General features: G+C 60.3%; 100 protein-coding genes, 2 tRNA genes and 1 pseudogene (1 of these 103 running past the window's edge). 31 read left to right on the forward strand and 72 right to left on the reverse strand.

The genetic code is table 11. From position 1 onward, the window contains the following. Positions 1-169: 169 nt before the first annotated feature. Positions 170-2,047 carry a family 49 glycosyl hydrolase gene (locus H3T93_RS06865; protein WP_233439352.1) on the forward strand — a complete coding sequence of 626 codons (1,878 nt, stop codon included), beginning with the start codon at positions 170-172 and terminating at the stop codon, positions 2,045-2,047. A 345-nt stretch (positions 2,048-2,392) separates the two neighbouring features. Here H3T93_RS06865 and H3T93_RS06870 read toward each other — a convergent pair whose 3' ends face one another. The 19 genes from H3T93_RS06870 to H3T93_RS06960 all read right to left on the reverse strand — a co-directional run bounded on the left by H3T93_RS06870 (position 2,393) and on the right by H3T93_RS06960 (position 24,867). After that, complete coding sequence (locus tag H3T93_RS06870; RefSeq protein ID WP_144178008.1) at positions 2,393-3,757, reverse strand: PFL family protein; 1,365 nt, start codon at positions 3,755-3,757, stop codon at positions 2,393-2,395. A 10-nt stretch (positions 3,758-3,767) separates the two neighbouring features. Beyond that, positions 3,768-4,040: an ACT domain-containing protein gene (locus H3T93_RS06875; RefSeq protein ID WP_015021435.1), complete on the reverse strand. Its 273-nt coding sequence runs from the start codon at positions 4,038-4,040 to the stop codon at positions 3,768-3,770. Positions 4,041-4,155: 115 nt separating this feature from the next. Then, complete coding sequence (galK, locus tag H3T93_RS06880; RefSeq protein WP_144178010.1) at positions 4,156-5,418, reverse strand: galactokinase; 1,263 nt, start codon at positions 5,416-5,418, stop codon at positions 4,156-4,158. Next, on the reverse strand, positions 5,415-6,698 hold the full coding sequence (gene galT, locus H3T93_RS06885) for a galactose-1-phosphate uridylyltransferase (protein ID WP_144178011.1): 1,284 nt from the start codon (positions 6,696-6,698) through the stop codon (positions 5,415-5,417). The genes galK and galT overlap by 4 nt, the downstream gene beginning before the upstream one ends. An 82-nt stretch (positions 6,699-6,780) precedes the next feature. Further along, positions 6,781-7,656, reverse strand: a complete 876-nt coding sequence (locus tag H3T93_RS06890; protein WP_186363960.1) for a DeoR/GlpR family DNA-binding transcription regulator — start codon at positions 7,654-7,656, stop codon at positions 6,781-6,783. A 220-nt stretch (positions 7,657-7,876) separates the two neighbouring features. Beyond that, complete coding sequence (locus H3T93_RS06895; RefSeq protein ID WP_144178012.1) at positions 7,877-8,620, reverse strand: polyprenol monophosphomannose synthase; 744 nt, start codon at positions 8,618-8,620, stop codon at positions 7,877-7,879. Between the two features lie 8 nt (positions 8,621-8,628). Continuing rightward, positions 8,629-9,981 carry an NADH:flavin oxidoreductase/NADH oxidase gene (locus H3T93_RS06900; protein ID WP_144178013.1) on the reverse strand — a complete coding sequence of 451 codons (1,353 nt, stop codon included), beginning with the start codon at positions 9,979-9,981 and terminating at the stop codon, positions 8,629-8,631. A gap of 179 nt (positions 9,982-10,160) precedes the next feature. Beyond that, entirely contained in the window at positions 10,161-12,356 is a 2,196-nt protein-coding gene (locus H3T93_RS06905; RefSeq protein ID WP_144178014.1) for a transglycosylase domain-containing protein, read from the reverse strand. A gap of 41 nt (positions 12,357-12,397) precedes the next feature. Next, positions 12,398-13,117, reverse strand: a complete 720-nt coding sequence (locus tag H3T93_RS06910; protein WP_144178015.1) for a Crp/Fnr family transcriptional regulator — start codon at positions 13,115-13,117, stop codon at positions 12,398-12,400. A 124-nt stretch (positions 13,118-13,241) separates the two neighbouring features. Next, entirely contained in the window at positions 13,242-14,489 is a 1,248-nt protein-coding gene (locus tag H3T93_RS06915) for a lipoate--protein ligase family protein (protein ID WP_144178016.1), read from the reverse strand. Further along, the gene (locus H3T93_RS09145; RefSeq protein ID WP_232348747.1) at positions 14,471-15,433 is read right to left on the reverse strand and encodes a TM2 domain-containing protein; all 963 of its coding nucleotides are present in this window, start codon (positions 15,431-15,433) and stop codon (positions 14,471-14,473) included. The genes H3T93_RS06915 and H3T93_RS09145 overlap by 19 nt, the downstream gene beginning before the upstream one ends. A 9-nt stretch (positions 15,434-15,442) precedes the next feature. Further along, positions 15,443-16,486 carry a 3-isopropylmalate dehydrogenase gene (locus H3T93_RS06925; RefSeq protein ID WP_046322529.1) on the reverse strand — a complete coding sequence of 348 codons (1,044 nt, stop codon included), beginning with the start codon at positions 16,484-16,486 and terminating at the stop codon, positions 15,443-15,445. A gap of 66 nt (positions 16,487-16,552) precedes the next feature. Then, positions 16,553-18,976 carry a S9 family peptidase gene (locus H3T93_RS06930; RefSeq protein WP_144178018.1) on the reverse strand — a complete coding sequence of 808 codons (2,424 nt, stop codon included), beginning with the start codon at positions 18,974-18,976 and terminating at the stop codon, positions 16,553-16,555. A gap of 7 nt (positions 18,977-18,983) precedes the next feature. After that, on the reverse strand, positions 18,984-20,174 hold the full coding sequence (locus H3T93_RS06935) for an App1 family protein (RefSeq protein ID WP_144178019.1): 1,191 nt from the start codon (positions 20,172-20,174) through the stop codon (positions 18,984-18,986). A gap of 10 nt (positions 20,175-20,184) precedes the next feature. Then, positions 20,185-20,598 carry a glycine cleavage system protein GcvH gene (gcvH, locus tag H3T93_RS06940; RefSeq protein WP_045935082.1) on the reverse strand — a complete coding sequence of 138 codons (414 nt, stop codon included), beginning with the start codon at positions 20,596-20,598 and terminating at the stop codon, positions 20,185-20,187. Positions 20,599-20,637: 39 nt separating this feature from the next. After that, positions 20,638-22,236, reverse strand: coding sequence for a L,D-transpeptidase (locus H3T93_RS06945; RefSeq protein ID WP_186363961.1), 1,599 nt, complete (start codon positions 22,234-22,236; stop codon positions 20,638-20,640). Between the two features lie 86 nt (positions 22,237-22,322). Beyond that, complete coding sequence (gene nudC / locus H3T93_RS06950) at positions 22,323-23,360, reverse strand: NAD(+) diphosphatase (RefSeq protein WP_144178021.1); 1,038 nt, start codon at positions 23,358-23,360, stop codon at positions 22,323-22,325. Beyond that, entirely contained in the window at positions 23,357-24,214 is an 858-nt protein-coding gene (locus H3T93_RS06955; RefSeq protein ID WP_144178022.1) for an alpha/beta fold hydrolase, read from the reverse strand. The genes nudC and H3T93_RS06955 overlap by 4 nt, the downstream gene beginning before the upstream one ends. 23 nt (positions 24,215-24,237) lie before the next feature. Then, complete coding sequence (locus H3T93_RS06960; protein ID WP_144178023.1) at positions 24,238-24,867, reverse strand: NUDIX hydrolase family protein; 630 nt, start codon at positions 24,865-24,867, stop codon at positions 24,238-24,240. 171 nt (positions 24,868-25,038) lie between these two features. Here H3T93_RS06960 and trxA point away from each other — a divergent pair, with 171 nt between their 5' ends. Both trxA and H3T93_RS06970 read left to right on the forward strand, forming a co-directional pair. Next, positions 25,039-25,383 (forward strand): thioredoxin, encoded by a 345-nt coding sequence (gene trxA, locus H3T93_RS06965; RefSeq protein ID WP_110412466.1) that lies wholly within the window; start codon positions 25,039-25,041, stop codon positions 25,381-25,383. Between the two features lie 149 nt (positions 25,384-25,532). Beyond that, positions 25,533-26,540: a G5 domain-containing protein gene (locus H3T93_RS06970; protein ID WP_144178025.1), complete on the forward strand. Its 1,008-nt coding sequence runs from the start codon at positions 25,533-25,535 to the stop codon at positions 26,538-26,540. Between the two features lie 650 nt (positions 26,541-27,190). On the opposite strand, the gene H3T93_RS06975 is transcribed toward H3T93_RS06970, so the two are convergent. Beyond that, complete coding sequence (locus H3T93_RS06975) at positions 27,191-28,591, reverse strand: NCS2 family permease (RefSeq protein ID WP_144178026.1); 1,401 nt, start codon at positions 28,589-28,591, stop codon at positions 27,191-27,193. 204 nt (positions 28,592-28,795) lie between these two features. Between H3T93_RS06975 and H3T93_RS06980 the strand changes: the two genes are divergently transcribed. After that, positions 28,796-29,011: a hypothetical protein gene (locus tag H3T93_RS06980; protein ID WP_144178028.1), complete on the forward strand. Its 216-nt coding sequence runs from the start codon at positions 28,796-28,798 to the stop codon at positions 29,009-29,011. Between the two features lie 4 nt (positions 29,012-29,015). Here H3T93_RS06980 and H3T93_RS06985 read toward each other — a convergent pair whose 3' ends face one another. The 5 genes from H3T93_RS06985 to H3T93_RS07005 all read right to left on the reverse strand — a co-directional run bounded on the left by H3T93_RS06985 (position 29,016) and on the right by H3T93_RS07005 (position 33,957). After that, complete coding sequence (locus H3T93_RS06985) at positions 29,016-30,002, reverse strand: AEC family transporter (RefSeq protein ID WP_144178030.1); 987 nt, start codon at positions 30,000-30,002, stop codon at positions 29,016-29,018. 68 nt (positions 30,003-30,070) lie between these two features. Then, positions 30,071-30,850 carry a phosphate ABC transporter ATP-binding protein PstB gene (pstB, locus tag H3T93_RS06990; protein ID WP_144178032.1) on the reverse strand — a complete coding sequence of 260 codons (780 nt, stop codon included), beginning with the start codon at positions 30,848-30,850 and terminating at the stop codon, positions 30,071-30,073. A gap of 31 nt (positions 30,851-30,881) precedes the next feature. Further along, positions 30,882-31,862, reverse strand: a complete 981-nt coding sequence (gene pstA, locus H3T93_RS06995; RefSeq protein WP_110424896.1) for a phosphate ABC transporter permease PstA — start codon at positions 31,860-31,862, stop codon at positions 30,882-30,884. Beyond that, on the reverse strand, positions 31,859-32,812 hold the full coding sequence (gene pstC, locus H3T93_RS07000; protein ID WP_144178034.1) for a phosphate ABC transporter permease subunit PstC: 954 nt from the start codon (positions 32,810-32,812) through the stop codon (positions 31,859-31,861). Before pstC ends, pstA begins: the two co-directional genes overlap by 4 nt. Then, entirely contained in the window at positions 32,809-33,957 is a 1,149-nt protein-coding gene (locus H3T93_RS07005; RefSeq protein ID WP_144178036.1) for a phosphate ABC transporter substrate-binding protein PstS, read from the reverse strand. The genes pstC and H3T93_RS07005 overlap by 4 nt, the downstream gene beginning before the upstream one ends. A gap of 328 nt (positions 33,958-34,285) precedes the next feature. Here H3T93_RS07005 and H3T93_RS07010 point away from each other — a divergent pair, with 328 nt between their 5' ends. After that, a complete protein-coding gene (locus H3T93_RS07010; protein WP_046322505.1) occupies positions 34,286-35,857 on the forward strand; it encodes an MDR family MFS transporter in 1,572 nt (523 codons plus the stop codon). A 137-nt stretch (positions 35,858-35,994) separates the two neighbouring features. Here the strand turns inward: H3T93_RS07010 and H3T93_RS07015 are convergent, their stop codons facing one another. From H3T93_RS07015 to H3T93_RS07080, 14 genes are all read right to left on the reverse strand, one after another. Beyond that, positions 35,995-36,792: an HNH endonuclease family protein gene (locus H3T93_RS07015; protein WP_232348748.1), complete on the reverse strand. Its 798-nt coding sequence runs from the start codon at positions 36,790-36,792 to the stop codon at positions 35,995-35,997. A 54-nt stretch (positions 36,793-36,846) separates the two neighbouring features. Next, positions 36,847-37,695, reverse strand: a complete 849-nt coding sequence (locus H3T93_RS07020) for an aldo/keto reductase (RefSeq protein ID WP_144178038.1) — start codon at positions 37,693-37,695, stop codon at positions 36,847-36,849. 128 nt (positions 37,696-37,823) lie between these two features. Continuing rightward, entirely contained in the window at positions 37,824-39,299 is a 1,476-nt protein-coding gene (locus H3T93_RS07025) for a class C sortase (RefSeq protein ID WP_144178040.1), read from the reverse strand. Between the two features lie 169 nt (positions 39,300-39,468). After that, entirely contained in the window at positions 39,469-40,338 is an 870-nt protein-coding gene (locus tag H3T93_RS07030) for a hypothetical protein (protein WP_144178042.1), read from the reverse strand. A 191-nt stretch (positions 40,339-40,529) separates the two neighbouring features. Beyond that, a complete protein-coding gene (locus H3T93_RS07035; protein WP_144178043.1) occupies positions 40,530-42,560 on the reverse strand; it encodes an LPXTG cell wall anchor domain-containing protein in 2,031 nt (676 codons plus the stop codon). A gap of 243 nt (positions 42,561-42,803) precedes the next feature. Next, the gene (gene araA / locus H3T93_RS07040; RefSeq protein WP_144178044.1) at positions 42,804-44,318 is read right to left on the reverse strand and encodes an L-arabinose isomerase; all 1,515 of its coding nucleotides are present in this window, start codon (positions 44,316-44,318) and stop codon (positions 42,804-42,806) included. Between the two features lie 28 nt (positions 44,319-44,346). Beyond that, a complete protein-coding gene (locus tag H3T93_RS07045) occupies positions 44,347-45,039 on the reverse strand; it encodes an L-ribulose-5-phosphate 4-epimerase (protein ID WP_144178045.1) in 693 nt (230 codons plus the stop codon). Between the two features lie 64 nt (positions 45,040-45,103). Continuing rightward, complete coding sequence (locus H3T93_RS07050; protein ID WP_144178046.1) at positions 45,104-46,717, reverse strand: xylulokinase; 1,614 nt, start codon at positions 46,715-46,717, stop codon at positions 45,104-45,106. 102 nt (positions 46,718-46,819) lie between these two features. After that, positions 46,820-47,941, reverse strand: coding sequence for a LacI family DNA-binding transcriptional regulator (locus tag H3T93_RS07055; RefSeq protein ID WP_144178048.1), 1,122 nt, complete (start codon positions 47,939-47,941; stop codon positions 46,820-46,822). Positions 47,942-47,979: 38 nt separating this feature from the next. After that, on the reverse strand, positions 47,980-48,687 hold the full coding sequence (locus H3T93_RS07060) for a ribonuclease HII (protein WP_144178049.1): 708 nt from the start codon (positions 48,685-48,687) through the stop codon (positions 47,980-47,982). A 7-nt stretch (positions 48,688-48,694) separates the two neighbouring features. After that, positions 48,695-49,459 carry a signal peptidase I gene (gene lepB / locus H3T93_RS07065; protein WP_052733252.1) on the reverse strand — a complete coding sequence of 255 codons (765 nt, stop codon included), beginning with the start codon at positions 49,457-49,459 and terminating at the stop codon, positions 48,695-48,697. 155 nt (positions 49,460-49,614) lie between these two features. Beyond that, positions 49,615-49,986 (reverse strand): 50S ribosomal protein L19, encoded by a 372-nt coding sequence (rplS, locus tag H3T93_RS07070; RefSeq protein WP_046322486.1) that lies wholly within the window; start codon positions 49,984-49,986, stop codon positions 49,615-49,617. Positions 49,987-50,206: 220 nt separating this feature from the next. Then, positions 50,207-51,904 (reverse strand): glucose-6-phosphate isomerase, encoded by a 1,698-nt coding sequence (gene pgi / locus H3T93_RS07075; protein WP_144178050.1) that lies wholly within the window; start codon positions 51,902-51,904, stop codon positions 50,207-50,209. A gap of 129 nt (positions 51,905-52,033) precedes the next feature. After that, positions 52,034-53,158, reverse strand: coding sequence for a mannose-1-phosphate guanylyltransferase (locus H3T93_RS07080; RefSeq protein ID WP_144178051.1), 1,125 nt, complete (start codon positions 53,156-53,158; stop codon positions 52,034-52,036). Positions 53,159-53,281: 123 nt separating this feature from the next. Here H3T93_RS07080 and H3T93_RS07085 point away from each other — a divergent pair. After that, positions 53,282-53,354, forward strand: a tRNA-Thr gene (locus H3T93_RS07085). 40 nt (positions 53,355-53,394) lie between these two features. Beyond that, positions 53,395-53,475 (forward strand) — tRNA-Leu (locus H3T93_RS07090). A gap of 78 nt (positions 53,476-53,553) precedes the next feature. On the opposite strand, the gene H3T93_RS07095 is transcribed toward H3T93_RS07090, so the two are convergent. From H3T93_RS07095 to H3T93_RS07110, 4 genes are all read right to left on the reverse strand, one after another. Next, positions 53,554-56,415 carry a hypothetical protein gene (locus H3T93_RS07095; protein ID WP_232348749.1) on the reverse strand — a complete coding sequence of 954 codons (2,862 nt, stop codon included), beginning with the start codon at positions 56,413-56,415 and terminating at the stop codon, positions 53,554-53,556. Between the two features lie 309 nt (positions 56,416-56,724). Beyond that, positions 56,725-57,411 carry an RdgB/HAM1 family non-canonical purine NTP pyrophosphatase gene (gene rdgB, locus H3T93_RS07100; protein WP_144178052.1) on the reverse strand — a complete coding sequence of 229 codons (687 nt, stop codon included), beginning with the start codon at positions 57,409-57,411 and terminating at the stop codon, positions 56,725-56,727. Between the two features lie 35 nt (positions 57,412-57,446). After that, positions 57,447-58,211, reverse strand: coding sequence for a ribonuclease PH (rph, locus tag H3T93_RS07105; protein ID WP_046322477.1), 765 nt, complete (start codon positions 58,209-58,211; stop codon positions 57,447-57,449). A 65-nt stretch (positions 58,212-58,276) separates the two neighbouring features. After that, positions 58,277-58,915, reverse strand: a complete 639-nt coding sequence (locus H3T93_RS07110) for a Pr6Pr family membrane protein (RefSeq protein WP_046323644.1) — start codon at positions 58,913-58,915, stop codon at positions 58,277-58,279. A gap of 103 nt (positions 58,916-59,018) precedes the next feature. On the opposite strand from H3T93_RS07110, the gene H3T93_RS07115 reads away from it, so the two are divergent. Together H3T93_RS07115 and H3T93_RS07120 are read left to right on the forward strand one after the other, a co-directional pair. Further along, positions 59,019-60,365 carry a nicotinate phosphoribosyltransferase gene (locus H3T93_RS07115; RefSeq protein ID WP_144178054.1) on the forward strand — a complete coding sequence of 449 codons (1,347 nt, stop codon included), beginning with the start codon at positions 59,019-59,021 and terminating at the stop codon, positions 60,363-60,365. Further along, positions 60,365-61,384, forward strand: coding sequence for an aldo/keto reductase (locus H3T93_RS07120; protein ID WP_144178056.1), 1,020 nt, complete (start codon positions 60,365-60,367; stop codon positions 61,382-61,384). The genes H3T93_RS07115 and H3T93_RS07120 overlap by 1 nt, the downstream gene beginning before the upstream one ends. A gap of 25 nt (positions 61,385-61,409) precedes the next feature. On the opposite strand, the gene H3T93_RS07125 is transcribed toward H3T93_RS07120, so the two are convergent. Next, the gene (locus H3T93_RS07125; RefSeq protein WP_024627652.1) at positions 61,410-61,721 is read right to left on the reverse strand and encodes a DUF3039 domain-containing protein; all 312 of its coding nucleotides are present in this window, start codon (positions 61,719-61,721) and stop codon (positions 61,410-61,412) included. Between the two features lie 62 nt (positions 61,722-61,783). Here H3T93_RS07125 and coaD point away from each other — a divergent pair, with 62 nt between their 5' ends. The 9 genes from coaD (at position 61,784) to H3T93_RS07170 (ending at position 70,168) form a co-directional block, all read left to right on the forward strand. After that, positions 61,784-62,293 (forward strand): pantetheine-phosphate adenylyltransferase, encoded by a 510-nt coding sequence (gene coaD, locus H3T93_RS07130; protein ID WP_144178058.1) that lies wholly within the window; start codon positions 61,784-61,786, stop codon positions 62,291-62,293. Continuing rightward, entirely contained in the window at positions 62,290-62,982 is a 693-nt protein-coding gene (locus H3T93_RS07135; protein WP_144178060.1) for a cell division protein, read from the forward strand. Before coaD ends, H3T93_RS07135 begins: the two co-directional genes overlap by 4 nt. Further along, positions 62,979-63,599 carry a YceD family protein gene (locus H3T93_RS07140; RefSeq protein WP_144178062.1) on the forward strand — a complete coding sequence of 207 codons (621 nt, stop codon included), beginning with the start codon at positions 62,979-62,981 and terminating at the stop codon, positions 63,597-63,599. The genes H3T93_RS07135 and H3T93_RS07140 overlap by 4 nt, the downstream gene beginning before the upstream one ends. Before the next feature lie 64 nt (positions 63,600-63,663). After that, positions 63,664-63,858 (forward strand): 50S ribosomal protein L32, encoded by a 195-nt coding sequence (gene rpmF / locus H3T93_RS07145; protein ID WP_015021378.1) that lies wholly within the window; start codon positions 63,664-63,666, stop codon positions 63,856-63,858. A 105-nt stretch (positions 63,859-63,963) separates the two neighbouring features. After that, on the forward strand, positions 63,964-64,725 hold the full coding sequence (rnc, locus tag H3T93_RS07150) for a ribonuclease III (protein ID WP_144178063.1): 762 nt from the start codon (positions 63,964-63,966) through the stop codon (positions 64,723-64,725). Positions 64,726-64,942: 217 nt separating this feature from the next. Continuing rightward, on the forward strand, positions 64,943-66,883 hold the full coding sequence (locus tag H3T93_RS07155) for an acetolactate synthase large subunit (RefSeq protein WP_144178064.1): 1,941 nt from the start codon (positions 64,943-64,945) through the stop codon (positions 66,881-66,883). Positions 66,884-66,897: 14 nt separating this feature from the next. Further along, complete coding sequence (gene ilvN / locus H3T93_RS07160; protein WP_015021375.1) at positions 66,898-67,452, forward strand: acetolactate synthase small subunit; 555 nt, start codon at positions 66,898-66,900, stop codon at positions 67,450-67,452. 30 nt (positions 67,453-67,482) lie between these two features. Further along, on the forward strand, positions 67,483-68,142 hold the full coding sequence (locus H3T93_RS07165; protein WP_082097694.1) for a sugar O-acetyltransferase: 660 nt from the start codon (positions 67,483-67,485) through the stop codon (positions 68,140-68,142). 61 nt (positions 68,143-68,203) lie between these two features. Then, positions 68,204-70,168, forward strand: a complete 1,965-nt coding sequence (locus H3T93_RS07170; RefSeq protein ID WP_144178065.1) for an ATP-binding cassette domain-containing protein — start codon at positions 68,204-68,206, stop codon at positions 70,166-70,168. Positions 70,169-70,170: 2 nt separating this feature from the next. Here H3T93_RS07170 and H3T93_RS07175 read toward each other — a convergent pair whose 3' ends face one another. Beyond that, positions 70,171-70,896: a type 1 glutamine amidotransferase gene (locus H3T93_RS07175; RefSeq protein WP_144178066.1), complete on the reverse strand. Its 726-nt coding sequence runs from the start codon at positions 70,894-70,896 to the stop codon at positions 70,171-70,173. Positions 70,897-70,987: 91 nt separating this feature from the next. Between H3T93_RS07175 and cysS the strand changes: the two genes are divergently transcribed. Beyond that, positions 70,988-72,565 (forward strand): cysteine--tRNA ligase, encoded by a 1,578-nt coding sequence (gene cysS / locus H3T93_RS07180; protein WP_144178067.1) that lies wholly within the window; start codon positions 70,988-70,990, stop codon positions 72,563-72,565. Between the two features lie 4 nt (positions 72,566-72,569). Then, a complete protein-coding gene (locus H3T93_RS07185; RefSeq protein ID WP_144178068.1) occupies positions 72,570-73,598 on the forward strand; it encodes a LacI family DNA-binding transcriptional regulator in 1,029 nt (342 codons plus the stop codon). 5 nt (positions 73,599-73,603) lie between these two features. Here the strand turns inward: H3T93_RS07185 and H3T93_RS07190 are convergent, their stop codons facing one another. The 8 genes from H3T93_RS07190 to H3T93_RS07225 all read right to left on the reverse strand — a co-directional run bounded on the left by H3T93_RS07190 (position 73,604) and on the right by H3T93_RS07225 (position 81,896). Continuing rightward, positions 73,604-74,728 carry a glycoside hydrolase family 172 protein gene (locus H3T93_RS07190; RefSeq protein WP_232348750.1) on the reverse strand — a complete coding sequence of 375 codons (1,125 nt, stop codon included), beginning with the start codon at positions 74,726-74,728 and terminating at the stop codon, positions 73,604-73,606. Between the two features lie 99 nt (positions 74,729-74,827). Continuing rightward, positions 74,828-75,709: a carbohydrate ABC transporter permease gene (locus tag H3T93_RS07195; RefSeq protein WP_144178071.1), complete on the reverse strand. Its 882-nt coding sequence runs from the start codon at positions 75,707-75,709 to the stop codon at positions 74,828-74,830. A 20-nt stretch (positions 75,710-75,729) separates the two neighbouring features. Next, entirely contained in the window at positions 75,730-76,665 is a 936-nt protein-coding gene (locus tag H3T93_RS07200) for a carbohydrate ABC transporter permease (protein WP_024627639.1), read from the reverse strand. A 31-nt stretch (positions 76,666-76,696) separates the two neighbouring features. Continuing rightward, the gene (locus H3T93_RS07205; RefSeq protein ID WP_144178072.1) at positions 76,697-78,007 is read right to left on the reverse strand and encodes an ABC transporter substrate-binding protein; all 1,311 of its coding nucleotides are present in this window, start codon (positions 78,005-78,007) and stop codon (positions 76,697-76,699) included. 285 nt (positions 78,008-78,292) lie between these two features. Continuing rightward, on the reverse strand, positions 78,293-78,748 hold the full coding sequence (locus H3T93_RS07210) for a hypothetical protein (protein WP_046322451.1): 456 nt from the start codon (positions 78,746-78,748) through the stop codon (positions 78,293-78,295). A 19-nt stretch (positions 78,749-78,767) separates the two neighbouring features. Further along, positions 78,768-79,712, reverse strand: a complete 945-nt coding sequence (locus H3T93_RS07215) for a carbohydrate ABC transporter permease (RefSeq protein ID WP_232339503.1) — start codon at positions 79,710-79,712, stop codon at positions 78,768-78,770. Between the two features lies 1 nt (position 79,713). Then, entirely contained in the window at positions 79,714-80,640 is a 927-nt protein-coding gene (locus H3T93_RS07220) for a carbohydrate ABC transporter permease (protein ID WP_232348751.1), read from the reverse strand. Then, positions 80,637-81,896 carry an ABC transporter substrate-binding protein gene (locus H3T93_RS07225; RefSeq protein ID WP_082097693.1) on the reverse strand — a complete coding sequence of 420 codons (1,260 nt, stop codon included), beginning with the start codon at positions 81,894-81,896 and terminating at the stop codon, positions 80,637-80,639. The genes H3T93_RS07220 and H3T93_RS07225 overlap by 4 nt, the downstream gene beginning before the upstream one ends. A gap of 324 nt (positions 81,897-82,220) precedes the next feature. Between H3T93_RS07225 and ffh the strand changes: the two genes are divergently transcribed. The 5 genes from ffh (at position 82,221) to rimM (ending at position 86,331) form a co-directional block, all read left to right on the forward strand. Next, positions 82,221-83,837, forward strand: a complete 1,617-nt coding sequence (ffh, locus tag H3T93_RS07230; protein WP_046322450.1) for a signal recognition particle protein — start codon at positions 82,221-82,223, stop codon at positions 83,835-83,837. A 30-nt stretch (positions 83,838-83,867) separates the two neighbouring features. Continuing rightward, positions 83,868-84,830 carry an endonuclease/exonuclease/phosphatase family protein gene (locus H3T93_RS07235; RefSeq protein ID WP_046322449.1) on the forward strand — a complete coding sequence of 321 codons (963 nt, stop codon included), beginning with the start codon at positions 83,868-83,870 and terminating at the stop codon, positions 84,828-84,830. A 171-nt stretch (positions 84,831-85,001) separates the two neighbouring features. Further along, positions 85,002-85,460, forward strand: a complete 459-nt coding sequence (gene rpsP, locus H3T93_RS07240; RefSeq protein WP_046322448.1) for a 30S ribosomal protein S16 — start codon at positions 85,002-85,004, stop codon at positions 85,458-85,460. Positions 85,461-85,495: 35 nt separating this feature from the next. Beyond that, positions 85,496-85,729 carry an RNA-binding protein gene (locus H3T93_RS07245; RefSeq protein WP_015021362.1) on the forward strand — a complete coding sequence of 78 codons (234 nt, stop codon included), beginning with the start codon at positions 85,496-85,498 and terminating at the stop codon, positions 85,727-85,729. Continuing rightward, the gene (gene rimM / locus H3T93_RS07250) at positions 85,726-86,331 is read left to right on the forward strand and encodes a ribosome maturation factor RimM (RefSeq protein WP_046322447.1); all 606 of its coding nucleotides are present in this window, start codon (positions 85,726-85,728) and stop codon (positions 86,329-86,331) included. Before H3T93_RS07245 ends, rimM begins: the two co-directional genes overlap by 4 nt. Before the next feature lie 107 nt (positions 86,332-86,438). On the opposite strand, the gene H3T93_RS07255 is transcribed toward rimM, so the two are convergent. From H3T93_RS07255 to H3T93_RS07265, 3 genes are read right to left on the reverse strand one after another with little or no spacing between them, the layout of a single operon-like run. Beyond that, the gene (locus H3T93_RS07255; protein ID WP_046322446.1) at positions 86,439-87,143 is read right to left on the reverse strand and encodes a LutC/YkgG family protein; all 705 of its coding nucleotides are present in this window, start codon (positions 87,141-87,143) and stop codon (positions 86,439-86,441) included. Beyond that, positions 87,140-88,645: a LutB/LldF family L-lactate oxidation iron-sulfur protein gene (locus H3T93_RS07260; protein WP_144178073.1), complete on the reverse strand. Its 1,506-nt coding sequence runs from the start codon at positions 88,643-88,645 to the stop codon at positions 87,140-87,142. The genes H3T93_RS07255 and H3T93_RS07260 overlap by 4 nt, the downstream gene beginning before the upstream one ends. Then, positions 88,642-89,460, reverse strand: coding sequence for a (Fe-S)-binding protein (locus tag H3T93_RS07265; protein ID WP_144178074.1), 819 nt, complete (start codon positions 89,458-89,460; stop codon positions 88,642-88,644). Before H3T93_RS07265 ends, H3T93_RS07260 begins: the two co-directional genes overlap by 4 nt. 358 nt (positions 89,461-89,818) lie before the next feature. Between H3T93_RS07265 and H3T93_RS07270 the strand changes: the two genes are divergently transcribed. Continuing rightward, on the forward strand, positions 89,819-90,835 hold the full coding sequence (locus H3T93_RS07270; protein WP_232348752.1) for a YdcF family protein: 1,017 nt from the start codon (positions 89,819-89,821) through the stop codon (positions 90,833-90,835). Between the two features lie 29 nt (positions 90,836-90,864). On the opposite strand, the gene H3T93_RS07275 is transcribed toward H3T93_RS07270, so the two are convergent. The 3 genes from H3T93_RS07275 to H3T93_RS07285 form a co-directional block, all read right to left on the reverse strand. Next, positions 90,865-92,268, reverse strand: coding sequence for an MFS transporter (locus tag H3T93_RS07275; RefSeq protein WP_144178076.1), 1,404 nt, complete (start codon positions 92,266-92,268; stop codon positions 90,865-90,867). Positions 92,269-92,823: 555 nt separating this feature from the next. Further along, positions 92,824-93,933 carry a helix-turn-helix domain-containing protein gene (locus H3T93_RS07280; RefSeq protein ID WP_144178077.1) on the reverse strand — a complete coding sequence of 370 codons (1,110 nt, stop codon included), beginning with the start codon at positions 93,931-93,933 and terminating at the stop codon, positions 92,824-92,826. Beyond that, entirely contained in the window at positions 93,930-94,553 is a 624-nt protein-coding gene (locus H3T93_RS07285; RefSeq protein ID WP_144178079.1) for a hypothetical protein, read from the reverse strand. Before H3T93_RS07285 ends, H3T93_RS07280 begins: the two co-directional genes overlap by 4 nt. Before the next feature lie 349 nt (positions 94,554-94,902). Between H3T93_RS07285 and trmD the strand changes: the two genes are divergently transcribed. Then, a complete protein-coding gene (trmD, locus tag H3T93_RS07290; RefSeq protein WP_144178081.1) occupies positions 94,903-95,853 on the forward strand; it encodes a tRNA (guanosine(37)-N1)-methyltransferase TrmD in 951 nt (316 codons plus the stop codon). Here the strand turns inward: trmD and rsmD are convergent. The 4 genes and pseudogenes from rsmD to H3T93_RS07310 all read right to left on the reverse strand — a co-directional run. Further along, positions 95,854-96,483: pseudogene (gene rsmD, locus H3T93_RS07295) on the reverse strand (16S rRNA (guanine(966)-N(2))-methyltransferase RsmD); the annotation flags it as partial. 10 nt (positions 96,484-96,493) lie between these two features. After that, positions 96,494-98,971 (reverse strand): ATP-dependent DNA helicase RecG, encoded by a 2,478-nt coding sequence (locus tag H3T93_RS07300; protein ID WP_144178085.1) that lies wholly within the window; start codon positions 98,969-98,971, stop codon positions 96,494-96,496. 100 nt (positions 98,972-99,071) lie between these two features. After that, the gene (rpmB, locus tag H3T93_RS07305) at positions 99,072-99,266 is read right to left on the reverse strand and encodes a 50S ribosomal protein L28 (RefSeq protein WP_029677698.1); all 195 of its coding nucleotides are present in this window, start codon (positions 99,264-99,266) and stop codon (positions 99,072-99,074) included. A gap of 124 nt (positions 99,267-99,390) precedes the next feature. Continuing rightward, entirely contained in the window at positions 99,391-100,416 is a 1,026-nt protein-coding gene (locus tag H3T93_RS07310; RefSeq protein WP_144178087.1) for a helix-turn-helix transcriptional regulator, read from the reverse strand. A gap of 396 nt (positions 100,417-100,812) precedes the next feature. On the opposite strand from H3T93_RS07310, the gene H3T93_RS07315 reads away from it, so the two are divergent. Continuing rightward, a complete protein-coding gene (locus H3T93_RS07315) occupies positions 100,813-101,625 on the forward strand; it encodes an ABC transporter ATP-binding protein (RefSeq protein WP_082097691.1) in 813 nt (270 codons plus the stop codon). Here the strand turns inward: H3T93_RS07315 and H3T93_RS07320 are convergent. Next, entirely contained in the window at positions 101,585-102,181 is a 597-nt protein-coding gene (locus tag H3T93_RS07320; protein WP_186363962.1) for a sugar O-acetyltransferase, read from the reverse strand. The two genes, H3T93_RS07315 and H3T93_RS07320, sit on opposite strands and share 41 nt — an antisense overlap. 276 nt (positions 102,182-102,457) lie before the next feature. On the opposite strand from H3T93_RS07320, the gene H3T93_RS07325 reads away from it, so the two are divergent. Both H3T93_RS07325 and H3T93_RS07330 read left to right on the forward strand, forming a co-directional pair. Continuing rightward, positions 102,458-102,910, forward strand: a complete 453-nt coding sequence (locus H3T93_RS07325) for a GNAT family N-acetyltransferase (protein WP_144178091.1) — start codon at positions 102,458-102,460, stop codon at positions 102,908-102,910. 59 nt (positions 102,911-102,969) lie between these two features. Next, positions 102,970-103,821, forward strand: coding sequence for a mechanosensitive ion channel family protein (locus H3T93_RS07330; RefSeq protein WP_232348753.1), 852 nt, complete (start codon positions 102,970-102,972; stop codon positions 103,819-103,821). Positions 103,822-103,847: 26 nt separating this feature from the next. On the opposite strand, the gene H3T93_RS07335 is transcribed toward H3T93_RS07330, so the two are convergent. Further along, positions 103,848-106,376 carry a DUF4268 domain-containing protein gene (locus tag H3T93_RS07335; RefSeq protein WP_232348754.1) on the reverse strand — a complete coding sequence of 843 codons (2,529 nt, stop codon included), beginning with the start codon at positions 106,374-106,376 and terminating at the stop codon, positions 103,848-103,850. Positions 106,377-106,445: 69 nt separating this feature from the next. After that, positions 106,446-107,594 (reverse strand): D-alanine--D-alanine ligase family protein, encoded by a 1,149-nt coding sequence (locus H3T93_RS07340; RefSeq protein ID WP_186363963.1) that lies wholly within the window; start codon positions 107,592-107,594, stop codon positions 106,446-106,448. On the opposite strand from H3T93_RS07340, the gene H3T93_RS07345 reads away from it, so the two are divergent. Next, entirely contained in the window at positions 107,544-107,828 is a 285-nt protein-coding gene (locus H3T93_RS07345; RefSeq protein WP_186363980.1) for a hypothetical protein, read from the forward strand. The genes H3T93_RS07340 and H3T93_RS07345 overlap by 51 nt on opposite strands. A gap of 60 nt (positions 107,829-107,888) precedes the next feature. Here the strand turns inward: H3T93_RS07345 and H3T93_RS07350 are convergent, their stop codons facing one another. The 6 genes from H3T93_RS07350 to H3T93_RS07375 form a co-directional block, all read right to left on the reverse strand. Continuing rightward, complete coding sequence (locus H3T93_RS07350; RefSeq protein ID WP_186363964.1) at positions 107,889-108,890, reverse strand: NAD(P)H-dependent glycerol-3-phosphate dehydrogenase; 1,002 nt, start codon at positions 108,888-108,890, stop codon at positions 107,889-107,891. A 113-nt stretch (positions 108,891-109,003) separates the two neighbouring features. Then, complete coding sequence (locus H3T93_RS07355; protein WP_144178101.1) at positions 109,004-109,897, reverse strand: lysophospholipid acyltransferase family protein; 894 nt, start codon at positions 109,895-109,897, stop codon at positions 109,004-109,006. A gap of 14 nt (positions 109,898-109,911) precedes the next feature. Then, positions 109,912-111,234, reverse strand: coding sequence for a UDP-N-acetylglucosamine 1-carboxyvinyltransferase (gene murA / locus H3T93_RS07360; protein ID WP_144178268.1), 1,323 nt, complete (start codon positions 111,232-111,234; stop codon positions 109,912-109,914). Positions 111,235-111,383: 149 nt separating this feature from the next. Continuing rightward, entirely contained in the window at positions 111,384-112,436 is a 1,053-nt protein-coding gene (locus tag H3T93_RS07365) for a CPBP family intramembrane glutamic endopeptidase (RefSeq protein WP_186363965.1), read from the reverse strand. A 103-nt stretch (positions 112,437-112,539) separates the two neighbouring features. Continuing rightward, the gene (locus H3T93_RS07370) at positions 112,540-114,861 is read right to left on the reverse strand and encodes a CPBP family intramembrane glutamic endopeptidase (protein ID WP_186363966.1); all 2,322 of its coding nucleotides are present in this window, start codon (positions 114,859-114,861) and stop codon (positions 112,540-112,542) included. A 168-nt stretch (positions 114,862-115,029) separates the two neighbouring features. After that, positions 115,030-115,343, reverse strand: partial view of a CPBP family intramembrane glutamic endopeptidase gene (locus H3T93_RS07375; RefSeq protein WP_144178107.1) — the final stretch only. The gene runs 646 nt beyond the window's last position; only the last 314 of its 960 coding nucleotides appear in the window; the start codon falls outside the window, past its right edge; its stop codon occupies positions 115,030-115,032.

The raw sequence follows: 115,343 nt of genomic DNA on the forward strand, positions 1-115,343 counted from the left end.
TCAAGATCCAACAGGACGTCTACAACTCCTTCAAAAAGAACATGGACACCATCGGAGTCAACCTCAACAACAACAAATAAACAGAATGGAGAAAGAACCCGAGAACGGAAAAGAGGATAAGAAGATGGATCACGAGGACAGACCTGGACACAGATGGATCCTCTTGGCAGTGACGATAGGTGCTATGGTGGCCGCCCTGGCCGTTGTAGGAGCGGCCTTGATTCCGAGCGGGCCGGCCGCAGGTTCCATTCGCCTCCCCTTTTCGCGAGGTGCCAAGACGGCTGATACGGAAACCCTCCACACCTGGTGGCAGGATAATGCCGAAAAACAGGCGGACGCCCCCGTCAAGGACCAGGCCGTCCGCCAGTCCCCCTTCTACTCCATGAAGGTGGCCCCGGCCAAAACCCCCGCAAATAAGTTCGACTCCTTCACTTACCTCAGCCTGCCTCGGTCAGGCAACCCCAAAATCGGCTACACAGAGGAAGACGGTGCCGAGTTCGCCGCCAACAACGACATGAGCATGTCCTGGTCAACCTTCGAGTATGCAGCCGATGCCTTGATCGAGGTAAGTCTGGACACTGGCCAGACCATCAATTCTGCCGACCAGGTGACCATCCGACCAACAGGCTTGGGCTTCGACAAAAAGCTGATGGACGATCATACGGTACGGATCACTGTTCCTTACGCCCGGACCGGTTACCGGTTCTCGGTGGAATTCCAGCCCCAGCAGGTGACCGTCTACAACGACAACACGGCAGGATCCGGCCACCTGACCATGAGCCCGGCCGGCGGGGCCAGCCGCGTGGAGACCGAACCCCGCAACGCCATGATGGTCTTCGCCCAACCCAAGATGGACACAAGCAGGGAAGACGGCCTGGTTCCGGACAAGGAAGCCGAGAACGTCTACTTACCCAAGCCAGGCAAACTGACCAGAGAGGAGCTTGAGAGCCTGCCCGATCATGTGGACACCCTTTACTTCGCGCCGGGCACTTATTACATGGGCGGCCAATACCGCAGCGAACTTGCAAACGTCCGATGGATATACCTGGCCCCCGGAGCCTATGTCAAAGGGGCTTTCAAATTCCTGTCAACCGGTGATACTGACTTCAGAATCACCGGTTACGGGGTACTGTCCGGTGAGCAATACGTCTACGAGGCCGACACCACGGATGGTTACAAGCACCTTGCTCCAGGCAAGGGGAACTGTTGGAGCAGCTGCGTGAAGATGCTTCAGTTCCAATCGCCCCAATCCGGCCCCAAACAGACCCTGCTCATGCGGGGAATCACCGTGGCGACACCCCCATACCACAGTTTCGTCATGTATGGCAATGAAGACGGGGATTTCCAGATGGAGGTGAACAACTACCAGCAGGTCGGCGGTTGGTATTGGCAAACGGACGGGCTCGAACTCTATAAGGGCAGCAGTCTGCGCAACTCCTTCCTCCATTCCAATGATGATGTTATCAAGCTCTATCACTCCGATGTCAGCGTCGACAACAATGTCATCTGGAAGGTGGAGAACGGACCGGTCTTCCAGTGGGGGTGGGGACCCCGGACGATAAGCAGAATCCAGGTGAGCAATACCGATGTCATCCACAACAGGATGTGGTGGCGGTGGACCAAGAACCATTGTATTTTCAACTCTTCTCCTTCCATCATTGACGTGGATTCGACAGCTACGGCTGACACCACGCAGGAAATGACGGATGTCAGTTTCGTCAACACGAACGTGGAAGGCATGGTCAACTGCGTCATCCGGATTTACGCTCTGGAAGGGATGAAGCGGGTCACAATCGACGGGCTGCATGTGGAATCATGGAATAAGATGAGCCCTGAAGGTCATATGAACAACTTCACAGCCTTCACAGACCCATCAGGCAGGCCAGTCACCATAGGAAACCAGGTAAGGGACCATGAAGGCCTCCTGATAAAGGATTACACCGTGGGAGGGGTCACAATCCTCAAGTCCAAAGGGAACTGGGCATCGAACAAGCTGGGCCGTCTGGACTTCGACGGACGCCTCTGGGAAAACTGGGACACTGAATAAATCCCATCTGCGGTTCCATGGTTCACGGCTCCGTGAGCCCCTTCGTGCATAGGAAAACCTCGGCCGTGCTGTCCCCTTCGCTAAAATCGGCGATGGCCAGCACGGCCGAGGTGGACAAAGCCACTTTCAGACCTCTGACCAGGCTCTGGAGGATGCCACGTCGGACAGGGATCTGGGCTGGTTGAAACACATATGGCGAAACTCATCAGCTAAGTCTTGGGCCGCCTGTGCAGCCAAACCGGCGTCGACCAGGCCGGCAAGCTCTACATCGAGGTCAACTACCGGCCCGACGACATCCTCCTGTTCGGATCCGAGCCGGGCGGCCGCTGAATCCTGCGATCAGGCTCAGTTCTTGAAACTATGGATGGGCGCCGGGATGTGCCCGCCCCGATTGACGAATGCCGCACAGGAGCGGGTATTGACGGGCACGACCGGGCCGCCGCCCATGAGCCCACCGAACTCGGCCCACTCGCCCACATGCTTGCCGATGACAGGAATGACCCTGACTGCGGTGGTCTTCTGGTTGATCATGCCGATGGCCGCCTCGTCGGCGATAAGGCCGGCAATGGACTCCGCAGAGGTGTCCCCGGGGATGGGAATCATGTCCAGCCCCACCGAGCAGACGCAGGTCATGGCCTCAAGCTTCTCCAGGGTCAGGCTCCCCTCTTGCGCAGCCTGGATCATGGCGGCATCCTCGGACACGGGAATGAAGGCTCCAGACAGCCCGCCAACCGAGCTGGAAGCCATGATGCCACCCTTCTTGACCTGATCGTTGAGGATGGCCAGGGCCGCAGTGGTCCCCGGGGCTCCCACCTGCTCCAGGCCCATGGTCTGCAGGACCTCCCCCACCGAGTCTCCAACAGCCGGAGTGGGCGCCAGGGACAGATCGATGATCCCGAAAGGCACGTCCAGGCGACGGCTGGCCTCCTGGGCCACCAGCTGCCCCACCCGGGTGATCTTGAAAGCTGTGCGCTTGATGGTCTCGCAGAGCTGTCCGAAGTCCGCTCCTTTGACTGATTCCAGGGCGGTCTTGACCACGCCGGGCCCGGAGACCCCCACGTTGATGACGGCCGACCCCTGGCTGACCCCGTGGAAACCGCCGGCCATGAAGGGGTTGTCGTCCGGGGCGTTGCAGAAGACCACCAGCTTGGTGCAGCCGGAGCTGTCCGAGTCGGCGGTGCTCTCGGCGGTGGCCTTGACGACCCGGCCCATCAGGGCTACGGCATCCATATCGATGCCCGTCCTGGTGGAGCCCACGTTGACGCTGGCGCAGACCCGTTCCGTCTGGCTCAGCGCCCTGGGCAGGGACTTGATCAACAACCGCTCGGCCGGGGTCATGCCCTTGCCGACCAGGGCCGAGTAACCACCAATCAAGTTGACCCCGACCTCCTGGGCCGAGCGATCCAGGGCCTTGGCCACGGTTACATAATCCTCCACGGTGTGGCAGGCTCCGGCGGCCACCAGAGAGATGGGGGTGACGGTGATGCGCTTGTTAACGATGGGAATGCCGTATTCGCGGGCGATGGAGTCCCCAGTGGACACCAGGTCGCCGGCCAGGGAGACGATCCTGCGATGAATGTTCCGGCAGAGCATGTCCACATCCTGGCTGGCGCAGTCCAACAGGCTGATGCCCATGGTGATGGTGCGCACGTCCAGGCGCTCCCGGTCGATCATGTCGTTGGTCTCCAGGACCTCGTCACGTGTGATCACAACTGCCTCCTCAGACCCGGTGCATCCTGGTAAAGATCTCCTCGCGCTGGCAGCGTATGGAGACCCCGATGTCCTCTCCCAAAGATTCCATCCGCTGGCTCAGTGCATCGAAATCATCCCTGCAGGCGGTGCAGTCCACGATCATCATCATGGTGAAGAAGCCGTCCAGAATGGTCTGCGAAATGTCCAGCACATTGACACCCTGCTGGGAGAGGTCCGTGCACACCTTGCCGATGATGCCAATGGCATCCTTGCCCACCACCGTGATGATCGCCTTGTCCATGGCCGTCCTCCTCATCCACCTCGCCCTTGACTGGACCCCTGAAAACCGGGACCCCGCTCCCCCAGCTTAGAGGAGCGCCGGGAGAAGCAGGGTCGTAGAGGTCTACAGTCTGGATTCAGGATTCGCGCGCGGCCGCCGAGGAGGGCAGGGCGATCAGGGCTCTGGGGGCTTTGAATCCCTTGGAGGCGAATCGTTCCGCAATGTCACACGCAAGATCGGAACCCTTGCCGGCGTCAGCAAGGGCGATGATGGATCCGCCGAACCCGCCGCCGGTCATGCGAGCTCCGTAGGCCCCGCCCTGACGTGCCGCATCCACAGCCTCATCCAACTCCGGGCAAGTGACCTCGTAGTCGTCCCTCAAGGAGTCATGGGATGTGTTGAACAGGCGACCGGCCAAGACGTAATCGCCCCTGCCGAAGGCCTCGACGAAGCGGTCCACCCGCCCTATCTCGCTGATGACATGACGGACCCGCCGACGCATGATCTCATCGGGCAGCTGCTCCAGCAGGGCAGCCAGGGCGGACGGGGGATCTGCGGCCCCATTGACCTGGTCTGCCACCTGGCGCAGGTTGGCCACTCCCAGTAGATGCGCAGCCTGCTCACAGGTGGCCCGCCGCTGATCGTATTGGCCATCGTTGAGCTGGTGCTGGGCCCTGGTGTCGACGACCAACAGCTCCAGGCCCGCAGACTGCAGATCGAAGGGAACCTGGCGCACGTTGCTCATGGCATCCAGCTCCGGCCGGCAGTCCAGCCGCAGGGCACAACCGGATCGACACCGCATGGAGGCGCTCTGATCCATGCCACCTGTGGAGGCGCCAGCCATATCGTTCTCCGCAGTGATGGCGGCCTGAATCAGCTTGACCCGGCCAGCCTCGTCACCGCCCAGCCCCAAGCCGAACAGGTCATCCAGGGCCAGGGCCACGGCACAGGTCATGGCCGCCGAAGAGCTCAATCCGGATCCCACCGGCACGCAGGAAGCCAGGGCCAGATCGAACCCTCGAACCTGGGGGAAGCCGTGCCGCTGCAGGGCCCAGGCCACACCGACCGGATAGGCTGCCCAGCCGCTCACTCCCCGGGCCTGAAGACCATCCAAGTCAGCCTGGACCGGATGCTCCGGATCCATGCTGGAGACCAGACGGACCCGGCTGTCCGTCCTGGGGCTTGCGGCCACATAGGTACGATTGGGCAGGGCGATGGGCAGGCAGAGACCGGCGTTGTAATCCGTGTGCTCGCCAATGAGATTGACCCGCCCGGGGGCGCTCCAGACGCCCTGGGGATCCAAGCCATAGACCTTTTGGAAGAGCTCCCGGGCCTTGGTGGCCCCTTGGCCGTCAGCACCCTGGGTCCAGGGCTGTATGAATTCAACTGTGGTCGTCATTGATTCTCTCCCTTCTCCAGATCCAAGGGCCCCAGCTGGCGGAAACGGTCGGCAATCCGCTCGGGGGTGGTGTCCGACACCCAGGCGGCCATGCCTGACTCGGACCCGGCAAGATACTTGATTTTGTCCACGGCGCGACGGAAGGAGAAGAACTGCAGGTTGAGCCGGTAGTCCTCCCGCCGCGGATCGTGCAGCGGGGCCTGATGCCAGGCGGCGATGTAGGGCAGGTCCATCCCCTTGCCGTCGCCCTTGTCAAAGAAGGCGTTGCCCCGCTTGAGCAGCGTGGAATACATGACGGCCAGATCCCAGCGCTCCTGGTCGTTCAGCTGGTCCAGGCTCAGGATCCTGTCGCGGACGGGTGCCACGTGGACCTCCAGGGGCCAGCGGGCGGCGGCGGGTACATAGGCCACCCAGGTGGCGTTGCGGAAGACGACACGTCGACCGGAGTTCAGCTCAGCCTTGAGGATGTCCGCCAGGAGGTTGCCGCCGGTGCGTTCCCGGTAGGCGGCACACTGTCTCAGCTCCTGCTCAAGGCGGGGGGCGATGAAGGGATAGCAGTAGATCTGTCCGTGGGGGTGGGCAAGGGAGACACCGATCTCCTGCCCATGGTTCTCGAAGGGGAAAATCTGTTCGATGCCCTCCATGGCCGAAATCTCTGCAGTCCGGAAGGCCCATGCCTCCACCACCGTCCGCAGACGGGAGACCGGCAGATCGGCAGGCAGCGCGTGCTCGTCGGGATCAAAGCAGACCACCTCGCAGCGTCCGTTGGCCTCGCGCACCGGCCATAGGGGGTTGCCGTCCACCAGGGAGGACTGGTCGGCCGCCTGCGTATTGGGCACCTGCATCATGGAGGGGAAGCGGTTCTCGAAGACCGCCACGTTGTAGTCCACATCGGGAATCTCCCCATCCTGGTAGGGGTCTCCAGGCTTTCTGGCGGCCAGGGGGTTGCCCTTGGCGGTGGCCTGGGGACCGGCGGTGATGGGCCGGTTCATACGAGCTGTGGCCATGGGGATCCAGTCTCCGGTCAGAGGATCCCGGCGCATCTGCGGCGGTTGGAAGGGCACCATCCTGCCCTCCAGATCCTGATGGGGAGCGAACCGGTCAGTCAAGGGACGAGGGTCATCCAGGCGTCTCGTCCTGCGGCCGGAGACATACTCGGGATCATCATCCAGGTAGAAGAACCGACGCCCGTCGGCCAGCCTGGTGGGGGTGATGCGGATGTGCTCCCTGGCATAGTCGCCGGGAACATACCGCTGGGGGACATACTGCTCTGACTTCATGCTGCTCCTTCATCGTCCGTGATGATTGACAATCCATGACAACCCGCTATGGCAACCGGCGCATCTTTGAATGGTTGCTCGCTCATCCGGCATGGTCCGCTTCCCCGGTCTCAGGCCCGGTCCCGTCGGAGGACCCGTCTTGAGCCTGGCCCTCCTCGGGGTTGACCGGCACCAGAACCAGCCGCTTGACAAGGGACCGCGTGGCCTCGGCCGACTCCTGGTCCAGCTGGTCGTCGGTGATGACGGTGTCCACCTGGTCGAAGGAGGCGAACAGGGACAGGGATGTGCAGCTCCACTTGGTGTGGTCGGTCAGGATGATGGTCCGGTCGGCGATGTCCATCAAGGCCATATCCGTAGCCGCCTCCAGGGAGTTGGGCATAAGGAAGCCACGAGGGATGGAAACCGAGTGGGTGCCCAAAAAGACCGTGTTGACCCGCAAGGAGGCGATGACCTTGTCTGCAATGGGGCCTACCAGAGAATTGGACCGGGTGATGACGCCGCCGGTGACGATGACCTCCACGTCCTTGCTCTCCATGGCCTGGACAAGCTCGGCCACGGGAATTGAATTGGTCAGCAGGGTCACCCCGGCGCACTGGCGGCTTTCCAGGAGGTGCTGAGCGAAGACATAGGCCGTGGTCCCGCCCCCGATGGCGATGACATCGCCCGGTGAGACATAGTCGATGGCACGCCGGGCGATGGTGTCCTTGAGACCCATGTCCATCTGTGATTTGACCGAGAAGAGCGGCTCAGCCAGAAGCGAGCTGGTGGTGACGGCACCTCCGTGGACCCTTTTGAGCAGGCCCTTGTCTGCCAGGTCGGCAATGTCCCGGCGAATGGTCATGGCTGAGACGCCCAGCTCCTTGGAGAGGGCGGTAATACGGACTGCGCCACGAGTACGCAACCGGTTCAATATCAGGTGTTGGCGTTGTGACGATATCATTCGAACATTATCGCACACATTCGCCCAAATTGGCAAGCTGGTAATCGGACTGCGGTCGCCATTACCAAGCAGGGGCGGAAAATCGATATTTCTCCGATACTGAAACCATTCTTCCATAGACCTGAAGCCAGCCGAAGCTCTTGCAGGAATCTATTCACCAAGGCGTAATTTATCCTTAAAAGGCTTAGATGAGGCCTGCGGGGTCGCTTCAGAAAGCGAACAGGAATGTAACCCGATGTCAGTTTCGACGGGTCAACCGCTCAAGTCCCCACAGGGTTACCTGGGCCATGGCCTCCAGAACAATCCCCGTATCCATCTTCGAGCTGCCGCGAACCCGCTCCACGAAGACTATAGGCACTTCGACAACGCTAACGCCCATGGCCTGGACTCGACGCAGCATATCCACCTGGAAGACGTAGCCGCTGGATCGAACCCTTCCCAGATCGATCCGCCTCAGCACGTCCGCTCGATAGACCCTCAGGCCGGCAGTCATGTCCCGTACGGAGGACCCCAGGGCGATGCGTGCATACCAGGATCCCACACGCGAGATCAGATCCCGATACCAGGGCCAATGTTGAGTGCGGCCTCCGCGCACCCGGCGCGAGCCGATGACCAGGCCCGGATGTGCATGGCCTCGGGCCACCGCCAGCATCCTGGCCAGATCCTGGGGCCGATGGGAGCCGTCCATGTCCATCTCGCAGATCAGGTCATAGCCGTGCTCCAGCGACCAGCGGAACCCCTGTACGTAAGCTGGACCCAACCCACGACGGGCATTCCGATGGATGACATGCACGCGAGGATTGCGACTGGCCATATCCTCGGCCATGCCGCCGGTGCCATCCGGCGAGTTGTCGTCTACGACCAGGACATCAACCTCAGGACAGCAGGCCAGCAACTGAGGAAGGGTCACCCCGATGTTGTCAGCCTCCTGATAGGTGGGCATGACCACAATGGTCCTTACTCCGCCGCGAACAGCGTCCATGGCTGCTCTCAGCGTGCGATGCCGTAGGCCCCGCGCCTGTAAGGCTCAGGGTAAGGGGTCTGCTGAGCGGACAGTCCCAGTTTGTAGGCGGCCCTGAGCGGCCAGTAGGGGTCACGCAGGCTGGCTCGACCAATCTCGACCGCATCAGCCAAGCCCTTGCGTACAATCCGGTCGGCTTGCTTGGGCTTGGTGATCAGCCCCACCGCCGTGGTGGGAATCAGCACTTGGCTGCGCACCTGATAGGAGAAAGGCACCTGGTAGTTGGGGGCGGCCGGAATCTCCACGCCTGGCACCAGACCCCCGGTGGAAACGTCAATCAGATCCACCCCGTGCAGCTTGAGCACCTTGGCAGTACGGACGGTCTCGTCCAGGCCCCATCCGCCAGTAGCCCAGTCAGTGGCGGACATGCGCACCAGCAGGGGCATACCCGAGGGAATGACCTCGCGCACGGCATCGGTCACCTGGATCAGCAGGCGCATCCTGCCAGAAAGGTCCCCTCCGTATTCATCGTTGCGTCGGTTGATCAGGGGGTCGAGGAATTGGGAGAGCAGGTAGCCGTGGGCGGCATGCAGCTCCACTCCCAGGAAGCCAGCCTGAACAGCTCGTACGGCAGCAGCGCGAAAGTCAGCCACAATGGAGGCTATCTGAGCCCGCGAGAGCTGAACAGGGACCGCCATCTTCCCAAAGGCGATGGGGCTGGGGCCCACAGGTTGCCAGCCGCCCTCGGCCACGGGCACGGTGGCATTGATATAGCCCATGGAAGAGCATCCGGAGGAGCCCTTGCGCCCCGAGTGGTTGAGCTGGACGACAGGAACCGCCCCAGCGGCCTTGACATCCCGGACGATGCCCTGCCAGGCCCTGGTCTGCTCGTCGTTCCACAGCCCTACATCGCAGGGCGAGATCCGCCCCTGGGGATCTACGGCCGTGGCCTCCCCGATGACGACTCCGAAGCCACCCAGGGCCCGAGACACATAGTGCTGATAATGGAAGTTGGTAGGAACTCCGTCGTGTCGCAGGACCGAATAGGTGTCCATGGGCGGCATCCAGATCCTGTTGCGGATATGCTGATCTCGCAGTTCCATGGGCTGGAAGAGCGCGGGCAGGGCCCTCTCCCGCCTTCTGCCTGACTTTGATTTCCCAGCCTTTTTGTCTCTCTTATCCTTCTTGCCCTTCTTGAAGGATTTGATCGCCTTGCCAGACTTCTTCCTGCCGTCGGCGACACCCGACTCAAAGGGCCGGATCGGTTTGGACACATCCAGCCTGCCAGAGCCGCTCACTGGTCCTGGCATTGCCTGATCTTCCTTGACCCGGCCGTCGGCCCGAGGAGCCTTGTCATCCAGCTCCGAATATTCCTGGACCATCAGTTCCTGCCTCTCCCGGCGGGCGGCCGCACCCCTCGTGGTCCGCCCGTTGACGAATCCCTAATGGTCTCTATTGTAGCCACAGGCCCTGGTCCTCTGGCGAATCCGCCGTCTGTGATCGCTCCGGACTGGCTCCTCTGGTTCCCTTGTTGTTCCCCTTGGCCGTGACGACAGGTCTGTCACTGTCTGCCCGTGGACCGTTGCTGGAGCTGCTGGGATGGCTGAGACTGCTGGACCCCGCCGGTGAAGCGAGGATCGGGATTGCCGTAGGAATTGTCCGGCTGGATATTGGCTGCAGCCAGGTAGGTGTTCATGAAGTCCTTCCAGGCCGGGGCGGCGATGGATACGCCGTCCCAGATGTGGAAGAACCGTCCGTTGATGGTCTTGTTGTTGAAGGAGACCTGGCCCTCCGCATTGCCCACAGTGACGAAGGCAGCCACCTGGGGTACGAATCCGCCGGTCAGCATGTACTTGTCCTCATGGGTGCCCGTCTTGGCAAAGGTCTTGCGGCCCCCGTCCAGCTGGGCCACGGACGCCACGCCTCCGGGCTGGACCACGCCCTGGTTGATGGCATAGGCGGTGGTCTCGGCGATGCCCGGGTCGATGGCCTGATGGCAATTGGCCTTGGGCACCTTGATGGACCGATTGTTCTTGTCGACCACCTTGGTCATGGCAATGGGGCTGCAGGCCACGCCCTTGGCGGCAATGGTGGCGAAGACATTGGCCATGGTCAGGGGGGAAGCCTGGACCGCTCCGATCACCATAGGCGGCTGGAAGCTGTTGGCCGAGTGGATGTCCATCTGGTCCTTGGGCGAATTGTGGTAGCCCATGTCCTTGGCTGTATCCGCTATGCTGCACAGGCCGATCTGCTGGGCCATGGAGGCCTGGGTGGTGTTGTGCGAGCGGATCAGGGCCTGCAGGGGGGTCTCCGGCGAGGTGGTGCCGCCGCTTGCATTCTCCACATGCCAGCTGCCGGTGCCGAACCCGTAAGGGGTGCCGTCAGCCTCAGTGCAGGCGAATGTGGTCTCTGGGTAGCTGGTGGATGTGCGCAGGGGCTGGTTGATGGACTTGCCGGCCTTCATCCAGGCCACCATGTTGATGGGCTTCCAGGAGGAGCCCACGGGGAAACCCCAGCCGCCACCGTCCTGCTGGTCCACTGCGTAGTTGATGGCCGTGCGGGTGCCGCCGCCGGAGTTCTGGGTGGCATCGTAAATGCGGTTGATGCCGAAGCCCAGGACCTCGCCGGTGCCCGGGCGAATGGCCGCCATCGTGACCTCGAACCCGGTCGGATCATCCACGGGGATGGTGTCCCGGGCCGCCTTCATGGCTGCAGCGTTGGCGTTGACGTCCATTGTGGTGTAGATGTCCAGACCGCCCTCCTTGAGGAGCTTGTTGCGCTCCTCCTGGCTCTTGCCAAACTCCTTGGAGTTGAGGATCTGCTTGGTCACGTAGTCGCAGAAGAAGGCCGCGTCCCCAGCCGCCTGGCAGCCGGCGTCCGCGGACTGCACATGCAGCATCTGATCCAGCGGCTTGGCCTTGTACTCGTCATACTGGCGCTGGGTGATGTAGTTCTCCTGGCGCATCAGATCCAGGACGATGTCCCGCTGCTCCTGAGATGCCTTGACGTTGACGGTGGGATCGAAGCGGGCGGGGTTCTTGGTCACGGCGGCGATGGTAGCGGCCTCGCCCGGGTCCAGGTCCTTGGCCGACTTGCTGAAGTAGCGCCTGGCCGCCGACTCAACCCCGTAGACGTTGGTGCCGAACTGAGCGATGTTCAAATACCCTTGAAGAATCTCGGCCTTGGAGTACTTCTTCTCCATCTGCACCGCAATCAGCATCTCCCGCATCTTGCGGGCTATGGTCTCCTCCTGGGCGTGGTACTCGGCGATGGGGTCGTTGTTCTCCGCAGCCTGGCTCATGAGCACGTTCTTGACGTACTGCTGGGTCAGGGAGGAGCCGCCCTGTGTGTCGCCCTGCTTGATGTAGGTCTGGATGAAGGCCCTGAGCACGCCCTGGGTGTCCACGCCGGCATGCTCAAAGAAACGACGGTCCTCGCGGGCTACCACAGCCTTCTGCATGTACCCGGAAACGTCCTTGATGGGCACCACAATCCTGTTTTGCGCATAGAAGGTGGCGATGACCGTATGCCCGTCGGAGGCGTAGAGGCGAGACTGCTGAGGCAGGTCGTTCACGTTGAAGTCGATGTTGTCCGTCTTCAGTGCAGGCATCAGATTCCTGGAGGCGGCGTTGATGCCGAAGACAGCGGGAGACAGGAAACCAGAGACGACCACGCCACCTGCGATGCAGAAGATGAGGTAAGCCAGCAGCAGCGTGAAGAAGCGCCTGACCGACATGGATTTCTTTTGTTCGGGCATGGTCTCCATCCTAGGCCGTCGGCTCTACCGAACAGTGGCGTTCACATGCGCGAGCGTCGAATCAGCGGTCCAGGCTGGAAGATGATGATGGTACGACCCTTGCGAGAGATCCATCCCCGGTTGGAGAAGTCCATCAGGGCCTTATTGACGGTCTCCCGTGAGGCGCCGACCAGCTGGGCCAGCTCCTCCTGAGTCAGATCGTAGGGGACCATCAGCCCCTGCTCGAAGGGCTCGCCAAAGCGTGTGGCCAGATCCAGCAGGGTCTTGGCCAGGCGGGCCGGCACGTCCAGAAAGACCAGGTCGGAGATGTGCTCGTTGTCGGTCCGCAGACGGTGGGCCAGCACCTGAAGCATGTCCACAGCCACCTTGGGATGCTGGTTGAGCCAGTCGAAGAGGGTGTCGTGGTCCAGTGCCGCCACCTTGGTCTTGTTGACCATGACCACGGCAGAGGCTGTACGCGGCCCGCCGGAAGGGTCAAAGACGGGAATTTCGCCCAGGATCTCCCCGCGCCCGTGGATGCTGAGCAGCTGGATGCGACGGTCGGGCGACTGGCGGACCAGCTTGACCCGGCCCTCCTCCAGCAGATACATGCGGTGGTCGGTGTCACCCTGTCGAAAGACCGTGGACCCCTTGGCGTATGTGGACTCGTGCATGGTACCCAAAAGCTGGTCGGCGTCCAGCCTGGGCACTTGTTTGAATAAGGCGGTCTGCCTGAGGGCGTTCCCGTCATCGGGAATCTCATTGGGCTTGTGAACCGCCATACTCCGCACTCCTTTTTGCCATGTCTGGCGGGTCTGCACCGACTCGCGTATGGTTGATGACCTCACGCCGGGTTCGACGCGACTGAGCACGATTATACCCACACACATCAACCCCCTTGCCTGGTCAGGCGATCTGGGCGGTCCACTCCTCACGGCCGTAGCGCTGCCGGGCCAAAGTGCGGGCCCGCTGCTCGACCTCGGGCGCAGGCTTAGAGATGCGCAGATCCTCCACCAGGGAGGGCAGGGTATCCAGAAGAATATCGATCAGGGATTGACGGGACAGGCTGGTCTGCCTGTCGATGGGATCCACCCGGCTTCTGACCGAGGTTACAGCCTTGTCATGGAACTTCTCCGGGTCCACGTTGAGCACCTGGGCCATCAGATCGGCGTCCACCGAATAAGAAAGCGTGGTGTGGTGGAGCAACCCGCCCGGTCCGTAGGAGCCTGCTGGCAGCCTTCTCTGCGCGGCGCCCCCCATCTTGCCCCGCGGGGAGGCGATGTCGTTCATGCCCTGCCATCCGGCCTGAATCCCTTGCATGCGCAGGCCACGGACCAGCCAATAGTCGCAGATCCGATAGGAGTCGATTAGGTCGGTTCTTTTGACGAAGTCCAAGGGCAGATAGAGGGAATAGGTAATGGCCCGCTCGGGCTGAATGACCATGGTGCCACCACCGGTGCAGCGGCGGACCACGGTAAAGCCCAGACTGCGCGCCCGCTCGACGTGGACCTCTCTGCTCAGGGACTGGAAGCGCCCTAGGATCACCGCCGGTGCCGACCAGTTCCAGATTCGCAGGGTAGGTGGCAGCTGGCCCTGAGCCACGGCATCATTGAGAGCCTGGTCCATGGCCATCTGCATGACCGGCTGACGTGGACTGTCCCTGATCAGGTCCAGTTTTAGGCCAGACCAACGGCGGCGGCATTCGGCCTCGTCCGGCTGGGACCGCCTGGAAGAGGTCTGGTCCGAGACGGACGGCATCTGGTCGGACTTCCCCTGTCTTTGGATAACCAACCCATCAGGCAGAGCGCGCTCCAGAGCGGTCACCAGGCTCCATGGAGACACACCGACTACCCGTTGACCGTCCCCTTCTGCCATGACCCTGTCCAGCCTTTCCAGAGCCAGACCAGGGTCCAAAGGCAACGGGAGGTCACAGATTGCGGATTCCAGCCGGGATACCGGCCCATGAACCCCTCCGGATTCCTGAGAGGCTGACGGGGCTGGTTCAGCGAAGAAGTCGCCGTCAATCCTGCATGAGGAAATGACCGGACGCGAGTCGGATCCCTGGCCCAGGGTCAGGGTTACGGCCGCCAGTTTGCCGCCCCTCTGCTTGCCGACGCCGCGCAGACAGGCCGGATTCAATCCGTCAGCTCCCATCCGCGAGCGTCACGATGCCAGAAGGAGCCGGCCGAGGATGTCAGAATCAGGATGCCTTCGATAAGCCCCCAAATCATGGCGATGGTCGGCCCGATGAAGAAGAATGGGAAGCCGATCAGGGTGAGCATGAGCTGAGCCACGCCCCGGCCGGTCCTGCCCAGGTAGAAGTTGCCCACGCCGAAGCATCCCAGAAAGATGCTGAGTAACCCGGCTGCCAGCTTGCTGTGCGGGGTGGGCGATATCGGGTAGGCTCCCCTGCCGTTGGGCATTGCCCCCGGATACCCTCCCTGGGGCATGACCGGGTAGGGCCAGGGCATGGAAGTCTGGGGAGGATACTGCCCGCCGGGATACTGATTGCCGGGATACTGGCCCATCGGGTATTGATTGCCCGGATACCCGCCCTGGGGGTATTGACCAGCCGGATACTGGCCGGGATAGCCCGGTCCCGGCTGATAGGGCCTTTGTGGATTCTGAGCGCCAGGATACTGTCCGTCAGGATAACGGCCATCTGAATACTGCCCAGCAGGATATTGCTGACCTGTTGGATAACCGGCGGTCGGATACTGATTAGGCCGGTTGGGCCCCGTCTGATAGGCCCCAGGATTTTGGCCGCCATTCTGAGGGGCAAACGGGTATCCGGCATCGTACCTCTGCCCTGTCGGATACCCGCCATGAGGATACTGGCTAGTGGGATATTGACCGGCCTGATACGGATTCTGGTTCCCGCCGCCAACGTCATGGCCAGCTGGATAGCCCGCAGTCTGCCGCTGACCGTCAGCTGCACCGGCAGGGGTATCCCCGCCGACAGGATCCCGATGCTCAGGCGGTACCTGCGGGGATGGGGAGGTGCCGAAACCAGGATTTCCTGTCGGCGTATCGTTGGACTGCCGGTCGCCCGGCTGAGGGGCATCATCCATAGTCATGCCCTCCAGTCTAGCCGCCATCCGGCCCGATTACAGCCGGGCCAGAATATCCTTGCCAATCTGCTCCGTACTCCGCTGGGTGGAGCCGGACCGCTCGATATCGTCCTCCACAGCACGCTCAATGCTGGCCGCCTCGCTCTCAAAGCCCAGATGATCCAGGAGCATACCCGCCGAGAGAATGGCCGCCGTGGGGTTGGCAATCCCCTTACCGGCGATGTCAGGGGCGGATCCGTGGATGGGCTCGAACATTGATGGGTAGGTGCCCGAGGCGTTGATGCAGCCGGAGGCCGAGTAACCCACACCCCCCACCACAGCTCCCGCCTCGTCGGTGAGGATGTCTCCGAAGAGGTTGTCGGTCACGATCACGTCAAAGCGGCTGGGCTCGGTCACCATGAATATGGTGGAGGCGTCGATGTGCAGGTACTCACGCTCCACGTCGGGATACTCCTGGCCCACTTGATCCACCAGCCGCTGCCACATGTCTCCTGCGTTGGTCAGCACATTCTTCTTGTGGACCAGGGTCAGGCGGCGGCGACGCTTCATGGCCAGTTGGAAGGCATAGCGGATGACCCGTTCCGCTCCGTAAGCCGTATTGATGGAGACCTCGGTGGCCACCTCCTGGGGGGTGCCCCGGCGAATGGAACCGCCGGCCCCGGCGTAAAGCCCCTCGGTGCCCTCCCGCACGACTACGAAATCGATGTCTCCCGGATTGGCCAGGGGCGACACCACGCCCTTGTATAGCTTGGAAGGCCTCAGATTGACGTATTGATCCAGTTCAAAACGCATTTTAAGCAGTAGTCCACGCTCCAGGATGCCGGCCTTGATCCGCGGGTCGCCGATGGCCCCCAGGAGGATGGCATCCTGCTGCTTGAGCCTGTCCAGATCCTCGTCGGGCAGAACGGCTCCATCACGCAGGTAACGCTCAGCGCCCAGGTCGAAGTCCTCATAACGGATATCAGCCTTGCCTCGGGTCACCTTTTCCAGGACGGCTTGTGCCTGGGGTACGATCTCCTTGCCGATGCCGTCACCGGCAATGACCGCAATGTGATATGTTTTCTGCTTGCTATTTGTCATACCCCGAGCATAACGAGCCAGCCAAGGCCCTTTCATGACCCCGACCGAATCCCGGACAGACCAGGATCAGCGGCTTTCGGGGACCATGATGGACAGGCACCAGGCATTCTCGAAGGCCAGCTCCTCCCATTGCCGGTAACGTCCGCTAATGCCCCCGTGGCCTGCCTGGACCTCGATTCTAATCAGCGCATCGGCCCCCACCTGCGGCTCCTGCAGCCTGGCCACCCATTTGAGCGGCTCCACGTAGAGCACGCGGGTGTCGTTCATGGATGTGGTCACCAGGATGGCGGGGAAGTGGTCGCCGCCGAAGAGCCGGCGTCTACTATCAGCATCAGGAACGTTCTCGTAAGGCGAGTAGGAACGCATATACCGGTAGACCTGTTGATCATGCAGGGGGTCTCCCCACTCGTCCCATTCGGTCACGGTCAGCGGCAGGTTCGGATCCAGGATGCTGGTCAGCGCATCCACAAAAGGCACATCCGCCTCGATGCCGGCATAGAGCTGAGGGGCCATATTGGCCACGGCCCCCATTAGAAGCCCGCCGGCCGACCCGCCGTTGGCCACGGTATGACGGGGATCCGCCCAACCCTGAGCCTGCAGAGCGGCAGTGACGTCGATGAAGTCCAGGAAGGTGTTGACCTTGTGCAGCCGGCGGCCCTGCTCGTACCAGGCGCGGCCCATCTCCCCACCGCCGCGCACATGTGGGACGGCGTAGAGCACTCCCCGGTCCAGCAGGCTGAGCCGACCGGTGGAAAAGCCCGGGTCCTGGCTGATTTCGTAAGCCCCATACCCGGTGATGAACATGGGGGCAGACCTGTCCGGATCCTGGTCCGGCCAAGGACGGCGCTCGGGATGGTCGGGAGCCTGGATGACCGTGTCATCGGGCCCGGTCCTCCCGCTGGCGTCCAGCGCCGGATGCATGCCCCGCCGCCAGACCAGCGAGACCGGCACTAGGGCCCCATCCCTGACGCGGACCAGAATTCGACGCTCGGCGTAGCGCTCGGGTTTAAAGTCGCCTAGAACCCGAGCCCGCTTGAGCAGCCGATCCACACCCCGGACTGGATCCAACTCCCGCAACTCGGCTGGGGTTCCATAGCTGCCCCGGATGTAGCGCAGCCCGGGAGCCTGGTAGGAGGGGTTGTCCGTGGGGCCGATGCTGTAGAGACGGTCAATGCCGTTCTTGGCCCGGTCGGGCAGGACCTCACGGAAGCGCCAGGGCCGACCAGCCCGCAAATCCTCCAACGCCTGGTCCTTGGCGATGACGGCCATGTGGGGCAGGCTGTCGGCCCGGTAGGTCAGGACCACGAAGCTGCGGTGGATGCCCAACCCTTCGATGCCCAACCCGCGAGCGCCCTGCAGGATGGCGGGATTGCTCGGGTCCCGATAAGGCTTCTCGGGCGGCAGAGAGGACAGGTCTCCGGAGCCTTCGCAGCCATAGGGGCTGCCCTGTACCAGCCGCACCCCCTCTCCCAGGCGGAAGGGCGGACGGTGGCTGCGCAGATCGATCAGGTCCACCTCGAAGTTGGGGTTGTTCACATTGTGGTAAACCACGGCCACCGGCAGGTCCTCCCCCGCCGGACCGGCATTTTCGAACCGGGCCAGGCTGATGTCGTACTCGACCCCCTCCTTGCGGGGAATCAAGGGCACAAACTCACCCTGCGGATCCTTCAGGTCCAGCATGAGCACCTCACTGGTGGTCTTGGACCCGGTGGCAATCAGCATGGCGGATTCGTCGTAGCTCAGGCCCAGCCCCACCCAGAAGCGCTCATCGTCCTCCTGGTAGACCATGACATCCTGATCGGCCGAGGTGCCCACCTTATGCCTCCAGACCGTGTCCGGACGCCAGGCCTTGTCCAGGCCGGTGTAGAAGACCCAGCGGCCGTCGGGGGTCAGCACTGCCCCGGAGGAGACCTGGTCGATCCGATCAGGCAGGTCTCGGTTCTCGGCCAAATCCCGGATACACAGGTCGTAGCGCTCATTGCCTTTGGTGTCCAGTCCATAGAGCATCCACCGGCCGTCGGCGCTCAGGTCCAGGCACCCCAAGGAGAAAAAGTCATGCCCCTTGGCCTCGGCGTTGGCATCGAAGATGACCTCCTCGCCCGGCATGGATCCAGGCGCCGCATCAGCCTGGACAGCGGGAGGATCCCAATCATCCTGATCGCGCACCGGCAGGCGGCACTGCACCCCATACTCCTGGCCCTTGAGCGTGCGGGAAAAGTACCAGTAGCCGTGCATCCGGGTGGGCACCGACATGTCGGTCTGCAGTACCCGGTCGGTGAACTCCTTGAGCAGGGTGGCCCGCAAACCCTCCTGACCGGCAAGCCGTTCCTGGCAGTATCGGTTCTGATCACGCACGTAAGCCTTGGTGGCCGGATCCTCACGGTTGCGCATCCACTCGTAAGGATCTTCGAAGTGATCCCCATGGAAGCATCGATCAGAGGGACGGCGTTGTGCACGTGGAGGAACGGGATTGACGGCCGAAAAACTCATGGGGCGATTATATTCGGGCACAACGACGCAGATAGGGCAGCAGGGTTCGCATCAAATTGGCGCCTGTGGTCCCGTAAAAGACCGGCACCTCCGTCACTGGCATCGGCTGGGTGGCAGTGCGTTTGATCAAGGTTCCTAGCCCGGTCTCCTGAGGACTCAGCTGACGGATGCCAATGGCCAGGACGCGGCCCGGATATTGCCGTACCACCTGGGCGAAGGTGGAGGGGTCGCTCTGCCCGTCGTCGCCCATGAGCACGAAGCGCATCTTGGGAAAGTCGGCCATGAGCTGGCGGATGAACTCCATCTTGTGCTGCACGATGGAGGGTACGAAGGTCTTGGGCCTGGGATCCAGATCCCGCAGCAGCAAGGGGCCAGCCGGAAAGCCGTGGTCGCGGATGAAAGCGCGTATGGATCCCTCCACATTCCAGGGCGAGGCCGACAGGTAGAAGAAAGGCATCCGGGGGTCCAGATCGCGGATGCGGTTGTAAAGCACGGCCATGCCCGGCACCGAGGACCGGCGGTGCGGGTCTGACAGGAGCAGGTTCCAGGCAGCCTTCCAATGATTGGGCACCTGGCTGATCATGATGGTGTCGTCCACGTCGGAGATGACGCCGACAGGAGTCTGACCGGGCACGATGTATAAAGGCGCGTCGACGGGCCGACGGCCCCGCACCTGGTAGGAGACCCGGTGCACGCCCGGGGTCAGCCGATGCTCGGCCACCAGATCCAGGTAGCCCGATCGGTCGGAGAAGACGGCATCCGCACTCAGACTGCGGCTTGGATCCACAGCATCGTAGACCGAGGAATCGCCCACCTGGACCCTTCCGATGGCCGTACTGTCAATGGCCAGCCTGACCCTGGTCCTGGGCGCGGGTACGGTCAGCAGGCCGCGGATGCCTCGAATGGCGGGATCTGCGCGTCTGCGGCCGTCGGTCAGAATGGTACGGCATATCAGCCGGGAGTATGACTCGGTACCGTAGCCCACATAGGGTTGGACGTCGGCCGACCAGCCCAGGCGCCCGGTCATATTGATGGACAACCCCACCCAGAGGTCGAAGGCGCCAGTAATCAGGCGACGCAACAGACGCACCGGAGCTGGTCTGCTCTCGATGTCCTCCCCGGGCGCGGCTGAATCGAAGGTGGTGCTGACCGATCGGACCCGCAAGGGCCCTCCATTGCGGCCGGATCGCCTGGTCATAGCTAAACCGTCAGTTCAGGCTCTTCAGCAGCTGACCGTACTCCTCGGCGCTCATCAAGTCGGGCTCATCGTCCTCCAGGTCGATCTTGGCTATCCAGCCTTCCCCATAGGGGTCGGAGTTGATGACCTCCGGATCGTCCGAGGCCGCCCTGTTGACGTAGGCGATAGTACCCGCCACTGGACAGACCACCGGCTCAACAGCCTTGGAGGACTCCAACTCAATGACCTCATCGCCGGCATCGACGTGTGTGCCGGTTTCGGGCAAGTCCAGAAAAACCAAATCTCCCAGCTGGTCCGCCGCATACTCGGTCACGCCCATGGGCGCCGGGGATTGGCTGGGGTCGATCCAGACATGATCCTGGGAATACCGCAGGTGTTCGGGCACATCCAAACGGGAAGTCCCATCACTGTGTTCATCACTCATGGTTCCAGCCTACTCGGCCGTCTGCCGCAGCAGGTGCTCCTAGCGGACCGAACCCGACGGAGCCTGTCCCACCACCTTGACCATGGTCCCGATCGGAGCGTTGTCAAAGACCCACTTGGCGTCCTGCTCATACATATTGATGCAGCCGTGGGATCCGTATAGGGCAGGGTCGCCCTTGGCGATGCCGGTAGAGTTCCAATTGGCCGTGTGGAAGCCCTCATCACCGTTGTAGTAGGAGACCCATGTGATATTGGGCAAGACGTAGCCATCCCCTCGCATGGTCTGGACCGGGTAGCGCAGATAAATGAAGAAGGTGCCGGTGTCGGACCATCTCCCGTCAGCGGGTTTGCCTGAGCATATGGGGAAGGTCTTGACCTGGGTGGTGCCGTGGTAGGCGGTGGCGGTCTGGTCACTGAGGTTGACCTGAATCCACATGTCGCCGTCCGGCACGTCGTAGCGGGCCACACGGGTCTGCTCCTTGTGGGGTGTGATCTCGGCGCTCGCCTGTACCGGGTTTGTATCGCCCTGTTCCAATGCCTTGACAACCAAGTCTGCAGTGGCGGACACGTCCTTGACCCGGACACCGTCCACTCCTTTTGTGGTCTCGGCCACCACATCGCCCTTGGTGTTCTTGACATTGACGGCGGTAACCATATCCCTGTTCAGTTGCCGGGCCAGCTCCTGGTCCAGATACTGGTTGATGGCCTGCCGATCGAAGCCCAGCTCCATGGTCCCCTTGTCCAGATCGGTAACTGGCTTGACCCAGGTGGCCACGGTGGCGGCAGGAATGGTCATGAGGTCATTATCAGCACCCTTGATGACCAGATCCTTGGCCAGTCGTTGGTTGGCTTGAGAGGCCACCTTATTGGCAGTGTCCAGGCTGATGGGCATGGCCACATCCTTGTAGACCATCCCTACGGCCAGACGCCTGCCGGGCTTGTCTATCAAGGAGGAGACGGCATCCTGCACGCGGCCCAACTCAGGCGCCTTGCCGCTGCGACCCTCCTGGGCCCGGAAGGCGTGCGCACCTTGATCGAAAACGATGGTTGAGGGAGCGGAGCGGTCCTGGCGGGGGATGAAATGTTCAGTCAGATACTTGTCCATGACCAGCTGATCCCGCTCGGCCACCAGCGGCACAGCCTCGCCGTGGAAAGGGTTCAGCCGGGAGAGGCCTGCGGAGCCCTTGGCATCCATGATCTTGGTGACCGTTGCATCCGAATCCACGCTTACGCCCAGGTCTTTCAGCCCCGCCCTGGCGGATGTGCCTTCACCCTTGATCTCCACCTGGGAGTCACGTACCTGTCGATCGACGATCTGTTTGACCTGGTCCTTGGTCCGGCCCATCATGACCTGCCCTCCCAGGGTGACGCCGGGGGCCACCCGATCGCGGAAGAAGGCACGGACGCCAAACCAGCAACCCACCAGAATCAGCACAGCCAAAAGCAACAGAGCCAGGATGGTACGTCCCCGATGACCGCTCGAAGGAGCCTTATGGCTGACACCTGCGCCGAAGGCCCGCTCTGCTTCCTCGTCGGCAAAGAGGTCCACAGGATCAGGCCCGTTGCCCATCGTCGGCGGCATGGTCACTGTTTCAGCCTGGTCGACATCAGAGATACGGGACTCTTCTTGCTCCTCCATAGCCATAACACACCTTTCGCTGCTTACAGTCCTTGAAATATCTTACGGCAAGACCAGGTCCGGGGGTGCAACACCACCCCAATGAATCAGAGCTCGCTGCCGTACCACTGCTCAATCATGTACCTGGCCACACTGGCCGCCTGGGGTATGCGCAACCGGCCCGAGGCCAGAGCAGCCCCGAATTCCTCCCGTGTGAACCAGTTGGCCTCATCGGTCTCCTCACCGTCCACTCGGATATTCGTATTCAGGGATCTGGCTCTGAAAGCCACCATCAGCGATGAGGGGAAGGGCCAGGGCTGGGAGCCCAGATACCGCATCTCGCCCAGGTTCAGGCCCACCTCTTCCATGGTCTCCCGTCGGACTGCATGCTCCAGATTCTCCCCAGCCTCGACGAATCCTGCAGTGACCGAGCGAAAGCCAGGAGCCCACTTCCGGTTGTGCTGGAGCAGAAGCCGATCGCGACCGTCCACAACGGCCATGATCACTGCAGGCTCAATGCGGGGAAAGAGCGTGTGTTTGTCCCCTGATGCATTCCCTTGGCAAATCTGAGCCCATCCGGCCTGGCAAGGATGGACCGGTGCACCACATCGAGGGCAGAAGACCTGGCGTTCATGCCATATGGACAGAGCGACCGCACAGGTTGCCAGGCCCACCTGACGCGGACGGCCATGTGGGGCATACTCACGCAGGGCAAGCCAGTCAAAGCGCTGATCCGCAGCCTGAGCCAGGTCACGAAGGGGGGCTTGGACAGCCCGACGTGCGCAGGCAAGATCCAGATCCAGGGCCAGCCAGGCCTGCTGGCCGGCCTTACCCAGGTAGTAGCAGGGCGGCTCGGACTGGTCCGTCGAGCCCGCCAAAGGACCTCGCAAATATGCAGCGGGCAGGGTGGCCAGACGGATGCTGGCCCCAGTTCGGCCGGCCAGAACCCCCTTGCCCCTGGGCACAGCCACCCTGTCGCCCCGCACCAGGATGACCCCAGTGCCGTCCTGGTCCAGCAGGCGGTCAAGCAGCCCGGGCTGCTGCCGAGACGCCGTGTCATAATCCACATCCCCCTGAGCCAAGGGCAGGAAGGGCAGGGGTCCAGTAAGTGCCAGCGGGGAGAAGACCGTCCCGGAATCGCTCATGACTGCCTCCCCGCGCGACGAACCAGGTTCAGCAAGGCGGCGGCCACCTGATCCGGATGCTCGACGGCGCTGAAGTGTCCGCAGTCGTCAATGGCGGTAAAAGTAACGTCGGTTCCGGCCTGACGCATGGTCTGAGCCAGCGGCTCCATGGTGCTTGGAGGGCTGGAAGGATCGCAGCGGCCGCTGACCAGGGCCACGGGCACCGTGATGCGGCCGGCCAGATCGCTCTGATCCGGGCGGCCTGCAGCCATCCGCTCCCGCCAGGCGATGCCCCGGGGATCCTGGGACTGTATCCATTCGGTCATGGTCCGCACGAAGGCTGGCGAACGCTTGACCGTGGAATCGCCCTCCTGGGGCCTGGCGAAGTGCATGACCGGATCAAGCGTCCCCTCCACCTCACAGGTTCGGGCGATCCGCAGCCGGTTGGCACGGGAGGCCGGACGGTCAGCCATCATGGTGGTGTCACATAGGGCAAGCCCGGCCACCATCTGCGGATGAAGCCTGGCTACGGCCTCGACCAAATAGCCTCCCATGGAAAGTCCGACCCAGATGGCCTTCTGCGCTCCCGTGGCGGCGATCATGCCCACAAAGGCTTGAGCCATGGCATCCAATGCGCCGGGAAGGGCGCCATCGGAATCTTCCGGACCACAGGAAGCCGGCCCAGGCAGGGGGGATTCGCCTGCTCCCGGCATATCCGGAGCATAGACAGAGAAGGGGGTCATACCCGCACGATCCGCTTGAGCAATCAGCGAGGCCGCGCACCGATCCCACATGTGGTGGTCCACAGGGAAAGCATGGACCAGGACCAGCGGCAGCCCCTCCCCACGACGATATACGGTATTGGCAATAGTCATGCCCGCCTCCGAGGATTCGCGATTCACAGTGCACCGGCCCAGGTCAGGGCGCCCATCAGCACCTTGCCATGCCCGCCGGGCATCTGGCTCATGAAGGACTCCAGCATGTCCCCCTTGGGATCGATCCACTCCACATCCAGGGTCTCGTCCTGGGGCTTGCAGTCCCCGGCCACCGGCACCAGGTAGCACAGCGCGATGGCATGCTGGCGCGGATCGTAGTACTCCGAAACCCCTGGCGTGGGGAAAAACTCAGCCACGGTGAAAGGCTGGGGGCTGGCAGGCAGCATGGGCAAAGCCAGCTGTCCAAGATCCTTGGCGATGTTTCTGGCCAGAGCCTCCCTGATGGTCTCGTGATAGAGAATCCGTCCGGTGATCAGGGTGCGCTCGATGTTGCCCTGATCATCCACGCGCAGAAGGGTACCCACCTGTGTGACTGCACTCATGTCATCCACACGAACCGGAACTACCTCCACATAGGGCATGGGCAGGCAGCGCCGAGCACGGTCGATGGAGTCACGATCCAGCCATCCGGGGGGATTCGAGCCCGAAAAACCCCGGTTGAAATCCTCAGGGGTGATGTGTGAGAAGGCGCCACGGTCGCGATCGGCATCGAAGTCGTCATCATCGGGAATCTCGTCGTTCAGCACTGGCATGGCTCCATTATCCGCACCAGGCTTGACCGCCCACGGGACCCCGGCGGACATCTCCACCCAGAGCATATTCGGGCGCTTTTTCCAGCCTTGATGGAATGCTGATGATTGAAAGCGGTTGCTAAGCACGGGAGCTTCCCGCGCGACAGTCAAACGACTTCAAGGAGCGTTATCATGGCCACCACGACTATTACTTCGGAAAACTTCGAACAAACCATCAAGGACAACGACCTGGTGCTGATTGACTTCTGGGCCACCTGGTGCGGACCCTGCAAGGCCTTCGGCCCCATCTTCGAGAAGGCTTCGCAGGCCAACTCCGACATCGTCTTCGGTAAGGTGGACATCGACCAGAACCAGGATCTGGCTGCAGCTGCCGACATCCAAGCGGTGCCCACGCTGATGATCACCAAGCAGGGCCAGATTATCTTCAAGCAGGCCGGTGCGCTCAGGTCTTCGGATCTGGACGACCTGATCGACCAGGCACGCAAGGCCGATCTGTCAACCCCGGCACAGGCCTGAGTCGGTCGAGTTGGCTCCACGGCCGATTTGCACTAAAGTAGTGATGTGTTTGTCCAGTGACCCTTTCGGTCTTACCGGAAGCATGAGGTCGATAGGAAGCGTTAAGTCGACTGATCACTGAGGATCTGTCGGTCCAACAGAGGAGAGTAATGGCGAACCACCGTAGAGGACGGATGAGTGCGGTCAAGGCTCTGACCAAGCGTCAGTGGCTGCGGCTGGCTGCCGGTGTCACTGTTCTCGGCATGGTCGTTGGCGCAGGCTTCGTCTCGCGCGACTTCTACACATCCACTGAAAACTCGGCCAAGTCAGGCGTAACATCCTATTCTGCCACTCAAGATGCAAACACGGTGTCCCGCGGCAGCACCAGGCAGGCCATCCGCAACGGTGCGGGCGGCGCTAACGCGAACACCTCCTATGTGAGTGTGCAGATCAACGGGAAGAACAAGGTGGTCCTGGGCACTGGCTTCACCGATGTCAAATCCGTGCTGGAGGCCGGGGACATCACTCTGCAGCCTGGAGACCAGATCACACCCTCTCTGACCACTCGTGTCGATGAGAAGACCGTCATCCGCATCGACCGGGCCGGCGCCCAGGTCAAAACGGACGAGTCGCCCATCCCCTTCAACACCATTGAAGAGAAGACCGACTCCCTCCCGGCGGGGACCACCAAGGTCAAGACGGAGGGACAGAACGGAGTCATGGAGACCACCAGCCTGGTCACCGCAGCCGGCAACAAGCATCTGACCAGCAACATCTTCGCCTCCTTCGTCAAGACGGTCCCCGTCGACAAGGTGGTCCTGGTGGGCACCGGCGGTGGCACCCCCGCACAGGCCGGCTCGACCACCACTACAGTCCCTGTGGGCGAAGCCCAAAGCATCGCCCACGGTCTGGTCACCTCCCGCGGCTGGGGAGAAGACCAGTTCACCTGCCTGGTGCAGCTGTGGAATAAGGAGTCCGGCTGGCGAACCAACGCATCCAACCCATCAGGCGCTTATGGCATTCCTCAGGCATTGCCCGGCAGCAAGATGGCCTCGGCCGGTCCCAACTGGCAGACTGATGCTCATACCCAGATTGTTTGGGGCCTGGGCTATATCCAGGGCCGTTATGGGACTCCCTGTGGTGCTTGGGCTCAATCCCAGGCATCCAACTGGTACTGATCCATTTTCCTACCACCTGAACCAGGAATCCCCGACAGACTTCTCATAGTCTGCCGGGGATTTTCTATATAGGGCAATCTATACAGGGCCACCAATCATCCCGTCATTTTGATTATCCGTTTTGGACTTGAGCGCAATGTTTGCTCACCACAAGATCAGCAGTATGGTAGACAACAACCAGGATTTATTAAACCAGAACCCTTGGTCGGCCATGCGACGCAGATCATTCGCTCCCTTGTCAAGATGCCTCCTATCAACCGGGTATCTTTTTGTCGTCTTCGGAGCAGAAACGGGACTGTCCTCGCACCAGCCGTTAGGCCCGCGCCGAGAAACCGAGACACCATTTTGAAGCTCAATGTGACTTCGCAACCCATAAAAATGGCGCTATACCCCCCCCTTAATCCATCCTGGCTCCCACCTTTTCAGGGGGGGGGGGGGAACGGGACGAGGGATATCAGCTTGCTTTATAACAGGATTGCCAGTTGAAGCCACTCAACCAGATCACGGACCAGTGGGGCCTCGCCATTACACCTGCGGCGAGGCCCCACTGCTGTCTTGTTGTTTATTTTCTCTCAGTCTCCCCTAGCCAGCAGTTCGCCAAGACCGAATCCTGCACAACTTGGATAGACCTGGAATTCGAAAACCTTGTTCTAGAGGACAGCCTGAAGCACGAAGTCCAGGATGAAGAGGGCCGAGACCGCCCAGATGATGGGGTGGACCTCCCTGCCCTTGCGCTTGCAGACCATGGTCAGGCAGTAGGTGATGAAACCGGCGGCCACGCCATAGGAGATGGAGTAGGCAAAGCCCATGAAGATGGCCGTGAAGAAGGCCGGAATGGCCTCAGACAGTTCGCCCCACTCAATCTCGGCGAAGGAGCTCATCATCATGCAGCCCACAATGACCAGAACGGGTGCGGTGGCCGCCGATGGCACAGCCGAAATCAGCGGAGCGAAGACGGCGCTGAGTGCAAAGCAGGCGGCGATGACCACCGAGGTCAGTCCGGTTCGGCCACCAGCTGCAATGCCCGCTGCAGACTCCACATAGGTAGTTGTGTTGGAGGTGCCGAAGAGAGCGCCGATGGAGGTTGCGGTGGCATCGGCGAACAGGGCCTTGTCCATCTTGGAGCTGAAACCACGACCGGTTTCCAGAGCCTGCTCGTCTTCGGCGGAGAAGATGCCTGAGCGCCGGCCGGTGCCCACAAATGTACCGATGGTGTCGAAGGTGTCCGAAAGGGAGAAGGCGAAGATGGTCACCAGAACCACTGGCAGCTTGGCCGGGTCAGAGAAGAGAGCCGGGAAGCCCTCCGGACGGAAAATGGCCAGGAAGGTCTGCGGCAGCTGCGACCAGGCCTGGCCCAGATCGACCGACTTGGCCATGTTGGTGACCCCCATGGGGATGCCCAGCAGCGTGACCACGATGATGGCTATGACGAAGGCGCCCTTGTTGATGAAAGCCAAGTGGCCTTTGAACTTGAAAATCAGGAGGAAGATGGTCAGCAACAGGCCGATGACGAAGAGAACGACCCCAGGAGTGTTAAAGGTGGTCAGGCCAGGGTTGGCTCCTGCCGCCGAGGTCTTGTCGGGGGCGAACTTGATGATGCCCACATTGAGCAGACCCACATAGGCGATGAAGACGCCGATGCCGCCGCCGATGGCGTGTTGGAGCAGGGGTGGAATGGCCTGGATGATCATCTTGCGCAGCTTGGTGGCCGTGACCAGGATGTTGATAAGGCCGCACAGGAACACCATGCACATGGTCTGTTGCCAGGTGAAGCCCAGCCCTTTGACCACAGTGAAGGTGAAGAAGGCATTCAGTCCAACTCCTGGCGCCACGCCGTAGGGGACGTTGGCCACCAGCGCCATGATCAGGGTGCCGATGATGGCAGCAATCAGAGTGGCGAGAAAGACGGCACCCCAGGGCATGCCCGCCGTGGAAAGCACCGAGGGATTGACCACGATGATATAGGCCATGGCGAAGAAGGTGGTGATGCCTGCTACCACTTCCGTAGAGACTGTGGTATTATTATCCGAAAGCCGAAATAGCTTATGCATATTCGATTCCTTATTGTCTTATTTGGCGATGAGACAAGAGAAGAATATCACGAGCACTCGGCTTTTTCTGTTACAAGTTCCCTCTATTGAGCTCCAATACCGCCGCTGAACTTTCCGCCCACCTATAATCGGCATACAGGCATGGCCCTGAAGCCGTTCCACATGGGGATACTTGATGGGCACGCCGCTTTTGAGGAGGGGTATATGGCCAGGAACAATCATTGGGACCAGGACGATCAGAAGCAGTATCAGCATGTGCACGACAGCGAAGTCGATCGTGGACAGGATGAGCGCGTTGCCGAGCGGATTGCAGCAGCCACGGTCAACAAGCAGCGCACCCGCGAGGGCCGCACCCTGCGTCAGGAGCAGGAGCGCCGCGACCAGGGCGAGAACGATAAGAAAACCAACAAGAAGGACTGAATCCTCAGAGGGTGCCCATCAGCAGATGCGCCAAGACCATGAGCACCGCACCGATCACCGCAGTCAGGGCCAGGGTGAATCCCGCCAGTCGGGCGTTGCCAAGAACCTTGTCAGTGAACATGGTGGCGAAAACCGCCGTCGGAGCCAGGCAGCACAAGGCCACTGCCTGACGGATCAACGGTTCAAAGGGAAGCAGATACCATGCGGCCGCCGCGAACAGGATGCCGAAGGGCAGGCGCCAGGCCAGAATCTGCAATACGGACTTGACATCATCCCGTCCGCCGGGCAAGTCCATGAGCATGCCCACCATAAGCATGGAGCAGAAGGCGTTGGCCGCCGAGAATGGACGGGTGATCTGGGCCGACCAGTCCGGCAGCGAAATCCCGGCCAGCATGAAGACCACCATGACCATGTAGGTGTCGAAGGAGGGCGAGCTCAGGAAGCCCTTGGCTATTGAGATGGCTGCGGCCTTGCGATGGAGTTTACGGGCATCAGGGTCATCCAGCTTGACTGGCTCGCCTGCATTGGGATCCAGGGACTGGCCAGGTCGAATATGAAGAAGCCCCTGGGTCATGACGTTGGTCCCTGCAGAGACCATGACCGAGTTGCCGATGTCGAACATGGCGGCGGGCACCAGGGCCGCCGTGCCAAGCAGCGACTGAAGCATGGGGAAGCAGAAGCATCCGATGTTGAAACCCGACCCGTTGAGCATAAGAAAAGCCCGCTGGGCCGTATGACGATGCCTGCTGGTCAGAAAGATGGCCAGGGGCGGAATCAGCGAGGCAACGAAGGCAAAGGCCGAGACCAGAAGCAGGCTGGGATTGTGGGGGTTGGTGGCGAAGGAGTAGATGATGGCCCCGGGCAGGACCAGATCGAACACAATGGTCTGCAGCACCCGGTAGTCCAGCGGACGAAAGAGGCCCAGACGCTTGAACAGGTAGCCCACCAGGATGATGCCCAAGAGGGTGGCCGGTTCCAGCAATACTCCCATGCCGTCGCTCCTTCCGCGGATGCCGGAACCATGATACCTGACGGTTGGGTGCGCGGACCGGTTCTGTCTCAGCCGAAGCGGCCGGAGATGTAGCGCTCGGTGTCCTGCTCGTGCGGATTGGAGAAGATGGTGGTGGTGTCATCCATCTCCACCAGGTGGCCGGGCTGACCCACGGCTTTGAGGTTGAAGAAGGCTGTATAGTCCGAGACCCTGGCAGCCTGCTGCATGTTATGGGTGACGATGACGATGGTGTAGTCCCTTTTGAGCTCGTTGATCAGATCCTCCACAGCCAGGGTGGAGATGGGATCCAGGGCCGAGCAGGGTTCGTCCATGAGCAGGACCTGTGGGTGCACGGCCACGGCACGTGCAATGCAGAGCCGCTGCTGCTGACCGCCTGAGAGCCCGATGCCTGGCTTGTCCAAGCGATCCTTGACCTCGTTCCAAAGATTGGCACCACGCAGGGCCCACTCCACCAGATCGTCCGCGTCGGACTTGGCGATGTGCTTCTTGTTGAGTCGTATGCCGGCCAGGACGTTCTCCCGGATGGACATGGTCGGGAAGGGATTGGCCCTCTGGAAGACCATGCCCACGTCCCGCCGTACCTCGACCGGATCCACATCCGGCCCATAGAGGTCGCGGCCTTCCAGCAGCACCTGCCCTCTCACATGCGCACCCGGGGTGATCTCGTGCATGCGGTCCAGGGTGCGCAGGACCGTGGACTTGCCGCAGCCGGAGGGACCGATGAAGGCGGTGACCTTGTTGGCCTGGATGCGCATGTTCACGTCCTGGACGGCCAGGAAGTCGCCGTAGTAGACGTTGAGGTGGTTGATGTCTATGCGTTGGCCCATGTTCCGGCCTCCGTTTCTCTCATGGCGCTGCTCAACGCGTCCGCCCAACAGCAAAGATGCGCGAGACCAGCCGCCCCAGCAGGTTGAGCAGCAGGACGATAAGGATAAGCACCAAGGCCGCAGCCCAGGCCCGCTGCATGTGGATGTCGGTCAGGCATCCCGGGTCAGCGCCTGGCCCGCAGACGGCCAGCCCCTGGGAATACTCGTTGTAGACGAAGACCGGCAGGGTGGTCATCCTCCCGGAGAAGAGGTTGGGGTTGGTGGTGGCGATGAAGCCCGAGGCTATCAGCAGGGGCGCCGTCTCCCCGATGACCCGTGCCACAGCCAGGATGGTGCCCGAAACGATGCCAGGCAACGCCGTGCGCAGAACAATACTGGTGATGGTCCGCTGCTTGGTCACCCCCAGGGCATAGGCCGCCTCTCGCAGGTCGTTGGGAACCACGGCCAGCATATCCTCGGAGGTCTTGACCACCGTGGGCAGCATGAGCAGGGAGAGGGCCACCGAACCGGCCAGCCCGTTGACGGTGCCTGGCCCAACCACTAGAGCGAACATGGAGAAGGCGAAGAGACCAGCCACGATGGAGGGAATTCCGCTCATCACGTCCACCATGAGACCGATGGCCTTGGCCAGGCGGCCTCCATGGGCGTATTCGACCAGATAAACCGCGCACATGACACCCACCGGAATGGATATGACCATGGATCCAAAGGTGATCTCCAGGGTGCCGATTACCGCATGCAGAATACCGCCGTAGCCTCCGGACGGCGTGGGGTTGCCACCCACCACCCCGCTCATGTTGTGGGTAAGGAAGTCGGGTGTCAGCCGTCGCACCCCCTTGGACAGGCTGACCCAGAGCACCGAGACCAGCGGGATCAAGGCAACCAGGAAGGAGAGCCCGATCAGGACGGTCATCAGCCGGTCCTTGCGCTTGCGTGCCCGGATGGAGGACCTGGTTGGCCTGAAGCGGTCAAAGTCGATGACCGGTCCGCGATCAGTTCGGCTTGCCATCATGCACCCGCCTTTGCTGTGATCCTGCGCGCCAGATAATTGACGATGAAGGTGATGATGAAGAGGACCAGACCGGTGGCCACCAGGAGGGCCACGCCCTGGGAGTCCGCCTCGGGGAACTGGGCAGCGATGTTGGCGGCGATGGTCTGGCTTTTTGAAGCCTGCAGCAGCCGCAGGGAGTAGCTGAAGCCTGGCGAGAGGATCATCAGCACCGCCATGGTCTCGCCCAGGGCGCGACCCAGCCCCAGCATGGAGGCCGAAATGATGCCTGAGCGGCCGAAGGGCAGGACCGCAAGCCGGATCATCTCCCACTTGGTGGCGCCTAAGGCCAAAGCGGCCTCCTGCTGCAGCCGAGGGGCCTGAATCAGGATGTCACGGGTGACCGAGGTGATGATGGGCAGGATCATAACCGCCAGCACCAGGGCCACCGTGGCCACGGACCGGGCCGGGGCTGCAACAGGTCCGGAAAAGAGTGGAATCCATCCCAAATGGACAGACAGCCAACGCCAGAAGCCGGTGATATTGGGAACCAGGACCAGAGCCCCCCAGAGCCCGTAAATCACTGAGGGCACGGCGGCCAGCAGGTCAATCACCGTGCTGAGCAGCGTGGACAGGCGGGTGGGGGCGTAGTAGCCGATGAAGAGAGCGATGCCCAGGGAGACGGGGAAAGCCAAGAGCAAGGCCAGGCCGGCAATCAGAATGGTGCCGAAAACCAGCGGACCCACATAGCCCAGGAAGCTGCTCGCCCGTCCACCGCTAAGGGAAATTATGGCCTGGGTGCGGGAATCAGGGTCTCCGGTGAAGGCCGGAAAAGCGCGCAGAATCAGAAAGAGGGTGACCGCAGCCAGGGCCAGCAGGATCAGGATGCCTGCCCCGGTGGCACAGGCCTTGAAGATCCGATCCACCCGTTTGGCCTTATTCAGGGTTGCGGTCTCGTCCGGTTTGTCGCTCATGACTTCCCCCCGATGGTCTCTACCGAGGCCATGGCCTGGCTGCGCAGCCCTTGCCCCAGCTCAGCGCTACCCGCATTGGCCGCTGCCATGCGCTGACCCTGCTCGCTCAGCAGATAGGTTAGCCAGGCCTTGGCGAACTGGGCCTTGGATCCGTCCCGATCATCTCGATAGACAGCACATACCACGTCGTAGGAGACCAGGACAATCGGATAGGTGTGCTCACGGGTGGTGCGGTGGTTCACGGTCAGGACCACCCTGCCAGGCTGACTGGCCTGAGGATCCCGCTGGGCCGCATCCAGCAGGTTGGCCACGGTCTTGGCTGTAGGCGGCTGCCAGGTCTTCCCCACTTGGACGGCCACGGTGCCTAAACCGGTGGTCTGGGCCGCGTCAGCATAGCCAAAGGTACCCTGTGCCTGGTTCATGGTCATGACCACTCCGGCAGTGCCCTTGGCGCCCTGCCCCAGGTCGTTGGGCCAATTCTCACCCGCTGGGTAAGGCCAGGCGGACCCGGCCGTGTCGTGCAGGTAGGACAGGAAGCTTTTCGTGGTGCCCGACTTGTCCGAACGATGAATCACGGTGATGTCCAAGTCGGGCAAATTGGCTCCCGGATTGAGCGCTGCGATGCTCGGATCACGCCAGTTGGTGACCTTTCCGGAGAAGATCATGGCAATCAGAGCCGGGTCCATCCGCAGATGGCCATCTGAACCCTTGGGCCACAAATCAGGCAGATTGTAGGCCACAGCAATCGGGGTGGCGTAAACGGGCAGGTCAAAGGCCGTACCGGAATCGCAGACCTTATGCGAGCGCTCAAGCTGATCGCTGGTCAGCGGCGCATCGGTGCCGGCCCAGATGGTCGAACCCGACAGGAAGGCGTTGACCCCAGCACCGGAACCTGCCGGATCGTAAGAAATGCGCGCCCCAGGATGCTGCTTGCGGAAGCCGGCTATCCAGGCCTCATCAGCGCTCTGCTGGGAGGATGCGCCAGATCCGGCGAACTCGCCCTGGAAGAGGGCCTGATCTGCATTATTGCCTGTTCCGCCGCCATCGACGGGGACATTGTCGCCGCAGGCCGCCAGGGAAATCATCATTGCCAAGGACATGAGGAGGGCCGGGAATCTGCCACGACCATGATCATGTGCGTGCATGCTACCTACCTTGACCGCCGTTGCATTTCGAACGTCCGTCCTCATCAGCCCGTGTTGGACCCTTCCGTATTCACATTACCGAAGCTCGCCTCACACAGCATACTGGAAACGCTGACCGCCGGACAAGGTCGCCACATCCGCGTCAGCCATGTGGAAAAACCCAATCACAATCCACAGCCGGGTATATTATAAGGTCATTGTCAGACGCTTAGCTCTCTTGTTCTTTTCTTAGTGTCACCGGTATCGGTATGCCCTGATTTGCTTTCTAGGACGGCACCGCGGGGAGCGGTATGCGCAGTGAGGACCAACCCGAAGGAAGTGGTGGTGCATGAGGAAGCAGGAGCTCGCCAAGCAAGGGCGGACCCTCAGCAAGGATGGAGCCTTCGTCAACGGAAGGCTCACCCATGAAGCCTTCCTTTCGCTGGCCATCCTGACCGTCATCACCTTCCTGGGCAACTTCACCCAGCTGCAGCTGGCTTCGGCCCTGCCCACCATTGTGGACGAGTTCCACATCACCCTGACCACCGGCCAGTGGCTGACCTCGGTATTCCAGCTGGTCATGGGCGTCATGGTGCCGTTGACCGGTTTTCTGACCAAGCGCTTCTCCACCAGGCAGATCGTCATCACCTCCATGGCCGTCTTCACCCTGGGGTCGCTGTTGAGCTGGCAGTCGCAGACCTTCGCCCTGGTCCTGCTGGGCCGCATTCTTGAGGCCATAGGCACGGGAACCATGTGGCCCGTTCTGCAGATCACCGTCTTCTCCATCTACCCGCTGGCCAAGCGCGGCATGGCCATGGGCACTGTGGGCCTGGCCATGAGCGTGGCCCCGGCCATCGGCCCCACCTTGGGCGGCTGGCAGACCGACGCCAACGGCTGGCGTTCCATCTTCCTGACGCTGAGCATCTGCGGGGCTGTGGCTCTGCTCCTGTCCATCTTCGGCCTGCGCAACTTCGGCCAGCGCGATACCAGCGTCAAGGCGGACTTCTTCTCGGTGGCCCTGTCCATCTTCGGATTCGGTGGCCTTATGTTCGGCTTCACCAACATCGAGAACTTCCCCATCACCTCCCTCATGACCTGGCCCTTCATGCTGGTCGGCCTGATCGGGATCATCTGGTTCGTGCTTCGCCAGCTCCACCACGACAAGCCCCTGCTGGATCTGCATGTGCTGCGGATCAAGAACTTCACCGTGGGCACCATCATCGCATCCATGTCCTTCTTCGCCTTCAGCTCGGTCACCGTCATCCTGCCCATGTATATCCAGACGGATCGCGGCTTCTCGGCCACCATGAGCGGTCTGGTCATGCTTCCAGGGGCCATCGGCACCGCTATCGCCCAGTTCTTCGGCGGCCGGCTGCTGGACCGCTGGGGTGCACGACCCGTGGCCATGACCGGTTGCTCGGTCCTGCTGCTGGGCACCATCGCCATGAGCATGATCAGCGCCAATACCTGGATCGGCCTGGTCTCCATCTGCCAGTTCATCCGTCAGATCGGCATGGGCTTCACCCTGATGCCCTTGACCACCTGGTCCCTGAACAACCTGGCTCCCAAGGATGTTTCTGCGGGTTCGGCCGTCACCAACACGGCCCGCCAGATCGCCGGCGCTGTCGGAGCCCCCATCCTGGTCATCCTCATGGAAACCATCACCACCCTGCGCCACAACGCTCTGGGCGGCGGCCACTCCACCCAGATCGCAGCCAACATCTTCGGCGTGCAGTGGGCCCTGCGCATTTCAGCACTGATCTGCCTGGGCATGGTCCTGCTGGTCTACTTCGGCGTTCGTGGAAACGGTGCTGGCTCCGGCCGCCAAATGACCCGCATGCTCCTGCGCCACATGCACATCATTCACACCGACGCCCCTGCCCTCACAGCCTCCCCCGCCGACTCCAAAACCCAGGACTGATCACCGGAAAGTCGTCCATGAATACCTGCTTGATCTGAGCAGATTCATCGCTAGCTACAACACGATAGACAGACTGGTAAATACAAGATGTCAATTGGAAGATGCCAGTTGTCAGTCAGCCTTCTACGGGCCAGCACTCAGCGGTCCGGCGGGAGAGGCTGGCCTGGGCAGGTATGCAGAACGGCCAGCATGGCCTGCTTTTCCGAGCTGGTGACGCTCAGTGAGTACTTGTCCTTGACCGCTATCTGACGGGCCACATAGGAGCACTGGTACCCCTTGTTCTCGGGCAGCCAGTAGTCGGCCGAGGCACTCCCCTTGGCCTGGTTGGCCGGGCCGTCCACGGCAAGCAGATTGTAGGGATCGTTGCCAAAACGGTAGCGACGGGCCGTGTCCCACTTGCTGGCTCCTGACCGCCAGGCATTCTCCAGCGCGACCACGTGGTCAATCTGCACGGCCGAACTGGTCTTCGGGCCTCTGACGAATTCGATGGTCCGCCCGGTATAGGGATCCTGTAGACGACCGCTGGCCACCTTGCACCCACCGGGAGTGGTGGTACGCAGGTCAGTCAGGTCGCGGGTCAGCACATCCTCGCGCACATTGCAACCGTTGCCGTCCTCATCGGTTTCCTTGAAGCCGAAGGCCTCACGCCGGTATTGGCGGCCAGGGCGGGCGTGATCGTCCACTGTCAGGCCCTGCAGGGTCTGGGCCGCATCGCCGGTTGCCGTATATCGGCCGGTCAGCCGTCCGACCCCGCCATTGACCCTTGGCAATATCAGGCCGATGGTGATGCCCAGGACCACAGCCACTACCAGAAGGATCAGCACCCGTTCCGTGAGCGATTCGCGATGGAAGCGGGCCGGGGCGGGATTCCTCCATGCCGAACCATACCGGCTGCGGCCTCGATACCGATATCTTCTGCGTCTCGGACCGGTCATCTACCGCCGCTACCTCCTATCTAGACTGCATGCATGAATCATCCATGATAGCGGTCAGGCGTAGGCGTAGGTCATCGGGTCGTGTCCTGCACGCACCGGGGAGTCCATGGCATCGATGGCGGCGTGCTCTTCAGGGGTCAGGCTGAAGCCGAACAGGTCCAGGTTCTCCGCCTGCCTTTCCCGATGGACAGACTTGGGAATGATGATGGTCCCGTTCTCAATATGCCAGCGCAGTACCACCTGAGCCGGCGTGACCCCGTGGGCCTGTGCGATTTTCTCCAGCCTTCCGCCTCCTGCTGTCAGGTCTGCGCCGCGCGCCAATGGCGAGTAGGCCTGGACGGCGATGCCGTGCTCCTTGCAGAAGGCCGTCACTGTGCGCTGCTGCCAGCTGGGGTGCAGCTCAATCTGATCCACCGCTGGGTACTCCCCGGTCTCTCGATGCAACCGTTCCAGATGCTCTGGGAGGAAGTTGCAGACCCCCAGGGTCCGCACCCGCCCTTCATCGCGCAGCCTATGGAAAGCGCGCCAAACCTGATCAGCCCGCCAATCGAACGGTGTTGGCCAGTGGATCATGTACATATCGACATAGTCAGTGCCCAGCAGGGCCAGCTGGCGGTCGAAGGCCCGCAGAGCGCTGTCATAGCCCTGTTCGGAGTCACGCAGCTTGGTGGTCAGCCACAGATTGGCACGCTCAGGACCACTCTGGCAACCGAAGGCCTTGAGGCCACGGCCCACGCCTCCTTCGTTGCGGTAGCCCGCTGCCGTATCGATGTGACGATACCCCAGTTCCAAGGCAGATTGCACTACTCCAGCGGTTTGATCATCGTCGATCCTGAGTACGCCCAGCCCTACCTGCGGAATGCGATTGCCGTCAGACAATAAGATGTCAGGAACTGCTGTCATGGTCCACACCTTCCCAGACGCTGCCCAGCAGTCTGCCGGGCCATGCTCGCTCCATTCTAGAGCCGGGCAAAAGTCCGGTTACAACAGAACAGGCCCATGTGGTCAAACGTGTCCGCACCTGCACAGGCCTAGAATTTGGTAATGCCGAAGAAGTAGATCAGGTGGGTATCGAACCAGTGGTAGCCAAGGTCGAATACGGGCAGGAAGCCGATTCTCATCATCATCCCAACCGCACCCCAGGCGAAGAAGAGGCCGAGCACAGCCAGCAGCCACATGAGAGCGCTGCAGATTCGCCGTGTTTTGATCAACCTGTGACGGCGGTTGGCTTCTGATCGGGTCTCCCGCTCATGGCTGACCATGATCGTCGCCAGCGGCTCCCCCACAGTCCCGGGTCCTGTCGCCCGAGATTCCAGATGTTCCATCTGCTCCAGGTCGTGACGGCAGTTGCGCCGACGACGTGAGAGCAGATACCAGCTCACCAGGCAGGCCGCAAACAGAGCCAGGAGCACCCAGACCATGTAAATGGGTGCACCCTCAGGTTGGGTAGGAGGCACGTCATCGCCTATATAGTGTCCGCGCACAATCAGGCGGTGAGAGTTGACGCCATAGGGGTAGCAGGTCAGAAGGGTCACATAGTTGGAATTCTGGACTGGCTGCAGTGCGCTGACATCGGTAGGCAAAATGACTTTTATCTGGTCTACCTTATAGCTCAAATGCCGTTTGAGCACTCGTATCTGGAAGACGTCTCCCTTGCGCAACTGGGTCAGGTTATCGAAAAGCATGTAGCCGACTTCGCCGGTGTGCCCTGTGATGACGGAGTGGATGGTTCGGTTGTCGGTAGGCACATGGGTTGTAGCAATGTGCCCTATGCCGTCCTTGAGCACCTGGTCGCTGGTGCCGTGACGCACAGGCAGCTTGACGTTGATCTTGGGAATCTCCACATAGGCCATCATGCCCTTGCCGTCTACATTGAGGGTTTTGTAGTAGCGACCCAATGGCTCCTTGACTTCCTTGTACTTGAAGGGGTCCCTCAGCGTGGGCTTGCCCAACTCCTCGTCATACTTCTTGGCATCGCGCCACATGGCTTTGCGCTGTGCTGGCGAGAGTGCATCCACGATCTGATCGTAGTTGTCCACTGCGGTGGCATCCTCGGAGTAGTTCACGTAGGCGGCCAACAGCGGGTAGAGGAAGATTCCCAGACCAATCAGAAAGGCCAAAGTCTCCAGGAGCCCGAATCCTCGGCCGGACTTGGCTGTCCTTCGACCCTTCTTGGCCTGTTTGGATGCTGTTACGGCAATCTGCCCAGCATTGACTTGCTCATCTACTGCTTTGCGATTATTTCCTGAAACGACGATTATCGGGGCCAATGATTTAGCTTGGCCCGAAACGAGCACCGGATCTGCTATTGCATCTGAACCATTCGGGTCTGAAGCACCGCGATCCTTGGGAGCTTTCAAGGGCGGATAGGAAGGCGGCAGTTCAGAACTAGGAGCAAAGGTAGGCGGCATATCTGCTTGATCAGCAGGAATGGGCACATAAGCAACATCACTGTTGCCGGGGGCATGAGCTGGGCTCATAGTAACCGAGTCAATATTATGATCCATCTACAGCCTTCCTCATGCTGCATTTCGTATATTCCGGTTAATAGCTATATATAGCTTTTGACATACAAAGACCGGCGGCACCTGTATGATGCTGCCGGTCTTTTATACACCCTCACAGATGCCGCTGATATCCTGTGATGATATCAAACCGACATGTCTGTGCGAATACCTAGCGCTGATTCTTGTTCCAGGAGCGCGCGACGACTGCCAAGTAAAGGCCCATCGCGGCCAAAACCAGGAGCAGAATACCAGGCGCTACCATAGATACGCCAGTAGCGGCCAGCTTTCGTGGACCTGATCTTACGACAGGAACAGTCTTGGCTCCATTCCCACTTTGATCTCCATTCGGAATCGCATTCTGAGGCACGTCAACGAGCTTAGGACTAATGGTTACCTCGTAAAGCGGATGGACGTCACCTTGCTCCCGGTAGAGCGGCAACTGCACAACTACAGGATCTACCTTCACTTTTTCGCTCTTTGGTGGCGCTACTAAAGTAACCAGCCAATATGAGGCATTGAAGTAGTCTCCGTCAAAAACAGCTGGGCTTCCTCCTGTCAGTGTGGACGCTTCTAGATCAAGATGGGCTCCAGTGAGCCAGACTCCCTGAGATTTTGCTTCTGATGCGTTGGTGATGGTCCCGTCTTGATCAGAAACACCGTAGTATTCGGCTGGTTGTTTCTTATCCTTGAAAGCATCTGGGTTGGCTGCCACCTCGCTACTGATAGCCGCTTGAGCCTTATCAGCCCCAGGGTTATGGTCAAGTGCCTGCACCCGGCTTTTCAGAGTACTGGCATCCAGCCTAAGGGCGCGAAAGACATACCCTGCTCCAGCCGATACAGGAGCACTCGGCAGGATGTCGTTCTGACCGCCTTGACCTGAATGTCCTCTCTTGAGTTGCACCGTCAGTGTCGGGTTGACCGTCGCCGCCTCTGCCGCCGGCGTCATATCGAAAGCAGTCAGACCTAAACAGGCCAAGACCACAATCAGACAGGGCAGGACCCGGCGGGTGAGGCATTTCGGCAAGGCAATTCCCTTCATAAACCTTCCCTTCCAAGGCCGCCTTTCGACGACGTGGTTGCGTCAGATCCGCTGGCCTAAAAACCAGACCAACGGCCCCGACATGTACGAACCATCTAGAATCCGACGGTCCGTATGAAAATGGCGGACGATTCTCGGAGGAACCGTCCGCCATCAGGTCACCTCACATAATTTCTAATGTGACCGCATCATCAGGCCCGGGCGGCGTTGTTGCGCCGACTACGAGCGTACAGAGCACCACCCATGAGCAAGGCACCAACAACCAGCAGAAGCAGGATGCCGCGACCACCAGTCAGAGGCAGTGCCAGAGGCGAATCAGCATCGGTCACCGCATAATGCTCCAAGTACTTGCTGATGTTTTCATTGTTGAACTTAATCGGGTTCTTCGTAATAGTTGTAGCCGGTACATCAAATTTTCCGAAGCTCAACTTAGAATAGTCAGGTTGAATCGTAGCGTGAGGACCAAGTTCCTGTACGAGCTCGTCTACAGTCTTACCTTTGTAATTGTCATAAGTAACCTGCTGGAACGAGAAACCAGGACTACGCCATCCTGAAGGAGTCTTGGTCTCAAGCACGTTCCACTTGATGCCTGCCGGGACGGTGTTGGTAGCAGCCTTGGGACTGGTACCGCTTGCTGGGGTATCAAAGATAGGCAGACCAGCAAATACTACCAGACCATCCTCATTGGCTGTCGCCGAATAAAACACGGCATCTTCTGGCAGTGCTTTCGGGGCATAGAACTGTCCATCAGACGCCAGATACTTGTCCTGATTGCCGGGATCCACCAGACGATACTCAGTCTTAGGAAGGGCGGCATAACCGTCCTTCTCGCTCTTGATGGAACCAAAAACAAGAACCGCGTTGACGACGTTCGTATGCTCATGAATCGGGTCAGTAGGATCCCCGTCTGCAGTAGTGTTCTCGGTAAAGTCGGAAGCCGCATCGTTTGCTACACCGTCAGTACCAGTCGAATCACCCTTGCCAGTAACGGTGGCAGTGTAAGTGATATCAAGCTGCAGAACCGTTGCCGGAAGTCCCTGCAACTTTTTAATAAAACCATCTGTATCCGTGGCATTCCCACCAAAGAAGTCAAACTGGAAGTAACTGACATTCTCAGGATTGTCCGGGAACATATGCGGGGAAGCTGTGGTCTTCAGGATTCTGTCTGGATTCTCGGTAGGAGTGCTGAGCTTGTACTGCCCACTCTCACCCTGTGTAAGAGGTAGCGATTTATCCGCATTAGTGTTATCCTTGTAGTCGATTTTCACAGTGAAATCGTTATTGGCGCTCAACGAGCTGGACATACGATCGACAATACGAAGATCGGCGAACGAGCCCTTCAACTCGTGCGTATCGAGCTTGCCATCTTTCGACACTGGATTGGTGGTATTGAAAATCGTCTGCGATAGCTTGTACGAGATCTTATCTCCTGCTTTCGCAAAACGAGAGGCCTTCGCCTCACCAGTCTTGGCATCTGCGACTCCTTGAACTGTCTTGGCAAATGCCGAGCTGTGCCTGTTCTTGGGGAAGAGGTGGAGGTTATAGATGTATCCAGGAGTGCTGTCAGTATTGCTCCCATTGGTTCTATAGGGCAAGCCGAAGAAAGCGTTTGCTGAAGGAGCATACTTAGTGATGTCTAGCTTTTGAGGATTGTCATTAGCGAAAGCAGGCGAATTCTTCTGGTCTTCCTGCAAAATGAAGTAATGGTTAGCACCTTTGGGGAACTGCAGCGGGTTCGCCTTATTAGGAGACCCATCCGTATTCGCCGCGTACCACTGCTTTATTACACCTTGTCCGTCCGTCTCTGCGACGAATTTTTGGGTGCCATCTTTCATCTTCCAAGTGCTAGTATCACTGGCAACTATATCGCTAATATTCGTAGCTGATCCGTTGGGAGCAACTTCAAAGACATTGAACCTAATACCCTTAGCCGGGACTAGATCTTTGTCGTTCTTAAAATTATTGACATCATTAGCAGATCCAGTTGCAGCGTACCCTTCAACCAGTGAGAAGTACTTGGTAACTGTCAGCTGTGGCTGGACGCTGTCATCCAAATCGCCAGGTTTGAAGTTATCCTCTGTGCTGAATCCATACGAATCTTCATCGGCTGAAGCTTGGGTGGCTGGCAGAACGACCATGCCCGCTAGGAGCGTCGCTCCGGCGACCGCCAAGCCTAAAAGCTTGGGGAGCCTTATCCCTTCATTATCTCGTTGCATGTGCATGCACGCTTTCCCTTCTGTATTAATAGGCACAGGATGGCCAGGCACATCTTCGCCTCCCCAACCGATCACTTCCCCGACTCAGGGGGGTGGGCTTTATGTCAACTTTGGGACATGCCACTGTTCCCATTGCCTAATCATCACTGTACCGACAAAATTGTGACAACGCAAACCGACAAGCCGAATATGTAAAGGCCCCGCCACATGTGCAGTGGCGGGGCCTTGATATCTTCCTGGAACAGGCGCTCAGTGCCGGTTATCCAGCCGATGGTAGAGCTCGGCCGCACGCAGGTCGGCCTCGAAACGCCGGGGTTCAGTGTTCTCGTCGATGACGGCGAGTTCCACACCAGCCATGCGTGCGAAGTCCTCCCAGGCCTCACGGCCCACGGTTGTGGTCATGCAGGTATGGTGGGCTGCGCCGGCGCGCAGCCAGCACTCAGCCGAGACCTTGAGCGAGGGCCGCGGCTTCCAGAGCGCACGTGCCACGGGCAGCTTGGCCAAGGACCCGCCGGGCTCGACCACATCCACCACATTCATGACCAGGCGGAAGCGTTCGCGCACATCCGCCAGGGAGACGACCACAGCATCGGTGCAAGGCGTAGCCGTGAAGACCAGGCGCACCGGGTCCTCCCTGTCGCCAATGGACAGGGGGTGGATCTCCAGGCGGGGCCGCCCCTCGGTCAACAGCGTGGGCGAGACCTCCAGCATGTGGGCGCCCATGATCTCCTCATGGCCGGGCACAAAGTTGTATGAGTAGTCCTCCATGAGCGAGCAGCCACCCTTGAGCCCGTAGCCCATGACGTTGCCGATCCGGATCAGAACCGAGGTCTTCCAGTCGCCCTCTGCCGAGAAACCGTACCCGTCAGCCATCAGCCGCTGGGCCCCCACGCCGGGAAGCTGACGCAGACCTCCCAGATCCTGGAAGTTGTCCACGGCAGCGGTAGCACCCACCTCTTCCATCATGGCCCGCATGCCGAGCTCTTCGCGGGCGGCCACCACCAGAGAGTCGTACCGGGAGTCCAGAAGTTCGGGAGCCACCTCATAGCTGCGCTTGTAGTCCTCGATCAGATCCTTGACCTGGTCGTCGGTGACGGCGTTGACATGGTCCACCAGCTCGTTGACCGGCCAGGTGTTGACGGAGACACCGAAGACCCGCTCGGCCTCGGTCTTGTCGCCCTCGGTGACGGCGACGTCACGCATGTTGTCGCCCCAGCGGCAGACCTTCATGTTGTTGGCGGCATCCCAGCCGGCGCAGGCGCGAGCCCAGACGCCGATCTTGTCGGCAACCTCGGGGTCGGTGTAGTGGCCGACCACGATCTTGCGCGGGATTCCCAGCCTGGTCAGAATGTAGCCGAACTCACGGTCCCCGTGGGCCGATTGGTTCAGATTCATGAAGTCCATATCAATGGTGTCCCAGGGGATCTCCACATGATGCTGGGTGTTCAGCTGCAGGAGCGGCTTGCGCAGCCTCTCCAGACCTCTGATCCACATCTTGGCCGGGCTGAAGGTGTGCATCCAGGCCACCACGCCGATGCAGGCCGGGTTCGACGAGGCATCGACCATGAAATTCAGGATGGAATCCGAGTCCTTCAGGGTGGGCTTCAGGACCAGCTTGACCGGGATCCGACCCGAGTCGTTGAGGGACTTGGCGATGTCCGCCGCCTGGACGCCCACCTGACGCAGAGTCTCCTCGCCGTAGAGGTCCTGCGAACCAACGGCGAACCAAAGCTCCTTGCCCTCGAAGGGATTTTTCATGCTCATACTTGCTCCTTTGCTTATGTTTTCCAACTCAGTGCTGGCCGTAGACGTGCTGGTACCGGTCATTGAGCTTGGCTATGTTGGCCGGATCAATGGGCTTGGGCGTGCCGATCTGCTCAGCCGCCCAGACCGTGTGGGCCACCTCTTCGGTCATGGCCGCCGCCTTGACAGCAGCCTCGGCGTCGGCCCCCACGGTGAAGGGCCCATGGTTGCGCATGAGCACAGCCGGGCAGCCCGGGTGATCCTTGAGGGTGTCGACCACGCCCTTGCCGATGGCCTCGGAGCCGATCAGCTCAAAGGGACCGACCGGCACGGGACCGCCGAACTCGTCACCCATCATGGTCAGCACGCAAGGGATGTCCCTGCCGGTGGCCGCCCAGGCGGTGGCATAGGTGGAATGGGTGTGGACCACGCCATAGACCTCGGGCATGTGCCGGTAGATATAAGCGTGCGATAGCGTGTCCGAAGAGGGAGCCTCGGCACCGTCGACCACGTTGCCATCCAGATCGGTGACCACCATGGAGCCCGGGGTCAGGTGCTCATAGCGCACCCCCGAGGGCTTGATGACCATCAGATCGGCAGAACGCAGCCGCTGCGAGACATTACCCGCCGTCCAGACCACCAGATTCCACCTGGTCAACTGCGCATGCAGGGTGGCCACCTGCTCGCGCACCAGTTTCACCTCGTCGCGCACCTCGGGCGAATAATCAGCCAAGGACACCATCAGCAACTCCTTTTCCCGGCCCGATCCTGCTGATCCGGCCGCTTGACGTTTTCAGCTCCCGGCCTCATCCCTGCAGGGGGATGGTCTTCACAGCCGCCTGCTCGATGGGCAGGCCCTTGGTGAAGCGGTCGAAGAAGGCTCTGAAGCCCTTCACATCAGCCGGGTCCGGCTGCTCTGTAGTGGACTGGACGCCTGCAAACACATTGGCATCCAGGTAGTCGGCCAGGGTCTGGTCGGCATGACCCAGATAGTCGGCGAGGACGGCCATACCCCAGGCGCCCCCCTCCACAGCAGTGGACATGACCTTGATGGGGGCGTTGAAGGCGGCGGCCAGAATCCGTTGGGCCACCTTGGGGGTGGCGAAGATGCCACCGTGCCCGACCATGGTGTCCACCTGGACATGCTCCTGGCGGGTCATCACATCCATGCCGATGGTGACCGGCGAGAAGGCCGAGAAGAGCTGGGCACGCATGAAGTTGGCCAGGGTCATCCGTCCCTCAGGGCCGCGGGCAAAGACGGGCCGGCCCTCCTCCAGACCAGCCAGGAACTCCCCGGAATAGAAGCAGTAGTTGATCAGCCCGCCGGCATCCTTGTCTCCCAGAAGGGCCTGGTTGAACAGGGTGGCGTAGAGCGCATCCCCCTTGAGATCCAGACCGGCGGCCTTGGCGAATTCCCCGAACAGCCCCACCCAGGCGTTCAGGTCCGAGGTGAAATTGTTGGCATGGCTCATGCCGGCTGGATCCCCAGCCGGTGTGGTGACCGGATCCACCTCTGGATGGAAATCACGCAGGGGATGTTCCAGAACCACCATGGCGAAGATGGATGTGCCTGCAGACACGTTGCCGGTGCGGGGACGAACCGCGTTGGTCGCCACCATGCCGGTTCCCGCGTCGCCCTCGGGCGGGGCCATGGGTACGCCGGGCTGCAGCTGACCACTGGGATCAAGTAGGGCGGCCCCTTCTGCGGTCAACGCGCCCGCATCGCTGCCGGCGGTCAATGGCTCAGGCAGCAGGTCGTGGATGTCCCAGGGCTGGGCCTGGACCTGGGGCAGTCGGGAGAAGATGTCCAGCAGGCCCTGGTCGAACTCCTTGCGGGAGGAGTCGATGGGGAACATGCCCGAGGCATCGCCGATGCCGATGACCTTGCGGCCGGAGAGCCTCCAGTGCATGTAGCCGGCCAAGGTGGTGATATAGGCCACCTTGGGCACATGCTCTTCGCCGTTCAAAATGGCCTGGTAAAGGTGGGCAATGGACCAGCGCTCGGGAATGTTGATCTTGAAAGCCTGCGAAAGCTCCTCGTGGGCCTGGCGGGTGTTGGTGTTGCGCCAGGTGCGGAATGGCACCAGCAGCCGACCATCCTTGTCGAAGGCCAGGTAGCCGTGCATCATGGCCGAGATTCCCATGGCGCCTATCTTGGTCAGCGTCACCCCGTACTGGCGGCGGACATCCTCGGCCATGGCCGCATAGGCCGCCTGCAGACCCTGATGGATCTGGTCCATGGAGTAGGTCCAGAGGCCGTCCTCCAGCCGGTTCTCCCACTCGACGTCCCCTGTGGCCAGCGTCCGGTAGTCATGGTCGATCAGCACAGCCTTGATGCGGGTGGAGCCGAATTCGATGCCCAGACTGGTCGCGCCCTCCTGTAATTCGCTAACGATGACGCCTTGTTCTCCAAGAACCATGTCCGCTCCTTTGCCTGATATGTTAACGCTCACATATTCTGGTTACAATTGTAACTGAGACCAGAGCATCAGGCAAGCCCGCTGGATACAGGCCAACAGTAGTCAGAGGCGCTTGACGGCGTAGCCCAGGGACCGACGCTGAATCACATCCGCCTGGATCAGCCCCACCCCATGGTGGGTGACCGGAAAGTCTACCGGCTGTCCCTGGTGAAGCAGGGCCAGAACCTGCCGCATGGTGGCCACCCCCAGATCCTCAAAGCGGGGGCGGACCGTGGCCAGCGGCGGAAACATGTTGTCTACCGTGGGAACGTCATCGAAGCCCACCAGACTGATGTCACTGGGAATGCGGATGCCGTGCTCCTGCAGGGACCGTGCCACGCCCACGGCCTGGTTGTCATTGGCGGTAACCACGGCTGAGGGCATGGACGTGCCGCTCATGCCCCGCTGATCGATCAGGTGATTCATCAGCGTGTAGGACTCCCCCGCCTCCCAGCTGCGGGCGTGGACCACGGCCGTTCGTATGCGGCAGCGGGCGCAGGCCACCTTCCAGGAGGCCAGCCGGGTGGCGGCATCCCGCCACTGAGAGGGGCCGGCCATATACAGCACCCGTCGATGGCCCCGGGAGACCAGCAGTCGGGCCAGACACTGCACAGCGCCCCACTGGTCGATTCCGGTCAGGGCTATCCGGCCGTCGCCCCGCCGGTGGCTCAGGGCTTCTTCGACGCTGGTGATGCCGTGCGTGGAGGTGACGATGACACGGGGCTGGCTGACTTCTACCTGGCAGGCGGCCTGGAACATGGTGTCGGTGGGCGTCAGGAAGATGAAGGCATCCACATTCTGCTCTAGGAAGGTGCCGCAGAGCTCTTGGAATCCGGAAAGCGTGCAGGTTGACTCGTCCACCATCATGACCGACATGAACAGGCCATGGGAACGGGCTACGGTCTCAATGGCTGTAATCGATGAGACAGGTCCAAAGAGACTGACACCGCCCGCCACCAGTCCGATGGTTCGGCTGCGACTGGATGCCAAGGCCCGCGCAGAGTTGCTGGGTCGGTAGCCCAGCTTTCTGATGGCTTGCTGCACCTTGACCCTGGTTGCCGGCGAGACGTCCTTGGAATTGTTGATGACCCTGGACACAGTCTGGTGGGAGACACCGGCCAGCCGGGCAACCTCGAACATGGAGGGGCGCTTGGACCGTGACCTGCCGCCGCTGCCTGCGGGCATGTGACCTTCTTCCGATAGCCGTTTCGACCGTTCCGATATTAGCCCCTGCCGGGACCGGATGAAGGCAAATGCCAGCTGACCCGATGCAGACGGCTGGGCCCCAGGCGGCGAATGGCATCCAGGTGTGCAGGCGACCCATAGCCCTTGTTGTGCTCCCACTGGTATGGGGCCAGGGCGGGATCCGAGGCGGCCAGCCGGACCATGAGCTGGTCACGGGTGACCTTGGCTATGACCGCTGCGCAGGCCACACTGGCACAGTGGGCATCACCCTTGACCTGGGTGGAAACCTTGGGCAGAACCGGGATGTCGGGGGCGTCAAAGCTGTCGGCGGCCGGGGTGATGTAGTCATGGGGGCCGTCAAGGATGGCAGCCAGGCGGCTGTCAGGCCCCAGGTCCATCCCATGCTCCAATTCGGTCAGCGCACGCAGGGCGGCGATGCCCAGAGCGTGAACGATGCCCCACTGGTCGATCTCATGGTTGGAGCAGGCCCCCACCGCCCAGCCGGCAGCCCAGTCCTCCAGATCACGGTACATGGCCAGCCGACGCGCAGGGGTCAGCATCTTGGAATCCGCCACCCCGTCAGGGACTTTCAAATGGGGCAGGTCGGCGGACCTGACCGCCACCACGCCGACCATGGCGGGACCCGCCAGGGCTCCCCGACCGACCTCATCCAGGCCCAGCACATACTCAGCTCCCTGGTCAGCCAAGGCAGCCTCGGTGGCCAGGGTTGGCAGAATCCGCCTCACAGCCGGTTCAGTCCTGCGTCGGGTCGGGCACGGCGTCGAAGACCTTGTGCTGGTTATTGAGCAGCTTCCAGCTGCCCACCGGGTAATAGGTCAGCAACGCAGTGCCTTTGATGTTGTCTATGGGAACCAGACCATTATGGCCGTCGTCCTTGTGCAGGCGGGAATCTGCAGAGTTGGAGCGATTGTCGCCCATGACAAAGACATGCCCAGGGTCGACCTTGATTTTGAAAGGGAAGGAGCTTGGCTCTACTCCTGGGCGCAGGTAGGAGCTCTCGTCAAGGGCTACACCGTTGACGGTGACCGGGGCGCCATGACCCTTGCAGGCCACCGTGTCGCCGGGCATGCCAATCAGACGCTTGACCAGGTGATTGCCACGAAAGCTGGGCGAGGATTCATCACCGAGCCAGTCAGCTGGATCAGTAAAGACCACCACATCCCCACGGCGGGGAGCCACCATGGATCTGGTCAGCCTATGAGTGGTCAGGATTCTATCCCCGATGCCCAAGGTGTTCTCCATGGAGCCGGAAGGGATGATGTAGTTGCAAATCAAAAATATGCGCAGGATGGAGACCACTACCAGCAGGACAACCAGCTCGAACAAGAACTCGGGCAGAAAGCCACGCTCACCGAGACGTGGGTGGCTGCCCCTGGCGGAGCCGCGTCCACCAGGGTGGCCGTGGGCATGACGGGGTGGCACCGGGGCTGAGGTGGCCTGCCTGCCGTCCGGGTACCAGAGTCCTGACGGGGTCGTTTCCTCATCCCGAAAGGCCATATTCACTCCTTGTCATCCGCAGAAAACCACACACTAACTAACAGAATAGGTCCCGCATGCCTCATAGCGTACACACCCAAGCATGAAAAAACCCGGGAGAACTGCATCCCGGGTGTTTACGGCCAAGGTCTGGGCTGGATCGCCCCGGCAAAATCCTACTTGTCGGACTCGGCCTTGTTGTCGCGCCGCTCGACAATACGGGCGGCCTTGCCGTGCAGCCCACGCAGGTAGTAGAGCTTGGCACGGCGGACACGGCCGTGGCGCAGCACCTTGATGGAGTCAATCTGCGGGGAGTGCAGAGGGAAGCGACGCTCGACGCCCACGCCGAAGCTGACCTTGCGCACCAGAATGGTCTCGCGCACACCGGAGCCCTGACGGGCGATCACCACGCCCGTGAAAGCCTGGATACGGGAGTTGTTGCCCTCGGTGATGTTGACGTTGACCTCGACGGTATCGCCGGGACGGAAGTCGGGGATCTGCTCCGCAGGCTTCATGTGGCTGGCGTCAAATTCCTGAATCGCATTCATGCTGTTCCTCCATGGCCGCCGCACATCGACCCATGTCATGGATCGCAACCCACAGGGAAGCGATCCTGAACGGAACCCGACGGTCTGCCGTCGGGGGTGCCGATCCGCCGGAGCATCCGGCTGGACCTGAAAGGAAGGGAGCCCATGCGGCAGCTACCCTTCCGGCAAACAACTGTCCAATAATATACCACGAGCCGGACCTGCAAGGCCCGGCTGGGCATCAGCGGCGGTGGGCCCTGTAGAAGGCGATCAGAGACTTAGTGGACTGATCCTGCTCGGCCAGCGCCTGGTCGTCCCGGGAGATGGCCGGAGTGATCTCGCGGGCCAGCTTCTTGCCCAGCTCAACTCCCCACTGGTCGAAGGAATCAATGCCCCAGACGGTGCCCTCGGTCAGTGTGATGTGCTCGTAGAGGGCAATCAGCTCGCCCAGGGCTGCCGGGGTCAGCGCATCGCCGAAAATGGAGGTGGTGGGCCTGTTGCCGGTGAAGACCCTGGCCGGGACGATGGCCTCGGGAGTGCCCTCGGCACGGACCTCATCAGCGGTCTTGCCGAAGGCCAACGCCTTGGTCTGGGCCAGGAAGTTGGCCAGGAAGAGCTCGTGCACGTCCTGGTCGCCGTCCTTGGCCGGGTTGGGAGTGTTGGCGAAGGCGATGAAATCAGCAGGAATCAGACGGGTGCCCTGATGGATCAGCTGGTAGAAGGCATGCTGGCCGTTGGTGCCGGGCTCCCCCCAGAAGATTTCGCCGGTCAGGCTGGTCACCGGGGTGCCATCCCAGCGCACAGACTTGCCGTTGGACTCCATGGTCAGCTGCTGCAGGTAGGCCGGGAAACGGTGCAGATACTGGTCATAGGGCAGCACGGCGTGCGAGTGGGCGCCGAAGAAGTTGACATACCAGACGTTGAGCAGGCCCATCAGGGCCACCACGTTCCGATCCAGAGGAGTGGCACGGAAGTAGCGGTCTACGGTGTTGAAGCCCTTGAGGAACTCCTCGAAGCGCTCGGGGCCGATGGTGATAGCCAGGGAGGTGCCCACGGCGGAATCCACCGAGTACCGGCCGCCGACCCAGTTCCAGAAACCGAAGACGTTCTGCGGATCGATGCCGAAGTCGCGCACCTTGTCCAGGGCAGTCGAGACGGCAATGAAGTGCCGACGGATGGCCTCGGCCGAACGGTCTTCGCCGTCCTTGGACAGCAGGCCACGCTCCCCAAGGCTCTTCAGGAGCCAGGCGCGGGCCTGGCGTGCGTTGGTCAGGGTCTCCAGTGTGGTGAAAGTCTTGGAGACGATGATGAAGAGCGTGGTTTCCGGATCCAGATCGCGCGTCTTCTCGGCCAGATCGTTGGGATCGATGTTGGAGATGTAGCGGGCGCTGATGCCGGCATCAGCATAGGGCTTCAGAGCCTCGTAGGCCATGACCGGGCCCAGGTCGGAGCCACCGATGCCGATGTTGACCACCGTGGTGATCCGCTTGCCGGTCAGACCGGTCCAGCTACCCGAGCGGACCTGGTCGGCAAAGGCATAAATGCGATTGAGGGTGTCGCGGACGTCGCCCACCACATCCTGCCCGTCCACGATCAGCCGGCCGCGGTCCTCCTCGGGACGGCGCAGGGCTGTGTGCAGAACGGCCCTGTCCTCGGTGTTGTTGATGTGCTCGCCGTTGAACATGGCCTCGATCCGCTCCTCAAGGCCGACCTCGCGGCCCAGCTGAGCCAGCAGGGACAAGGTCTCGGGCTGAATCAGGTTCTTGGACAGGTCGATATAGAGATCGCCCAGCTCGAAGCTGAGCTTTTCGGTGCGCTGCGGGTCCTTGGCGAACCATGCGCGCAGATCGATCCCCTGGCGCTGCATGTCGTCGAAGTGCTGGTGCAAGGCCGCCCAGGCCTTGGTGCTGGTAGCGTCCACTGGAGGATTGATGGCCATGGTTGTTCGGGTCCTTTCATGAGGTGATGCCCGGTCTGCCGAGCACCCGGTTCTGTATCCCAAACTACTCACAAAAGCAGACAGAAGACAACAAAATCGGCCAACCTTCTTAGCTGGACCGGATCGCTCTCAGAGTATGTCGTCACAGCCGTACTGGGCCAGCTTGGCCACCATGTCCTTGACTTCCTGACTGCGGGCCCGAGGGGCCACCAGGAGAGCATCGGGAGTGTCGACGACGATCATGTCATCCACGCCCAGAAGGGCGACCGTGCGTTCGGAGCCGGGCACGACCATGTCTCCGGCTGAATCCAAGTACATGACCCGGTCGGCATCACCAAGAATCTTGATGTTGCGCCTGTTGGACGACGGAAGCAGACCCGCCACTGAATTGAAGTCGCCAATGTCATCCCAATCGAAGCCCCCTGGAACAACCGCCACCCCGCCGGCCGCCGATAATGGCTCGGCCACGGCATAGTCGAAGGCGATCTTCTCGATGCCTGGCCAGTGCTCCTCCATGGCCTGGCTGCGCGCCTGCTCGCCCTGGTCCCAGACCCGGGCAATGGCCATAACTGCGGCGTGGAGCTCCGGCTTGTAACGACGCAGGCAGTCAAGGAGCACCTGCGCTTGCATGACGAACATGCCGGCATTCCATCGGTACTCCCCTGTTGACAGGTAGGCCTGCGCCGTAGAGGCATCCGGCTTCTCGACGAATTCGCTGACCAGGCAGGCATCCGGGGCTTCAGGAATGCGATCGGCCAGGGAGGGGCCTTGGTGGATATAGCCGAAGGCGGTGGAGGGACGGGAGGCTGCGATGCCGATGGTGGTCACATAACCGGCTCGGGCCGCCGCCACCGCCTGCTCCACTGAGGCAGCGAACGCTTTGTCGTCTCGGATGACGTGGTCGGCGGCGAAGGAGCCCACGATGATTTCCCCACCGTGCCGCTGGGCCAGCACAGCAGTCGCCAAGGCTATAGCCGCCGTGGAATCGCGAGGAACAGGCTCCGCGAAGAGCGCGTCCTCAGCCAGGTCCGGAAGCTGCTGACGCACCTGGTCCACATGCCGCTGGCCCGTGGAGACGACCACATGATCGGCCCCGCAGATGCCAGCCAGCCGGTCAAAGGTGCCCTGGATCATTGTTCTGCCTGATCCCAACAGATCGTAGAGGAACTTGGGCCGGTCCTGGCGGCTCAATGGCCAGAGCCGGGTACCCACGCCACCGGCCGGAATGACGGCATAGAAATCATTGAGATCCATGCCTTCCATTGTGTCAAGAAGCTTGTACACCCTCGGTCCGAAGCCCAAGGCGTTTTTTATCGCGCGCATCCAGTATGATGTAGCATGTTGTCTTCTTCCGGCATGTCCGGACGGGAGGCGAAGGCCACTTTAGCTCAGTTGGCAGAGCGTCTCACTCGTAATGAGAAGGTCGACAGTTCGATTCTGTCAAGTGGCTCTTCTACCAGCTGCTTTTTAAACGGCGAGGTATGTCGTACGCGCGAGTGGCGTAATGGTAGCCGCGCAGGATTTAGGTTCCTGTGTCTTCGGACGTGTGGGTTCGAGTCCCATCTCGCGCACAGGAAACACAGGCAGGGCCTGCGCTCATACCCCAAATTCCATGGATACGAGCGCAGGCCCTGCCTTATGCCGCGGAATCAGTATCGGCTCTCTTGCCTGTTCCTTAAACAGGCGACAAAGCCGACCAGACCCAGTGCCAGCATCGCTAGTATCTTGAGCACGGAAAGCGGCCATCCTCCAGTGAGGGGCAGGGAGGCATTGGAGGGCCGGAATTCCAGCGCGTGCGATACTGCGGCTGACTCGTTTCCTCCCTTGAAGTTGCCGCTTTGAGGATCAGGGCTTTCAGCATCATCGGAAGAAACCTGGGCAGTGATTATCCCCTTGTTTATCCCCTCAGGGGTACTCGCCTGCCATGAACCCTGGTCTCCCACGGCGACATCGGTGCTTGTATTGCCGGGCCAGGTCCAGGTTATATGGACCAGCGTGCCTTTGGTCTCAGGAATCCTGGTGTTTCCGTTGACATACTTATAGGCCTTGCCCGCTACCTGGAAGGCATCATACCGTTCCAAGGTCAGAGTGGTTGGCGTGATGTCGACCTTTTGGTTGATGGAAACCGGATCCGAAGGGGCATTCAGAGGGTTGATCATCTTGACCTGGAAGGTATACTTTTCCGTCTCGTCGTCACCGTTGTAGCCCTTGAATTTGTCAGCTGGTATGTTCAAGGTCCAAGCCCATGTGGAAGCCGTCGTCTTGACGACATTCAGCACAGAGCCTGACGTGGGGTCCGTGAAGGAGGGAGGCCCAGTATTGACCGCCGAGTCCCTTTGGAAGGTGTTGGACGGAGTGGTCACCAGACTGGTCCAGTCCGAGGCAGTGTTCTGTTTCATGGAAATGGCCATCTTGGAATCGGTCATCCCCAGACCTCCCGAAGACCAGGCTGTATATATAGGTGAAACCGTGCCCTTGAAGGTGACGACCGAGTTTGCCGGCAGATTCCCGTTTTTCGTATGGGGCACCGTAACAGAGAGCTTGCCATCGGGAGCCTTCTCGTTGGAGACGAAATAGGCTGTTCCTATGTTCGAGAAGAGCGAGGTCAAACCAAACCCGGAGGCTGACTCGGTCACCCAGGCGTGATAGCGCCTGTAGCCGTTATACTTATTGCCGGGATCCGGCGACGGATACTGCTTGTTGGTGTCCTGTATCTGCCAGGACCCTCCCTGTTTGCTCTTGGGATCAACCTTGCACACGGTCTCTCCCAGCTTGAACCCCCAGGAGTCCGAACTTTTCACCAAGTCATCGCTGCTCTTGGTCTGCCCTTCCTTGAAGGGTTTGCTGGGATCCTCGCCATAAAGGGTAACCGTGTTGGGATGCGTGTCGTCTTTGGAGGGAGTGCACTCACCACTGACCACCGGGTCAAGCGTGCCGGTATAGACGCTCCCCGAGGCATTCAAGGAGCCGTCGGCATCATTCTGGATGTTGGTTATGGTCGGATCATTGGGACGAGGCACGTCATACTTATAGAAGGCAGTGTCAATGGTCCATCCCGTGTCCAGATTTTTATCTTTTTGCGTAGCATCCATATCGTCCGTTATGCCGACAAGACCCACTCGCATTGGGTTGTATACTTCTGGGTTGACCGTGCAGTTGTTGCTGGTGCCGGTGTCATCCATATTCCTGGTCACAGGCCAGGTGACCAGCTTGAAGTACCCGTCGAAGCCCTCTTGTTCCGTAATGCGCTTGAAATCGATTGATCCGTCTTTTGCCTGCGGACCCGTCGGATTTGCTGCGTTCACGTTCAGCTCGTTTGCTGGACCTGTCGCCGGCTGCGCTATATTCGAGGCTTGAACGCCGGAATTATTAGCGTTGTTGGTTCCCACATCGTATTGAATGCCCCAGGAGGTTGTCTTTGCGTTGTTCTTGCTGATTTGTTGTTTATTGCCTAACAGTACTGGTTTGGGCGTCAAGGAATCGACAGGCATCCACTGGCTGTTTTTAAGACCAACCCACTGGTAGTAGTAAGAATCGGTCTTGGAGCATATATTGCTCCCGCCTCGGACATTGAACCAATAGACAAAGAAGGAGTTGGGCGGTGCTATCCCTGGGTTATAGGGTTTGCTCTGATTGTTTCCCAGATCAACTGAAAGCCCATAATCGGTTACCAGGCCCCAGTTGGCCTGATGCCCGCTCCACAGCACCGGATAATTGTCCCAGCCGACAAAGGATGCAGGCCCGCTGCAGCGGTTCGGATCGCTGGCGTAGCAATCGCCCATGTACAGCTTTATGTTTTTCCCCTGATCTGCAGTGATGTTGGAGACCGTATCGCCTAAACCGACCAAAGATTCAGGATGGAAGTCAGTGCAATCATCACTATTATAAGCCCACGGGAAAGAGCCGCAGGTCAAAGTATTCTGCGGACCAACAACCGCATAGAGGTTGAGCGGCTGAGGATAACCCCCCGCCTGGTAATATTGCGGGTTATCGTTTTTGTCTCCATAAGACAAATCTCCTTCAATGGAGATTACCAGAAAATCATAAAGGCCAGAGTTGATCACCTTGTGGACCGTGAAGTATTCGTTCTGGTTATACGCCCATTTCACTGCACCAGCGCCAGGGTCGGCAATAGAAGTTGGTTTATTGGGATCACTGCTGTCTGACGGTATGGTCTGCATATAACGCAGTCGCCGATAGTGCGTTTTGCTGGTCTCTCCCTCGAATTCGTAGAAGAAAGACAATGCACAAGTTTGCGTTCCAGCCGCAGAGGAATCATCCCCGTTTTGGCATTGCGGATCGAATGCGCCATGCTTCACACGCAGGATGAAGTCCATGCGCAGCTCATCCTCGTAGGAATCAATTTTGTCATTATAAGCCAGAAGTTTATAGAGCAACGGCTTTGCGCTTGCTGTTGCGCCTTGCGCATCGGTGGCATTGGCCTGGTTTGCCGAAAGAGCGCTCAGCCCAAGGGGAACGACCATGGCCAGCGTCGCCAAAAGAGTTATCAAAACAGCGATGATAGGGCGATCCACATGCTGTGGACCCTTAGTGCCCCGTTCTTGCAAATGCTTCAACACGCTACCCCCCACACCACGATGAGACCATCTCTAGGATCAGATGGACTGCACGCTTGATATGTCCCCAGTGCAGGCCACAAAACCTTAGATCACAAGTGCCGCATCTTCATTTACGGTGTCTTCTATCCCCCTTACTTGCTTTAAGGGTACCGAAATTGAAGGCGTAATCTGGGATTCAAATAGGGTGTTTTCACAGCCGGTATTCCACGGTCTTTCACGGTGTTGACTCCGCCAGGCCTATCAGCCTTTTATATGGCCGTCCCCCAGCACCCAGCTGACGAGAATCGGCATGATGGCTGCCAATGCTTTGCCCCTGTGCGATATGGCATTCTTCTGGTCCGAGGTCATTTCCGCCGAGGTTAGCAGTCGCTGTTTGCCGGTGCCCTGCGGCTGATCCCTCGGTACGAAGATCGGGTCGTAGCCGAACCCGTTTTCCCCACGTGCCTGGCGGATGATGGTTCCAGGCATCTCGCCAAGCCTGGTCACCTGGCACCCACGGACGGCATATCCTGGCACATCCGGAACGACCAGGGCGGCAGCACAGACAAACCGCCCTCCCCTGTGGTCGTCAGGAATGTCGTTCAGCTGGTTCAGCAAGAGCTCCAAGTTGGCCTGGTCGTCGCCGTGACGGCCGCTCCATCTTGCCGAAAGGATCCCCGGGGCGGCGCCCATCACATCAACGACCAGCCCCGAGTCGTCCGCCAGCGCAGGCAAACCGGACTCATGGGCAGCCTGCCCAGCCTTGAGAAGGGCGTTCTCCTGAAAAGTGGTGCCGGTCTCCACCGGATCGGGCAGGCCCAACTGGCCGGCCGAAACCAACTCGATCCTCTGGCCCTCATCGGCCAGGAAACCGTCAAGTATGCAACGAAGCTCACGTAGTTTGCCCTCGTTGTGTGTGGCCACAACCACTGTTTTGCCCTGCCCCATACCGATCCTTTTCGCTAAAATGCCCGCCCCAGGCGTCAGTCAGCTGCCAGAGCCTTGCGCTGAGCGGCCTGAAGCTCCTTGTTCCCCTTGGATGCCAGGTCCAGCAAAAGGCCGAGCTCTTGACGGCTGAAGGGGCGATGCTCCGCCGTTCCCTGTATCTCTATGAAATCGCCGGAGCCTGTCATCGACACGTTCATATCAGTCATGGCCCGGCTGTCTTCCAAATAGGGAAGGTCCAGCATGGGCTTGCCATCGATGATGCCCACCGAGACGGCCGAGACGCAATCCTTGGTCACCTTGTCGGCGCTACGGATGTGATGGTGGTCCTGGGCCCATCTGAGGGCATCGACCATGGCCACATAGGCGCCGGTGACTGAGGCGGTACGAGTGCCGCCGTCGGCCTGAAGCACGTCGCAGTCAAGCTGGATCTGATTCTCGCCCAGAGCCTTCATATCCACCACACCGCGCAGGCAACGGCCTATCAGCCGGCTGATCTCCTGGGTGCGGCCGCCGACCTTTCCCCGGACCGATTCTCGTGCAGTCCGGTCGCTGGTGGCCCTGGGAAGCATGGCATACTCGGCCGTAACCCAACCCAGGCCGGAGTCCTTGCGCCAACGGGGCAGCGTCGGGGTAAAGGAGGCGGTGCACATAACCCGGGTCTTGCCACACTCGATCAGCACCGAACCCTCAGGAGCCTCCGTCCAATGCCTGGTGATGACGACCGGTCGCAACTCATCAGCCGCCCTGCCGTCAGGCCGTAGCACGGCACCCTCCTGGAGCATGTCCTTGATAGCAACCATCAGTGATGATCCTTTCCGTTCCGCCCAGGCTCCCCTGGTCTGGTCCCCATTATTCCGTCAGCCGTCTACCGATCAATGGTCAGCGGTGTCTTGGCCGGCAGGATGCGATCGATCAGGAAGATGACCAGCGATAGGGCGAAGAAGACGACCAGGTACTCAGCCAGGTTGACCATCAACTGGGCCCAGCCCAGGTGTCCGAGGTCCAAGAAGGCATAGGGGTAGGGGTTTCCGCCCGGCTCCGGTCCTGAATGAGGCCAAATGGCGGCCCTGATCAGCACGAAAGCTACGTAGAAGGGGAAATAGATCAGCCAGGTCAGCACGTTGTGCCAGTGGAAACGACGATGAGGGTCGAACAAGAGGAAGTCCACCGATGCCAGGATGGGACTGATGACGTGAATCATCCATGTGGTCCGGATGCCCAGGACAAGCTTATAGTCCGTGCTGTTCAGCCCCAGAACCAGAATGGCCACCAGCCCGGTGATGACGATGTAGAGCGTCAGGCAGCCTTTGAGCCAAGCTGGAGGCTGGATGCCCTTGAGCAGGGTGGCCGCTCCGGCCCAGAGCATGACCAGACCTAGGGCGATATTGGTCTGGAAGGTAAAATAGACCCACTTATTGCCGATTCCCAACAGCCAGGCCTCGTAGGTGCCGCCCAGGCAGAAAAAGGCGATCAGCAACCGGTAGATGCCCACAACGAATCTCATGCGGACCAGCTTATCCCGACCTTGGGAGGGCAGGGCGAGCCAGGTGGTCAGAGGATTAGACTGGGTGCCAACCAAGGGCTTTTCCACCCACAAAGGGGAAGATATGAATGCCGAAAACAACAGTAAGTCCACCGGAACCTCCACGGCTCTGATGACCGATATGTACGAATACACCATGCTGGATGCCGCCTTGCAGGATGGTACGGCTGGACGCCAATCCGTCTTCGAGGTCTACACCCGGCACCTGCCGGCAGGACGCCGCTACGGGGTGGTAGCAGGCACTGGGCGGATTCTGGATGCGCTGGCGGATTTCCAGCCCAGCGAGGATGAGCTTCGCTTTTTGTCCGACCGTCACATCGTCAGCCAGACCACCATCGACTGGCTGGAACACTTCCGCTTCACCGGTACCATCCGCGGCTACCGGGAGGGCGAGATATTCTTCCCCAACTCCCCCATTCTGCAGGTCGAAGGCAGCTTCGGCGAGTGCACCCTGCTGGAGACCCTGATCCTGTCCATACTCAACTACGACTCGGCTGTGGCATCGGCTGCCTCCCGCATGGTCACCGCGGCAAAGGGCCGACCCTGCATGGACATGGGCGCGCGCCGGGCCAACGAGTATGCGGCCGTGGCGGCGGCCAGAGCGGCCATAGTCGGCGGATTCCAAGGAACCTCAAACCTGCTGGCAGCCAAAGAATACGGCTTCAAGGCCATCGGAACCGCAGCCCATTCATTCACCCTCCTGCATGACAGCGAGCGCGAGGCCTTCCAAGGGCAGATTCAGGCCCTAGGCAAGGGAACAACCCTGCTGACCGACACCTACTCCATCGAGGAGGCCGTAAGGACGGCTGTCGAGGTAGCCGGACCAGAGCTGGGAGGGGTCCGCATCGACTCCGGAGACCTGGGCTCGCTGGCCCAGCAGGTCCGCGCCCAGCTGGACTCACTGGGAGCCACCAAGGCCACCATCACCGTCACCAACGATCTGGACGAGTACGCCATCGCCTCCCTGCAGGACGCTCCGGTTGATTCCTACGGGGTGGGCACCATGCTGGTCACCGGTTCGGGAGCCCCCACCTGCGCCATGGTCTACAAACTGACCGAGCGAGAGAACTCCGACGGGGTTATGCAGGCCGTCGCCAAGAAGTCGGTGGGTAAGGCTTCGGTGCCGGGACGCAAGCTGGCCTACCGTTCCTACCACAACGGAGTGGCCGACGCCGAGCACGTCATCTCGGGTGCCGAGGAGGCTCTGGCAGCCTATAAGCCTGAGCAGGAATGGCGGGATCTGCTGGTCACCTATGTGGACCATGGCCAGAGCATGCCAGAGTACCAGGGTGGGCAGGCCGTTCTGGATGCCCGGGAGCACCGGGCCAAGGCCCTTGAGGAGATGCCCATCAACGCCCTGAGCCTGATGAAGGGCGAACCAGTCCTGCCCACCCTAGTGAGGAGCATCTGATGAGCGTGCAATCCGCAACCTACCAGCCCGACCCGAGCCGATACGATTCCACAACCTACCGGCGCTGCGGCGACAGCGGCCTGAAACTGCCGCCCATCTGCCTGGGCTGCTGGCACAACTTCGGTGACACCACGCCCCTGGAACGTATGCAGGAGCTGTGCACGACGGCCTTCGACCATGGCATCACCCACTTCGACCTGGCCGACAATTACGGTCCCGGACCAGGCGCCGCCGAGCGCAACATGGGAATCATCCTGCGGCGGTGTTTCAGCCACCATCGCCAGGAGCTGGTCATCTCCACCAAGGCCGGTTATGAAATGTGGCCTGGCCCTTATGGGGACTTCGGCTCACGCAAGCATTTGCTGTCCGGACTGGACCAGAGTCTGAAACGGCTGGGACTCGACTATGTGGATATCTTCTACCACCACCGCCCCGACCCGGACACGCCTCTGGAAGAGACCATGGGCGCCCTGGCCCAGGCGGTCACCAGCGGCAAGGCCCTCTACCTAGGACTGTCCAACTACGACGGGCCGACCATGAAGCGGGCCTCGGCCATCCTGAACGAGATGCACGTTCCCTTCGTCATCAACCAGAACCGCTATTCCATCTTCGACAGAACCATCGAGGACAACGGTCTCAAACAGGCAGTGCTGAAAGAAAAAAAGGGACTGATCACCTTCAGCCCGCTGGCCCAGGGACTGCTGACCGACCGCTACCTGCATGGGATTCCCGAGGACAGCCGGATTCGTGCCGACGGTCGCTTCCTCAAGGAGTCCGCCCTGACCCCACAGCGGCTGAAGCAAATCCAGGCGCTGAACGACCTGGCCCGTCAACGCGGCCAGAGTCTGGCAGAGATGGCCCTGGCATGGCTGCTTAGGGACCCCGCTGTCACCTCGGTGCTCATCGGCGCCTCCAAGCCCGAGCAGATTCTGGACAATCTCAAGGCTGTGCAGTCGGCCGATTTCAGCCAGGAAGAGCTTGAGACGATCGACCGGATCGCCTTGGGCAAGCAGTCCTGAAGTAGCCTGGACCGCTCAGCAACGCTCAGTGGCTGCCGCCGGTCATCTGTTCGTAGATGCGCTTGCAGTCCGGGCAAACCGGATACTGGGAGGGGTCATGCTTGGGCACCCAGACCTTGCCGCAGAGGGCTACGACAGGCCGGCCGGTCAGCTTGGACTCGGCGATGCGCTCACGGGAGACGTAGTGGGCGAACCGGTCGGCATCGCCCTGGTCGTTCAGCCGGGTTTTCTCGGCGGTCTCGGTGTCCGGACGGTCCAGAACGGCCGTACCGGTGCCCTGGTCGGGGTTCTGCTCCCGCTCCGGATCCTCCATGCGAATGCTCTTGCTTGCAGTCATGACACCTATGGTACGGCGGCGAGCTGCACGTTCGCTCCCTATGACGCGCTACGCTGAGAATCATGACTATCGCTGTATGCCCTGGCTCATACGATCCGGTCACTTCCGGCCACATGGATGTGATCGAACGCTGCGCCTGCTTCTTTGAGACGGTCCACGTGGTTGTGGCCGTCAACGCCGCCAAGACCCCCATGTTCAGCGAACAGGAGCGGGTGGCCATGATCCGCCGGGCCCTGGACGAGGACGGGTACCCGAACATCACCGTAGCCTCTACCGATGGCCTGATCACCGACTACTGCCGTAAGGTGGGTGCCTCGGTCATCGTCAAGGGACTGAGGCAGAACGGGGACTATGAGGCCGAGCTGGGCATGGCCCTGGTCAATCGCAAGCTGTCCGGGGTTGAAACGCTCTTCCTGCCAGCCGACCCGGTGCGGGAGCACATCTCCAGCACCATCGTCAAGGACGTGGCCAGACACGGAGGGGACATCACCGGCATGGTCCCCGACAGCGTCGTGAACGCACTGATAGGCACTTTGCACAGGGACACACCGCACACGGAAAAGAGTCAATGATGAACGAGCAGACCCAGGAAAGGGACGATGACGAGCCTATCGATGACTCGACCAGAGCAAGCGCTCCCAGGCACGCAGTCGACATGAAGGACCTGCCCGACCTGCAGGAGGACAGAAGCGAGAGCGGGAATCCTCGATCGGAATTCACCACCGTTTATGACATCATCGACCGGATTCAGGCCATGCTGGATGAGGCCAAGGCCCCCATTTTCAGCCCGGGACTGGTCAAGGTGGACCGGGACGAGCTGTCCGACGACCTCAATGAACTCAAGAAAATGCTGCCAGTGCAACTGGAGCGGGCCTCGGCGCTCATGAGGGAGGCGGAGCGTCGGCTGAACACGGCGCAGACCCAGGCCAACGCCACCATATCCGATGCCCAGAGTCGAGCTGCGGACATCGTCAAGGAAGCCGGTGAGCAGGCACGCTTCCTGGCCGGCCAGGAGAATGTGGTGGCCATAGCCCGGCAGAATGCCCAGACCATCATTGACACGGCCCAGGCCCAGGCAGACCGTCTGGTCCAGGGAGCCAATGGCTACGCCGCCCAGGTCATGGGCGAGCTTGATACCCAGTTGGACAAGATGGGTCAGGATGTGCGTGCCGGCCTGGAGGTTCTCCACCAGCGTGAGCAAGAGGCGGCGCGTAGCATGAACGCGTCAGCTCCGGACCAAGGAGAGGAGACGCAGGGATGAGCAGACCGGAGGATTCCCCCTGGGCGGTTTCAGTGGCTCAGGTGTCGACGCGAGCAGGGCAGAGCACCCGGGTGGACCGTGATTTTCCAGCCCCGGAAGGCATCGGCGACCAGGTGGTGGGCATCCCTGCAGGAACGCCCGTGCATGTGGAGGGTGACATCGACTCCCTGGTGGATGGCCTTTTGTTGCAGGCCCACATCAGCGTGCCTTTGAACACCGAATGCACCCGCTGCCTGAGGCCCGTCAATACCAGCATCCAAGACGATCCGGTGGTCTTCTTCCCATACAAGGAGCCCGAACCAGAGCCGACCCATGGCAAGGAGGAGATTCTGGCCCAACAGGACGAGGCCAGCGGCCAGACCTATCCTCTGGTCAGCGGAGGCGCCTTTATGGATTTGGAGGCCCTCCTGCGTGACACCCTGGTGGAGGCCCTTCCCCTGCAGCCCCTGTGCCGACCCGACTGCCGGGGTCTGTGCCCCCAGTGTGGCATGGATCTGAATGACCATCCCGATCACCACCACGAGATGATGGACGATCGCTGGGCTGCCTTGGAGGGACTGAAGCAGCGTCTGGAGCAGGAGGAGAACCCCGGCAGCGACGGCCAGACTGGCGAATGACCGGAGGTTGCGGTAGACTGCTCTACGCTTAAGCTCGAAGTATTCGATCGAAACAGAGGACAATATGGCACTGCCAAAGTACAAGACCTCGCGCGCCAACACCCATTCCCGGCGCGCCAACTGGAAGACCCAGGCCGCCGCTACGGTGACCTGCCCCAACTGCGGAGCTCCTGCGCTGCCGCACATGGCATGCCCCAGCTGCGGCATGTACCGCGGGCGCGTCTACCGCGACGCCATTCGCTCGCAGTTCAGCAAGTGAGCCGATCGGCGATCGACACGCAATGAGAGAACCCCGGCCATCGACGGGTGGCAGGGGTTTTTCCATATCATCGGACGACAAGGCCGGGAAAGCGAGAAAGACCATATGCAGCAGGAGGAACAGGAGCAAGTGGATTCCGGCAACCAGGCGGCTGAGGATCTCTTCCAGGCCCTAGGTGGCAGGATCAGCCCGGAGTTGCTGGTGCACGCCCTGACCCATCGCTCCTTCGCCCATGAGCACCCAGGCATGCCCAACAACGAACGGCTGGAGTTCCTGGGCGACGCAGTTCTGGAACTGGTGGCCACCGAGACCCTATACAAGGTTCATCCGGACATGACCGAGGGCCAGCTGGCCAAGATGCGGGCCAAGGCAGTCTCCGAGGAGGCCCTGTCGGCCATCGCCCGGCAGAAGCTGCATCTGGGGCAGTATATTCTTCTGGGCCGGGGAGAGAGCGAAAACGGCGGGGCCGACAAGGACTCCATACTCTGCGACACCGTCGAGTCACTGATCGGGTCGGTATTTGTGGAGCACGGCATCGAGGGGGCCAGGACCACCGTCCATACCCTTCTTGACGACACCCTGGCCGAGGTGGCCACCGAGGGGCCAGCACTGGATTGGAAGACCTCGATCACCGTCAAGGCCCACAAGCTGGGCTTGGGCGAGCCCCGGTACGCCATGGCGGTCTCCGGGCCGGAATACGCCCAGGTCTTCACCGCCGAACTGCGACTGGAGGACGGCGGGACCGTGATCGGCAAAGGCCGGGCCAGCAGCAAGCGGAAGGCCCAGCTGGCTGCTGCCGCCCAGGGGTGGAAGCGGCTGGACGATCAGGATCTGCTTGCGGCCCTGCGCGCCGAGCAATCAGCCTGAAGTTCGAGCCGGAATTTCGGCATGCGGTACTGCCGCCACGCCCCGACCAGACCCCTGTTTAGACTATGGGCATAACCCGGAGGTACGCCGTCACGAACGGCATAGGTGCCTCCTCCTGATCGGGAATCGTCCGCCCACCCCGCCGACGCTCCGACAGGTTCGTATTTCGACATGCACGGCCGCAGGTCGGCGCGCAGTCTGGAGGTCGAGAGGAAAGATGAGTCTGCCGACACCTCTGCAAGCGTTCAGCTCGGTACCCAGGAACTGGGACCACGACGACAAGGATGTCCCCGCCCAGGGCGAGCCCATGACGGGAGCCCAGGCGCTTATTCGGTCCCTGGAGGACCTGGGGGTCACCCAGGTCTTCGGCGTTCCAGGAGGGGCCATTCTGCCCGCCTATGACGCCATTGATGAACAGGTGCGCTTCAACTTCACACTGACCCGCCACGAGCAGGCCGCAGGGCATGCTGCCGAGGGCTACGCCGTCTCCACGGGCAAGGTGGGGGTCTGCCTGGTGACCTCCGGACCTGGAGCCACCAATATGGTCACCCCCATAGCCGATGCCATGATGGACTCGGTTCCCCTGGTGGTGGTGACCGGCCAGGTGGGCGTGGACTCCATCGGCACCGACGCCTTCCAGGAGGCCGACATCGTGGGCATCACCTACCCGGTGGCCAAGCACTCCTATCTGGTGACCAAGGCCCAGGACATCCCCCGGGTCATGACTGAGGCCTACCACATCGCCCGCTCGGGAAGGCCGGGCCCGGTAGTGGTAGACCTGAGCAAGACGGCTCAGAACGGCAAAATGCTCTACTCCTGGCCCCAGGAGATGATCCTGCCCGGCTACAACCCGGTGACGCGGGCCCATGGACACGTCCTGGATGATGCCGCCCGGCTCCTGGTCCAGTCACACAGGCCGGTCCTGTATGTGGGCGGCGGAGCAGTCCGGTCAGATGCCCGTCGACAGGTCCAGGAGCTCGTTCGAGCCACCGGTGCCCCCATGGTCACCACCCTGCCTGCGCGAGGCATCGTGCCCGACTCCGATCCTGCAGTTCTGGGAATGCCCGGCATGCACGGCACGGTGGCCGCCAACGGGGCCATCCAACACTCCGACCTGCTGGTGGCCGTGGGCACACGCTTCGACGACCGGGTGACCGGCAGCCTGGAGGACTTCGCTCCGGTGGCCCGGGTCATCCACATCGACATCGACCCGGCCGAAATCGGCAAGAACCGGCAGGCAGATGTACCCATCGTCGGGGACGTGGGCCAGGTGCTGGACGACCTGATCCCGGCGCTCAAGGCGGCCCAACGCACCTGGGGCAAGCCCGACCTCAAGCCCTGGTGGCGGCTGATCGACGGCTGGCGGCACGACTACCCCACCACTTTTGAACCCAGCCCAGACGGCACTTTAGCCCCCCAGTGGGTGGTTCAGACCTTGAGCAACAAGGCCGATCCGAATACCATCTGGGTATCCGGCGTGGGCCAGCACCAGATGTGGGCCAGCCAGTTCATCGACTTCGAACGCACCCGCTCCTGGGTCTCCTCCTGCGGACTGGGGACCATGGGTTACGGCCTGCCCGCTGCAATAGGAACAGCAATCGGCACCAGGGAAGAGGAAGATCCGCGGCCCGTCTGGCTGATCGACGGGGACGGCTCCTTCCAGATGACTTCCGAGGAGCTGGCCACGGCCGGGCAGGCGGGACTGCCCATCCGCATCGCCATACTCAACAACTCGGTCTACGGCATGGTCCGTCAGTGGCAGACCCTCTTCTACGGCAGCCACTATTCCCAGACCAACCTGGAGGACGGCGGCGCAAAGCCCACAGACGGCAACGGCATCCCCGACTTCGTCAAACTGGCCGAGGCCTATGGCTGCCTGGGACTGCGGGCCTTTACCCAGGAGCAGGCCCTTGAGGCCATCGACAAGGCCAACGCAGTGACCGACCGACCGGTCCTGATCGACTTCCGCGTCTGGAAGGATGCCATGGTATGGCCCATGGTCCCGGCAGGCGCCTCCAATGACACCATCATCTATAAGCCTGGCGTGCAACCCCTGGCCGGCATCCGTCCGGAGCAGGAGCAGCCCGAGCCGCATGAGCAGACCGGAGCCGATCGGGCAGCCATGGCCAGCGACGCCGCCGGTCGCATGAACAAGTAGGAAAGGGGCACCACATGGCCAATTATCCAGCATCCAAGCCCGGTTCCGAACGGCACACCCTTTCCGTCCTGGTCGAGAACCGCCCCGGCGTCCTGGCCAGGGTGGCCGGCCTGTTCGCCCGACGCGCCTTCAATATCAACTCCCTGTCCGTCTCGTCGACTGAGCGAGACGATATCTCCCGGATCACGGTCACGGCAGACGTGGAGGCCGTCCCGCTGGAGCAGATCATCAAGCAGCTCAACAAGCTCCTGCACGTGCTCAAGATCGTCGAACTCAAGGGCGACGAGGCCGTGGAGCGCGAGCTGGTTATGATCAAGGTCAAGGCCAATGAACGCAACCGCTCCGACGTGCTGGAGATTGTCAAACTCTTCCGCGTGCGCGTGGTCGACGTCCACCCCGAGTCCCTGACCATTGAGGCCACCGGGGCCGAGGGCAAGTTGGAAGCCCTGCTGCGTCTGCTGCGTCCCTTCGGCATCATCGAACTGGTCCGTTCGGGCGCCGTGGCCGTCACTCGGGGACCCCGGGCCCTGAGCGAGAAGGTACTGGGCTCGCAGATCACCGGCCGCTGACTCATCCTCAAATCCTAGAAGGTGGTGCCCATGACTGACGATGTAATGGAAGGAATGAGCCGGACGGGCCGAATCGAATGGGAGCGGATGGTATCCGGCCAGGTCTATCAGGACACCCACCCCGACATCGATCGCCAAAGGGAACGGGCCGAAAGCCTCTTCATGGAATACAACAGGACCGGCCCCGGACAGAAGCAGGAACGCCGAAGGATTCTGGAAGATCTGCTCGGCCAAGTGGGGCAGGATGTCGTCATCAACCCGGACTTCAGATGCGAGGTAGGCTGCAACATACGGATCGGCAGTCAGACTCTGATCAATTACGGCGCCGTCATGCTGGACAACGCCCCGATCACCATAGGCAGGAACGTGTGGATAGGCCCCGGCGCAGGGCTCTTCTGCACCAACCATGCCCTGGACTATGAGGAGCGGAAGGCTGGTGCCTGCCAGGCCCGACCCATCGAGATATGCCAGGGTGCCTGGCTGGGTGGTCACGTGGTCGTCCTAGGCGGCGTACGGATTGGCCGTGGAGCCGTCATCGGGGCAGGGTCTGTCGTCACCCATGACATACCGGATCAGGTAGTTGCGGTCGGCAACCCCTGCACTGTCCTGCGGCCAATCACCGATGCGGACAGAACCGGTTATCTGGACAGAATTCGTCAGCGGGACCAGGAGAACGACCAGGACCAATAATCCCCTTCCCTGAAAAGCCCACAGCTCATTCCATCCAAGGCTGGCAGTAGATTGGGGAATCATGCCCATCTATGATCTCGGTCTGGAACACGTCGCTCTATCCTTTGCCACCAAAACCATCTTTACGGATGTGACGCAGGGCATCTTCGAGGGTGACCGGATTGGCATCGTGGGCCGAAACGGCGACGGCAAGTCCACCCTGCTGCACCTGCTGAAAGGCACCCAGGAACCCGATCAGGGCCGGGTGACCATGCGCAATGGACTCACCTTTGGCATGCTGGACCAACGTGATCCCCTAAAGGATGCGGACACGGTCCGCAAGGCGGCCTTGGAGAATCGACAAGACTACGAGTGGGCTGCCGACCCCAGATCCCGCGAAATCGTCGAGTCCCTTCTGGGTGGCATGGAGCTGGAGGCCAAGGTGGGCACCCTGTCCGGCGGTCAGCGCCGCAGGGTGGATTTGGCACGGCTGCTGCTCCAGGATTGGGACATACTGGCCCTGGATGAGCCGACCAATCATCTAGATTTGCTCACCATCCACTGGCTGGCCGAACATCTGAAGAACCGCTGGGCCAAGAATTCTGGAGCCCTACTGCTGGTCACCCACGACCGCTGGTTCCTGGACGAGGTCTGCACCTCCATGTGGGAGGTGCATGACGGAACCATCGACCCCTTCGAGGGCGGCTACAGCGCCTACATGCTCCAGCGGGTGGAGCGCGAGCGCCAGGCGGATCTGGCCGAGACCAAGCGCCGGAACCTTGCCCGCAAGGAACTGGCCTGGCTGACCCGAGGCGCCCGGGCCCGCTCGACCAAGCAGAAGTTCCATGTCAAGGCCGCGCAGGAGCTGATCGCCGACGTGCCACCCATGCGCAACAGCCTGGAGCTCAAGCGGATGGCCACCTCCCGCTTAGGCAAGCAAGTGGTGGACTTGGTAGACGTGACCAAAATCTATCCGGGGACCGACTCCGATGCCGCCGAAGGCAATGACAACCGGGTCCCCTCCCCTCATGCCGAACGCCCTCTGATGGGCTCAGTAACAGTGGCCGCTGATCCTAACAAGGATGGTGAAGACGGCCAGGACCGTCCGGGCACTGCAGCGGCCGACACCCTTACCATCAGCGGACACAAGGTCCTGGACGACGTGACCTGGCTAATCGGCCCTGGCGACCGATTCGGCATCGTAGGCGCCAACGGGGCAGGCAAGTCCACTCTGCTGGGTCTGATTGACGGCAGTGTGTCTCCCACGGCAGGACACGTCAAGGTCGGCAAGACGGTCCACTTTGCGGTGCTGACCCAACGTCTGGATGAGCTGGAAAAGCTCGGCCGCTATCGAATCAAAGAGGTCCTCAGCCGCTACAAGCCCACCTATCTGGTCGAAGGCAAGGAGGTGTCCCCGAGCCAATTGATGGAGCGCCTGGGCTTTGAAAGCTCCCAGCTGATGACCAGAATCAGCGACCTGTCTGGCGGGCAGAAGCGCCGTATGCAGCTCCTGCTCATCCTACTGGACGAGCCCAACGTGCTGATCATGGACGAGCCTGGCAACGATCTGGATACCGACATGCTGGCCGTCATGGAAGACATGCTGGACTCATGGCCGGGCACCCTGATTGTAGTCTCCCACGACCGCTACCTGCTGGAGAGGGTGACCGACCAGCAGTTCGCGCTGATCAACGGCAAGGTGGTTCATCTGCCCGGCGGTGTTCAGGACTACCTGGATATGGTCGAGTCTGCCGACCGGGAGGCTGCGGATGCTCCAAGTCAGACATCGGCCAAGGAGACTGGGGATCCCAATCAGGCCAAGGCCGAACGAGTTGCCAGACGAAATCTGAGCAAGCAGGCATCCGCCATCGAACGCAAGTTGGCCAAGCTGGCCGATCAGCGCAAGGAACTTGAACGGCAGATGGCTGAGCACGACCCCGGCGACTATCAGGGCCTCAACGAGCTCAATAGCAAGCTCAAGGACCTGACCGAGCAATCCGATCAGCTTGAGGAAGAGTGGCTGACCATCGGGGAAGAGCTGGAGTAATCTCAGGCGGCAGCCAGCTGGGCGGCCAGGGTCGAGCACCGGGCTGCGAAGGCAGAGAAGATGGCATCGGCCAATGGCTGCATCTGCGGCATCCCTTTGGTAAATTCGTCGCGCATTTTAGCGATTTTGGACTTTTTCATAGAGCCGACCATGCTCGGCACCTGCATCCACTCATCGAAGATGGGGGCTGTCACCTCCAAATGGAACTGCAGACCCAGAGCCGACCCCAGCCGAAAAGCCTGAACCTTGGTGGCCTGGGAGCGGGCCAGCAGCTTGGCGCCCGGCGGCAGAGTGACCTGGTCGGCATGCCAGTGCAGCACATCCGTGTTTTTGCTCCACATGGCCACATCGTCGTCCTGCCCCACCCAGCGGATGGGTCCCATGCCGTATTCGGGCTCCTGGTCCTTCATCAGGGTGCCTCCCAGGGCCCGCGCCACAATCTGATGACCCAGGCAGATTCCCAGAATGGGCTTGTTGGCAGCCATCGCCGCCTTGGCCAGCTTGGTCTCCGCCTTGAGTCCGGGGTGTTGCGCGTAGTCATCGGCCGACATAGGCCCGCCCATGATGACCAGCCCCGCCAATTCACGCGAGCGCGGCAGCTCGGGCTTCTTCTCATCCACGATATTGGTGATCTCGGTGTCCAGCCCGCACTCCTGAAGATTGTCGAGAATGCGACCCGGCTTTTCCCAATCCACATGCTGGAGTACCAGCACCCTAGGTTTCGCCATGATTCCATTCTTGCACACATGCCGTCGGACCGAGTCTGCGGGCTCGGCATTTCCCCCTGGACAGTCAGCAAGCCTTGGTAGGCTCAAGGATATGGACACGAGTTCGCAACCGCATGATTCCAAGGCTTCAGTCAGTCTGGCCGCAGCTGGTCTACGTCTGTATGACACTGCTGATCACCAGGTGACCCCCTTCAGACCCATTGAACCGGGCAAGGTCGGCATCTATGTGTGCGGAGCCACGGTGCAGAGCTCGCCCCACATTGGCCATATCAGGACCACCCTGGCCTTCGACGTGATCCGACGCTGGCTGCTCAGGCTGGGATACCAGGTGACCCTGATCCGGAACGTGACCGACATTGACGACAAGATCCTGACCAAGGCGGCGGCCAACGGCCAGCGCTGGTGGGAGCGGGCCTACATCTACGAGCGCGAATTCACCCACGCCTATGAAACCATGGGAGTCCTGCCACCCACCTATGAACCTCGAGCCACCGGACACATCCCCGAGATGGTCGACCTGATCCAGCGCATCATCGACCACGGCCATGCCTATGTGGTGCCCGACGAGCAGGGCCGACCATCAGGCAACGTCTATTTCGACGTGGCCTCCTGGCCTGAGTATGGTGCCCTGACCCACCAGCAGACCGGCACCCAGCCCGCTGACGAACAGGCCGCCGCCAACGACCGGCTGGGACCCAGTATCGACACCGATGACCAGGCTGCCAACGCCGATGAAGAGCCCGGCAAGCGCGACCCCCGTGACTTCGCACTTTGGAAGGCGCCCAAACCCACCGATCCGCCCACGGCTCGCTGGCAAACACCCTTCGGCACGGGCAGGCCGGGCTGGCATCTGGAATGCTCGGCCATGAGCCACCGCTATCTGGGTGCGGATTTCGACATCCACGGAGGCGGTCTTGACCTTCGATTCCCCCATCATGAGAACGAGATGGCCCAGTCGCACGCAGCCGGCTGGGGGTTCGCCCATCGATGGATGCACACGGCCTGGGTGACCCAGAAGGGCGAGAAGATGAGCAAGTCCCTGGGCAACGGGCTGTCCGTGGACCAGGTGCTATCGCAGCATCCGGCCTGGGTGGTGCGCTATGCCCTGGTCTCAGTGCAGTACCGGTCCATGCTGGAATGGTCCGACCAATCCCTGCAGGAAGCCGAAGGTGCCTACGAGCGCATCAGCAACTTCGTGGACCGGGCCGGACGAATCCTGGGATCACAGCCCGAGCGCACTCGGGTAACGGGACTGGGCGCGGACGATCTGCCAAAGGACTTTGTGCAGGCCATGAATGACGACATCAACGTCTCTGGCGGTCTGGCTGCCCTCTATGCGCTGATCCGTCAGGCCAACGCGACCATGGATGCCAATTCTGAAACTCTGGACCGGAAGTGGCTGGCTAATGCCCTGCTCCAAGTCAGAGCCATGCTTGATGTCTTCGGACTTGATCCACTTGATCCCCACTGGGCAGGAGCCGCGGCCGTCCGTGACAATCGAGCCATGAACACCTTGGATGCCTTGGTAGGCCAGCAGTTGCAGGAACGCAATCAAGCACGAAAAGATCATGACTTCGCCCGTGCCGATGCCATCCGGGACCAGCTGACGGCGGCCGGCGTGGCTGTGGCGGATACACCCGCTGGCAGCACCTGGGACCTGAGCCGCTGAACCCATGTCCGACATACGCGACGTCGCCAGAAGGGCCGGGGTCTCGGTCAGCACAGTCTCCTATGCCTTCTCCGGCAAACGTCCCGTCTCTCCCGGAACCTACCAGCGAATCATGCAGGCCGCCGACGAACTGGACTACGCCCCGGATGCCGGCGCCAGGATGCTGCGGGCCAAGCGCAATCAGATTGTCGCTCTGAGCGCCCCGCTCCGACCCGGTCAGAACCGGGCCTCATATGCGGACTACTTCATCGAGATGGCCAGTTGCGAGCATGCCCGGGGCTATGACTCCCTGTTGCTGACTGCCGAGAATGGCGTTGAAGATATCCGGCGGGTCACTCGTAGCAATCTGGCCGACGGAGTGGTGCTGATGGATCTGGTGGACGATGACATCCGCGCCGCCCAGGCCGCCTCGTATGGACGCCCCTGCGTGGCACTGGGGTTGCCTCGGCAGCACACAGCATGCGCCTGTGTGGATCTGGACTTTGACCTGATGGGTCGTATGGCGGTGGAAGCCATGGCCAGAGCGGGACGCAAACGCCTGCTCTTTCTGGAGGATCTGGAGGGCGAATACCGGCGCGGGTCCGGCTTCCGCCTCATCCTGCTACGCAGTCTCAAAACCTGGGCCTGCCGTCTGGGGATGGATCTGCAGCTTGAACCGGGCCCTACCGGCAGCGATCTGGCCTACACCCAGCAAGTGCTGGACATCATCCATCACGGCCACATTGATGGTCTGATCGGCCAGATCCGCCCCTCCCTACTGGACACTGTGGTGGTCCGCATGCGCTCAGACGGCATGAGCATTCCCGATGACGTGGCTGTTCTGTCCTGCGCTGCAGGCAAGGTCAGCCATACTCTTGAGCTTCAGGGTATCTCTGAGATGCCACTTACCCCCCGCTCACTGTGCGCCAAGGCTGCGGATCTGCTGACACAGGCTGTGGAGGAGGGGGCTTCTCTGGCTGGACGAGTCCTACTGGAGCGCCCCAGGCTGATCGATCGCGCCTCCATCAGCAGACAGAAGCAGGAGGCCGCCTGAGCCAATCAACGGGGTCGGCGGTCCCGCTCCCCCGTCTCCAGCACGTTCTGCGGGAAGGGCTTATGGGGCTCCTGCTGGTACCAATAGGCCACGCTGGCCAGATCATCCTGACGTTCGAAGTAGCCCTGTTCGTCCACACCTATCTGCTGCAAGGTCACCTTGATATCGCTGGCGAAAATAATGGGGTCGGGGATGTGCCAACGATAGAACCCCCTGGTCACCGGAGTATCGGCATCCCAGTACTGGGATTCGCGGTTGTCCAACTGTCTGGAGTGGAAGGGAAATCCCATGTAGGCCCCGCTGTAGGTGACCTCGTGCATCCGGCCATCCGGGTCCTGCCCGGCAAAGCTCCAGGCACCGCCAAAGTAGTCCTCGCTGCCCGTGGAACACCAGGTGGGATAGTCCTTGTCTCCGTCCAGGTAGACCTTGATCTCGCCCTCGCCCCACCAGCGGCTCTCCAGGGCGGTCAGAGCCAGATAGGTGCCCACGTAGGAACCCCGGCCATGCACCCCATCCAAAATCATGTAGTCCTGACCCAGTTCGGTGACCCGCTGACGGCGCCACTGGGCGTGGAAAGTCATGACCTCCTCGGGCAGCTCGTCCTTCTCCACATAGTCGATCTGATAGAAGAAGGCCTCAATGGGCTCGTTGTGCCGGTTGCGCAGAACAATCCGGGCCCCGCTGTGGAAGGGCATGGGCCAGTAGCAGTTGAAGCCCCGACGCGGGTAGACGGCCACAGGCACGGACTCAACCCGGCAGGCCTGGGCGTGACCACAGCAGAAGAAGTCGCCCAGGGGCACGCAGACGGACGGCGTTTGTTCGCCATCCCAGTAGCATTCCAGGATCAGATTGCGCAGAACGTTGGGCCCGGTGGGCGAGGTGGCATCGGTCACGGTCATCCAGATATGACGGATCTCGCCCGCGCCGGACAGGTCGGCCAGGACCACGTCCTGGCCGGGAGGAATGTTCTTGAGACAAGGGGTCCCTTTTCTGGATGGACCGAGATTGCTGGCCGTCATGGCCGCTCTGCCCTTGCCACCTCGGGGGTTCTCGGCGTTGATGCAGCGGGTGCGGTCTGTGGATGGGCGGGTCAGCGCCTCAAGACCGTTGGTGATGTTCGGCATGGTCATACCCATGGTTGTGGTTGCCTTTCATATTCGGGCCGCCCGCTCCCCTCCTCTGCCTTCTTGCAGCGGGCGGCCATGTTCAGTGTACTTGTACGGCGGCGATTACTTGACAGCGCCCGCCACTATTCCTTGCGAGAGCTTCCTCTGGAAGAAGATGAAGAAGATGATGGTGGGAATGATGCTGAGCAGGGAGGCGGAGGCCAGGTCGGTGGCAGCCATGGTGTGCTGCCCCTGCATGGTCGCAAGGGCCAGCGGGATAGTCTGCGTCTTCTCGCTCATCAGGAAGGCCATGGGGATCATGTACTCGTTCCAGGTCCAGATGAAGAAGAAGACGAAGAGGACGCTGATGGTCGACCAGGACACCGGCAGTACGATCTTGCGAAGAATCTGCCAGCGCGAGGCCCCGTCGACGGTGGCCGCCTCCAGTATGGCCTGGGGGAAGGTCTCGTAGACCGAGGAAAGCAGATAAGTACCGTAGGCGCTCTGAATAATGGTGAAGATGATGATGATGGACCACTGGGAGTTATAGAAGCCCATCCACTTGAACATGACGTAGAGCGGGTAGAGCAGGGCCTCCTGGGGAACCATGTTGGCCAGCATGATGAACAGGAGGATGACCGTGTTGCCCTTGACTCTGCCAATGCCCAGGGCGAAGGAATTGAGGACCGAAAGCAGGACCCCGACCACGGCAACCACCAGGGAAATCAGCAGGGAGTTGCCCAGCTTGAGCGGGAAATTGCTCTTGTTCCAGAAGGAGATGATGCCGTCCATGCTGAAGTGGGCGGGCACGGACAGGGGGCCCGTGGCGTTGTAGTCAGCCGTGGTCTTGAAGGCGTTCAGGACCAGGATCAGCAGGGGGAAGAGCATGATCACAGCTCCCGCGATGAGCAGGATCAGACCGGCCCAGTTCCCCCAGGTGCGGATTCTACGGGCGTGCCGGGAGGACACCCGGGCGTCGGCTTGCAGTGTGGCTTGATTATTCATGATGTACTTCCTAGCCTTCCTCAGGCGATGCTCTTTTGCACGCGCTTCTGCACGATGGTGAAGACAATGGAGAAGATGACGATGACCACGGTCAGGGATGTTGAGATTGCGGCGCCGTAGCCTACCTGCTGCACCTGGAAGAACTGGTTGTAGGAGTAGTAGGAGGGAACCATGGTGGAGGTGCCGGGCCCGCCCTTGGTCAGCAGATAGACCGGAGCGAAGGTCTTCAGAGCGCCGATGGTGGAGGTGAGGATGACCACCAGCAGCTCGGGAATGATGGAGGGCAGGGTGATGACGCGGAACTTCTGCCACCAGTTGGCCCCGTCCAGGCTGGCCGCCTCGTAGAGCTCGGGATCCACCCGCTGCAGTCCGGACATGAAGATGACGATGGGATAGCCCAGCTGGATCCAGATCAGGATGACCATGAGGATGGGCAGGGCCGTGGTGGTCGAACCCAGCCAGTTGTGGGCCAATCCGCCCAGGCCGATCTTGGTCAGCAGGTCGTTGACCGCACCGTCTTCAGGCCGGAAGATCCAGCCCATGATGATGGTGGCCACGGCCACAGGCAGAACCTGGGGCAGGTAGTAGAGGGCCCGCAGGGTCGAGGAGGTATGAGGGCCGAACTTCTTCTGGATCACATCAGTCAGGGCCGAGGAGATCAGCAGGCCCAGAACCGTGGGAATGATGACGATGGCCACAATGATCCAGAGGGTGTGCCCGAAGGAGACCCAGAAGGTCGAGTCGCCCATGAGCCGTCGCCAGTTGCGCAGACCCACCCATTTGGTTGGCCCCACCCCTCTCCAGCGGGTGAAGCTCAGGTAGATGTTCCAGAAGATGGGCACGATGACGATGGCCACAATGCCTATCAGACCGGGAATCAGATAAGGGACGAACCGCGAGGGCGCACTGCCCGGGATTCGGGACTGCGCCTTTTTCCTGCTATGTGTGTCAGACATGCTTGTACTCTCCTTGGCGGATTGACGCAGCTCAGTCGTCATCCAGATCGAGCTGGGCGACGCCGTCGTCGTAGTTCTTATGCAGGGTGTCCAGAACCTGGTCGGGGCTCTTGGTGCCGTTGACCAGCTCCTGGAAGGCGGCCGGCATGGCGTCGGTCAGGTTGGGCGCGGGGTAGTCGGGATAGTAGCTCATCCGGCTGGCGTCCGAGGCTTTGGTGTATTCGTTGACCAGGTCACGGCTCTTGGGGTTGGTGATGGCGTCCGTATCGGCCGCCACCGGCACGCCGCCCTTGTTGCCGATGTAGTTCTGAACCTCTTTGGACAGGACCACATTGATATAGCGGGCTGCGGCATCCTTGCGCCGTGACTTCTGCGGGATGACCAGCAGGTTGCCCGCGCAGCCCTCGACCATCTTGGCCCCTGGGAAGATGGATGCCGTCCAGTCGAAGGCCTTCACCTGCTCCATGAAGCGGGTCTGGTTCCAGGTGCCGGTCTGGTAGATGGGATAGGTCCCCTTGATGAATGCCGTGGTCGTATCCTCGGCCTTCATACCGGTGGCGTTCTTGGAAATGTATCCCTTGTCGATCCAGTCACGGATGGTATTGGTGGCGAAGGTCAGCGGCTTGCTGCGCCAGTTGACTGGATGCTTGTAGAGCTGCCAATCGTCGACGAATCGGGCATCAGCCTTGGTCATGGCCAGCTGCCACCAGAGCCAAAGCACACCGTATTCTTGGGCATCGGCCGCTATGGGCGTGACCCCGTGGCTTTTAAAAGCCTTGAGGGCTGCCACGAACTGGTCGAAAGTACGAGGGATGGGGATTTTGTACTTATCAAAAAGGTCCTTGTTGTAGTAGACGCGCTGCATCTCCGCGTAGGAGGAAACCCCGTACCAGGTGTTCCCATCCATGACGCCGCGCTTATCGTACTTGCCCACTGCCGCCGCCTGGCCGCGTACCTTTTTGTCCCAGCCGTACTTCTGTACATAGGGTTTCAGGTCGGTCAGCAGCTGCAGGGTGGACAGAACCCCGGCCGAGCCGTTGCCGCGATTGGACTCCATGACGTCCGGGGCGTCGTCCGAATTAAGGAACTGGCTGCCATTCTGGGCAATCTGAGTGAAAGACTTGACCTCGAAATCCACCTTGATGCCGGTCTGTCGGGTAAAGATATCAGCAGCCTTCAGCCAGCCCCGGGCCTGACCGCTGCTGGGCTCCTCGTAGTACCAGATTTTGATGCTGGACGGATGGGCTTCCTGGGGAGCATCGCCCCCCGATCCACAGGCCGCCAGCGGCAGGATCGACATGGCCAAGGCCAAGGCCGCCCCGATCCCTCTTCTGATCTTCATGATGGCTCCTAACTTCCTTGCATCCTTGCATCCATCTACTGCGATTCAATGTGTCGAAAGGTTTCGACTTCGGGTGTACTGCAGGCGCTGACCATCTTCGTCGATGCAACCGAAATATCGAATCGTTTCGACTTAGTATAGAAGCCGGGCAGGGGTCATGTCAACAAGGCACGCAGAAGAAGATTGCCCAAAATCAAAAATCCCTCCCCATTGCCCGATGGTTTCGGACAAGGGGAGGGGATTGGAAGTGCAGCGGTCAGGGGCGCCGCATACCCCCGGGGCTGGTCACCTTCGACTCGACGAGATCCGGCGGATGGTCTTGTTTCTGGCCACATAGGTGACGAAGGCCAGGCCGTAGGCGATCAGCGAAAGCCAATCCGCCGTGGCCAAGGAAAAGACCATGCAGAAGATCATCCAGTACTGCACCCCTCGAATAATCGTCGAGGGCCGCATGGCCCGCAGAGCCACAATGAAGGAGACCGCCCCAAGAATAAGCAGCAGAAAACCGTAGGATTGGGCCACGGTGGCCGCGCCGTTGACTGTGGCCATATCGTCGGCCAGACGTCCGGCCCGGCCGAGAATGGCATAGCCCTCGTCCTTGAACCAAGGCGAGTATATGAACATGGTGACCGAGGCCATGATCACGTTGATGGCTGCCGCCACCAGGAGAATGATCTTCTCGGTCCTTCTGCTCGCTACGTCCTTGCCCGCCAGATGATCGCTACGGTTTTCCTTTGCCATTGTTGCCGCCTTTCCTGATTCAGCCCTTGAGGCCCGAGGTGATGTTCAGCGACTGCAGGAAGTAGCGCTGGGCGAACACGAAGAGCAGCAGGGTGGGAATGATGGCCAGGCAGGTGGCCGCGCAAAGCGTGCCCATCTGGTTGTACTGCATCATCTGGTTGCCCAACAGCTGCAGGCCGGCCGTGACCGGGGTCTTCTTGATGTCGTTGAAGACCAAAGTGGGCCAGAGGAAGTCGTTCCATGCTCCAGTGAAGGCGAACAGGAAGATCACAATCAGGATCGGGCGGATGGAGGGCAGCATGATGCTGCGGAAGATGCGGAAATCGCCGGCGCCGTCAATCTCGGCGGCCTCGTCGATCTCCTTGGGGATCCCCTTCATGAAGTTGCGCACCAGGAAGATGTTGGCCACGTTCCCCAAGCCGGGGATGATGCAGGACCAGTATGAGTTGATCCAGCCGAAAGTGGCCACGATGCGGTATGAGGGAATCATGTTGACCACACCAGGGAACATCGAGATGAGCAGGAGGACGAAGAAGAGCGTGTCCCTTCCCTTGAAGTTGATTCGGGAGTAGCCGTACCCGGCCAGAGCCACCACGCAGACCGCCAGGATGCCATGGGACAGCGAGATGACCAGCGAGTTGCCCAGCCAGTTGAAGACAGGGTAGGAGGCCGAGGCCTGCAGCAGGGTCAGATAGTTGACGGTGACCCAGTGCGCAGGCAGGAAATTGTAGGCGTTTTTCAGAAACTCCTGGGGTGACTTGAACGATGTCGTGATGGTATAGACCACAGGAATGATCCAGACCACAGCCAGGACGATCAGCACCGCATAGATGGCCACCAGCGAAGGCTTGAGCACCTTGTGGTGGTTTTCGGGCACGTTCTCGCCTCCGGGAACCGTTGCGCTGGGGCCAGGAGCCTTGAGCCCCTTGCCCAGGGATGCCATATCAAGGGTTGCCGAACTCATGTCAGTCCTCCTTGTTCATGAAGAATATCTGGACCAGGGAGATCAGCATGAGGATGATCCCCAGCAGCAGGGCCATTGCGGAGGCCATGCCAGCGGCCGAAGGCCCTTGCGGGAAGGCCAGGTTCCTGATGTCCATCAGCAGCACCTGCGAAGTGTAGGCAGGACCGCCGCCGGTCAGCATTTGTGGCTGGCCCCAGACGTTGAAGGCGCCGCCGGTGGTCATGATGGTCGTATAGAAGAGTGGCAGCTTGATGGCCGGCAGGGTGATGCTGAAGAACTGCCGGATGGGTCCGGCGCCATCCACCGAGGCCGCCTCGTACAGATCCTGGCTTACCCCGGACAGGGCCGACCGGTAGATGATCAGGTTGCCGCCGATACCTCCCCAGAGGCTAAGGACGAAGATGGCGATCCAGGCCCAGGGCTGCTTGCCCAGCCAGTTGATGTCCCACCGGAAAGTGGTGTTGAGCAGGCCGAACTGGGAGTTGAAGACCAGCCGCCAGACCAGGGCGCCTGCCGCCACGGAGATCAGACCGGGCACATAGAAGATGGCCTGGAAGAGCCCCACTCCCTTCAGGTGCTTGGTCTGCAGGGCGCAGGCCAGCAGCAGGGGGACGACGATGGTCAGGGGCACGCTGATCAGCACGAAGATGATCGTGTGCCACATGTCCCTCCAGAAAATGGAATAGAAGTAGGTGGACTTGTCGAAGATCAGCTTGAAGTTGTCCAGCCCGACCCAGGTGGGGGAACCAACCAGGTTCCACCTGGTGAAGGCCAGGTAGATGCCGAAGAAGATCGGGATGACGCCGAAGATGGCGAAGACCACCATGTGCGGGGCGATGTAGGGGAAGGCATGCCAGAAGGACTTCTGTCCCAGCGGACGGCGCTTGCCCCGTCCATCCATGACTGCGGTTGTGCCGTGTGCGCTCATGATTGCTCCTGAATCTGGATCTGGCCCTGGGTCATCAGATCAAGCGTCTTCAGACCTTCCTCCAGGGAGATGTTCCGATAGACGATGTCCATGAAGGATCCCCACCCGGCAGTTGCATAGCCGCCATAGATGTAGTTGGATGTCTTGATCCACTGCCGTTCACGCTTGTCATTGGTGAAGGAGGCCTGGATGAGCTTCTGGTATTCCGGGTTGTTCAGGTCACGGTAGGCCGGAGAGATGGATCCCACGTCCGACCACATCATCCAATTCCTGTAGACGAAGTCCACAAAGTCGGCGGCCGCTTTGACCTTGGCCTCGGGCCGGTTCTTGTCCTTGAGCTGGAGCCAGTTCTGCTGGTACAGGAAGTTGGAAGGATGCTCGGTACCGTACTGGAGGGTGTTGATCTCGCCAACCTTGTCCTTGCCCAGGGTGGAGGACATGTTGCCCTGCGCCCAGGTGCCCAGCATGCCGAAGACCGCATGCCCAGAGGCGAAGACCTGCTCACCGTCGCTGTCGATGGGCGAGAGCATGCCCTGGTCGTTGAGGTCGCGCAGTGCCTTGAGCGGCTTGCGCCAGCCCGGACCGGTCATGTCCTTGACGCCATCCTCGATGTTGCTGCCGGTGCTGTATAACAGGGACATCATGGCCCAGGGCAGGTTGCCCAGGCAGAGTCCGTAGACGTCCTTGGGCAGCTTGCCCTTCATGGAGGCGATCTCATCGGTGGTGACCAGCCGGTCGTCCAGGATATAGTCCAGGCCGTACTTGTGGATCAGATCCTTGTTGTAATAGATGGCCATCTGGAACATGTACAGGGGGATGCCGTAGGACTTGCCCTTGACGACGGTGTTCTGCCAGGCCTGCGGCAGGAAGTTCGACTCCTTCAGCTCCGGGTGGTACTTGGTCCACACCGACGAGGGGTTGAGCAGCCCCTGGCTCTGCAGAACCGAAGTGGAGAACGAATCGTTGATGACCAGATCGGGGATGTTCTTCCCGGTCTGCATGACGCTGTAGATCTTGGTGGTCAGATCTCCGCCGTTCATGGGCTGGAAGACCACCTTATACTCGGGGCTCTGTGCATTGAAGGCCTTGATGATTTTCTGCATGGCCGGACCGTCATCGCCGGTCAAACCATTCCAGAAGTAGATCTCCTTGGCGGATTGATCGCCGCCGCCACAGCCTGCGGTCGAGACCACCATGCCGCATATGGCCGCCAGGCTCAGCAACAGCCTGAGCCAACGTCGCGCAAATAAGGGCATGTGGGTTCCACCTCCCCCGTGTCTTTCTTCATTGAAGACACTCACTATCCCTCTTGCTCCTCTCGATGGGACCGGCACACCCGTATGCCGGCAACCCTGCATCGTTTTTCAGAACCCGTCGGCCCCCGGGCATCAAACATCAACACCCTGCGAGCCGGACCGACCGGTTCATGTTGATTTGCAACGTTGCAAATTCAGGGTAACACGCCTTCTGCTATTGAACAAAATCGTCGTTCCATATCAGAACCAGCCAGGCAGGTCTTGGGCACAGGCATTGCTGAAACCAGAGCCAATCTCCCGGCTGACAGGTAGACTTGGGACATTATGGCAGCATTTTCATCTTTGACCGATCGGCTCTCCCAGGCCTTCACCCATCTGCGCTCCAAGGGGAAGCTGACCGAGGCCGACATCGACGGCACAATCCGCGAGATCCGCCGCGCCCTTCTGGATGCCGATGTCTCCCTGGATGTGGTGCGCTCCTTCACCGGACGCATCCGGGAACGCGCCTTGGGCGAGGAGGTCTCCAAGGCTCTGAACCCGGCCCAGCAGGTGGTCTCCATCGTCTACGACGAACTGACCAGTATCCTGGGCGCGGGAGTGGATCGACCGCTCAATTTCGCCAAGAATCCACCCACAGTCATCATGCTGGCCGGCCTGCAGGGTGCAGGCAAGACCACACTGGCCGGCAAGCTGGGCTACTGGCTCAAGGACGCCGGCCACACCCCCCTGCTTGTGGCGGCCGACCTGCAGCGGCCCAACGCGGTCACCCAGCTCCAGGTGGTCGGCGAGCGCGCCGAAGTGCCGGTATACGCACCCGAGCCAGGCGTACAGACCAGCGGATCCGAGCTGGCCGCCCCCGGACAGGTCACGGGCGATCCCGTCAAGGTCGCGGCCGACTCGATCAGGGTGGCCAAGGACAAGCTCTACGACGTGGTCATCATTGATACGGCCGGTCGGCTGGGCGTGGATCAGGAGCTGATGGAGCAGGCCCGTAATATCCGCGATGCCGTCCACCCCGATGAGATCCTCTTCGTCATCGATGCCATGATCGGCCAGGACGCGGTCACCACAGCCAAGGCCTTCGACCAGGGCGTGGACTTCACCGGTGTGGTGCTGTCCAAGCTGGACGGCGATGCCCGCGGCGGCGCGGCCCTGTCGGTGGCCTCGGTGACCGGCAAGCCCATCCTCTTCGACTCCAACGGCGAGGGTCTCAAGGACTTCGAGGTCTTCCACCCCGATCGTATGGCCTCCCGCATTCTGGACATGGGCGACATCCTGACCCTGATCGAGCAGGCCCAACGCCAGTTCGACGAGGAGGAGGCCCGCAAGGCCGCCGGGAAGATGTCCGAGGGTAGCTTCGGCCTGGACGACTTTCTGGAGCAGCTCCAGCAGGTTCGCAAGCTGGGCTCCTTCAAGAGCATCCTGGGTATGATTCCAGGCATGGCCCAGCATCGCAAGGAGCTTGAGCAGTTCGATGAAAAGGAGGTGGACCGGACCCAGGCCATCATCCAGTCGATGACTCCCCAGGAACGACGTGACCCCAGCATTATCGACGGCTCACGACGAGCCCGGATCGCCTATGGTGCCGGCACTACGGTCTCTGCAGTCAACGGCTTGCTGCAGCGGTTCGAGCAGGCTGCCAAGATGATGAAGCGTATGACCAATGGCAGCCGCTCGATCCCCGGCATGGGCGGCATGGGCGCTGGCAGCGGCAAGAAGGGCAAAAAAGGCAAGAAAGGCCGCAAGGGTTCTCGCTCAGGCAATCCCATGAAGCGGGAGGCCGAAGAGAAGGCTTTACGCGAGCGCCTCTCCGGCAAGGGCAAATCCTCCGGCGGCTCCGCCTTCGCCAAGCACCCTGAGGCCCCGCAGATGCCCGAGGGTCTGCCGGACCTGCCCCCCAACCTGGGCGGTGGATTGGGCGGTCTCTTCGGCGGTCGCTAAACCCCTCCCTCCTGCAGGAGACAATGGCACGTGAACACCCTTCTCTGGATTCTCCTGGGGCTCATCGCCTTATGGATTGCCCTGCGCTTCCTGCCCGCCGGGGCTGACTGGCACCGCCCCTTGGTAGAGCTGATCGCCCTGATCGACCTGCTGACCGCTCCTCTGTTGGCCATACTGATATGGACGGTCGTCGCGGGCGCCTGGCCCCAATGCCTGCTGGCGCTGATTGAACTTACTCTGGTCAGCTGCCAGCGCCTGCGCTACCGACTACCTCCAGCAGACCGGGCCGGTCAATCATCTCCTGGCCATGGACTGAGCGTCATGACTCTGAACTGCCGCTTCGGCAGGGCCAATCCTGAAGAAATCGTACGTTGCGTGCGTGCCTATGGAGTAGAAGTGCTGGCCTTACAAGAAGTAAAGGGGAAGCTGCTGGAATCACTTCAGGCTGCGGGCTTGAATCAGCTCCTGCCCTATCTGACAGAGGGGACTGCCAGCCTTAGCGACAACGGCGGCTACAACGCTATCTTCTCGGCTCACCAACCCGTTAAAGCTTCGCCATCGGCCGTGAACCTTCCGGCGGCGGCAGTACCCCTGGTCGAGCTCAAGACCAGCTCTGGACCGATCCGAGTGGCCAGCGTCCATCCCAAATCACCCCAGCGAGGCGCCAGACAGTGGGGCATGGGCATCGCTGCCCTGGCCAGGCTGACTCATCCGACCGTGCCCACCATAGTCATGGGCGATTGTAACGCCACCCTGCAGCATCCGACCTTCCGGGCCATGCTGGCCGAATCCGGGCTGCATGACGCTTCTTTGCACCTGAAAGCCGGCAGCCACCTGACTTTCCCCTCCGCAAGCACGCTACCCTCGTTGATCGAAATCGACCATATTCTGACGGACGGCAACCTGATCACACAATCCATGCATGTCCTCCGAATTTCAGGCAGCGACCACCGAGCTCTAGTGGCCCGTCTGACTCTGCCGCGCCAGCTTTGAACACCATACAGGCTTCCCGCCCGCCATATCCCAAGGTTGAGGTATACTTTTGCTGTTATTCATGTCCGGAGGAGCCCTCTCATTCCGACGGCCGTGAGGAACACGCCAGGAGCGCCACCATGCCCCACATGGAGACGCCGCCGGGCATACCAAGTACCAAGGAGAGCCGTTTTGGCAACCAGAATTCGTCTGAAGAGAATGGGCAAGAAGTTCTATCCCTTCTACCGCGTGGTCGTGGTCGATTCCCGCAAGAAGCGCGATGGCAAGGTCATTGAGGAGATCGGCACCTACGATCCCAACACCCAGCCCTCTTCAATCAAGATCGACTCCGAGCGCGCCCAGTACTGGCTGGGTGTGGGCGCTCAGCCCAGCGACCCCGTCTTCAACCTCCTGAAGATCACCGGCGACTGGCAGAAGTTCAAGGATCTGCCCGGCAAGGAAGGCACCCTTAAGGTGCCGCAGGCCGAGGTCGACGCCCAGGCCCGCATCGAGCAGGCACAGAACGAAGCCCAGAAGCTCAAGGCCGCCAAGTCCGAGGCTGATGCCAAGGCCAAGGCTCAGGCAGAGAAGGAAGCCCCCAAGGCCGATGAGTCGGCGGATGCCGCCCAGGCCGAGCAGGCAGCTGAGTAAGGCACATTCACCAAGGATTGGAAGGACCGGCTATCATGCTTGCACAGGCCGTTGAGCACCTGATCAGGAACATCGTGGACTTTCCCGATGACGTGTCGGTCAAGTCCCACGAGAACTCTCGCGGAGAGTTGTTGCGGGTGCGTGTCAACCCCGAGGACATCGGCCGCGTGATCGGCAGGGGCGGCAGGACCGCCAACGCCATCCGCACCGTGATCCAGGCTCTGGCCGACCACAAGGTGCGCGTCGACATCATGGACGTGCGCCGGTGAGCCCCAGCCGGTCCACCAATCACGACCCGCAGGGTCCGGACCCTCAGCAGCGAAGGTTGCTGAGGGTCTGCCGTATCGGCCGCGCCCAGGGACTCAAGGGCGAGGTCAACGTATATGTCTACACCGACGAGCCTGAGCGGCGCTTCGCCCCCGGCTCCCAGTTGCAGACCAAGGACGGACAGTTTTTCACGGTGGTTTCCTCCCGTCGCTTCAAACAGCGTTGGATCGTCCTCTTCAAAGGAGTGGAAGACAGGAACGCCTCCGAAGCGTTGAATGGCATCGAACTGTATGTCCAGGCTGATCCAGCCGAGGAGCTGGCGCAGGAGGACGCCTGGTATCCCGAGGATCTGATTGGACTCGAGGTTCGCATGGCCCCGGGCAACTCACTAGGTGAACCGTCCGGACGAGTGGTCGGCCAAGTCAGCGATGTACTGGATGGTGTAGCCCAGCAGCAGCTGCAGATCCACATGACCACCGCAGAAAACGACGAGGAAACGGAGGGGCTGATACCCTTCGTCGAAGCCTTGGTACCCCAGGTTGACATTGAAAACGGGTATGTGGCCATCGATCCACCTGGAGGGCTTCTGCCTGGCCTGGGCTGAATCCGTCTTTTAACAAAAACCGCAAGTGGGGAGTCAGCATCTTTCTTCAAGCCACTGACTCCCCACTTGCGGGAAATGCGCCTGCATAAGCAGGAAATTTTATCGAGCTACATGTCTTCAACCACCAGATATGTCATATCCAGGGGACCATGCACGCCCACCACAATCACCATCTCGATGTCGCCCGTGTTGGAGGGGCCAGTGATGAAGTTGATGTTGGAGGTCTTGAGCTCACCTGAGACCAGGGCGGGATCATAGTAGTCCATGGCCTGCCGGGTTCGGGGCAGAATCTTCGACTTGCGAATGATGCTCAGATAGTGAACCGGCAGGAAGTGGAAGGCACGACCCTGACCAGGAGTGGTAGCCACGGTAATGGTGCCCGACTCGGCCAGGAGGAAGTCCGCAAAGGCGATGGCCGTTCCTGACTCGTCGGCGGTCTTGATGTTCTCCTCACGGCTGGCCCCCGGCTTCCAGAAAGTGGCGGGCGGATTCAGGCTGTCCCTCCACTCCTCCAGCCCGAAGTCTGCGAACAGGTCGGAGGTGGGCAGCATCACATGGTCGCTGTCGTCCTTGCGTGAATCGATGAACTCGTCCAATGCAGTGGGAAGCTCAGCCTTGGTGCATGTGCGGAAGTCCACATGGACAGCCTCGCTGCTCTTCCGGGCGATTTCCAGCAGCTCATCCTGGGTATGACCCGACAGGGTGGTCTCCGGCAGATCGTTGACCGGCACCAGAGGGTGGTCCTTGAGCTGGTGACGGGGCCGTCCGCTCTTCTTGGCCAGATAGTCCAGGAATACCTCACGATCGGTCATGCCTGCTGCTCCTTCTTGTGATGAGCGAACCAACTGCGGAAGTTCTCCCCGTGCTTGGGCGGATCCGGCAGATCACGTACCTTGGTCCATCCGCCGAAGACGAAGGGCATCCATTCCACATGCCGATCACTGGCGAAGAGGTTCTTGGCCGTCTCCGGCTGCTTCTTGGATATGGGGGTCAGCATGGTGTGATCCACACCCAGTGCAGTGCGGAAGAGCGAGGAGTGGCCGGTTCCCAGGCCCATGACCCTCATGACCGTGTCGTCGATCAGATTGGCCTGGGACTGGTCATCCATCATGATCCGCCGGTGCTCAATCATGAGCTGATGCAGGGGGATCTTGACCGGACAGGTGGCCGTGCATGCCGCGCACAGGCTGCAGGCGTAGGGCAGGTCTCCGAAGTCGTCATAGCCGCCGTCCAGCACCGGCGAAAGCACCGAGCCCACAGGGCCCGGATAGATGGATCCGTAGCCGTGACCGCCGATGTGCCGGTAAATGGGGCAGACGTTCAGGCAGGAGGCGCAGCGGATGCACTGGAGGATGGGCTCGAAGACCGTTCCCAGAGCGTTTGAGCGGCCGTTGTCCAGAATGACCACATAGAAATCGTCCGGTCCGTCCGACTCCTGACCAGTGCGTGGCGCGGTGTAGGTCAGGTAGGAGGTCAGCTTCTGGCCGACAGCGGACCGGGCCAGCATGTTGTCCATGGTCTCGGCCTCCTTCATGGTCGGCACCAAGCGCTCCATGCCCATGACCACCACCTGGGTCTTGGGGATGCACATGGCCAGGTCGGCGTTGCCCTCGTTGGTCACCAGGTTGATCATGCCCGTGTCGGCTACGGCGAAGTTGCAACCGGTGATGCCCATGTCCGCCTCGAGGAAGTGCTTGCGCAGAACCTTGCGCGAGAACCGGGCCATGTGCTGAGGGTCGTTGTCGCCCTTGTAACCCAGCTTCTTCTCGAAAACCTGCCGAACCTGTTCGCGGTTCTTGTGCAGGGCGGGGAAGACCAGATGCGTGGGCTGGTCCCAATCATCCTCCTCCAGGATGAACTCGGCCAGATCGGTTTCCAGCACTTCCAGGCCGGGCACAGTCATCAGCGTGGGATCCAGGTTGATCTCGCTGGTCACCATGGACTTGCTCTTGACGACGTGCTTGGCCTTCTTTTCTATGGCGATCTGCTTGATGTACTGGGCAGCCTCATCGTCGGTCTGGGCGAAGAAGACATGGCCGCCGCGCTTCTCCACGTTATCGGCGAACTCCTCCAGGTAGTCAGGCAGATAACGGATGACGTGCTGTCGAATCTGCTCTCCAAGGTCGCGCCATTGTTCCCAGTTGCCCAGTTCCTGGCGGGCGGCTTCCCGCTTGACCCACTGCGCATCCTGGGCCTTGGCCACGGCCTGTTGGGCGAATTTGTCCTGCTCGGACTCTTTGACCCTGGTCAGGAAGGGAGCCTTGCTGGTCCGCAGATACTGCGCGGCCTTCTTGCCATTGACCATGCTGCTCATACCAGAGCCCCCTCTTCCTTGGCAGCCCTGACGGAGCCCGTAGCCTTATCGCCAGCAGAGCGACCTTCCACATACTTGACGCGACGCATATCCACGTTGTGATTGAGCACCTCAGCCAGGTGCATGATGGTGATCTTCTCGCCACGCCGGTTGAAGCGGCCGCCGATGTTCATCAGGCATCCCGGATCACAGGAGATGAGGACGCTGGCCTTGGTGCTGAGCACGTCGTTTACCTTCTCATCGACCATCTGCTTGGAGATCTCAGGCTCCTTCATGGAGAACATGCCGCCGAACCCGCAGCAGTTCTCGATGTGGGGCAGGGGGACCATGGTCAGACCCTTGACATGGCCCAGCAGGACGAAGGGGCTGGTCCGCTCCCCCAGCAGCCGGGTCATGTGGCAAGAGCGGTGGTAGGTGGCCACGGCATCGAGTTCGGCACCCGCATCCAGCACACCCAGCACCCGATAGAGGAACTGCGAGAACTCATAGGTCTTGTCAGCCATGGTCTGGGCCTTGGCCGCATAGACCGGGTCATTCTTCAGATGGAAAGGCAGCTCCTTGAGCATATTCACACAGGAGCCCGCCGGACCCACGATGTAGTCGGCATCCACGCTCAGCAGGGCATCGACCTCGTTGCGCATGACCTGCATGCTCTCCTTGACATACCCGCTGTTGAAGGTGGGCTGGGCGCAGCAGATCTGCTCCTTGGGTAGATAGGTGTCGCATCCGAACCGCTCCAGCACCTCCACCATGGCCTTCCCCACGTTCGGAAACATGAGGTCCACCACGCAGGTGGAGAATATCACTACTTTCATTACCGCACCTCTCTACAACCTTGCACGCCAGGTCCGAACCATATCCGGATCATGGAGCAACCCAACATCGCTTGAACCCCTAATCCTTCCAACACATCGCTGCCTTGCGACCACCACGCTCATGCGGTCATCGATGCGCAATCCTTGAAAGGACCCATCATTATCATGGTCTCGACCTGGAATTCGCGCCCTCGGGAATCGCCCACCCTCGGTTTTTGAACGTGTGAGATTTACCACACTTATACTACCACTGTGGTCTGGGAATCTTTGGCATGTCAAGGATGAGAGGTGACTGGCCGATTCGCTACAGTGGAGTCAGACCCTGCGCGGCCATCCTCGTGAAAGGGGCAATCGGCGTATGTCCAACCACCTGCAACTCCTCCTGCTCTATGCACCCGCCATCATCTTCGGCCTGCTCTTCCTCTGGGACCTGCACAAGGAGCCACGGCAGTTCCGCAATGCCATCTGGTTGCTGCTCCTGCTGCTGACCCTGGGCGGAGCGCTTCTTCTGCAGTTCGGCATGCGCTGGCTGATCCTACCCCTGGTCATCCTGCTCATCGCCGCTCCCCTGCTGGTGATCTGCTTCCTGCTGGCCAACACGGTCATCGTCATCCGACACGAGGGGGTCTCCCTGACCACTCTGCTGCCCGGCCTACTTGCACTGGCCGTGGTGGCCTACATGCTTCTTTCACCCCTCTTGGCTGGGTTTGGCGCCCCCTCATGGCTGCAGAAGCTGGCCGGACTGATCGACCTGGAAGCCACCTGGTTCTTCTTCTCCTTCCTGGCCCTGCTGCTCTATTCCAACTTTTACAGGATGCTGCCCCGCAAGCGTCGCTACGACTACATCATCATCCACGGAGCCGGCCTGCGCGGTGAAGAGCCTACGCCTCTGCTCAGGGGGCGTCTGGACAAGGCTGTAGACCTCTGGAAGCGGCAGGGACGAAACGGACGCTTCGTGGTCTCCGGAGGGCAGGGTCCCGACGAGGTCATCAGCGAGGCCAGGGCCATGGCTCAGTATTTGCGCAACTCCTGCGGGGTGCCAGCCGAGGCCATCATCATGGAGGACAGGTCGACCACAACCCTGGAGAACCTGCGCTACTCCAAGCAAATCCTGGATGACCGCTACGAGATGGGCACCGGACCAGAGCATTACCGGGTGGCCCTGGTCACCAGCGACTACCACGTCTTCCGAGCCAGCGAATACGCCAGCAAGGTCGGACTGAATGCCGATGGAATCGGCTCGCACACCAAGGGCTACTACTGGCCGACTGCCTTCATCCGGGAGTTCGTGGCCATCACACGCATGCACTGGTGGCCCTATCTGGTTCTTGCACTGGGCTGGGCCGTCTGGGTCGGTATCTCATTGCTGAATTAAAACCACTGCCTTCCAGAAGGAATCAGAGGTCATACAACCTGAACCCCACCCTTATCCTGACTGGCCAGGCTATGTTCTAGGAACCAGGCCACCAGAAGGATGACCAGGACGATGAGAAAGACGAAAACGAAAGCCCAAACGGCTCCGAACTGGAAGGCCTGAGCGCCGGCATGAATCCCTCTGGCCTTGGGCATGCCCGTGATGATGGCAGCCAGGACACCGGTCGAGGCGGCGCCGGAATACTGCTGAAGCGTATTGAAGAGGGCGTTGCCGTCAGGCACCAGTCTCGCCGGAATATGCTGCAGTCCGACCGTAAGCAGGTTGTTGAAGACGCAGGCCTGACCAACCATGTAGCAGGCGTAGAGAAGAATCATCAGCGGAACGGACAAGTGCCGGCTGAGGACCAGGAAGCCAAAGGCCGAGAGGAAGAAAGCGGCGCTTCCCACCGCGAGCAGACCACGCAGGCCATGGCCATCCAGATAGCCGCCTGTGACGGGCTGGCAGAGCGCAGAGAGCAGGCTCCCCGGCAGCAGAAGGAGGCCAGACACGGTAGAGGTCTCACCCAGTACGGACTGGGCCATGTTGGGCAGGATGAACGTCAGGCCGATCTGAACAAACTGGACCAGGAAGTAGAGGATCAAGGCAAGGGTGAAAGTACGGTTCCGGAAGACCGCAATGTTGATCAGCCTGGTGCGCTGGTGCGTAAGGGTCCAGATGCCTGCAACAAGTGCCAGAACCCCAATGAACAAGGACAGCCAAGTGACAGGGCCATGCACATCCAAGGTGCTCAGTCCCATGGTCAGACCGGTCAGAAAGACACCCAGAAAAAGGAACTGGAGCCAGGCGAAAGCACCGACATGGGCCGTCTCCCTGTCTACTGAGATGAAGGCGATAATCCCGAATACCAGCTCGATGGGCAGCACGATCAGGAAGATGGCCCGCCAGGATAAGGCTTGGATAACGGCTCCGCCAAAGGTCGGACCCAAGGAGGGTGCCAGTGCCACCGCCATGCCGGCGCTGCCCACGTAACGGCCCTGGATGTGAAGGGGAACCTTTTTCATGATCAGAGAGAACACCAAGGGAAGAGCAATACCAGTGCTGATGCCCTGCAGGAGGCGTCCCGCCATAAGGACGGGAAAGCATGGGGCAAGGATGCACATCAGGTCGCTACCCAGGAATATTCCCACGCTGGCGAGGATCAATGCGCGGGTCGTGAATGAATGCTCCAGCCAGGCGGCGGCTAGAACCGTCAAGGCTACCACCAGCAGATAGCCTGTAGTCAGCCATTGAACTGTGCCCAGCCCGGTTTTGAAGTACTGGGTCATCTCCGGAAAAGTGACGTTGAGCGAGGTCTCCAAAAGGACCCCGCAGAAGGCGAGCCCGGCAGTGCCGGCAATCAGCAGTTTTGTTCTTTTATCAACATGGTCGACCATGGACCGTCCGCTCCTCACGCATCAGACTGTTCGCATAGCCATCTCCACGGATCCGTACGGCATGGCATCATCCGATGTCGCTCTCATTGCAGTTTGCGCAACGGTTATAGCTCTCTGGCTGCGTTGATGACATCTTCCAAGGTGGCGCCGGACTGACAGCCGCATGCTGCGAAGAGCCGGTTCACCTCCATAACCTTTGAAGACCCAGCTAGTGTAGCACCCGCAGGGGTACCAATCCGCGCTCACTCTGTACCTGAACAGGCTTGGGTAGAGTTGGTGACATTGAGATTTGCTGTTAACGCTGATGTGTTTCCTGCAACTCACGTTCAACATCGATCAGGCCAGGCTACCCCTCCGTTGGTTTTTTAACTTTGCCACGACTTCGATGATCCTGGACAAGTCTAGCCCTCGCTGTTCCGGTCATACTTTCCTGTTCTGTCAACAAAGAACCCACTGAGCTTCTTTTTTGACTTGACATTACCGGCATGTAAGTCATTTCCGAATATCTTGCTGACGAATATGGCCTTTATGGAGATGCTTCTATAGCCGCTTTGCCTATCTCATGATCGTCCAGCTCGCCGCCTTTTCCGTCAGCCTGTTGTCACACCAATCGTTCGCCAGTTCGAAGGGAACACCAAGGAATCCCTCAATCCCATCCCTGGGCACCGTGGAACGACCAGTGTCGTCCAGTCCGCCGAACGCACGGCCGAGCGTTTGAGCAAGACGTACCGGATGCTCCGCCTTGACCTCCACGGGCTCATGCTTTATCCAATGACGCTGCGCCATGCGAACGTACAGGGATTTGTATTTGTCGCCATCGATCAGACCCAGATCGAAGGCTCTGCGCACAGCTGCACCAATGGAAATTCCCCATCCGGACTTTACGTACAGGTAGTCCTCCAGCATCATGCTCGGGCTGATGATCGCTCGCGCGTCGGACTCAGGAAAAAGGAATTCGCCAGCAAACTCGTTAGCCTCCCTCTCCATCAAGGACACATCCTTGGGACGGCGGTACCGGTGCAGAACCAGATGCCCTAGCTCATGAGCAATAGTGAATCTGAGCCGGTCACCAGGCTTGTTTTCGGGAAAATAGCCTATAAGGGCCTTGTCTGGGTAAGTAACTCCATCACTGACCGAATCAGCTACCTTCGTCGTTAGCGGTGCAATGATCACTCCCTTGCGTTCCACGCTTCGTATCATGTTACGCACTGCTCCCTTGGAAGGCAGCCCCAGTATCGCGCGCGCGTTTGCCGCAATGCGGCGAACTCCCTGTGCCTGAGGGTCCAAGGTCGGTGCAATCTCATCTAGCCAGGATGCCGTCTTATCTGGCACATTTGACATCGAACTGACCCTGGAGACCGTGTCCGCCAACATCTCAAACTCCGCGCAGATGCGATTGCTGAGATTCCTGGTGATTGTTTTCTTGCGACGAAAAGCGAGGCGATTCCAGTCAAGACCTGGATCGCGCAGCATGAAGAAAGACAGAGGAAGGCTGGTTGCGTAGGCTATCTTTTCGACGCTCGATTCCGTAAGATGAGTGGTCGGATTGCCAACCAGCATGCCGATGTAGGTCGGGGTCATGCCAGAACGCTCGGCAAGCTCTTTTTTGGTCCAACCCCGATACTTCCGTGCAAGCTCAATGCGCGTGGGATTGAACTCATTCATCGGATTGTCTCTTCCCTTTCTTCTTGGACAATTGTATTTGAGCGAGGGACCAACAGCTCATTCCCCTCATCATCACCGTTGAACGCCATACCGTTGAAACCTTCACCCATCTGAAGAACCATGAGGGCAATGCAGGGAGCGCCCTTAGGAAACCGGCCGGTTCCAGTAGGCTGGTAGGCAGAACAATGGAAAATGCCGTTTGCTTCGGTCCAAACCAAGACAATTTCTGAGTCGCTCAGCGGCTTCTTGCCTGAAAGCTCCTGGTCGAGCATAGCTGGTTGCACCCATGCCTCCCTACGTCGCAAGTTAGGACCAGCTGGAGGAACACTTCCCTCGAATTTGAACTTCTTGAGGAATCGAAGCCTGAGGCCTGAACCGATATTGCGCAGATGAAGACAAGAGGTGGACTTCGTAAGTTGCCAGCCGTCGATTGGCTCATCTGCGATTTCTGCGCGGAGCGTCGCATTGAAGTTGTCTGCATAGAGCTTCGGATACTTAATTCGAGGAGTGCCAAGCGTGTTCATGGCCGACAGTGAGCGAAGCCTGGCCTGCGGCAACAATGTTGGAAGGGCATCATTGATTGGCATGAGGTTCTGACGAATGAGCTCAAGTTTTTCCAAGGAGTCTCCTTAAAACGCGCGTTCATGTTTGATATTTGGAGCATTGTTTTATTTTACTATTTGAGTTTGAGTTTACTACCGCAAAATTAATCTATCAAGTCAGAATAGATGCAGATTTGCTTTGTCTTTTCACCGTCAATGTTGTCATGAATCTTCATGACGACAAATACCAGGAGACGATATAGCCCACTGAGCTGACCATCTCCGAACAGTTGCTGCACAGCAGCCATCAATCTGACAGACTCGGTGGAAACGAATTTCGCCATCGTGGTGAACCTTTAGGCGAACTTAAAAATGTGCCACTCCGCGCTTGATTCCAACCCAAACAAGCTTGGGTAGAGTTGGTGACATGCAAATCGATATCGTCTCCGTCTTCCCCGAGTATTTTGACGTAACTGGGCTCAGCCTGCTAGGCAAGGCCCAGGAGAAAGGCCTGGTGACCATACGCGCCCACAACCTGCGCAACTGGACCCATGACGTGCACCACTCCGTGGACGATACGCCGGTGGGCGGTGGAGCTGGCATGGTCATGAAACCTGAAGTCTGGGGCCGGTGCCTGGACGATCTGCTGGACATGCCAGACGGGTCGGCTCTGCAACCACCCACCATGAATCAGACAACCGATACTGCCGATACCGAAGAAGAAAAAGAGGCAATGAAGAGTTCCGGAGGCAAAAGCTACGGCATAGCATCCGAGGCAGATCCATCTGCAGACAGCCACGAGGCTGGTGTGGCCAGACCAGTTCTGATCTTCCCCAACCCATCCGCTCCTCTGTTCAGCCAGGGCGATGCGACTGAGCTGTCTCGGGCGGAGAGGCTGATATTCGGTTGCGGCCGCTACGAAGGCTATGACGCACGCATCCCCGACTACTACCGGAATCAGGGGATCGACGTCCGGGAGTACTCCATTGGCGACTACGTGCTTAATGGGGGCGAGGTGGCCGTCTCGGTCATGCTGGAGGCGATCACCCGACTCCTGCCAGGTTTCATGGGCAATCCTGAATCCATCGTGCAAGAGTCCTACACTGGTGATGAGCCGTTGCTGGAATATCGCCAGTACACACGCCCCACCACCTGGCGGGGTATGGCCGTGCCCGAGATACTGACCAGTGGCGACCACGGAAAGGTGGACAGGTTCCGGCGCAACGAGGCCATCAGGCGAACCAGTCGGATCCGTCCCGACCTGATTGCCAGATTGGATTGCTCAACCCTGGATAAGCATGACCGGCGTCTTTTGGAAGACCTGGGCTGGGATACACGGGAAACCCATCCGAGACCTCTGGATCAGCCGTCGATTTGATCAGCTGTCCGATTGCGGGGATAATCGGCGAGCCGTCAGATAGTAGACTGCTGTCTCCCCGTAGCTGCGAGCCTGATCAATGGCCCATCCTTCAGGAGCCGTGGGCGGCGGGGTGCGTGTGGATCGCTCCAGAACGATCATGCCTCCGCCATCCACCATTTTTCGGGCAGTCAGACCGGTCATAATGCTCTGGCAGTCATCCGTCGACAGATCATAAGGCGGGTCCATGAAGACCAGGTCGAAGCAAGCTTCGGACAGACCAGCATCCTCATGACCTGAGGAGAGGGGACGGACAAAGCGCTCGGCACGGTTTCTGCTGACGCGAATGTCCATGGCTGAATCCCAAGCCGGGTGATGGCGCAGCTCTGCAGCTGAACGTGACAGCAGCCCAGCGACACGGCCAGAAGACTCCACAGCCACCAAGCTCTGGGCACCACGGGATAGGGCTTCGAATCCCAAGGCCCCTGTGCCGGCGAACAGGTCCAGGACCCGAGCACCGGACAGCAAGTCTTCGGACTCCAGATGGGAGAAAATGGCCTCCTTGGTCCGATCGGTAGTGGGCCGGGTGCCCTTGAGGGCTGCGGGAATGGGGAATCCCTTGAATCGGCCGGCGATGATGTGCATATGGTCTGTTGTCCTTTCAGCTGGAGACCAGGAAACCCTCGTTGCCCCTCATGAAGTCCAGAACGGCGCCAGCCAGCTCGGGCTGCCCGGCCAGGGTGGGGTCGGACTCCAGAAGTTGGCCTGCCTGGGTGCGGGCGCTGGCGATCATGGGCGCATCGGTGACCACCCGCAGAAGTTTCAGAGAAGAATGACCGCCGGACTGGGCATCGCCCAGCACGTCGCCGGCTCCCCTGATGCGTATGTCCTCCTCGGCGATTTTGGCCCCGTCAGTGGTGTCGCGAATGACCTCAAGCCGCTCGGCAGCCGGTGAATCCGCTGGGGCGCGCGAGATCATGAAGGCCCAGGAGTCAGTGCCGCCGCGTCCCACCCTGCCGCGCAGCTGATGAAGCTGGGAGAGCCCGAACCGATCGGCATCGAAGATGACAATGCAGGAGGCTTGGGGCACATCCACCCCTACCTCCACTACAGTGGTGGCCACCAACAAGGGCGTGCGACCCGAGGCAAAGTCCGCCATGACGGCGTTCTTGGTGGCATCGTCGTCTCGCCCGGTCAGCGTGGCCATGGCGATGCCCTGGAACTGCGGCAGGGCGGCCAGTCGCTGACTCATTTCAGCCACCGAATGCAGTGGCAGACGCTGGCCATCACCTTGGCCCTCCTCAACCAGCAGTTCAGGCTGGGAGTCAGACCCACCGGATTGGCCAGGGCGGTCTGAGGAGGCTGAAGGATCGTCCTCATCGTCAATACGGGCACAGATCACGTAGGCCCTTTCCCCAGCTTCGATCCGACGACGTAAGTGCAGGAACATGGCGCCCATGGTCGCTCCGTCGGACTCAGCAATGACGTGTGTGCGGACCGGTTTGCGGTTGCTGGGCAGCTCGGTCAGGGTGGAGATGTCAAGATCTCCGAACCAGGTCATGGCGGCTGTACGAGGAATGGGCGTAGCAGTCATGATCAACAGATGGGGAACGCGATCGGATTTGCGGCGCAGCTCCTCGCGTTGCTCAACACCAAAACGATGCTGCTCGTCGATGACAGTCAGGGCCAGATTGGGAGCCTGAAAGGTCTTGGAGAAAGCCGCATGGGTGGCGATGACAATGCAGGGACGGCCCGAGGCCGAGACAGCCAGGGCGGAGCGGCGCTGGGCCAGTCTCATACCTCCGGTCAACAGCACCACAGGCAGGACCAGCTGATCCGTCATACGAATCATGGTGACGTTGTCAACAGGCTTATGGCGGCCTTCTACGGCAGTTGCGGTCACATCGGTGCCCACAGCCTTGAGCATGCCGCCGATGGAAGCATAGTGCTGCTCGGCCAGCACCTGGGTCGGAGCCACCAAGACAGCCTGATGACCAGCCTGGACCGCCTGGAGCATGGCTACCAGGGCCACCACGGTCTTGCCGGAGCCGACCTCGCCTTGCAGAAGCCGCTGCATGGGCTGATCCTTAGCCATGTCGACGCCGATGTCATTGATGACCTGACGCTGGCCGTCGGTCAGCTGGAATGGCAGGGAGTCGATGAAACGGGCAGGCAGGGTGTCTGGACGGTCAGCGCCCGAATCCGTGCATGGATAAGTAGGCTGCTGCTGGGTCTGGCGGCGGGTCTGCAGAAGAGCTGTCTGCGCGACAAAGGCCTCCTCATAGCGCAGGGTCTTCCGTGCCGCAGCGAAGTCGTCAGGACTGTCGGGCGCATGCATGCCCAAGAGGGCACGGGCACGATGCAACAGCCCTTGGTCGGCACGGACCTGCTCGGGTAGCACATCAGGTATGGCACGGCCCAGCGCTTCTGGATCAATACGGACATCGGCACTGGGCTGCCCCTCTTCGGCAGCACCGGCTGCGGGAGTTGAACCAGGTGAATTATCAGCCTGCGACAGCAGACGCAGAAACCCCAGAATGACATCGTGAATATGGTCCGAGGAGATGCGAGAGCTGGCATGGTAAACCGGCCGCGGTCGACGCACACGCTCCAGGGCCTCGTCAAGGCTGGCCGCATCGGGCCGAGATGCGTCCGCAGAAACCTCCCGATCGGCATTAGCAACAACCAGGGTCTCGGGGTGGGTGAATTGGAGCTGGTCCATGTAGATGCCGGGCTCACCGGCCACGACCAAATCCGCCCCTACCTGCAGCCGACGGACCATCCAGTCCATATAAGGCTTCTTATGAGAGAAGAAGACCAGCCTGACCGCCAGCGGAGTGCCACCTTGGCTGCTGACGAAGGCCGCATCGTCCACCATCACGTCCAGCCGAAAGCCCCGGTGACCGCTCAGCGGCACCAGACGCACCTGATCAACCCGGGCGGCGAAGGCACAAGGCGCACCCAGCCGAATGCCGGCAATAGTGGTGACCTGCATGGGATCGGTGATGCGGAAAGGATAATAGGTCAGCGCATCCCCGACCGTGACCACGCCGAGAGCCTTGAGAGCGCTCACCCGACGCCTGTTGGCCACCAGCGAGGCCACGGTGCTGTGCAGCCCAACATGAGCCACTGCCGACATACCCGATCACCTCCCGCAAGCGCCGATCATCATCCCTCAGGATGACAAGAACCCCCGGAGCTTTGCCCCCGGGGGTCCCAATACGACCGACGAACCGCCTTCAGGCGGCGACGCGCTGCACCTTGCCGGCCTTGAGGCACTTAACGCAGACGCGCAGACGCACGTTCTGACCATCAACGGTGGTGTGCACCGACTGCAGGTTGGGGCGGAAGATGCGCTTGTTCCGGATATGCGAATGAGAAACACTGTAACCGGTCTGCGGGCCCTTGCCGCACACCGCGCAACGAGCTGCCATGATGACTTCCTTTACGTTGTTTTCCAAGTCGTCCCAGGTGCTCCAGGCCGCAACACAAGGCTACGGATGAACACACAACTTTGTTAGACTACTACATTCCGCCAAATAAGGCAAATTAACAGTTTCAGGCACGAGGAGGCTTGCGGAAGATGCCGATCAGAGACTGAAGCACTCCGCAAAATACCCCGCCGATGATCCAGATGGCCCAGAATGGGATGCGCCAACCAAAAAGGTTGTCGTAATTGCCTGAGAAGAGCATGGTCAGGGCCACCAGCGTGCAAAGGCCCATGATGACTCCGCTGATGGCATTGCTTATCCGGTGTTCGTAACGATAGGTGTCCCAGCGACCGTCATCGACGGAATCAATCTGCCTGTTGTAGGCTCGGAGGTTCATCATTCTGTGGCTCGTTCCCGCATGGACTAGTAGGAAGATCCCCAGAGCCAGAAGAAGGAAGAAGACAAACCCTCTGACCTGATGGGACCAGCCCCAGACCAGGAACCCAGCAGAGTTGATTCCCACATCCAAGAGCACGACAGCCAAACCGCAGACCAACTCCCAAGTAGTCTGCCGGTATACTCGCGAGCGCTCCTCATCGGTATAGAAATCCGCCACATAAGGATGTCTGCGGCGGAAATCCCTCCTGGCGGAAACCGCCGGTATCAGACAGGCCAGTCCCAGGACGATGCCGATCATCAGAGAAAGAAAGGCCAGACCATTCTGTGCGTCGGTCGGCTGGCTGACTCCGGCAAAGAGACCACCGAAAGCCAGTCCCAGCATGATAAGGGCGATGCCGAAAGCCATCCGAAGACTGTAGGCATTGCTGAAGGATGCGTAGCCGGTTACGTCTTCCATGGCAGACTGGACAGGCGCAGTCACATGGGTTGCCGAAGTCGCCTGGTTGGCATCCTGATGGTCAGGCTTGGACGCACGCTGCCCGGAACCCGGATGCCGAACATCGCCCAGGACCAGATCATCAAGGGTGCAGCCGAAGAGGTCGCAGATAGCCAGGAGCTTGTCCATCTCAGGATATGCCTTGTCCGACTCCCACTTGGACACCGCCTGACGGGACACCCCCACCAGCATGGCCAGCTGCTCCTGAGTCATATTGCGCTGCGAACGCAGATACTGCACGTTGGTTCTGAAACTCATATTGTTCTTTCTCCCGATCAGCAGAATGCCGATTCAACCAGCAACGAGGCCATGATGAAACGTGCGGGGCTCCGACCGCCACCAGCTTTGGGTTGCACCCCGGCAAAGACACCGATATTTGCTGTCAACTGACGGTTGCATCCTTGCAATTCCAAGGAAATAAGCGATTACTGAATCCCTGTCATTCTGATGACGACCCGCCCATCAATCCCCCTTCCGGCAAGAGATGCGACCCCTCTACGTTCACGATACATACCTTTCAGGAGCGAATGCGAATCCTGTGGATCCCACCCTGAACCGTCCCCGATTCGACCCTGAAAACACCCTGACAGGAGCTCTCGCCATGGTCTCATAGAAGAAGAGACCAGGCAGGCGACGACCGAAAGGAAGGCAACGATGCAGCATCGAATGGCCAGGGATCCATACGCACAGATTCCGCTCATTCTGGACAAGGTCTGCTACGACTACGGAACCCGGCAGAAGCAGGGCACAAGAGTGTTGGACGAAATCAGCCTGGAATGTCCGGCTGGGACTTGGACGGCCATCATGGGCCCTTCAGGCGCCGGCAAATCGACCCTCCTCTATTGCGCCGCAGGACTGCTCCAAGTCAGGCAGGGCAAGGTGGCCATCGCCGGGGAGGATCTGACACGAATGAAAGAGAGGGAGCTGACCAGACTCCGGCGCGACCATATCGGCTTCGTCTTCCAGGACTACAACCTGGTCAACGCCTTCACCTGCCTGCAGAACACCATGCTGTCCAGCCTCTTCGGCGGCAGGAAAATCTCCGCCCAAGCGGCCCTGTCTGCCCTGTCGAACGTCGGGCTGGAAGGGTACGCCAACACCTATCCGGCCGACATGAGCGGTGGCCAGCAGCAGCGCGTGGCCATCGCCAGATCCCTTGCCGCCAGCCCGGAGATCATCATGGCCGACGAGCCCACCGGCGCCCTGGACACCCATAGCTCGCGGGAGGTCATGGACCTCTTCGACCTGGCCGTCCGCAGCGGCCAGACCATCCTCATGGTGACCCACGACCCCAACGTCGCCGCCCGGGCCCACCGCGTCATCTTTCTCCAAGACGGGCGCATTCAGGCGGCATGCCCGGGCGGAAACCCGCAGACCATAGCCCAGCAGCTGGCCAGCATGGATGCTGTTCCAGACCAGGAAGCCTTCAGCCCTCCCCTGGCAGTTCCATCCGATCAGCCTCGGTGATGGTCCGAATTACTCGGCAGGGCACGCCTACGGCCAGGGAGTCATGTGCGATGTCATGGGTGACCACGGATCCGGCCCCGATGACCGCCCCATCGCCGATGGTCACTCCCCCGGCCACAGTCACATTTGATGCCAGCCAGCAGTTGGAGCCGATGGTGATCGGGGCGCCCAACTCGTAGTCGTAGAGGGTGCCATCCTCATGGCGTCTCAGATTCCGCTCCTGCCACCGCAGGGGATGCAGGGGGGTTGCCAGGGTGACGTTGGGGCCGATCATCACATCGTCGCCAATCTGTACAGGGCATGTATCCAGAACAGTGAAGTTGAAATTGGCGAAGATGCGCGAGCCAAGCTTGGTGAAGCACCCATAGTCGAAGTAGATAGGCCCCATAAAGTCCACGTCCTGACCATGTTCGGGCACCAGATCGTCCAGAAGCCGACTGCGCAGTTCCCGCTCCTGCTCGGAAGACGCGTTGAAAAGACGGCAAAGTTCGTGGGCTTTGACCCGCAGCTGGCTCAGGTCGGGATCCGATGCGTCATAAAGCTCGCCAGCAAGCATCCGCTCCTTCTGCGAGCGCCAATTCCCTTTACCAGCTCCGCCAGTCACACTTGTCAGTTTTGAGTCCTTGTCCATGGCCATCCCATCGTTCCTGTGTCACTTCACTGTCACTTCTGCAAGCTCACACTGCTTACAGAGTCCCTGTCCATGTAATCGTCTGGGTCAGACAGCCTGCGGCCATACGTACCATTCGTCATCCTGTTGCGGACATCCGTTCACGCCAAGGGTCAGGCTTGGTAGATTAGAGGCAGCGGAGGACCGTGGCGAGGAGGAAGCATGCGGTATGAGGTGAGCGAGGCTATTCCCGAGGATGCCAAGGCCATCCGTAAGGCCGTATTCGTCGAGGAGCAGGGCTTTCACAACGAGTTCGACCAGACCGATGACGTCAGTCTTCACATCGTGGCCTACGATGGGGATGATCCCGCCGGCGTATGCCGAATCTTTCCCGACCGTGGCAAGACATGGACCCTTGGCCGTTTGGCCGTTCTTAAGCCCTACCGCGGTCAGCACCTGGGCGCGAATTTGGTAGGCAAGGCTGAGGAGACCGCTCGGAGCCGCGGGGCCGACCGGCTCACGCTTCACGCCCAGGAACGGGTGGCGGGCTTCTATGAATCTTTAGGCTATAAGGACATGGGCATACACGATCAAGACGAGGGATGCCCGCACATGTGGATGGACAAGCCCCTGACAGGCAGCACCGGAAACGAGCCAGAGGACCAGGCCTCATGAATCTGACCGCCAATTTTGCCAATGAAATATCAGCTCCAGCCAGCACAAGCATCACAGGTATGAATTCGAATAAGGATCCCATGGGAAGGTCCGAACAGGCCATCTCCAGCTTCAGCGATGCCGTCATTTACTGGTTTCGACAGAATTTCGGAAAGATCATCCTTCTGATCGTCGTGGCTGTCTGCGCTGCATTGATTTCCAAGATTGTGGCGGCGGCCATGCGACGCGCTCTGGAACGGACCAACCTGCCCAGTGCCTCCATCTTCGTCAACATTGTCCGCGCCCTGATCTGGATCTTCGCTGCTGCCACAGTCCTGCAACCCGTCTTCGGTATCAACCCATCCACAGTGGTCGCCGCCCTGGGCGTCAGCGGCCTGGCCCTCTCCTTCGGATTGAAGGATACGATCGCCAATATCGTCGGCGGCTTTGGACTGATGGTCAGCAAGGTGGTCCAGCCCGGCGATATCATCACCATCCAGGGCACCACCGGAACCGTCCGCGATGTGACCTGGCGTCATACCATCGTCATCGACAGAACTGGCAACCAGCTGCTGATCCCCAACTCCATCCTCAACACCACGGCGCTCGAGAAGATCACCGAGGCCGGCGAAGCCGCTACCACGGTTCCCTTCACCCTGCGAGGAGATGCCGATATAGCCAAGTCCTCCCACTCCATTGCACAGGTGGTGGCCCAGGCAACCAAGGGCATGGCCATGCCATCCAACCCGCCCATTGTCCAGCTCCAGGGCTTCACCCCTTATGGCATCAAGGGCCAAGTGGTCATGTTCGCCAAGCAGGGCGTCATCGCCGCCGATATGCAGGATGCCGCCACCCGCGCTCTTGCCGGCCAGGACTATCTGGTCCAAGAGGCCGAGCTCCAATCAGAGAACGATGTAGACCAAGCCAACTGATTGCTTTAGGTTTGGGCCCCAAATCACTAGCGGACGTATTTGCTGACGCTTTTCATCTTGAGCAAAGCGTCGGCCAGCCAGCGATAGATATCATCCCATTGGTCTTGTTTGTAATCAGTACGCCTAGTCAGAGTCAGGTGGCGTGACTTCTTGTCTGCATCCTTATCATCCCAGTCCACATCACCCTCCTGGTCTGACAGGTCGCTCTCGACCTGAGACTTGTGCTTAAGGAAGTCCATGTATTGCACAGGATCATGAAAGAGGAATTCAACAGTGGCGTATCCGTCCCTGATGCCGATGAGACCTGCCAGATTGCAGCCAGACACGGGCGAGCCAAAACTCAACAGGTACCTCGTATGGTCGGCTCTGGTAAAGGCCGAACCGAAAGCGGCCATGAAGTCATTCCTGGCTTTGCAGAAGTCAACGAACCCATCCCAGAACATGGCCCTCAACTTCGAGCGGTCCAGAGACTCCATATCTCCTTGCGAAACCCGGTAACGAGAACGAAAATCGTCAAGGCTGATGCCCCCATGCCCCCAGAACGTCCAGCCATTGATTGAGCTGCTGCTCGCCCCAGCCAATTTGAGAACATGCGAAGCCGCCGACGAGGGACTCTCAAATTCACGCCCGTCCGAGACCCTAATCATCATCTCTTCAGTAATCAGAGCGCTGGCCTCATACTTGCGGGAAAGGCTTTCCAGTTGATCGCCAGGTTTCAGCAGGCCACTGACACCCAACATGTGCAAGGAAACCATCTTTGCCGGAATCTTCGCCTGCTTATCAGATTGATACTTGTCGATGGTCGCACGATCGATCTTCGGCATAGACCAGACTTGCAGAGCCTCATCGGCTAGCCGACGCGTCCTAGCTTCGATGGACTCGGCATTCCAAGTCTCCGCATCACGCAACTCACGCGAAATAGACAGGTATTCATCCTGATATCCACCGACAATTCGATCCCTCTTCTGCTTGAACAACCCATCCGAGAGTTCCGAGTTATAAGCGGTCAGAGTCAAATTACCCAGCTTGTTGACATGCTCCGCAAAAACCCTTTCGCAATCAGCACCTAACATCTGCCGCCACTGCTCATGAGCGAGCGCATTCTGGGGCAGAATATGCTCAATAGTGAGTTTCCTTGAGGAAAAGTCAATCGGATTCTTAGGATGGTGTTCATTTTCCAGTGTTGTCAACATGTAATAACAACGCGAAAAGGGATAGAAATCGCGCGAAAGAAGAGTTTGGCGAAATTCATTGTCATCAGGCATACGATGGCTTGTCCCTTCGCTGCCCAGCAAGGCTGCTTCGAAGGCCTGCCGATAGTCGGGTGACCCGTCTTCCTTTATCTGTCTGAGACGTGCTATGACCGAAAGTGAAAACCTGTTCAGCCCATTGCTCGATATCTGGCAGGCAATGCGGCGGAAGAGATAACTCTCCAACAACTTCAACATGGATATAAAATCACTGCGGCTGAAGAGATCATCCCCCTCCTGGTAATCGTCCAAAAGGGTCATGAGCAGGGGGTTGATGACGGACATATTCAGAGCATGAATACGGCCAAACAATCGATCTATTTCAGGATCATCCCCCGAGCTCGAAGTAATACGCGAATAGTACCCGGCAAACTTGCTCATCTGGTCCAGAAGTCCGACTATTTGATCGTGGTTATCGTAGCCATTGTTGGTCACGTAGTCTTTAAAGAACCTGTATACGTCTCGTGTAGGCACTGGTCTGGGGGCGTTGATGATGGCAAGCCAGTCATAGAGAAAATCATCAAAAACGTCATCATAGACGTCCACGCCTAGCGCTATTTCGATTCTTCTCCAATTATCTTCATACAACATCCCCTGAGTCTCCAAAGGCTGCCGCATGAGCACATAATTACGAACCAGATCTGCAGTCGACAGGTCCTTACCAGTCGAATTCATCGACTCGAAGATGGCCTGTGGATCATCCTGACCCTGCGTCAAGGAGATCGACACTACCTCCAAGGATTTGAGCCCAGACCACACACTGTTCGGGTCCTTCATGCCCTCCAATTGATGACTGAACCAATGGAAGTTATCGATAAGTCTACGAGACTCGCCAGTAATCGGAGCTTTAGAATTTTCCAAATGGTGAATGATGGACTCGTATGTGTCACAATCACCCTGCGATAGGCATAAACGATAATGCCCCTCGCCTTCACGAGAACAATCAATCAGATATTCTCGTGTGAGTTTTTCGCAGGAAAACTGCAGCTCATTGGCCTGGCTTTGGTGGCTGTCTGCATAATCAGCAAGTGCTGCTAGGAGAAGATTGACTGTTGTAATTCTCTGCTGACCATCGATAATGAGGGCTGATGTCACCCCATCGGCGCCCATGGTGCCCTCTTGAATCCAGACCAGTGAACCCATGAAATGGGCGCTCTCGTGTAAACGCTCAATGGCAAGCACGTCGTTCCAAAGTTGCTCGCATTGTTCCTTATCCCAGGAATAGGGGCGCTGATATACAGGGACAATAAAACGCTTGCTCTTATCGGCAATCAGACTCAGCAGCTTAACGGGACCAGCATCCATGAGGAACCTTGCCTTACCAGCGAGTACATCGGCGGACGCTCCCATTATAGGAAGCACCCACGGCCACAGTCAGGCCGATATACCCTCGATCAGGTCAGTAATCAGATCGGTGTAGGTAATCCCCGTGGCCTCCCAGGCCTTGGCATACATGGAGATAGGCGTGAAACCAGGCATGGTGTTGATCTCATTGACGATGACCCTGCCCTCGGGCGTCACAAAGCAGTCGACACGACTCAGACCGGCGCCGTCCACGGTTCTGAAAGCCTTGGCAGCCAGGTCGCGAACCTTCTGAAGGGTCTCCTCTGGCAGGTCGGCAGGAACCTCCACATGGGAAGCGGAGGAGTCCACATACTTGCTGTCGAAGTCGTAGAAGGCCTCGTCCTGATCAGCCTTGTCCAGCACCACCTCGCCAGGCCAGGCTGTACGGGGCTGTCTGTCCTTGCTGGAGGCGAGCACGGCGCACTCGATCTCCCGCCCCTCAATGCCCTCCTCTATCAGGACCCGCCAGTCGTGCTTGGCAGCCTCGGCGACTGCGGCAGCCAGGGCTTCGGCTTGAGGCTCTTCCACCTTGACCACGCCGAAGCTGGATCCTGCACGGGAGGGCTTGATGAAGAGAGGATAATGCAGCTCTGCCTTCTGCACAGCAGCCAACAGGTTGGCCCCGGACCGCTGTTCACGGGAGTCAATGGTGATGCCAGGCGCCACAGGTATGTCGGCTTGGCTGAGCAGAATCTTGGTGTAGTGCTTGTCCATGCATGCAGCAGAGGCGAAGACCCCGCATCCGACGTAGGGCAGACCCATCATTTCAAGCAGGCCCTGCAGGGTGCCGTCCTCACCGTATGGGCCGTGGAGCACCGGAAAGACCGCGTCAACATGCCCCAAAGGCTCCAGGGAACCAACGGTCCTGGAAGGCTCTGCTCCAGAAACCAGATCGGCATGGTCACCAATCAGAAACCCATCCCTGCCGCGAGCCATGTCGAGGATGACCGGACGGCTGCCTTCGGTTATCTGTACGGTTGGCAGACTGGCATCGTCCAGACCCCACTGCCTGGGATCCTGACCGCCGATGATCCAACAACCGTCCTTGGTGATGCCAATAGGGATGGGCTCGTATCGATCGGTATCGATGGCGTTGAGCACGCCAGCCGCCGACACGCAGGATATGGAATGTTCGTCGGCACGCCCGCCATAAAGCACTACAACACGTTTCCTGACCATCATCCCTCGGCTTTCCTCATCCTGGATATGATTTTCAACATCACGCACCTGCCCGAGCAGATGCATCATTCAAGACAGCAGAATATCCCCTCGGCAGGCAGCAAGGCCTGGTCGGAGTCGCTCATCCACAAGCTTGGCACGAACACAGCCGAGGTGGAGCTGATGCAGGCACCAGACAAGCTGGGCTTGCTGACTGATTCGGAAAACCGCACACCATCAATCGGATGTTGGTAGCGCTGGTTTCAGAGCCTTTGTACCCCTATAGCCTTCAGAATTTTCTGACGGCCACCAGACTCACTCTGCAGTGATTTGCCCGCCGAACAGCTCGTCGATCATGCCCCGGCAGCTCAGACCCTGATCCAGCACATGGCTCATGGCCGTCGCCAGCGGGGTCGCCACCTGGTAGCGCTCGCCCAAGGCGACGACAGCATCGGTGGTGGGTACGCCTTCGGCGACACCCTTGCTGACGCGAGTGGCTTCCTCGATGCTTTTGCCCTGTCCCAAATTAAAGCCAAAAGTGTAGTTCCTGCTCAGAGACGACCCACAGGTGGCCACCAGGTCGCCGACCCCAGCAAGACCGGCGAAGGTCTTGGACTTGGCCCCGCAGGCCTCCCCCAAGGCAGTGAGCTCAGCCAGACCCCTGGCCTGGATCATGGCAGCCGTGTTCTCCCCGAATCCAGCCCCCCGTGACATCCCGACGGCCAGTGCAGTGACGTTCTTCAGCGACCCGCACATTTCCAGGCCGATCACATCGTCCGAAACGAAGGCCTTGAAATAGTCGGTCGTACAAGCACGGGCTACTCTCATGGCAGTATCGGCATCAGCGCTGGCGACCACGGTGGCGCTTGGCTCGCGGGCGGCCACCTCCTTGCTCAGGTTGGGACCGGAGACGGCCGCAAACCTGATTGGGTCCAGATCCAGCGTCTGGCAGACCACCTGATCCATCCGCCTGTCGGTGCCCCGTTCAATCCCCTTCATCAGGGAGACTGCAATGGCATCATGATCCAATAGACTCTTGAATTCCGTCAAGGCCTCACAGGCGTGCTGAGCGGCTATGGCCACGACCACGATTTCAGCCCCCGAGACGGCCTTGGCCCGGTCACCCTCAGCGATGATGGCGTCGGGCAACCTCTCCACTGTTGGCAGGCGGCGAGCATTCGAATGCTTGCTGTTGATTTCGTCCACGACTTCCGGATCGATGTCCCACATGACCACCTGGTTGCCAGCATCAGCCAGTACCTGGGCAAAAGCGGTTCCCCATGCGCCTGCTCCCAATACCGCGATCTTCGTCATCATTCTCCTTTGCATAATGCCGTGCGCACGGGAACGCCGACCAGCAGCCTCATTCTTGTCCCTACCATCCTATGACACCACCGCCAGGCAGGAGGAATTGGAGGTGGGTTCCAGCCTTATTGCTCGCTTCTGGGCCGACGGGTCATGGTCACATAATCGAAATATCCAGCCGCCGGGGGCTCTTCGCCACGAATCTCGGCCATGACCTCTTCCATCCGGTTGCGCAGGCGGACACAGAGGGCATGCACGGACTGCTTGGGGGGTTCTGCGCCCCACTGATCCATGTCTTCCAGAAGGTCGGAATAGTCAAGGAGCCGGTCATAGCACATGACCACGTTCTTACGAGGCCAAGGCCACTTGTGGTTGATCGAAGCTGCCCCCCAGGTGATGCTGGGATAGAGGGGAACCATGCGACCCAACTGCCGTGAGGCTTCCAAGGCGATGAATCCGACCCCGGGTTTGAGCGACATGGGCCACTTAAGAGGGTCACGGGTCACGGTCCCCTCCGGCCAGATGGTCAGGGGCCTGCCCGAGGTGATGATATTGATCGACTCCTCCTCAATCGACCTGGCCTTGCCGGACTTGCGTTCTACCGGCTGCATGCCCACCATGCGAAACCAGCTGCCGATAAGGGGCCAGTGGGCCATCTCGGCCTTGGCCATATAGCGGGGACGACGACCCTGGTGGAAGAGAGCCATCATGGGAATGAAAACGTCGAACTGGGTCACATGGGTGGCTGCGGTAATAAAAGGCCCGGTCTGCGGCACCCGCTCCAACCCCCAGGCATAGACTCGGCAGGAGTCACGCACCACCTGGGAGACCCCCCGCAATAGACGGGTAGTCCCCACGGGGTGCTGACCGTCTATCTCGTCCAAGGCCGGTGTGCGGTGACCAGTGGGATAGTAGCGGGTCGGATCCACCAGTCTGTGCCGCTGGGCCAGTAGGGCCACCTGCTGGTCGGACAGGGCTGGTACCGCAGACCGGGGGGAGGGTTTGCCTTTGGAAGCCATCTATGCCTGCCGAATCAGTCGATCTGCGCGTCCAAGGCCAGTAGCTTGTCGCGGAAGTCCTCGTAACCGCGGTCAATCAAGGAGATGCCGTGGACGGTGGAGGGGCCGGAGGCTGTCAGTGCCGCAATCAGGTGGCTGAAACCGCCACGCAAATCGGGTACATCGATGTCCTGACCAGTCAGCGGGGTGGGTCCGAAGATAACCGCCGAGTGGTTGAAGTTGCGCTGCTGGAAGCGGCAGGGCAGGGATCCCAGGCACTCCTTGTAGAGCTGGATGGTGGCACCCATCTGAATCAGCGGCTTGGTGAAGCCGAAGCGATTCTCATAGACGGTCTCGTGAACGATGGAAAGACCCTTGGCCTGGGTCAGAGCGACTACCAGAGGCTGCTGCCAATCGGTCATGAACCCGGGGTGCACGTCGGTCTCGATGGCCACGGGCCGCAGGTCGCCGCCCGGATGCCAGAAGCGGATGCCGTCGTCGCGCACATCGAACTGGCCGCCGATCTTGCGGAAGACGTTCAGGTAGGTCATCATGTCGGGCTGGTGGGCGCCTTTGACCATGATGTCACCATGGGTGGCCAGGGCGGCAGAAGCCCAGGAGGCAGCCTCGATCCTGTCTGGCAATGAGGTATGGGTGAAGCCTTTCAGAGAGGGCACCCCCTCAATGCGGATGGTACGGTCCACGTCCACTGAGATCTGTGCGCCCATCTTCTGCAGGACCGCCACCAGATCCATGATCTCGGGCTCAGTAGCCGCCCCTGACAGCTCGGTACGCCCCTCGGCCAGGACGGCCGCCAGCAGGGTCTGCTCCGTGGCTCCCACCGAGGGGTAGGGCAGGTGAATCTTGGCTCCGTGCAGGCCGTCGGGCGCCGTGATGTGGATACCGGCTTCATGCTCCTTGTCGACATTGGCCCCCAGCTTGCGCAGGGTCTCCAGATGGAAGTCGATAGGCCTGCTACCGATGCGGCAGCCGCCCAGAACGGGGATGAAAGCCTCTCCCATCCGATGCAGAAGCGGCCCGGAGAAGAGAATGGGAATGCGGGAGGAGCCCGACAGGGTGTCCACATCGGCCACATCAGCCAGCTCTACATGGCGGGCATCAATGGTGACCACGCCCTCCTGCGGACTGACATCCACCTTGACGCCGTGCAGTCTCAGCAGATCCGAGACCACCTGGACATCACGGATTTCAGGCACGTTCTTGAGCACCGAGACATCGGGAGCCAGCAGGGCAGCCACCATGGCCTTGCTGACGAAGTTCTTGGCCCCGCGGACCTGTATGGTGCCATGCAGGGGCCTGCCGCCCACCACATGCAGCACATCATTCTGTGTATTCATCTTGGCCATACATCGGCTTCTTTCTCGTATCCGCTCAGAGCCGGGCTTTGGCGCATCATCGGCCCCTATTTGCAAGTCTGCCACAGGGGGTGTGGGGACACCGTGAATTGTCGCCTCCGGCATAGAGCGTCCACCCAGTCAGATACTGGTCAAGCACCGGTCGAAACGAAGGGGGTCAGCATCGTGAAGCCCATGATCAGCAGCAGCATGATGAAGAACGGGCAGGCCCAGGCACCATAGACGTTCGTATACGTGCGGTTTTCCCGCAGAAAAGCGACGATCCTATGGCGGCCCAAGTAAAGGACCAGCACGGCTGCCAGCATGCCTGCCAACATCATGAGCACGTTGACGTAAGAAGACATATTGTCGCTCATAAACCCGAGCAGGAGTTCCAGCCCGTCGCTGACGACCAGGTTGTTGAACACGTGCAGGGCTATGGACCAGAAGATGGAGTATTCGCAGGCAAGATAGCCCAAGAGCAGACCCATAATGAAAGCAAAGAATCCTTGATCCAGATCGCCGTGGAAGAAGCCGAACATAACAGCGGAGGTGACGATGGCGAAGACGTGGCCGTAGGGCTTCAGCGCGTGCAGGATAGCCCCTCTGAAGACCAGCTCCTCGATGACGGGGGCCAGCAGGCTGACGTAGATGAACATGGGGATAGTACCCGAGGCCTGCTGGATCTGCTCAGTCGTGGTCCAGGACTGCTGCACTCCCAACCGCGCCGTGGTCCAGTCCATGCCTGACTGATACCAGTCCGCCAGGGTCTGCCCGGTCAGCGTCAGTGCAAAGCATCCCAGCAAAACCTGCCAGGTCATGGGGTGCAGATCAGTGTGGAATATGCCCATAGGGCCTGAATCGCAGATCTGCCGCCGCCGCGTGAAGACCAGGAAGCAGAGACCTGTGCAGGCGGCGATCAGGTTGACGATGCCTCCATACTCCTTGTCAGCATGGACGATCACATACATAAATCCCGAGTGGGCAGGCACCGGATCAAACACGGCATTCCACTCCATCTGAGCCAGAACACCGAACAGAAAACCGACGCTGTTGATGATAAGCAGATAGACCAGCAGCAGGGCGGCCTGACGGTTGAGCATCCCCCTGGCCGCACTCATCCATGCGCGATCCGCCATGCCTCGTCTGGGCTTTTGAGTCTGCCCAGTCCCTGACGCGTCGGCTGCCGTCGCTGTCTGCCCCATGTCACCATGCCCTTTCATGATCCTCTGCAGGTTTGGCCATCCGGCACTGACCTCCAGCTGGTCCAAGTCTACGCCACCACTGGCAGCCCCAATACGTCATGCTCTAGAGCAGACCGGGCACGAACTTGAAGACTGTAAGCAGCAGGCAGAGCAGCAAATAGAGCAGGAACCAGGGCTGCCTCCAGGAAGCGTAGGTTCCCTTAGGGGCTCGATAGCGCCGCCGGTAGTCAAACAGACTGGCGCGGTGCAGGAAGAACATGACCAGTCCAGCCAGAACCAAGACCAATGCCACTGCCAAAATCGACATACGAGCAGTTCGTGGAGCGCTCATCAGGTAACGGTTGGGCAGGCCGCTGAAGAGCAGATTGCCGACCACACGGGCTCCAATGGCCCAGACAAGGCCATACTCCAGGGAGCAATACCCCAGTGCCAGCCCCAGCAGGAAGATCCAGAGCCCAGAGACCGGGTCACACTGCAACAGTGCGCAGAGCAGGGATGCGGTCAGGATGGCAAAGACTCTGCCGAACCGGCGCAGCCCGTTGAGGATGATGCCACGGAAAACCAGCTCCTCAGCCAGAGGAACCGCCAAGAGGGCATACACGGCCATCATCGGCGAGGAAGTGCCGGTGACCAGCAGACTGCGCGAGGCCAGGGAGGGGATGTGCAGAAGCAGACAGAAGTGGTTGAAGAACTTGTTCAGTCCATGGACCGTTCCTTGGCCCAGCAGAAGCACCGCTACAAGGGCCAGCAGAGCCGCCAGCGTCATTCTTCTATCTGTTCGCCAATGGACAGCGTCCTGTCCTCGCTGCTCCTTACCTCGAATAACGCTCCACTCTGAAATACAGGCATAGGCCAGCGCCAGCAGGACCGACAGGAGAGTATTCCCATCGGACATGAAGACAATGGCTCTCGGATCCTTGACCCGCTCCATGATGACCGGCAGGATCATCCCCGAACCGACCATGAGCATCAGAACGGATATGGCAAGGTAGACAAAGGCGAAGGCGGCCTGGCCGTTGACGGCGTGGAGAACCCCCGAACTGGCCCTGTAGGAGACGGGCTTGCCAGAGGGTGCCGATTTGGTGGCCGTCTGTGGTTTCGTCTTGGCTTGAACCTGGGCCTTGGCTGCTGCCGAAGCATTCGGCGTGCCCTCGTCCAGCTTGCTTGAGACGCCAACGTGCTGCGCGGCTGGAGCCGATGTATTCGCTGCCTTGGCGGAATCAGACGGAGCGGGTTGGGCACCGACGGATTGAACTTCACCTACTGTCTGGACGGCCTGCACAGGCTGAACGGCATGATCCGCCTGAGCGGCCGGAGTCCTCGGTGATGACGAAACAGTCCGGCCGCCTGTACTGATGCCGCCGACCTCGGCCAGCTGATCAACTACCCGTGGGGTCGAACAGACCTGGCGCCCCTGATGTTTGGCGCCACTGGCAACGGATTGTGCAGCTGCGACGTTCTGACCTGAAGCTGATGAACCAGCGATAAGCGAGTCCCAGTCGGCATTTGAGCGGCGAACGACGACCGGCCGATCAGTGAACACCACTGGGGTCGGAGACTGCTGAACATACACTTTGGCAGGTGCGGAAGCCTCTGTATTCTGCTTGACAGACAGCGAATCCGCCGAAACGGCAACCGGAGACGCCCCAGCCGTAGCCGTCGGCTTGGACTCAGCCGGTTCGGCGGACGAAGAACCGGGGGCAGATGCTGTTGAAACGGCAGAACCTGTAGCCTTGGTTGGCGAGGCAGGAACAGATGTGGCAAGAGACGAAGCCTTGGCGGTAGGGGCTTTGGGCTTGCCTGCATGGGTTTTTGCTGCCGGCTTGCGGCCTTTGCCCATATTCCAGGAGAAAACCGGAGCATCGCTGACCTCCGGCTTGGTCCAGGACCAGACAACTTTGGCTGCAGAATGATCCTGCTGCTTCGAGGCCTTCGTAGCTTTGGGGGCCTCCAGATCACGGCGAATAACCACGCGCCGGGGTACAGACCCCTCGCCGGCCCCCTTCTCTCCGTGCTCGTCGGCAGACAGGTCCGTCGGAGGAAATGCTGGAACAGCCGGTTGACTGGCCATAGTGACCGATGTCAAAAAATCATCGGATCCAGGAAGCACCGAGGGTCGTTCACCGACAGGCATAGTCCCCGTGTGCCCACGATGGCCAGCCCCTTCAGCGCCCGGAAGCACAATCTTTCTATGGGCAATCCGTCCCGGGTAGGCCAGGCCATCATCCACGGCCTGGCCCGGCAGGCTGAGCGGCGGCAGATCGATGGACCCCTCCTGGTAGTCCCAGTGGCGGGCGTAGTCCTTGCCGGCGGTATGGGTTGCGGTCACGAGGGCAAGAGAGGAACGCGAAGCCTTCCAGCGCCCCTGCTCATCTTGGACATCGGCAGACTCGCCGCCGCTGTCGTGATCCTCATCATCCCTCATCCGTCGATGATCCTTCCCCTTCATGCACTACCGTACGACCCTCAAGGGCGTCCAGCGACACGAACCTTTCCCCGCATTCATATCATGACACTACATATCAGAGTCTAGCCCGACCTCGCCCTTCCTCGACAGAATCCCGACAATGAGCCGGTACCATGGACTGTCCGGTCAGGCCAGCCCCGGTACGAATTCGCTCAGGGCCATCAGCAGGCACGCCAGGCAGAAGAGCAGGAACCAGGGTGCACTCCAGGAAGCGTAGATTCCCTTGGCAGCGCGATTGCTGCGGCAGTAATCACGCAGAGCCCTAATCTTGAACAGCAGCCCGACGACACCGATCAGCAGTACCAGGATCATGAGCAGGCCTAGGCCGATGCGAACCACCTCGGGTGCCAGGGGCATGTACTTGGCCAGCAGACCTGAAGAGAAGGCATTGTTGAGCATGTGCACCAGCAGGGACCAGACCAGCCCGTACTCCATGGCCA

It is taken from the genome of Bifidobacterium sp. M0404, from assembly GCF_016101415.1.
Lineage (GTDB): Bacteria > Actinomycetota > Actinomycetes > Actinomycetales > Bifidobacteriaceae > Bombiscardovia > Bombiscardovia polysaccharolytica.

What these genes read in the sequence shown, in the direction of transcription:
- H3T93_RS06875 (WP_015021435.1), bottom strand. Translation starts at nt 4,040, where the DNA reads ATGGACAAGGCGATCATCACGGTGGTGGGCAAGGATGCCATTGGCATC.
- galK (WP_144178010.1), bottom strand. Translation starts at nt 5,418, where the DNA reads ATGACGACCACAGTTGAATTCATACAGCCCTGGACCCAGGGTGCTGAC.
- galT (WP_144178011.1), bottom strand. Translation starts at nt 6,698, where the DNA reads ATGAAGTCAGAGCAGTATGTCCCCCAGCGGTATGTTCCCGGCGACTAT.
- H3T93_RS06895 (WP_144178012.1), bottom strand. Translation starts at nt 8,620, where the DNA reads ATGGACGCTGTTCGCGGCGGAGTAAGGACCATTGTGGTCATGCCCACC.
- H3T93_RS06900 (WP_144178013.1), bottom strand. Translation starts at nt 9,981, where the DNA reads ATGGTCCAGGAATATTCGGAGCTGGATGACAAGGCTCCTCGGGCCGAC.
- H3T93_RS06905 (WP_144178014.1), bottom strand. Translation starts at nt 12,356, where the DNA reads ATGCCCGAACAAAAGAAATCCATGTCGGTCAGGCGCTTCTTCACGCTG.
- H3T93_RS06910 (WP_144178015.1), bottom strand. Translation starts at nt 13,117, where the DNA reads ATGGCGGTTCACAAGCCCAATGAGATTCCCGATGACGGGAACGCCCTC.
- H3T93_RS06915 (WP_144178016.1), bottom strand. Translation starts at nt 14,489, where the DNA reads ATGGGAGCTGACGGATTGAATCCGGCCTGTCTGCGCGGCGTCGGCAAG.
- H3T93_RS09145 (WP_232348747.1), bottom strand. Translation starts at nt 15,433, where the DNA reads ATGGCGGCTAGACTGGAGGGCATGACTATGGATGATGCCCCTCAGCCG.
- H3T93_RS06925 (WP_046322529.1), bottom strand. Translation starts at nt 16,486, where the DNA reads ATGACAAATAGCAAGCAGAAAACATATCACATTGCGGTCATTGCCGGT.
- H3T93_RS06930 (WP_144178018.1), bottom strand. Translation starts at nt 18,976, where the DNA reads ATGAGTTTTTCGGCCGTCAATCCCGTTCCTCCACGTGCACAACGCCGT.
- H3T93_RS06935 (WP_144178019.1), bottom strand. Translation starts at nt 20,174, where the DNA reads ATGACCAGGCGATCCGGCCGCAATGGAGGGCCCTTGCGGGTCCGATCG.
- gcvH (WP_045935082.1), bottom strand. Translation starts at nt 20,598, where the DNA reads ATGAGTGATGAACACAGTGATGGGACTTCCCGTTTGGATGTGCCCGAA.
- H3T93_RS06945 (WP_186363961.1), bottom strand. Translation starts at nt 22,236, where the DNA reads ATGGAGGAGCAAGAAGAGTCCCGTATCTCTGATGTCGACCAGGCTGAA.
- nudC (WP_144178021.1), bottom strand. Translation starts at nt 23,360, where the DNA reads ATGAGCGATTCCGGGACGGTCTTCTCCCCGCTGGCACTTACTGGACCC.
- H3T93_RS06955 (WP_144178022.1), bottom strand. Translation starts at nt 24,214, where the DNA reads ATGACTATTGCCAATACCGTATATCGTCGTGGGGAGGGGCTGCCGCTG.
- H3T93_RS06960 (WP_144178023.1), bottom strand. Translation starts at nt 24,867, where the DNA reads ATGCCAGTGCTGAACGACGAGATTCCCGATGATGACGACTTCGATGCC.
- trxA (WP_110412466.1), top strand. Translation starts at nt 25,039, where the DNA reads ATGGCCACCACGACTATTACTTCGGAAAACTTCGAACAAACCATCAAG.
- H3T93_RS06970 (WP_144178025.1), top strand. Translation starts at nt 25,533, where the DNA reads ATGGCGAACCACCGTAGAGGACGGATGAGTGCGGTCAAGGCTCTGACC.
- H3T93_RS06975 (WP_144178026.1), bottom strand. Translation starts at nt 28,591, where the DNA reads ATGCATAAGCTATTTCGGCTTTCGGATAATAATACCACAGTCTCTACG.
- H3T93_RS06980 (WP_144178028.1), top strand. Translation starts at nt 28,796, where the DNA reads ATGGCCAGGAACAATCATTGGGACCAGGACGATCAGAAGCAGTATCAG.
- H3T93_RS06985 (WP_144178030.1), bottom strand. Translation starts at nt 30,002, where the DNA reads ATGGGAGTATTGCTGGAACCGGCCACCCTCTTGGGCATCATCCTGGTG.
- pstB (WP_144178032.1), bottom strand. Translation starts at nt 30,850, where the DNA reads ATGGGCCAACGCATAGACATCAACCACCTCAACGTCTACTACGGCGAC.
- pstA (WP_110424896.1), bottom strand. Translation starts at nt 31,862, where the DNA reads ATGATGGCAAGCCGAACTGATCGCGGACCGGTCATCGACTTTGACCGC.
- pstC (WP_144178034.1), bottom strand. Translation starts at nt 32,812, where the DNA reads ATGAGCGACAAACCGGACGAGACCGCAACCCTGAATAAGGCCAAACGG.
- H3T93_RS07005 (WP_144178036.1), bottom strand. Translation starts at nt 33,957, where the DNA reads ATGCACGCACATGATCATGGTCGTGGCAGATTCCCGGCCCTCCTCATG.
- H3T93_RS07010 (WP_046322505.1), top strand. Translation starts at nt 34,286, where the DNA reads ATGAGGAAGCAGGAGCTCGCCAAGCAAGGGCGGACCCTCAGCAAGGAT.
- H3T93_RS07015 (WP_232348748.1), bottom strand. Translation starts at nt 36,792, where the DNA reads ATGACCGGTCCGAGACGCAGAAGATATCGGTATCGAGGCCGCAGCCGG.
- H3T93_RS07020 (WP_144178038.1), bottom strand. Translation starts at nt 37,695, where the DNA reads ATGACAGCAGTTCCTGACATCTTATTGTCTGACGGCAATCGCATTCCG.
- H3T93_RS07025 (WP_144178040.1), bottom strand. Translation starts at nt 39,299, where the DNA reads ATGGATCATAATATTGACTCGGTTACTATGAGCCCAGCTCATGCCCCC.
- H3T93_RS07030 (WP_144178042.1), bottom strand. Translation starts at nt 40,338, where the DNA reads ATGAAGGGAATTGCCTTGCCGAAATGCCTCACCCGCCGGGTCCTGCCC.
- H3T93_RS07035 (WP_144178043.1), bottom strand. Translation starts at nt 42,560, where the DNA reads ATGCACATGCAACGAGATAATGAAGGGATAAGGCTCCCCAAGCTTTTA.
- araA (WP_144178044.1), bottom strand. Translation starts at nt 44,318, where the DNA reads ATGAGCATGAAAAATCCCTTCGAGGGCAAGGAGCTTTGGTTCGCCGTT.
- H3T93_RS07045 (WP_144178045.1), bottom strand. Translation starts at nt 45,039, where the DNA reads ATGGTGTCCTTGGCTGATTATTCGCCCGAGGTGCGCGACGAGGTGAAA.
- H3T93_RS07050 (WP_144178046.1), bottom strand. Translation starts at nt 46,717, where the DNA reads ATGGTTCTTGGAGAACAAGGCGTCATCGTTAGCGAATTACAGGAGGGC.
- H3T93_RS07055 (WP_144178048.1), bottom strand. Translation starts at nt 47,941, where the DNA reads ATGCCCGCAGGCAGCGGCGGCAGGTCACGGTCCAAGCGCCCCTCCATG.
- lepB (WP_052733252.1), bottom strand. Translation starts at nt 49,459, where the DNA reads ATGGCCTTTCGGGATGAGGAAACGACCCCGTCAGGACTCTGGTACCCG.
- rplS (WP_046322486.1), bottom strand. Translation starts at nt 49,986, where the DNA reads ATGAATGCGATTCAGGAATTTGACGCCAGCCACATGAAGCCTGCGGAG.
- pgi (WP_144178050.1), bottom strand. Translation starts at nt 51,904, where the DNA reads ATGGCCATCAATCCTCCAGTGGACGCTACCAGCACCAAGGCCTGGGCG.
- H3T93_RS07080 (WP_144178051.1), bottom strand. Translation starts at nt 53,158, where the DNA reads ATGGATCTCAATGATTTCTATGCCGTCATTCCGGCCGGTGGCGTGGGT.
- rdgB (WP_144178052.1), bottom strand. Translation starts at nt 57,411, where the DNA reads ATGGGGCAGGGCAAAACAGTGGTTGTGGCCACACACAACGAGGGCAAA.
- rph (WP_046322477.1), bottom strand. Translation starts at nt 58,211, where the DNA reads ATGGTTGCTATCAAGGACATGCTCCAGGAGGGTGCCGTGCTACGGCCT.
- H3T93_RS07110 (WP_046323644.1), bottom strand. Translation starts at nt 58,915, where the DNA reads ATGAGATTCGTTGTGGGCATCTACCGGTTGCTGATCGCCTTTTTCTGC.
- H3T93_RS07115 (WP_144178054.1), top strand. Translation starts at nt 59,019, where the DNA reads ATGAATGCCGAAAACAACAGTAAGTCCACCGGAACCTCCACGGCTCTG.
- H3T93_RS07120 (WP_144178056.1), top strand. Translation starts at nt 60,365, where the DNA reads ATGAGCGTGCAATCCGCAACCTACCAGCCCGACCCGAGCCGATACGAT.
- H3T93_RS07125 (WP_024627652.1), bottom strand. Translation starts at nt 61,721, where the DNA reads ATGACTGCAAGCAAGAGCATTCGCATGGAGGATCCGGAGCGGGAGCAG.
- coaD (WP_144178058.1), top strand. Translation starts at nt 61,784, where the DNA reads ATGACTATCGCTGTATGCCCTGGCTCATACGATCCGGTCACTTCCGGC.
- H3T93_RS07135 (WP_144178060.1), top strand. Translation starts at nt 62,290, where the DNA reads ATGATGAACGAGCAGACCCAGGAAAGGGACGATGACGAGCCTATCGAT.
- H3T93_RS07140 (WP_144178062.1), top strand. Translation starts at nt 62,979, where the DNA reads ATGAGCAGACCGGAGGATTCCCCCTGGGCGGTTTCAGTGGCTCAGGTG.
- rpmF (WP_015021378.1), top strand. Translation starts at nt 63,664, where the DNA reads ATGGCACTGCCAAAGTACAAGACCTCGCGCGCCAACACCCATTCCCGG.
- rnc (WP_144178063.1), top strand. Translation starts at nt 63,964, where the DNA reads ATGCAGCAGGAGGAACAGGAGCAAGTGGATTCCGGCAACCAGGCGGCT.
- H3T93_RS07155 (WP_144178064.1), top strand. Translation starts at nt 64,943, where the DNA reads ATGAGTCTGCCGACACCTCTGCAAGCGTTCAGCTCGGTACCCAGGAAC.
- ilvN (WP_015021375.1), top strand. Translation starts at nt 66,898, where the DNA reads ATGGCCAATTATCCAGCATCCAAGCCCGGTTCCGAACGGCACACCCTT.
- H3T93_RS07165 (WP_082097694.1), top strand. Translation starts at nt 67,483, where the DNA reads ATGACTGACGATGTAATGGAAGGAATGAGCCGGACGGGCCGAATCGAA.
- H3T93_RS07170 (WP_144178065.1), top strand. Translation starts at nt 68,204, where the DNA reads ATGCCCATCTATGATCTCGGTCTGGAACACGTCGCTCTATCCTTTGCC.
- H3T93_RS07175 (WP_144178066.1), bottom strand. Translation starts at nt 70,896, where the DNA reads ATGGCGAAACCTAGGGTGCTGGTACTCCAGCATGTGGATTGGGAAAAG.
- cysS (WP_144178067.1), top strand. Translation starts at nt 70,988, where the DNA reads ATGGACACGAGTTCGCAACCGCATGATTCCAAGGCTTCAGTCAGTCTG.
- H3T93_RS07185 (WP_144178068.1), top strand. Translation starts at nt 72,570, where the DNA reads ATGTCCGACATACGCGACGTCGCCAGAAGGGCCGGGGTCTCGGTCAGC.
- H3T93_RS07190 (WP_232348750.1), bottom strand. Translation starts at nt 74,728, where the DNA reads ATGACCATGCCGAACATCACCAACGGTCTTGAGGCGCTGACCCGCCCA.
- H3T93_RS07195 (WP_144178071.1), bottom strand. Translation starts at nt 75,709, where the DNA reads ATGAATAATCAAGCCACACTGCAAGCCGACGCCCGGGTGTCCTCCCGG.
- H3T93_RS07200 (WP_024627639.1), bottom strand. Translation starts at nt 76,665, where the DNA reads ATGTCTGACACACATAGCAGGAAAAAGGCGCAGTCCCGAATCCCGGGC.
- H3T93_RS07205 (WP_144178072.1), bottom strand. Translation starts at nt 78,007, where the DNA reads ATGAAGATCAGAAGAGGGATCGGGGCGGCCTTGGCCTTGGCCATGTCG.
- H3T93_RS07210 (WP_046322451.1), bottom strand. Translation starts at nt 78,748, where the DNA reads ATGGCAAAGGAAAACCGTAGCGATCATCTGGCGGGCAAGGACGTAGCG.
- H3T93_RS07215 (WP_232339503.1), bottom strand. Translation starts at nt 79,712, where the DNA reads ATGAGTTCGGCAACCCTTGATATGGCATCCCTGGGCAAGGGGCTCAAG.
- H3T93_RS07220 (WP_232348751.1), bottom strand. Translation starts at nt 80,640, where the DNA reads ATGAGCGCACACGGCACAACCGCAGTCATGGATGGACGGGGCAAGCGC.
- H3T93_RS07225 (WP_082097693.1), bottom strand. Translation starts at nt 81,896, where the DNA reads ATGCCCTTATTTGCGCGACGTTGGCTCAGGCTGTTGCTGAGCCTGGCG.
- ffh (WP_046322450.1), top strand. Translation starts at nt 82,221, where the DNA reads ATGGCAGCATTTTCATCTTTGACCGATCGGCTCTCCCAGGCCTTCACC.
- H3T93_RS07245 (WP_015021362.1), top strand. Translation starts at nt 85,496, where the DNA reads ATGCTTGCACAGGCCGTTGAGCACCTGATCAGGAACATCGTGGACTTT.
- H3T93_RS07255 (WP_046322446.1), bottom strand. Translation starts at nt 87,143, where the DNA reads ATGACCGATCGTGAGGTATTCCTGGACTATCTGGCCAAGAAGAGCGGA.
- H3T93_RS07260 (WP_144178073.1), bottom strand. Translation starts at nt 88,645, where the DNA reads ATGAGCAGCATGGTCAATGGCAAGAAGGCCGCGCAGTATCTGCGGACC.
- H3T93_RS07265 (WP_144178074.1), bottom strand. Translation starts at nt 89,460, where the DNA reads ATGAAAGTAGTGATATTCTCCACCTGCGTGGTGGACCTCATGTTTCCG.
- H3T93_RS07270 (WP_232348752.1), top strand. Translation starts at nt 89,819, where the DNA reads ATGTCCAACCACCTGCAACTCCTCCTGCTCTATGCACCCGCCATCATC.
- H3T93_RS07275 (WP_144178076.1), bottom strand. Translation starts at nt 92,268, where the DNA reads ATGGTCGACCATGTTGATAAAAGAACAAAACTGCTGATTGCCGGCACT.
- H3T93_RS07280 (WP_144178077.1), bottom strand. Translation starts at nt 93,933, where the DNA reads ATGAATGAGTTCAATCCCACGCGCATTGAGCTTGCACGGAAGTATCGG.
- trmD (WP_144178081.1), top strand. Translation starts at nt 94,903, where the DNA reads ATGCAAATCGATATCGTCTCCGTCTTCCCCGAGTATTTTGACGTAACT.
- H3T93_RS07300 (WP_144178085.1), bottom strand. Translation starts at nt 98,971, where the DNA reads ATGTCGGCAGTGGCTCATGTTGGGCTGCACAGCACCGTGGCCTCGCTG.
- rpmB (WP_029677698.1), bottom strand. Translation starts at nt 99,266, where the DNA reads ATGGCAGCTCGTTGCGCGGTGTGCGGCAAGGGCCCGCAGACCGGTTAC.
- H3T93_RS07310 (WP_144178087.1), bottom strand. Translation starts at nt 100,416, where the DNA reads ATGAGTTTCAGAACCAACGTGCAGTATCTGCGTTCGCAGCGCAATATG.
- H3T93_RS07315 (WP_082097691.1), top strand. Translation starts at nt 100,813, where the DNA reads ATGCAGCATCGAATGGCCAGGGATCCATACGCACAGATTCCGCTCATT.
- H3T93_RS07320 (WP_186363962.1), bottom strand. Translation starts at nt 102,181, where the DNA reads ATGCTTGCTGGCGAGCTTTATGACGCATCGGATCCCGACCTGAGCCAG.
- H3T93_RS07325 (WP_144178091.1), top strand. Translation starts at nt 102,458, where the DNA reads ATGCGGTATGAGGTGAGCGAGGCTATTCCCGAGGATGCCAAGGCCATC.
- H3T93_RS07330 (WP_232348753.1), top strand. Translation starts at nt 102,970, where the DNA reads ATGAATTCGAATAAGGATCCCATGGGAAGGTCCGAACAGGCCATCTCC.
- H3T93_RS07335 (WP_232348754.1), bottom strand. Translation starts at nt 106,376, where the DNA reads ATGGATGCTGGTCCCGTTAAGCTGCTGAGTCTGATTGCCGATAAGAGC.
- H3T93_RS07345 (WP_186363980.1), top strand. Translation starts at nt 107,544, where the DNA reads ATGTTCGTCGGCACGCCCGCCATAAAGCACTACAACACGTTTCCTGAC.
- H3T93_RS07340 (WP_186363963.1), bottom strand. Translation starts at nt 107,594, where the DNA reads ATGGTCAGGAAACGTGTTGTAGTGCTTTATGGCGGGCGTGCCGACGAA.
- H3T93_RS07350 (WP_186363964.1), bottom strand. Translation starts at nt 108,890, where the DNA reads ATGATGACGAAGATCGCGGTATTGGGAGCAGGCGCATGGGGAACCGCT.
- H3T93_RS07355 (WP_144178101.1), bottom strand. Translation starts at nt 109,897, where the DNA reads ATGGCTTCCAAAGGCAAACCCTCCCCCCGGTCTGCGGTACCAGCCCTG.
- murA (WP_144178268.1), bottom strand. Translation starts at nt 111,234, where the DNA reads ATGAATACACAGAATGATGTGCTGCATGTGGTGGGCGGCAGGCCCCTG.
- H3T93_RS07365 (WP_186363965.1), bottom strand. Translation starts at nt 112,436, where the DNA reads ATGGGGCAGACAGCGACGGCAGCCGACGCGTCAGGGACTGGGCAGACT.
- H3T93_RS07370 (WP_186363966.1), bottom strand. Translation starts at nt 114,861, where the DNA reads ATGAGGGATGATGAGGATCACGACAGCGGCGGCGAGTCTGCCGATGTC.